Below are 115,343 nucleotides of genomic sequence, written 5' to 3' on the forward strand. Positions count from 1 at the left end.
TCGATCTCGGGCTCCGGTTGCGGTTTGCGGGCCGGTGCTTCGGGTGCCATGCGCGGCGATAGCTGCAGGAAGATCGACGCCGCCAGCATCGCCAGCACGCCGACGCACAGGAAGGTCAGCTGAAACGCGCCGAGCACGTCGCTGACTTCACCCGTCGCCACGTCGTCGCTGAATCCGCCCAGCAAGGCGGCCGCACAGGCGACGCCAAGACTCAGGGACAACTGCGCGACCACCGACAGCAAACTGTTGCCGCTGGCGGCACTGGCGTCATCGAGGTCGATCAGCGTCACCGCGTTCATCGCCGAGAACTGCAGCGAGTTGACCCCGCCCAAAAACGCCAGATGAATGAGCAGTAGCCAGTACGGCGTGTTGGCCGTGACCAGTGCCATGCTCGCCAGCAGAATACCCAACAGCAGCGTGTTACCGGTCAGCACGATGCGATAACCCAGCCGCTCAATGGCCTTGGTTGCCAGCGGTTTGGCGAACATCGCCGCGAGGGCCAGGGGAATCATGCTCATGCCGGCGTGTGACGGTGAATAACCCAGGGCGACTTGCAGCATGAGCGGCAGGAGGAAAGGCAGGGCGCCGCTGCCCAGTCGGGCAAACAGGTTGCCCATGATGCCCACCGCGAAACTGCGGGTCTTGAACAACTGAGCGGAGAACAGTGGCGCTTCCACATGACTGGCGCGCAACCAGTACGCGGCGAGACAGGCCATGCCGCCGAACAGCAGCATCACCACCCGCAAGTGCGGCAAGTGCAGTTCGCCCAAGCCTTCCAGCGCGATCGTGATCAGCACCATCGACGCGCCGAACAGGCCGAACCCCACCAGATCAAACCGCGTGCGTCCGCCGCCCTGAAGATCGGGGATGAATTTGCGCACGGCAAAACACCCCAGAATTCCCACCGGAAGGTTGATCAGGAAGATCCAGTGCCAGCTCAGGTATTCCACCAGCCAGCCGCCGACCGTCGGGCCCATCAGCGGGCCGAGCAGGGCGGGCATGGTGATGAAGCTCAGCGTGCGCACCAGCTCGGTTCGGGGGTAGGCGCGCAGCACAATGAGCCGTCCTACCGGCATCATCAACGCACCGCCGAGGCCCTGAATCACCCGCGCGCCCACCAGCATGCCGACGGAGTTGGATACCGCACACAGCAGCGAGCCGAAGCTGAACAGCAGGATGGCGCTGAAGAAGATGCGCTTGATGCCGAAGCGGTCGGAAATCCAGCCCGACGCGGGGATCAGCAGGGCGATGGTCAGCATGTAGGCGATGATCACCGACTGCATGCGCAATGGGTCTTCGGACAGCGAGCGCGCCATGGATGGCAGTGCGGTGTTGAGGATCGTGCCGTCCAGGCTTTGCATGAAAAAAGCGATGGCGATGACCCATGGCATCCAGCGCAGGGTGCGGGCGTCCAGCTGCGGTGTTGAGGTCGGCATGTGGATCGAGGGTCCTTATGGGTTGCGGGCAACGGGCTTGTTGCTGTTTGGATATAACTTCCAAAGAAAGCTGTGTGGATGCCCGACAGTTGGGTGCCGGGCAAGCCGATGCATTACAGCGTCAGCGTCAACCCACTCAGCAGCGCACCGGGCAGCAGATTCGAGGCGGTCTGGCGCTGACTGTAGGTGCTCGTCGACAGCAGGAGTTCCCTTTCTGTGGTCAGTTGCTCCAGTGCGGTGCCCAGCAGGCTGAAGATGCTGTCGTCGAAACGCATGGTGTTGACCGGCGCCTTGATCTGCCCGTCTTCGACCCAGAACGTGGCAAAGCGCGTCATCCCGGTGATGCGCCCGGCGGTGCGGTCCGAGAAATTCAAATACCACAGGTTGCTGATGTACAGGCCCGTGCCCAGCGCTTCCAACACCTCATCCAGCGCCAGCGAACCGCCTTCCATGCTCAGCGCACTCGGCGACTCGCCCCAGCCTGCGCCATTGGCGACAAGGCCGTATTCGGCAGCGCTGCGCGAGTCGATCATGCGATCCCGGGCCACGCCTTCGGCCACCAGCGACAGGTCCATGCGCGGATAACCCTCGCCGGAAAACGCAGGGGACAACGAGCCGCTGACCTGCTCGTTCAAACTCACCAGCGAACTCAGCGTGGATTGGCCGTCGTACAGCCGCTGCAAGGGACTGGTCTTGTCAGCCAGCGACTGCGCGGAGAATCCACCCCAGCACAGCATTCCGATGACTTCTTCCAGTGCGGCGGGCGCCAGATAGGCACGGTATTTCCCGGGCGCGAGGGCATGTGCCGGGTGGCCAAGAAACGCCAATTGCTCACGGGCCAGCGCAAAGCGCCGTGCAAAGCCTTCGTCCGTCCAAGTGTGGCCGGCGTAATTGGCTTTTACCGCCTGGCCGTTCTCGTGGAACAGGCTCCAGTCGAAATTGAAACTGTTGGCCTGATGCCAGCCCAGCGCACCGCTGGAACTGGCGAAGCCGCGATAAATCGGACCGGCCGCGTAGATGCCGACCAGATCCAGCCCCTCGCCCAATTGCGCGATCTGCTCGACCACATGGGCGCTGTCCGGCAACGGCGTTTCCTGCACGTTGCTGCTCTGCCAGGCCTCTTCGTTCAGTTGCAGATAAGGGTCTTCCGGCAAGAGCGTCAGCGTTTCACGCAACTGAAGCAGCGCCTCGCTCAGGCGCTGTCGATCGACCTCGGCATCGCCCGACAGCGTGAGGCTCAGGTTGGCGTGACGGCCTGCGGCGATCAGCTTAAAGGTCACGCTGGCCTGCTGCACGTGGCCGGCCTGACGCACTTTGGCGTGGTTGAAGCGAATGAAGTCCGACGCTTCGGCGTCGTAGCTCAAGGTGTAACGCTCGTCTGCCGTGACCGCGCCGTGCAGCCATTCAGCCAGGGCCTTGAATTGCGCTTGATGGGACATCATGCGTCACCTCCGAAAACATCAACGCTGGCGAACACGCAAGCGGGCGAGGCGTGCCCTACGCGGATCACTTGATTGGGCTCGCCTTTGCCGCAGTTGGGCGTGCCGAGGACCTTGAAGGTGCTGGCGTCGCCGACCGCGCTGAGGTTGCGCCAGAACTGGGCGGAGATCGCGCGGTAGTTCGGGTTTTTCACCACGCCCTTGATCTCGCCGTTCTCGATCAACTGCCCCCATTCGCAGCCGAACTGGAATTTGTTGCGCGCATCGTCGATCGACCACGAGCGGTTGGTGCTCATCAAAATGCCGTGCTCGATGCCGCCAATGAGCTGCGCCATCGACTGGTCGCCCGGCTCGATATTCAGGTTGGCCATGCGGTCGATGGGTGCGCGGTTCCAGCTCGACGCGCGGCTATTGGCGACGCCTTCCATGCCGCTGCGGTATTGCGACAGCGCGCCGCCCAGAGGCCTCACCAATACGCCGTCCTTGATCAGGAATTGCTTGCTCGCCGGTGTGCCGTCGTCATCAAAGCCGTAGCTCGCCAGTTGCTCGGGGATTTCAGGATCGAAGGTCACGTTGAGCAGCCTTGAGCCGTATTGCAGCGTGCCGAAGTCACTGGCTTTGACGAAGCTGGTGCCGGCGTAATTGCGCTCATCGCCGAGGATGCGGTCCAGCTCCAGCGGGTGACCGATGGATTCGTGGATTTGCAGGGTCATCTGGTCGGGCGTCAGCAACAGATCGCGCGGGCCGGAGGGCGTGTTTGGCGCCATGACCAGTTGCAGCGCCTGATCGGCGACGTTGACCGCCGCACCGATGATCCCGCACGAAGCGATGACTTCCGCGCCGCCTTGCTGGCCGAAGTTCTCGCGACCCAGGCTGCGGGTCTGGCTGTCCTGCCCGTCGTAGGCCGTGACGGTCAGCCCGGGGAAGACGAAGCGCTGGGCCTGACGGATCTCGGCGCCGGCGTTGTTCAGGTAGATCTGCTCGACGTTCTCAAGGCCCAGGCTTACCTGCCAGTTGACAAGACGCTCGTCCCTGGGCACCGACGCCGATTCAGCGTTGAGCAGGGCATAGCAATCGCTGAGCGATGGAAACGCGCTTTGCAGGTTGGGCGAGAGGTAATCGGCGCGGGCAGTGGCGACAGCATGGTCGCCCAGGTCGAGCAGCGAATGCGGGGCCAGTTGTCGCGCTTGAGTCTCTGCTTGTTCCAGCGCCGATTGAAGGCCGCGCTGGGAGATGTCGTTGGTGGCCGCATAGGCTTCGACGCCATTGATGCGCACGGTCAGCATCGCGCCTTCGTCGATGCTCAATTGCGGCGGCTCGGCGACGTTCTTGCGCACCGACAGATGCTGACTGGTCTGTTTGACGTAACGCAGGGAGAAAAACGGGGCGCTGCTCTGCAGGGCGGCGAACCGCTGTTTGAGCTGAGCGGAGAAGTCGAACATGCAGGAAGGCTCCTTGGCGATTCGGACAGGCAACGGCCCGAATCATAGCGCGGATGATCACTGCAGCGGGGAGGGATGGCGGTGGAGGCACGTCGGCGCCGGAGATGTATCTAGTGAGATAGGGACTGGTGGGAGCGAGCTTGCTCGCGAAGAGGCAAGAACATCCGCTAAATTTGCGGCGGTAATAATGCCTTCTTCGCGAGCAAGCTCGCTCACACATGGTCCGGGTGTGCTGCACGATTGCACAGCATCCCGAAGGATCTCCAAGAGCGCTGGCGGTGGTTACTGCGCCAACGGGCCCACTTCGCGCATCGGCTTGCCACGCACGGGCGCATTGCCTGCGACGTAGTAATCGGCGGTGCTACGCGGCAGTGGGGCACGGCCGCGGATCTTGTCGGCAATTTTCTCGGCCATCATGATCGTCGGCGCGTTGAGGTTGCCGGTGGTGATCAGCGGCATGATCGACGCATCTACCACACGCAGCCCTTCCATCCCGTGCACACGGCCCTGACCGTCAACGACCGCCATTTCATCGGTGCCCATCTTGCACGAGCAGGACGGGTGATACGCCGTCTCGGCGTGCTCACGGATAAACGTGTCCAGTTGCTCGTCGCTCTGCACGTCGATGCCCGGGCTGATTTCGCGGCCACGGTATTGGTCCAGCGCCGGCTGCTGCATGATCTCGCGGGTCAGGCGAATGCCGTCGCGGAATTCCTGCCAGTCCTGCTCGGACGCCATGTAGTTGAAAAGAATGCTCGGGTACTCGCGGGGATTCTTCGATTTCAACTGCACGCGGCCTCGGCTTGGCGAGCGCATCGAACCCACGTGCGCCTGGAAACCATGCTCTTTCACGCCCTTGCTGCCGTTGTAGTTAATCGCGACCGGCAGGAAGTGGTACTGAATGTTCGGCCACTCGAATTCCTCGCGCGAACGAATGAAACCGCCTGCTTCGAACTGGTTGCTGGCGCCGATCCCTTTACCGAGGAACATCCACTCGGCGCCGATGGCCGGCTGGTTCCACCACAGCAGCGACGGGTACAGCGAGACCGGCTCTTTGCAGGCGTACTGCAAATACATCTCGAGGTGGTCTTGCAGGTTCTCGCCAACGCCCGGCAGATCATGAACGACCGGAATGTCGAGCTTCTTCAGCAGCGCGGCGGGGCCGACGCCGGAACGCTGCAGGATCTGCGGCGAAGCGATGGCGCCGCCACACAGCAGGACTTCCTTGCGAGCACGCGCTTCGATGCGGGTGTCGCTGTCGCCAACCAGGTAGGCCACGCCGACGGCGCGCTTGTTGTCGAACAGAATCCGGTCTGTCAGCGCGTGAGTGACGATGGTCAGGGTCGAGCGCTTCTTCGCTTCGTCCAGATAGCCACGGGCGGTGCTGGCGCGACGGCCGAACGGCGTGACGGTACGGTCCATCGGGCCGAAACCTTCCTGCTGATAACCGTTGAGGTCGTCGGTGCGCGGATAACCGGCTTGCACGCCCGCTTCCACCATTGCGGCGAACAGCGGGTTATTGCCGGCTTTAGGCGTGGTCACGCTGACCGGGCCTTCGCCGCCGTGGTAGTCGTTCGGGCCGATATCGCGGGTTTCTGCCTTGCGGAAGTACGGCAGGCAATCAAGGTAGGACCAGTCTTCCAGGCCCGGGTTTTTCGCCCAGCCGTCGTAGTCCATGGCGTTGCCGCGGATGTAGCACATGCCGTTGATCAGCGACGAGCCACCCAGGCCCTTGCCGCGACCGCATTCCATGCGGCGGTTGTTCATGTGCGGCTCTGGCTCGGTCTCGTAGGCCCAGTTGTAGCGACGGCCTTGCAACGGAAACGCGAGGGCGGCTGGCATCTGCGTGCGGAAATCAGCGCGATAGTCCGGGCCGCCTGCTTCAAGCAACAGCACGGTGACGCCTGCGTCTTCGGTGAGACGGGCTGCCAGGGTGTTACCGGCCGAGCCGGCGCCGATGATGATGTAATCGAATTCCTGGGACATTTGAAATGCTCCCTCTTGAAAGTAGTCGGAGGTGCGCAAGTCCTGTAGGAGTGAGCTTGCTCGCGATGAGGTCATAGCCCCAATGTTGCTGGCGGCTGACACTCAGCAATCGCGAGCAAGCTCGCTCCTACAGTGAAATGCGTGTTGCCGGTGCGGCTTTACAGGATCAGAACACCGACGCGTAATCGCCCAGCTCGACCTGCACAGACTTGATGCGGGTGTACTGCGCCAGCGAGCTGATACCGTTCTCGCGGCCCACGCCCGACTGCTTATAGCCACCGACCGGCATCTTCGCGTCGGACTCGCCCCAGGCGTTGATCCAGCAGATACCGGCTTCCAGTTGATGGATCACGCGATGCGCGCGGTTCAGGTCCTTGGTCACGATGCCGGCGGCCAGACCCATTTCAGTGTCGTTGGCGCGGCGGATCACTTCTTCTTCGCTGTCGTAGCTGAGGATGCTCATGACCGGGCCGAAGATTTCCTCTTTGACGATGGTCATCTCATCGGTGCAATCGGTGAACACGGTCGGGGCAACGAACGCTCCATTGGCCAGCTCGCCCTCGGTCAGACGGTCGCCGCCGATCAGCAGGCGGGCGCCTTCTTCCTTGCCCTTGTTGATGTAGCCGAGCACGTTTTCCATGTGCGCGAAGCTCACCAGCGGGCCGAAGTTGGTGTTGTCGTCTTGCGGGTTGCCGACGCGGATGCGTTTGACGCGCTCAAGGATTTTCGCTTCGAACGCTGCCTTCAGTGCGCTCGGCACGAACACGCGAGTGCCGTTGGTGCAGACCTGACCGGAGCTGTAGAAGTTGGCCATCATCGCGATGTCGGCGGCGCGGTCCAGATCGGCGTCGTCGAAAATGATCAGCGGGGACTTGCCGCCCAGCTCCATGGTCACTTCCTTGAGCGACGAGCTCGACGCGCTGGCCATGACTTTCTTGCCAGTTTGTACGCCGCCGGTGAACGAGATCTTCTCGATGCGCGGGTGCTCGGTCAGCCAGCTGCCGACGTCGCTGCCAGCACCGGTAAGTACGTTGAACACGCCGTCCGGCACACCGGCTTCGGTGTAGATTTCGGCCAGCTTCAGCGTGGTCAGCGAGGTGACTTCGCTTGGCTTGAAGATCATTGCGTTGCCGGCGGCCAGTGCAGGGGCGGACTTCCACAGGGCGATCTGGATCGGGTAGTTCCACGCGCCGATGCCGACGGTGACGCCCAGCGGCTCGCGGCGGGTGTAGACAAACGAGGTGTCACGCAGCGGAATCTGCTCGCCTTCGATGGCGGGCACCAGGCCGGCGTAGTACTCCAGCACGTCGGCGCCGGTGACGATGTCGACGTATTTGGTTTCGGAGATCGCTTTGCCGGTGTCCAGGGTTTCCAGTTCGGCCAGCTCATCGTTGCGTTCACGCAGGATGTCGACGGCACGACGCAGGATGCGCGAGCGCTCCATGGCGGTCATGGCGGCCCAGATTTTCTGGCCTTTTTCAGCGCTGACGACCGCGCGCTCAACGTCTTCTTTGGTGGCGCGCTGGACCTGGGCCAGGACTTCGCCATTGGCCGGGTTGATGGCTTCGAAGGTCGCGTTGCTGCTGGCGTCCACGTAGCCGCCGTCAATGTAGAGTTTTTGCAATTCGAAACGGGCCATAAAATCCTCGCAGTAATCTGGGTGGGTGACGACCGAGTGCGCCATGCGCTGCCTTGGTCGTGGTGCCGGCTGCTTCAGCTCGGCGCTTTTGCCAGTTGAAAGTCCATGTACTCGTAGGCAATCCGTTGCGCTTGTTCGGTGTCGAAGGCGTCGCCCGAAAGCGCGCCGCGCAGCCATAGGCCGTCGATCAAGGCCGCCAGCCCCCGGGCTGCGCTGCGTGCTTCATCCAACGGCAATGCGCGACGGAACTGGCAGCAGAGGTTGGAATAAAGACGGTGGTCGTTGATTCGCTGCAGCCTGTGCAGCGAGGGCGAATGCATGCTGGTTGCCCAGAAGGCGAGCCAGGTTTTCATTGCCGGACCGTTGACCTGACTGGAATCGAAGTTGCCCTCGATGATCACTTTCAGGTGAGCCCGGGGGCTGTCGTCGTTCAATGCCCGGCGCCGCTCGGCGACGCTGGCGATCAGCGCATTCATCAAGTGGCGCATTGTCGCTGCGATCAGGCCGTTCTTGTCCTGAAAGTAGTGACTGATGATGCCGTTGGAGACCCCTGCCAGTTTGGCGATCAGCGCAATGCTGGCATCGCCCATCCCGACCTGATCGACCGCCGTCAGGGTGGCCTGGATCAACTGCTGACGCCGAATGGGTTGCATACCGACCTTGGGCATCTGTGGGGCTCCTTGATGTGCCGGGTGATCGTGGGTGGCTGGAAACGGCGTCCACTGTAAAGCTTTTTAATTGAACGTTCAATCAACAAAAAACGAGGGGCGCAGAAAAGCAGCTACAAGCGCCAAGCCTCAAGCCGCAAGAATCAAGGTTTGGCGGCCCTTCTCTTGCAGCTTGTAGCTCGCAGCTTAAAGCTGACCTTCAGCCGTGATTCTTGCCCAGCAACGCGTGGTACAGCTCGCTGTCGCCGAGGATGCCGACCAGCTGGTTGTTTTCCTGCAGCACCAGTTTGTTGCCGGTGTGATAGCGGATCTGCAGGGCGTCACGCATACCGATGTCGGAGTGGACGACGGTCGGTTTGCGGCCGAGTGCATCCACCGACTGACCCGGCTCCCAGCTTTGCAGATCAAGGCTCGCGCCATGCTGATGGGCGCCGGTGATGGCGTTGCCGTCGGACAGATCAATCCATGTGTCGTCGCTCGGGTCCAGGCAGACCTGAGAACCGTTGATGCGCGTGCACTGGGTGATCGGGCGCATCAGGCTGCGACCGCACAGCACGTTGAGCGGGTTGGTGTGGGCGACAAACGTACGCACGTATTCGTCGGCGGGGTTGAGCACAATCTCTTCCGGCACGCTGTACTGAATGATCCGGCCGTCCTTCATGATCGCGATGCGGGTGCCGAGCTTGAGCGCTTCGTCCAGGTCGTGGCTCACGAAGACGATGGTCTTGTTCAGCTTTTTCTGCAGCGCCAGCAGTTCATCCTGCAGGCCCTGACGGATCAGCGGATCGAGTGCCGAAAACGGCTCGTCCATCAGCAGAATATCGGCGTCCATCGCCAGTGCCCGGGCTAGGCCGACACGCTGTTGCATGCCGCCCGACAGCTCGTCCGGCTTCTTGTTGCGCCATTGGGTCAGGCCGACCAGCTCCAGTTTTTCGTCCACCAGCGCGCGCCGCTCTTTCTCGGGGCGGCCCTGCATTTCCAGACCGAAACTGATGTTCTCGCGCACCGTCAGCCACGGCATCAGGGCGAACTTCTGGAACACCATCGCGATGCGTTTGGTGCGCATCATCTTCAGCTCGGCAGGAGTGCAGGCGGCGATGTTGATCTGCTTGCCTTCGTGCTCGACGAACAGCGAGCCGCGGCTGACCGTGTTCAGGCCGTTGATGCAACGCAGCAAGCTGGATTTGCCCGAGCCGGAGAGGCCCATCAGCACGCAGATCTCACCTTTGTTGATCTCCAGCGTGGCCTTTTCAACGCCGACGATCTGACCGGTTTTCTTGAGGATTTCAGCCCGTGTAAGGCCCTGGTCCAATAGCTTGAGTGCCTCACGCGGGTCTTTGGAGAAGACGACGTCAACCTGATCGAATTTGATGATGCTCATGCGTCAGCCCTCACTTTGGCGTCCGGTTGTTTGCAGATCCGGTCGAGCATGATCGCCAGCAATACGATCGCCAGGCCCGCTTCGAAGCCCAGTGCGATATCAGCAGTGTTCAGTGCGTTGACCACAGGTTTGCCCAAGCCATCCGCGCCCACCAGCGCGGCGATTACCACCATCGACAGCGACAGCATGATGCACTGGGTGATGCCGGCCGCGATGCTCGGCATGGCGTGGGGCAGTTCGATACGGGAGAGCAGTTGACGGCGCGAGCAGCCGAAGGCTTTGCCGGCGTCGAGGAGTTCTTGCGGGACATCACAGATGCCCAGGTAGGTCAGACGGATCGGCGCGGCGATCGCAAACACCACCGTCGAAATAAGGCCCGGTACTACGCCGAGGCCGAACAGGGTCAGGGTCGGGATCAGGTAAACGAACGTAGGCACCGTCTGCATCAGGTCGAGGACGGGGCGCATGCAGGTGTAGAACATCGGCTTGTGCGCGGCAATGATGCCCAGCGGCACACCGATTACTACGCAGACCGCCGTGGCGAACAGCACCTGGGCCAGGGTCTCCATGGTTTCCTGCCAGTACCCCAGGTTGAGGATCAGCAGAAAGGAAATGATCACAAATACGGTCAGGCCCCATTTGCGCTGAATGAAGTGGGCGAGCAGGGCAACCAGGCCGATCAGCACGAAGGGGTTGAACCAGGTCAGCCCGCCGGTCAGGCCGTGAATCATGGTTTCCAGTGACGAAGCGATGGCGTCGAAGGTGCTGGCGCCGTGCTGCGTCAGCCATTCGACGAAGCCGGCGATGTACTCGCCCAGAGGGATTTTATGATCAGTCAGCATGATGTCGGTTGTCCGCGTGCGGGATGAAAAGAGGACAACAGGCGGGCGTACCCGCCTGCCTGTCGAGTTACTTCGTCAGCTCGGCTTTTGCGGCTTCCAGGCCAGGTTTTCCGTCCACGGTGGTGACACCCGCCAGCCAGGTGTCGAGTACTTGAGGGTTGGTTTTCAGCCACGCCTTGGCGGCCGTTTCAGGCTTCATCTTGTCGTCGAGGATGTTGCCCATCAGCGCGCTTTCCATCGGCAGCGTGAAAGACAGGTTCTTCAACAGTTGACCAACGTTGCTGCACTCGGTGGTGTAGCCCTTGCGCACGTTGGTGTAGACGGTGGCTTTGCCGAAGTCGGGGCCGAAGAAGTCATCGCCGCCGGTGAGGTATTTGATTTTGAAGCGGGTGTTCATCGGGTGCGGTTCCCAGCCGAGGAACACCACGTCGGTGTTGCGACGCGAAGCGCGGTCGACCTGGGACAGCATGCCCGCTTCGCTCGACTCGACGACCTTGAAGCCTGCGTCTTTCAGGCCGAAGGCGTTCTTGTCGATCATGCTCTGGATCAGGCGGTTGCCGTCGTTGCCCGGCTCGATGCCGTAGATTTTGCCGTCCAGTTCTTTCTTGAATTTGACGATGTCAGCGAAGTCGTGAAGACCCTTGTCGTACAGCGCTTGAGGAACGGCGAGGGTGTACTTGGCGTTCTCGAGGTTGGCGCGGACGGTTTCGACGGTGCCGGCGTCGCGGTAGGCCTTGATGTCGTTTTCCATGGTCGGCATCCAGTTGCCGAGGAAGATATCCATGTTCTTGCCATCGGCCAGCGACTTGTAGGTCACGGGCACGGAAATCATCGTGGTTTTGGTTTTGTAGCCCAACGACTGCAGCACGACGCTGGTGACGGCGGTGGTCGCCGTGATGTCGGTCCAGCCCACATCGGAAAAATTGACCATCTGGCAAGCGGCAGGCTCTGCGGCCTGGGCCAGGATCGGAAGACTCAGCGCAACGCCCAGCAACAGCCTTTGTGAACCTTTCATGTTGGACTCCTTTGGTGTTTTCTTCTCGGCATCAACCGCAGCTGATGCGTTTTCTGGTGTCGGCGAGTCAAGTTGGGAAAACCGCTCCATCACTGCGTCTGGCGATTGAGTCGACAACGATCATGTAACAGGGAAAAACAAACGCCTACAGGGGGCGTCGTATCCAGTACACAGGGCGTCGTATCCAGTATCAGTGACGTCGCTTACAGGTTTTTTCCCTGCTCGCCGAATGATTCCCGGGACAAAAGCAGAGTGACGATACGGCAAAAAGTGCCGGAATCGGCAGCCGATCGTGTTCATGTACCGGTTAAAGCAGACGCGACGTTGGTGGGCATGGGTGAGTCGGTGTGAGACGCCGCCCTGCAAAACAAAAGGCTGATGATGCCGCCATCTCGATGGATCGCTACGTGAGCGTAGCAGCTCCATCGCCGGCCGCGCGGCGCGCCGGGAGCCCTGTTTTCGGAGGTTTGCGGTCAATGGCAATCAGCGTGTTCGACCTGTTCAAGATCGGTATCGGCCCTTCCAGTTCCCACACCGTCGGCCCCATGCGCGCTGCCGCATTGTTCGTTCAGGGCCTGCGCGAACGCGATCAGCTGGAGCAGGTGAACCGCGTGGAGGCGCGGCTGTATGGCTCGCTGTCGGCGACCGGCGTCGGCCATGGCAGCGACAGCGCCGTGATCATGGGCCTGATGGGCGAATGGCCCGACGCGATCGATCCGTCGCTGATCGGCCAGCGCATCGCCGAACTGCGTGAAACCGACACTTTGAAGCTCAATGGCGATCACCCGATTACTTTCGTCTGGCAGCGCGACATGCTGCTCATCGACGAAAACCTGCCGTTCCATCCCAACGCCATGACGCTGGTTGCTTTCAATGAGCACGGTGAGTTTCATCGCGACACCTATTACTCAGTGGGCGGCGGTTTTGTCGTCGATGAGGCCCAGGCGGCGAGCGGCGTGCTGGATCGCGACGAAACCGTGCTGCCCTATGATTTCTCCAGTGCGGACGAACTGCTGATGCTCTGCGAAACCCACGGCTTGCGGGTGTCGCAACTGATGATGGAAAACGAGAAAGTCTGGCGCAGCGAAGATGAAATCCGCGCCGGGCTCATGCACCTGTGGCGGGCCATGCAGGCGTGTGTCGAGCTGGGGTTGAAGCACGAGGGTATTTTGCCGGGCGGCCTGAACGTGCGTCGCCGTGCGGCGCGTCTGCACCGCAGCCTTCTGGAGCTGAACAAGCCGAACGTGATTGGCTCGACGCTGAGCGCAATGGAGTGGGTCAACCTGTTCGCGCTGGCCGTCAATGAAGAAAACGCTGCCGGAGGGCGCATGGTCACGGCGCCCACCAACGGCGCGGCTGGGATCATTCCGGCGGTGCTGCATTACTTCGTCAAATTCAGCGACGAAGTGAGCGAAGCCAACGTGGTCGATTACCTCTTGGGCGCCGCGGCCATCGGCATTCTGTGCAAGAAGAATGCATCGATCTCCGGCGCCGAAGTCGGCTGTCAGGGCGAGGTCGGTTCCGCATGCGCCATGGCGGCGGCCGGGCTGGCGGACATCCTGGGTGCCACCCCGGCGCAGCTGTGCAACGCGGCGGAAATCGGCCTGGAACACAACCTCGGCCTGACCTGCGATCCGGTGGGCGGATTGGTTCAGGTGCCGTGTATCGAGCGCAACGCCATCGCTGCGGTGAAAGCCATCAACGCCGCGCAAATGGCCCTGCGCGGCGACGGCCAGCACTTTATCTCGCTGGACCGGGTCATCCGCACCATGCGCGATACCGGCGCCGACATGCACGACAAATACAAAGAGACGTCCCGCGGCGGGCTGGCGGTCAGCGCTGTCGAATGTTGAGTCGATAACGCCCGCTGCCAGGATAGAAGCAGGTGCATCCGTAGATGGCTGCTCGCTTTTCGCTCACGCCGCACTGAGCCCGCTACGTTTTGGCGCGCGCTTCCCCCTTGAGCTGGCGCGATGCCATCTGAATCCGTAACCCATGGCTACCCGCCGATCACCCCATGCGTCGGGTGACACTCCCGGACCGTCTGCCGATTCGATGGTTCACACAAGTGCTACGGAATTGCTCATCCCGCCCGCCGCGTCTGCGGCTCAGCGTCCCTCGGGGTCGCGATTTGAATCGTCATGTCGCTGCCGAATAGACGCTTCGCGACGTCGCAATCAGGGGTTGTTGAATGCCCATTCAACTTTAGGCATGGCATTTGCGTTGCAATGACAAAGCTCTCCACAGATGAGGGCGATACAACAAGAGCCTCCTGCCGGGGCCATCAACCGTTTTACGCGTGAGGAGAAATTGTGATGACTTCGTTCAACTCCGGGGCTCAACCCCAGAACCGTACGCCCCAATCCATCGGCTTCCTGCTGCTGGACAACTTCACATTGATCTCCCTCGCGTCAGCGGTCGAGCCACTGCGTATGGCGAATCAGTTATCAGGCCGCGAGCTGTATCGCTGGACCACACTGACGGCGGATGGCGGCCAGGTCTGGGCCAGCGATGGTCTGCAGATCACCCCCGATGCCGCCATGCACAAGGCGCCGGTGCTCGACACCGTGATCGTCTGCGGTGGCGTCGGCATTCAGCGCACCGTCACCCGCGAACACGTCAGCTGGCTGCAGAGCCAGGCGCGTCAGTCCCGTCGTCTGGGGGCGGTGTGCACCGGCAGTTGGGCATTGGCCTGCGCAGGCTTGCTGGACGGGTTTGATTGCAGCGTGCATTGGGAATGCCTGGCCGCGATGCAGGAAGCTTTCCCCCGCGTTGCCATGAGCACGCGCCTGTTCACCCTTGACCGCAACCGCTTCACCAGCTCGGGCGGCACCGCACCGCTGGACATGATGCTGCACCTGATCAGCCGCGATCATGGACGTGAACTGTCTGCTGCCATCTCGGAGATGTTCGTCTATGAACGCATCCGCAACGAACAGGATCACCAGCGTGTGCCGCTCAAGCACATGCTGGGCACCAATCAGCCGAAGCTGCAGGAAATCGTGGCGCTGATGGAAGCCAACCTGGAGGAGCCGATCGATCTGGATGAACTCGCGGTTTACGTCGCCGTGTCCCGGCGTCAGCTGGAAAGGCTGTTCCAGAAATACCTGCACTGCTCGCCGTCGCGCTACTACCTCAAGCTGCGCCTGATCCGCGCCCGCCAGCTGCTCAAGCAAACGCCGATGTCGATCATCGAAGTGGCGTCGGTCTGCGGCTTCGTGTCCACGCCGCACTTCTCCAAGTGCTACCGCGAATACTTCGGCATCCCGCCACGGGACGAACGCGTCGGCTCCAACACCGCGCAGCAGGTGGGTATGTTGCCGATCCCGCAGTCGATCGTTCTGGCGCCGTTGTCCGGGCCGCTGTCGGCGCTGAGTCAGGCGCGTAATGAATCGACGTTTGCGAGCGTGCGGTTGTAGGGCAACGTGCCTTTCCTTATCACCGCGTAAGGTTATCTCAAGCCTGCGCCTGGCCCTGTTTGTAAGTGGCCAGCGCCGGCAACAACTGCTGATCAATCGCCTGGCGCACGGCTGGCAAAATCGTTGCGCTGCCGCTCAGCAGTTTCTCGACCAATTGCCGCAATGCCCGAGCGCGATCGTCATTGAGGCCGCGCACCGCCTGTGCGCACGCCTGTTCCGCGCTGAGGCCGGAGGGTACTTCAAGACCGATCGCCCTGAGTTGGCTGATCAGGTCGTCCTGGTCGATGAGGTCTGCGTGCATCATGACGTGCGCTCCGTTCTTGAGGTTGGCCTGATTCTGGTGGTGCGCGCGTGAGCTCGGCAAGCGCTCGCGTCGCAGATGTCTGGCATACGCATCAGTGTGTCGTTTTCGGCTATGTAACCGTTTAGTTCATTTGGCATAATCGCCCCACTTACATTGCGCGAGCTACGGTTTGGTCACCCTCTGGCCCGCGCAGATGCCTCACCCCGGTTTTGTAACGGCTTAACCGGGGATTTTTTTGCCTGTCGTTTGGGCTCCTTCGAGCGGCAGGGCATGAGCGGTCTGCGCAACGTCGGATGGTTTGATAAACTCCGCAGCCTTCCAGGAGCCGCCATGAATTACCGTCACGCCTTCCACGCCGGCAACCACGCCGACGTTTTCAAACACATCGTTCTGACTCGCTTGATCGCGCTCATGTCGCGCAAAGAGCAGCCACTCGCTTACCTCGACACTCACGCGGGCATCGGCCTGTATGACTTGCAGGGCGATCAGGCCACGCGCACCGGCGAATGGATCGAAGGCATTGGCCGTCTGTGGGATGCCGAAGACGTGCCTGAAATGGCGGCCGGTTACATCGACGCGATCCGTCACATGAACCGCAAGACCGGCGAACTGCGTTACTACCCGGGCTCTCCCGAACTGGCCCGCCGCCTGACCCGCGAACAGGACCGCGTGCTGCTCAACGAAAAGCACCCTGAAGACGGCGCGCTGCTTAAAGACAACATGAAATACGATCGCCGCGTCGCCGTGCACCTGGGCGAAGGCTGGCACGTGCCCCGGGCCTTACTGCCGGTTCACGAGAAGCGCGCAGTGATGCTGATTGATCCGCCGTTCGAGCAACTGGACGAGATGAAGCGCTGCTCCGTCGCCCTCAAGGAAACCATTGCGCGGATGCGCCAGACCGTTGCGGCCATCTGGTACCCGATCAAGGACCAGCGTGCGCTCAAACGTTTCTATCAGGAACTGGCCGAAACCGGCGCACCGAAACTGCTGCGGGTCGAGTTGTTCGTGCATCCGCTGGACACACCCAACAGCCTCAACGGCTCCGGCCTGGCGATCGCCAATCCGCCATGGGGGCTGGAAGAAGAGTTGCGCGAGCTGATGCCATGGCTGGCGAAGACGCTCGGTCAGACCCAGGGCGACTGGAAGATGGATTGGCTGATTGCGGAGTAACCGCTCTTGGTTTCTGCGGCGCGACGGCTTACGTCTTCCCGGCTAAAGCCAGTCCCACTGACAGCACGCGTAGTGTCAGCGGGATCAGCTTTAGCCGGGAAGAGGCCAGGAAGTGATGCAGCGGACACCGTTCATGTGGGAGTGAGCTTGCTCACGAAGGCGGCATCTCAACCGCTGACTATTTAGCGGATGTAATGGCCCATTCGCGAGCAAGCTCGCTCCCACAATTCGTTCATCTGCCGGAGGATCGGCGATGTCTGCCTCCCCCGGCCAAGGCAGCCTTTGCCGATACCAGGGATGCCAGCGGGTCCAACGCGGCCGATCCCTCTATGGGGTAACTCAGTTCCCCGCCAGGCTCGGCGGCATGCAGACGCCGGTGCCGCCAATACCGCAGTAGCCCTGGGGGTTCTTCGCCAGGTATTGCTGGTGATACGCCTCGGCGAAGTACACGGTGGGCGCCTGATCGATTTCGGTGGTGATGTCCCCAAGACCAGCCTTGGCCAGTTCGGCCTGGTACACCTCGGCGCTGCTTTTGGCCGCCTGCAGTTGTTCCGGCGTTGTCGCGTAGATCACCGAGCGGTATTGGGTGCCGATGTCGTTGCCCTGCCGCATGCCCTGTGTCGGGTTATGCAATTCCCAGAACATTGCCAGCAGTGCTTCGTAGCTGACCTTCGCGGGTTCGTACACCACGAGGACCACCTCGGCATGGCCCGTCAGGCCCGAGCAGACTTCTTCGTACGTCGGGTTTGGCGTGAAGCCCCCCGCGTAACCCACAACAGTGCTGACCACACCTTCTTTCTGCCAGAAGCGACGTTCCGCACCCCAGAAGCAACCCAGGCCAAAGATGGCGAACTCGACGTCATTAAAGAACGGACCCAGCAGCGGCGTACCATTGACGAAATGGGTTTCTGGCAGGGCCATGGGTGTTTCGCGCCCTGGCAGTGCCTGCTGAGCGGTTGGGAGAGCGTTTTTATTCACAAGAATTTCCGAGCGCAAGACCATGAGGCACATCCTCTCTGGGGCAGGACAACCGACATGCGTTGTCAGTGAAAACCGTATATGGGGTCAGAATCGACTGATGCAAATGCAGGGCGGCAAGTGTGCCGCACTGATGTAATGCGGGGAAGGGGGCTTAGGCCAGTGGGCCGCGCGGGTAGCGACGCAGTTTCTCGATCAGCTCTTCGCCCGGAATCGGCTTGTCGAACAGATAGCCCTGACCGACATCACAGCGATGGCGACGCAGAAACGCCAGCTGTGCCGCCGTCTCGATGCCTTCGGCGACCACGGTCAACTTGAGGTTGTGGGCCATGGCGATGACTGCCGAGGTGATTTCCATGTCGTCCTGATCATCCGGGATGTCCCTGATGAAGCTGCGGTCGATCTTGATCACGTCGATGGGGAATTTCTTCAGGTAACTGAACGACGAATAACCCGTACCGAAGTCATCCATCGCCAGGGTCAGGCCTAGCGTCTTCAGCGACTCAAGCTGCAGGCGCGTGTCTTCGGTTGCCTCCAGCAGCAAGCCTTCAGTCAGTTCCAGTTCCAGCAGCGACGGGTCGAGCTGTTCGTCACGCAGAATACTAGCCAGCGAGGAGACCAGCTCCGGATCGGAAAACTGCTTCGGCGACACGTTGATTGCCACATGCAGTTTGCCGTAACCGGCAGCGGTCAGTTGCTTGCTCATGCGGCAGGACTGGCGCGCGACCCACTTGCCGATCGGGATGATCAGGCCGGTCTCTTCGGCGACGCTGATGAACTGGTCCGGGCGGATCATGCCTTTTTCCGGATGATTCCAGCGCAGCAACGCTTCCATGCCCAGCAGACGGCCACTGCGCAAGCACAGTTTGGGCTGGTAAAAGACCTCAAGTTCGTTCTGCGTCAGCGCGCGGCGCAGGTTGTTCTCGACGAACAGCTTGTAACTCGCCTCGGCGTTCAGCGCTTCGGTGAATACCTGCACCTGATGCTTGCCGTTGGCCTTGGCCTTGTGCAGCGCCAGGCCTGCGTTCTTCATCAGCGTCTGCGGGTCGCGGCCATGGATCGGCGCGCAGGCCAGCCCCACCGAACCGGTCACGCTGATCAGCTGATTGTCGACGAACATGGGCTTGTCCAGCGTGCTCAGCACCTGGCTGGCGACCCGTTGGCCCTCCTCGGGACTGGTGTCGTCGAGCAGTACAGCGAATTCGTTACTGGCGAAGCGCGCCAGAATGCCGGTCGGGCTCAGGCTATTGCGCAGGCGGCGAGCGAGGCTGATCAGCAGCTTGTCGCCAGTCTGGTGGCCGAGGCTGTCGTTGATACGCTTGAAGTTGTCGATGTCCACCAGCAAAAGACTGATCGGCGTGGCGACGTCGCGGGCAAAGTGCTCGTCCAGGGTGCGGATGAACGCCGGACGGTTGCCCAGACTGGTCAGATTGTCGGTGTACGCCAGGCGCTCGATCCGCTGCTGGGAGAGCTTGGCCTGGGTGATGTCTTCGTAGATGCCGATGTAATGGGTCAGCTCGCGGTTGTCGCCGTAGACCTTTGAAATCGACAGCTGGCCCCAGTACGGTTCCAGATTTTTGCGTCGGCTCTTGAACTCGCCCTGCCAGCTGTTTCCGTTGACCAGACTGGAGTTCGCGTCGAGGAGCAGCGCGCTGAGATTTTCCAGCGCCGGCAGCTCCGACAGGCGATGCCCGTGAACCTCATCGGCCGGGTACTGGGTGATCTCGGTGAAGCTCGGGTTGACGTACTCGACCACGCCGTCACGGTTGACCAGCAAAAACGCATTGGCGCTTTGCTCCACGGCACGCTGAAACAGGTGCAGGGCGCTGGTGGCGGTGCGGCGGTTGTGGTTGTTGATGGCGTGGGCAAACTGATCGGCCAGCTCACCGGCAAAAGCAATCTCATCAGATTGCCATTCCCGTGGCGTACCGGTCTGCTCGAGGCACAGCACACCCACCACCTGGCCATCGATGCGCACGGCGGCGTCGAGAATGGCAGTGATGTCCTGGGTCCGCAGTCGCTGAACCAGCTCGCGCGTACGCGGATCCTGCTCGACATCGTTGACGTCGATGGCGCGGCTGGTGTGCAGCACGTCCAGGTAGCTGGGGAATTCGCTGATGTCGATCGCGTCGGTTTTGGGGAACGTGCTGGTATCGCGGCGATACTCGGCAATCGGCTCAAGGGTCTTGCCGCTGAGGTTCCACAGGCTGGCGCAGGAGATGTTGTAGATCTCGCAGGCGCTTTTGGTGATCAGCTCTGCGGCTTCCTGCAGCGAATTGTTCGAACTGTAGCGATGGCGCGCCAGGCGCAGAATCAGGCTTTGCTGTGCGCGGACCCGTTCAAGATGCAGCAACTGTTCGTGCTGGGCGCGTTGATTGAGCTCCAGCGCGATCTGCAGACGGGAGTTCTGTACTTCCAGATCGGGGCTGATGATCAGTTCGCCGGGCTCGATCTGCGCCTCAACCACCATCAGGTAGCCGCGTAACAGATGCCGGTTGTGTTGCTTGTACCCTTCACCGATTTCCACCAGATTCAATGGGCCGCGCGTCGTGTGCAGGGTGTAGCGGATCAGGTAATGGGCGCTGCCGGCCAGTTGCATCTGCACGGCGTCGTGCAGTTGATAGCGCGCTTCGGGCTCCATGAGGCTGGCGTAAGGCGTACCCACCAGCGCGCAAAGTTCGACGGCGGGCATGCTGAATTGCTTTTCGCAGTTCGGATCCAGATAGAGCATGGCCCAGCTGGGTTCATTCAGCCGCTCGAAACGCAGCATGCCGAGCCGCGAGGGCACCGGTAATTGCGTCACGACCTCGGCCGCCGGTCTACCGGCAGCATCAGGTTGGCTTTTCATGAAGGAACTCGCTTTCAGGGTGCTGTCGCGCACGGGCAAGGAGCCCGTCTTTAAGTCGCGTGCCGCAAGGTTGCATCATGGCGAACGGGCTGACAAGTCAGCGCGATGGCTTAGTGCTATAAATCTGTCGGCAGACGGTTGATTTACTGGAGGTAATTGATCGGATTGTCAGGGTGAGGGTCGAGCGGCTGGTGTTTGTGCATGATCAGTTATCGGCAGCGCGATCGAATACTGTAGGGCCTTTGTAGCCGCTGATGAATCCATTTTAAAAGGGCAAAAAAAGCCCCGCCAGTGAGCGGGGTTGAGGTACGAGCGTGGCAGCTCGAGAAAACGAAGGCCCGTTTCGTGAGAAACGGGCCTTGTACGGCTTACAGCAGGATCGTGCGGATGTCCGCCAGCAATTCGCTCAGACGCTTGGTGAAGCGCGCTGCGGCGGCGCCGTTGATCACGCGGTGATCGTAGGACAGCGACAGCGGCAGCATCAGGCGGGGCTGGAATGCCTTGCCGTCCCAGACCGGTTGCATGGTGGCCTTGGACACGCCAAGGATCGCGACTTCCGGCGCGTTGACGATCGGCGTGAAGCCGGTGCCGCCAATGTGGCCCAGGCTGGAGATGGTGAAGCAGGCGCCTTGCATGTCGTTGGCCGACAGCTTTTTGGAGCGTGCCTTTTCCGCCAGCTCGGCCGCTTCGGCTGCCAGTTGCAGCAGGCTCTTCTGGTCGACGTTCTTGATCACCGGGACCAGCAGGCCTTCCGGCGTATCCACCGCGAAACCGATGTTGAAGTACTTCTTGCGAATGACCGCTTTGCCGCTTGGCGCCAGCGAACTGTTGAAGTCCGGCAGCTCCTTGAGCATGTGCGCGCTGGCCTTGAGCAGCAGCGGCAGAATGGTCAGCTTGACGCCGGCTTTTTCGGCCACGGCTTTCTGCGCGATACGGAAAGCTTCCAGGTCGGTGATGTCGGCCTGGTCGAATTGCGTCACGTGCGGAATGTTCAGCCAGCTGCGGTGCAGACCGGTTGCGCCCAGTTGCATCAGGCGGGTCATTGGCACTTCTTCGGTTTCGCCGAAACGGCTGAAATCGACTTCCGGAATCGGCGGGATGCCCATGCCGCCGGCAGCGCCGCCAGCAGCAGGCGCGTCCTTGGACTTGGTCATGATCGATTTGACGTACGCCTGGACGTCTTCTTTCAGCACGCGGCCATGTGGGCCGGTTGCCGAAACAGCGTTCAGCTCGACGCCAAACTCGCGAGCCAGCTGACGAACAGCCGGGCCAGCGTGAACCTTGGCGCCGTTGTTCGCAGGTGCAGCGGCTGGCGCAGCTGCTGGAGCAGGCGCGCTTTCAGCTTTCGCAGCCGGAGCCGCAGCGGGCGCCGGAGCAGCCGCTTCCGCCTTGGCCGGAGCCGGGGCAGCAGCTTGTGCAGGGGCGGCAGCCGCTGCAGCACCCGCCACTTTCAATTTCAGGATCAGGTCGCCGGTACCGACTTCGTCTTCGACCTTGACGCTGATGCTTTCGACAACGCCTGCGGCGGGAGACGGGATCTCCATCGAGGCTTTGTCGGATTCCAGGGTGATCAAGGATTGATCAGCTTCGATGCTGTCGCCCACTTTGACCATCAGCTCGATGATGCGAGCCTTGCCTGACGAACCGATGTCCGGAACGTGGATATCCTGAACGGTATCCGACGCAGCAGGTGCAGCCGCTGCGGCAGGCGCCGCTTCGGCTTCGGCCGGCTTCTCGGCAGGCTTTTCAGCAGCAGGGGCAGGCGCGGCAGCAGCAGGTGCAGCAGCCGGCTCGGCCGCCGCTTCGCCTTCCACTTCCAGCTCGAACAGTTCGTCGCCTTCTTTCAGGCGGTCGCCCAGCTTTACTTTCATCGCCTTTATGACACCGGCTTTAGGCGCAGGGATTTCCATGCTTGCCTTGTCCGACTCCAGCGTCAGCACGCTCTGGTCAGCTTCGATGCGATCACCGACCTTGACCATCAACTCAATGACTTCACCTTCACCGTTGCCGATGTCGGGTACTCGAATTAACTCACTCACAATGTCTCTCCTTAGGAGAACCTGTTCCTCGACTGCGCCGATTCATCTGCGACGAAACAGCCTGGATGCTCATTTACCGAAGTAAATTCCGCATCGGCGGCTGTTTCGCGCACCTTTCAGCGCTCTATTCGATCGTTACGCAGACCTTAGCAGTCCAGCGGGTTGCGCTTTTCAGGATCGATGCCGAACTTGGCAATGGCTTCCGCCACGACTTTAGGTTCGATATCGCCGCGATCGGCCAAGGCTTCCAGGGCGGCCAGCACCACGAAGTGACGGTCAACTTCGAAGAAGTTGCGCAGCTTCTTGCGGCTGTCGCTACGGCCGAAACCGTCGGTGCCCAGCACCTTGTATTCCTTGGTCGGAACCCACTGACGGATCTGGTCAGCGAACAGTTTCATGTAGTCGGTCGAAGCGATCACCGGACCTTTACGGCCATTGAGGCATTCTTCAACGTAGCTCAACTGTGGCTTCTGACCCGGCTTCAGGCGATTGCTGCGCTCTACGGCCAGGCCGTCGCGACGCAATTCGTTGAAGCTGGTGACGCTCCAGACGTCCGCACCAATGTTGAACTGCTCGCGCAGGATCTTCGCCGCCTCGCGTACTTCACGCAGGATGGTGCCCGAACCCAGCAGCTGCACGTGATGTGCGGCTTCCTTGGTGTCTTCTTCCAGCAGGTACATGCCCTTGATGATGCCTTCCTCGGAACCGGCCGGCATGGCAGGTTGCGTGTAGGACTCGTTCATCACGGTCAGGTAGTAGAAGACGTCCTGTTGTTCTTCGAACATCTTCTTCATGCCGTCCTGAATGATCACCGCCAGCTCGTAGCCGTAGGTGGGATCGAAGGTGCGGCAGTTCGGGATGGTCGAGGCCAGGATGTGGCTGTGACCGTCTTCGTGCTGCAGACCTTCACCGTTCAGGGTGGTACGACCGGCGGTGCCGCCGATCAGGAAGCCACGGGTGCGGCTGTCGCCTGCAGCCCAAGCCAGGTCGCCGATACGCTGGAAACCGAACATCGAATAGAAGATGTAGAACGGAATCATCGGCTGGTTGTGGCTGCTGTACGAAGTACCTGCCGCGATGAACGACGACATCGCGCCGGCTTCGTTGATGCCTTCCTCGAGGATCTGACCTTTCTTGTCCTCGCGGTAGAACATCACTTGTTCTTTGTCGACTGGCTCGTACAGCTGGCCTACGGACGAGTAGATGCCCAGCTGGCGGAACATGCCTTCCATACCGAAGGTACGGGCTTCGTCCGGGATGATCGGAACGATGCGCTGACCCACTTCCTTGTCCTTGACCAGTTGGGTCAGGATGCGGACGAAGGCCATGGTGGTGGAAATTTCGCGGTCGCCGGAGCCGTCGAGGATCGCCTTGAGGGTTTCCAGTGGCAGGGTCGGCAGGCTGAAGCTCTGCGAACGACGCTGTGGCACGAAGCCGCCCAGTGCAGCACGACGCTCGGCCAGGTAACGCGCTTCGGCGCTGCCTTCTTCCGGCTTGTAGAACGGCAGGGCTTCGAGCTGATCGTCCTTGACCGGGATGTCGAAGCGGTCACGGAAGTGACGCAGGCTGTCGACGTCGACCTTCTTGGTGTTGTGCGCGGTGTTTTTCGCTTCACCGGCGCCGGTGCCATAACCCTTGATGGTCTTGGCCAGAACCACGGTCGGCTGACCCTTGTGGTTCACCGCTTCGTGGTACGCCGCGTAGACCTTGTACGGGTCGTGGCCGCCACGGTTCAGCTTCCAGATTTCGTCGTCGGACATATCCGCAACCATCGCCTTGAGTTCTGGCGAGTTGAAGAAGTGTTCGCGCACGAAAGCGCCGTCTTTGGCTTTGTAGTTCTGGTATTCGCCGTCGATGACTTCGTCCATGCGGCGTTGAAGGATGCCGTCGACGTCTTTGGCCAGCAGTGGGTCCCAGAAACGGCCCCAGATGACTTTGGTCACGTTCCACTGAGCACCGCGGAACACGCCTTCCAGTTCCTGGATGATCTTGGCGTTGCCGCGAACCGGACCGTCCAGACGCTGCAGGTTGCAGTTCACGACGAAGATCAGGTTGTCGAGCTTCTCGCGACCGGCCAGGGCGATGGCGCCCAAGGATTCCGGCTCGTCGGTCTCGCCGTCGCCCAGGAAGCACCAGACTTTCTGCTTGCCTTCAGGGATATAACCGCGGTGCTCCAGGTACTTCATGAAGCGCGCCTGGTAGATCGCCTGAATCGGACCCAGACCCATGGAAACGGTCGGGAACTGCCAGAAGTCTTTCATCAGCCACGGGTGCGGATAGGACGACAGACCGTTGCCATCGACTTCCTGACGGAAGTTGTTCATCTGGTCTTCGGTGATGCGCCCTTCCATGAACGCACGGGCGTAGACGCCTGGCGATGCGTGACCCTGGAAGTAGATCAGGTCGCCGCCGTGTTCGTCGGTCGGGGCCTGGAAGAAGTAGTTGAAGCCGATGTCGTACAGGGTTGCACTGGAAGCGAAGCTGGAGATGTGGCCGCCCAGATCCGGGTCGCCGATGTTGGTCTTGACCACCATCGCCAAAGCGTTCCAACGTACCAGCGAGCGGATGCGGCGTTCCATGAACAGGTCGCCGGGCATGCGTGCTTCGTGGGTAACGGGGATGGTGTTGCGGTAAGGCGTGGTGATGGCGTAAGGCAGTTGCGAACCACTTCGTGTGGCCAGCTCACCCATACGGGTCATCAGGTAATGAGCACGGTCTTCGCCTTCTTTGTCGAGAACCGATTCCAGGGCGTCCAGCCATTCCTGGGTTTCGACGGGATCGAGGTCTTGCATGGCTTGCTCCAGGGCGGAAAGGCTTCCAGAATCGGTTGCCTGAGTTTGTTGCGACTGGCCTTGTGGGCAGACGATATAAAATTCTTGGATGACCGGATGGGTCCCCGGCGTTGTGTAGTTTTACTACAAATCTCGGGCTAATTCAGCTTTTTGACTTGTATATACAGTAGTAAAACTACAGCTGAGCGACGTTTTCACTCGTGGTGCAGTGTCCGTTAAAGCAGGGTTCTCAGTGTAAAAATCTGACGAATCGCCGGACCTGTCATGCTGAAAGCCAGAAAATGCCCGTCATCAGCAATTTTTAACCTTTGTTCGACAGTCCGTCCGTTGCGTGTATACAACCGCCGTGGCGTGCTGCCATTTGAATGCCGATCAAGGATAGACCATGAGCCTTCCCCTGCTGGCCGAGCTGCCGGCTGTCCTTCTGCCGTTCGTCACTCGTGCGCGCCAATCCTGGCGCACCGTGCTCGATGCCCTCACAGATGACGCCAGGCATCCATTTCAGGCCTGGCCCGAGGCGCGGTTGCTGGCGTTCGATCGTGTGTGTGCGGCCAGCGACTTCGTCGCCGATCAGGTTTCACGCGATCCGCTGATGCTGCTCGACCTCGCTGAATCCGGTGAGCTGGAGCGCAGTTTTGCGCCCGGCGAGCTGCTTGGGCACATCGCCAATGCAGTCATTCAGGCTGCCAGCGACGATGAGTTGGGGCGTAATCTACGTCGTCAACGCACGCGCCAGCAAGTGCGAATTATCTGGCGGGATCTGACCCGGCAGGCTGATCTGGTGGAAACCTGCCGCGATCTCTCGGACATGGCAGATGGCTGCATCGATCTGGCTTACAAGTGGCTGTACGAGCGGCATTGTCAGCAATTCGGCGTGCCGACCGGCCGTCGGACCGGCGAGGCACAGCAGATGGTCATCCTCGGCATGGGCAAGCTGGGCGCCGTCGAGCTGAATCTATCGTCCGACATCGATCTCATCTTTGCCTACCCCGAGGGCGGCGAAACCCAGGGCGTTAAACGCCCGCTCGATAATCAGGAATTTTTCATCCGCCTGGGTCAGCGATTGATCAAGGCGCTGGACCCGGTCACGGTCGACGGCTTTGTCTTCCGGGTCGACATGCGCCTGCGCCCGTATGGATCTTCCGGTGCACTGGTGCTCAGCTTCAACGCGCTGGAGCAGTACTACCAGGATCAGGGCCGTGACTGGGAACGCTACGCCATGATCAAGGCCCGTGTGGTGGGTGGCGATCAGGAGAAGGGCAGCGAGTTGCTCGACATGCTGCGGCCGTTTGTCTATCGCCGCTATCTGGACTTCTCCGCCATTGAAGCGCTGCGCACCATGAAGCAGCTGATCCAGCAGGAAGTCCGGCGCAAGGGCATGGCCGAGAACATCAAGCTCGGGTCCGGCGGCATCCGCGAAGTGGAATTCATCGCCCAGGCGTTTCAGCTGATTCACGGTGGTCGCGATTTGAGTCTGCAGCAACGGCCACTGCTCAAGGTGCTGAAAACCCTTGAGGGGCAGGGTTATCTGCCCGCTGCGGTGATTGATGAGCTGCGGGAGGGTTATCAGTTTCTGCGCTACACCGAGCACGCCATTCAGGCGATTGCCGATCGGCAGACGCAAATGCTCCCTGACGACCCGCAGGATCAGGCGCGCATCGCCTTCATGATGGGTTTTGCCGACTGGGCGAGTTTCCATGAACAACTGATGTACTGGCGTGAGCGCGTCGCGTGGCACTTTCGTCAGGTTATCGCTGACCCGGACGAGGAAGAGGGCCAGCAGGATCACGGCGACGAAATCGTCGGCGGAGAGTGGCTGCCGCTGTGGGAAGAGTCGCAGAACGAAGAAAGCGCCTGCCTCCAGCTCCAGGAGGGCGGATTTGCTGACGCGCAAAAGGCCCTGAAAAACCTGAGCAACCTGCGCAACAGTTCGCAGCTGCGCTCGATGCAGCGGCTAGGGCGTGAGCGGCTCGATGCCTTTATTCCGCGGCTGCTCGCCCAAGCGGTCGAGCACGACAATCCCGATCTGGTGCTCGAGCGCGTGCTGCCGCTGGTGGAAGCGGTGGCGCGTCGCTCGGCGTATCTGGTCTTGCTCACCGAAAACCCCGGCGCGTTGCGTCGATTGCTGACCCTGTGCGCGGCCAGCCCGTGGATTGCCGAGCAGATCGCCCGTTTTCCGCTGCTGCTGGATGAGTTGCTTAACGAAGGTCGCCTGTTCAGCCCGCCCCAGGCGCTTGAACTGGCCGCCGAGCTGCGCGAGCGTCTGACGCGTATTCCTGAAGACGACCTGGAACAGCAAATGGAAGCCCTGCGGCATTTCAAGCTGGCTCACCGTCTGCGCGTGGCTGCGTCGGAAATCACCGGCAGCCTGCCGCTGATGAAAGTCAGCGATTATCTGACCTGGCTGGCCGAAGCGATTCTGGAGCAAGTGCTGGCGCTCGCCTGGCGCCACACCGTCGCCCGTCACGGTGCACCGCGCCGACCGGACGGCACCTTGTGCGACCCCGGTTTTGTCATCGTCGGCTACGGCAAGGTCGGCGGTATCGAACTGGGTCACGGCTCGGATCTGGATCTGGTGTTCATCCACGATGGCGATCCCCAGGCCGAAACCGACGGCGCCAAGCCGATTGATGGCGCGCAGTTCTTTACCCGGCTCGGCCAGCGAATCATCCACCTGATCACCACCCAGACCAACTCGGGCCAGTTGTACGAAGTCGACATGCGCCTGCGGCCGTCCGGCGCGGCGGGTTTGCTGGTGAGTTCCCTCGGGGCGTTTTCCCGCTATCAGGAGAACGAGGCCTGGACCTGGGAGCATCAGGCGTTGGTACGCGCGCGGGTGCTGGTGGGCAGCACCGATGTCGGCCGGCAGTTCGAAACAGTGCGCGCCTCGGTGCTGGGGCGGGAGCGGGATCTGCCGAAGCTGCGTCAGGAGGTCAGCGAGATGCGCGCGAAGATGCGCGACAACCTCGGCACCCGCACAACGACGGCAGGCAAGGGGGCGAATGCGTTTGAACCGACGGCGCGGTTCGACCTCAAGCAGGACGCCGGAGGTATCGTCGATATTGAATTTATGGTGCAATACGCGGCCCTGGCGTGGTCCAGAGAGCATCCCGCGCTGCTTCGTTACACCGATAACATCCGTATTCTTGAAGGCCTTGAAGAGGCCGGTCTGATGGCCGCCGCCGATGCCGGCCTGCTGCGTGAGGCGTACAAGGCCTACCGCTCGGCCGCTCACCGACAGGCGCTGCAGAACGATCCGGGTGTTGTGGCCGGCGACCAGTTCGCCACCGAACGGCGCGAAGTGATGCGGATCTGGGGAGCGTTGGGGCTGAGTTGATTGCCATGACGTTGGATGGCAGCAGGACCGGCCCCTTCGTGAGCAAGGTGGAGCGCCACCCCGGTCGCTCCCACGTTAGGTGAGCGATCCTGTGGGAGCGAGCTTGCTCGCGAAGAGGTTGATGAGAACACTGCAGGGTTCGGATCTCACGGATCTATATAAAGCTATGACAGGGAGGCGTCAGGCGGCGTGTGCAAGCATCACGCAGTCTGATGGGCCTCCCTGCTCGTTTCTGGTCGTTTTTGGATGAGCATGAGAATTCTGATCGTAGGGCCCAGCTGGGTCGGTGACATGGTGATGGCGCAGACGCTGTTCCAGTGCCTCAAGCAGCGTCACCCGCAGTGCGAAATCGATGTGCTGGCGCCCGAGTGGAGCCGGCCGATTCTTGAGCGCATGCCCGAAGTGCGCACGGCCTTGAGCTTCCCGCTCGGCCATGGCGCGCTGGAGCTGGCCACGCGCCGGCGCATCGGCAAATCCCTCAAGGGCCAGTACGATCAGGCGATTCTGCTGCCCAACTCGCTGAAGTCGGCGCTGGTGCCATTCTTCGCCGGTATTCCCAAGCGCACCGGCTGGCGTGGCGAATTTCGCTATGGCCTGCTCAACGACGTGCGCACCCTCGACAAGCAGCGCTACCCGCTGATGATCGAACGCTTCATGGCGCAGGCCTACGACAAAGGCGCCGAGTTGCCGCACCCTTATCCCAAACCCAGCCTGCAAATCGAAACGGCGAGTCGCGACGCGGCGCTAACCAAGTTCGGTCTGAGCCTCGACCGGCCGGTGCTCGCGCTGTGCCCGGGCGCCGAGTTCGGTGAATCCAAGCGCTGGCCTTCCGAGCACTACGCCAAGGTTGCCGAAGCGAAGATCCGTGAAGGCTGGCAAGTCTGGCTATTCGGCTCGAAGAGCGACCACGCCGTGGGCGAAAGCATCCGCGAGCGGCTGATTCCGGGCCTGCGCGAAGAATCCATGAACCTCAGCGGCGGCACCTCACTGGCCGAAGCCATTGACCTGCTGTCCTGCGCGGACGCAGTCGTCTCCAACGATTCCGGGCTGATGCACGTGGCCGCCGCGCTGAATCGCCCGCTGGTGGCGGTCTACGGTTCAACCTCGCCGGGCTTTACGCCGCCGCTGGCCGATGAAGTCGAGATCGTCCGCCTCGGCATCGAGTGCAGCCCGTGCTTCGAGCGCACCTGCCGTTTCGGCCATTACAATTGCCTGCGCCTGCTGGAGCCGGACTCGGTGATCCAGGCCCTCGGCCGTATTGGCGCCGCCCCGGTCGAGGTCGCCTGACTTGCGGGTACTGCTGATCAAAACCTCGTCACTGGGTGACGTGATCCACACCTTGCCCGCGCTGACGGACGCCATGGGCGCGCTGCCGGGCATCCAGTTCGACTGGGTGGTGGAAGAGGGCTTCGCCGAGATTCCGACCTGGCATCCAGCGGTCGCCAACGTCATTCCGGTGGCCATCCGTCGCTGGCGCAAGAACCTCTGGCAGACCCTCAAAAACGGTGAATGGCGCCAGTTCAAACAGCGTCTGCGCGACACCCGTTACGATCTGGTGATCGACGCCCAGGGCCTGCTGAAAAGCGCCTGGCTTACCCGCTACGTCAGAGCGCCCATCGCCGGGCTGGACAAGACTTCTGCGCGGGAGCCCATGGCCGCTCGCTTCTACAATCGCCCCTACGCCGTTGCCCGCGGCCAGCATGCGGTCGAGCGTTTGCGTCAGCTGTTCGCCCAGGCGTTGGGCTATCAGGTGCCTGCGGGATTGGGCGATTACGGCCTTGACCGCAGCCGCCTGCTCACTGCCACAAACGACGCGCCCTTCGTACTGTTTCTGCACGGCACCACGTGGGACACCAAACATTGGCCCGAGCTTTACTGGCGGCAATTGGCCGAACGAATGATCGGTCAGGGACTTGAAGTGCGTCTTCCGTGGGGCAACCCGGCCGAGAAGGCACGAGCCGAACGCATTGCCGATGGCCTTGATAATGCCGTCGTGTTGCCCAAACTCAATCTGGCAGGGGTTGCTCGCGTACTGGCGAGCGCCCAGAGTTGCGTCGCGGTGGACACCGGTCTTGGTCATCTGGCTGCAGCGCTGGACGTACCGACCCTGTCGCTGTTCGGCCCGACCAATCCGGGCCTGACCGGCGCGTACGGCCGGTCGCAGGTTCATCTGGCGGCCGATTACCCCGCCTGCGCGCCGTGCCTGCAAAAGAAATGCACCTACCGACCGACGCCTGAAGATCAGCGTCAGGTCGATACCGAACGCGAGTGGCCCATGTGCTTCACTCGCCTGAATCCCGAGCGGGTAGCGAACCAGTTAGGCGCGCTATTGCTGGCAAAGGAACATCCCTGATGCAACTGGCATTCGTGCTTTATAAATACTTCCCCTTCGGTGGCCTGCAGCGCGACTTCATGCGCATCGCCCTGGAGTGCCAGCAGCGCGGCCATAAAATCCGCGTCTACACGTTGATCTGGGAAGGCGACGTGCCGCCCGGCTTCGAAGTGCTGGTGGCGCCGGTCAAGGCAATCTTCAACCACCGTCGCAACGAAAAGCTCACCGACTGGATGAACGCCGACCTGGCCAAGCGTCCCGTGGACCGGCTGATTGGTTTCAACAAGATGCCCGGCCTGGACGTGTATTACGCCGCCGACGGCTGTTACGAAGACAAGGCCCAGAACCTGCGCCACGGCCTGTACAAATACTGGGGCCGCTACCGTCACTTCGCCGACTACGAGCGCGCGGTGTTCGGCAAAGACGCGAAGACCGAAGTGCTGATGATTTCCGAAGTGCAGCAGCCGCTGTTCATCAAGCATTACGACACGCCGCTGGAACGCTTTCATCTGTTGCCGCCGGGGATCTCCCAGGACCGCCGGGCGCCGCCGAATGCCGCCGAAATCCGCGCTGAATTTCGTCGGGAATTCAAGCTGGCCGACGATGACCTGCTGCTCGTGCAGATCGGCTCCGGCTTCAAGACCAAGGGCGTCGATCGCAGCCTCAAGGCGCTGGCGGCGCTGCCCGCAGAATTGAAAAAACGCACGCGCCTGTTTGTCATCGGCCAGGACGACCCCAAGGTATTCCAGGTGCAGAGCACGACGCTGGGCCTGGGCGATCACGTCACCTTCATGAAAGGGCGCAGCGACATTCCGCGTTTTCTGTTGGGCGCCGACCTGTTGATTCATCCGGCGTACAACGAAAACACCGGCACCGTGCTGCTTGAAGCGCTGGTGGCAGGACTCCCGGTGCTGGTCAGTGCTGTGTGCGGCTATGCCCATTACATCGCCGAAGCCGACAGCGGTCTGGTGCTCGATGAGCCGTTCGAACAGAGCCAGCTCAATCAATACCTGGCCCGCATCCTCAAGGACGACACCGCGCGCAGCACCTGGAGCCGCAACGGGCTGGCATTCGCCGAGACGGCTGATCTTTACAGCATGCCGCAGCACGCTGCGGATGTGATTCTGGCGGAGCACCACGGATGAAACTGATCCTTGCTGAACCCTTCAAGACCCTCTGGGCCGGGCGCGATGCGTTCGAGGCCGTCGAGGCGCTGGAAGGCCAGGTCTACCGCGAACTCGAGAACCGGCGCACCTTGCGCACGGAGGTCGACGGGCGCGGTTATTTCGTCAAGATCCATCGCGGCATCGGCTGGGGTGAAGTGGCGAAAAACCTGCTGACTGCCAAATTGCCGGTGCTCGGCGCGGGTCAGGAGTGGGACGCGGTCAATCGCCTGCATGAAGTCGGCGTGCCGACCATGACTGCCGTGGCGTACGGTGAGCGCGGCAACAACCCGGCGATGCAGCATTCGTTCATCATCACCGAAGAGCTGGCCCCGACCGAGAGCCTGGAAGATGTCAGCCTCAACTGGCGCAACGAGCCGCCCGAGCCACGCATGAAGCGCGCGTACATCGCCGAAGTGGCGCGGCTGGTCGGGATGATGCACCGCGCCGGGGTCAATCACCGCGACTGCTACATCTGTCATTTTCTGCTGCACACCGACACGCCGGTCACGCCCGATAGCTTCCGACTCTCGGTGATCGACCTGCACCGCGCCCAGACGCGCCCGGCGATCACCCAGCGCTGGCGCAATAAAGACCTGGCCGCGCTGTATTTCTCGGCGATGGACATCGGCCTGACCCGGCGCGACAAACTGCGGTTTCTCAAGGGCTATTTCCAGCAGCCGCTGCGGCAGATCCTGGCCCAGGAATCGGCGCTGTTGAGCTGGCTTGAAGGCAAGGCCGAGAAGCTCTATCAGCGCAAACTGCGCTACGGGGACGCGCTCTGATGGCGGGCTGGAATCTGGAGCCTGGCTACGCCGCGCTGACGGACGACTTCGGCACCCTCGACGCGGTGTTCGCCCTCAAAGGCGAGCGCCTGACCCGGGATCCGCTTTCCGAAGTCATCCGCGTCGAACGCGGTGGCGTGAACTACTACGTCAAGCGCTACGTCGCGGCGGGCAAGGGTTTGCGCCGGTATCTGGGACGGCCCCGGGTCAAGTCCGAATGGCAAAACCTAAAGCGCTTCGCCAAGTGGGGCATCCCGACCGCAGAAGTCGTCGCCTGGGGCCTGGAGCGCAATGGCGCTGCGTATGATCGCGGCGCGCTGATCACTCGGGAGCTGCCGCGTACCGAAGACCTGTCCGAACTGGCGCGGGTCAACGACATGCGCCTCGACAGCCGCGCGTGGGTCAATGGCGTCAGCCAGCAGGTCGCGCGCTACACGCGGACCATGCACGATCATCACTTCACCCATAACGATCTGAAGTGGCGCAACCTGCTGGTGGACGATCAGGCGACGGTGTTCCTCATCGACTGCCCCAACGGCGCGTTCTGGGTCAGCTTCATGCTGCGTTACCGGATCACCAAAGACCTCGCGTGCCTGGACAAGGTCGCCAAATATCACCTGTCGGCCACCCAGCGCCTGCGGTTCTATCTGCAATATCGTGGTCGTGAACGCTTGAATGATTCTGACAAGAAGCGCATCCGCCACATCGTCAGTTTTTTTGAGGGTCGCGAATGACTGTTTTCATTGCTGACGCCGACCGGGGGCTGCTCGAACGGCATGGTCTGGCGGACTTCGATGCGTTGTGGAACGTAGAGCTCGATGCGGTGGATGAGCCCAACACCGGCCGTGGCGGCTGGAGCAGTGTGTTTCGCCTGGAGCTGGAAGGCTCCGGCTACTACCTCAAACGCCAGAGCAATTACCTGACGTACACCCTGCATCACCCGTTTGGCGAGCCGTCTTTCTCCCGTGAGTTTCGCAACATCAGCCTGTATCAGAAGCTGGGCATTCCGGCGCTGCATGCAGTGTTCTACGCGGACAGGAAAGTCGACGGTGAGCGCCGCGCAATCCTGATGACCCGCGCGCTGGATGGCTGGACCGATCTGGACACGCTGTTGCAGGACTGGCACGAGCGGCCGGCCACCGAGCGTCTGGCGATTCTGCAGGCGTGCGGGCAACTGGCGCGCACGCTGCACAGGGCCGGTCAGGTGCACGGCTGTTTCTACCCCAAGCATATTTTCATGCGGGCCCGGGGCGGTGAGTACATGGCGCAGCTGATCGACCTTGAGAAGACGCGCAAGTCGATCTTCGGCCAGCGCGACCGGGTCAAGGACATTGAGCCTCTTCTGCGCCGCGCACCGGTCTGGAACGAAACGGAAATCCGCGAGCTGCTCGCCGCTTATCTGAACGCCCCGGTCGATAGCGGTCTGGTTGACACCTGGTGGCAGCGTGTCGCCAAACGGGGCAGTCACAAGCGCCGTGAGCGGTAAACAGAATTCCGTTTGAAATGCATAATCTGGGCTTGATCAAAGAGGGCGCCGATGCGTTTGTCTGAACTGAAAAACGCCGGTCGCACCCCGGCGCTGCCGATGAACATCGCGCTGGAGGATGCCGCCGGTCCTGCCGAGCTGCAATTGCTCAGCCTGCTGCGCGTCCTGCCCGGTCAACGCTATGTAGGCGCCGGCATCTGGCGTGGGCGCACGGTGCTGGCGAAATTACTGGTCGGTCCCAAAGCCCCTCGGCATTTTCAGCGTGAACGCGATGGCGTACAGGCGCTGGCGAAACAGGGCTTGCCAACGCCGTTGCTGTTGGCCGACGGGCTGCAGGAAGGCGAGGGCGGCTGGCTGTTGTTCGAGTTTCTGGATCAAGCCCAGAGCTTGGGCGATACCTGGAAATCAGTGGAAAACCTGCCACCGCTGGCCGATGAGCAACAGTCAGTGCTCGGCGATGCCCTGGCCGCGGTGGGTCAGATGCACGCCAAAGGCCTGTGGCAGGAAGACCTGCACCTCGACAACCTGCTGCGTCAGGGCTCCACGCTGTATTTGATTGACGGCGCGGGCATTCGCGTCGAAGAAGCCGGCAAGCCGTTGTCGCGGCAAAAGGTGTTGGAAAACCTCGGCGTGTTCTTCGCCCAGTTGCCCAAGTCGCTGGAGCCGTTCACCGAAGAATTGCTGGTCTATTACCTGCTGAGCAACGGCGAGCACGGCTTGCCGGTCGAGGCGCTGCAAAAGCAGATCGACAAGGTACGCAGTTGGCGCTTGCGGGATTACCTGAACAAGATCGGCCGTGAATGCAGCCTGTTCAGCGTTGAAGACGGGCCGTTTGCCCTGCGTGCGATTCGTCGCGAAGAAGTCGCCGGAATGCTGCCGGTGCTGGAAAAGGCCGACGCGCTGGTTGACGGCGGTCATCTGTACAAGACCGGGGGCGCGGCCAGCGTCGCCAGGGTAGACGTCGCCGGCCGCGAGTTGGTGATCAAACGCTACAACATCAAGAACCTGGCCCACTGGCTCAAGCGTTTCTGGCGACCGTCCCGTGCCTGGCACTCGTGGCGTGAAGGCAATCGGTTGCGGTTTCTCGGCATCGCCACCCCCAAACCGCTGGCGCTGCTGGAAAAACGCTTTTTATGGCTACGCCGCGAGGCGTATCTGGTGACCGAGTTCCTGCCGGGGCCCGACATCATCGAGCGCTTTGCGCCCTACGTGGCTAACGGCGATGCGCCGGAAGCCGAGTTGCAGGCGCTGGATACGCTGTTTGCGCAGTTGATCCGTGAGCGCATCAGCCACGGCGATCTCAAGGGTCACAACGTGTTCTGGCAACAGGATCGCTGGTCGCTCATCGATCTGGACGCCATGTGTCAGCACGGCTCTCAAGCCTCGTTCGCGACGGCGTTCGCCAAAGATCGCGCGCGCTTCATGCGCAACTGGCCGGCGGACAGCGCGCTGCACCAAGTGCTGGAGCAGCGCATTCCGACGGTTTCAAAGACGCCGGACTGACCGTCAGTCCGCGTGCTTGAGGTTGATCTCCACCAGTGCGTCGATCAATGCCTGCACGTTATCGAACGGCTGGCGATGAACCTGCGGCCATGACTCGCGCTCGACGTAGGCTTTGCCAGCGGTATTGAACCGCACCGGCGTGTGCTTGAGGGTGCGGTCCCTTGAGCGATGCACGATCGTGGGCCGCAAGGGGGCGGACTCATCGAGCAGGAACATGCCCGGACTGTGCAGTCTGTCGCCGACGGGCGCAGCGAGTTGAGGACGTGGTGGCAGTTCGATCTCCACGCGGAAATCATTCTGCACCAGCACTGGCTCATGACCCAGCCCCGCCGGGACCTGTTCGCCCGGATCGATCATGATGCCATGGCCTTTCCCCTGCGCCACGTCCATCACCCGCACGCCAATCCCCTGTTCCAGCTCGGCGATGCCCGGGACGCTGTTTTTGAACGTGTTGGCATGGGTTTCACCCACCAGCGCCATCCACTTGTGCGGCCCCATCACCTCTTGATGCTTGCGTATCGTGCGGGACGCAAAGTAGCTGAGCACCTGCTGGCGCGTTGTGTTGGAGTGGGTCGGCATATGGCGGATGAAGTAACTGGCGGCGCAGTCGATCGCGCGGATTTCAATGCCGTACCGCCTGGCCTGGACCACCAGCCTTTCGAACGAGTAGAGGCCGGTCGGGTCGGTCCGGAACGTCTGGTCCATGCGCTTGAGGTCGTGCAGCAGACGTTTGCTCATCAGCCCCGTTTCAGCGAAGCGGTCCAGGTCGGCCTGATGGACGTCCGTCAGCAAATGCTCCATGTACAGCGTCTTCACGTCCTGTCGCGCCAGATGCTCCATGTTGTCGAGGATGAAGCGCTTGCTGGCGCGTGCCGAATGGGATTCGCCAATGACCACTCCGGATGTGTTTTCGTACAGCTCTTCGATGAACATGCTCAACGGCGTGTCGGCTTTTACCTCGGGCAGAGTCACCCGTTCAGGGAGGGCCAGGTTGAGCACTGAGCGCGCATCTTTCTGCAGCGTGTTCGCCAGTTCGAAGAACTTCTCCCGCACCTCCACCAAATGACTTTCGATGAAAAAGTAATCGGGGTTGAGACCTCTGTGACGGAAGTTGGCCAGGTCATGAAAGATGCTCCGCATGTCGGCAGGCATCTGGTAGCGGTTGTCGATCAGCGACTGCTGAATGGCGCCCAGGGGGTAGTCGTTGCTCCAGGTTGCGGCATCGGCGCGGGTCCAGTAGCCGGCCGGATTCCATTCGAAACCGTGATCACCGACGTAGGGGTTCACCTCGCTTCGGCGGTGGGAAACGATGGCGCGGCGATTCGGGTCCAAGCCCCACTCCAGGGGCGAACGTCGTTCGAAAAAGCCATACAGCGCGTCGTCCATCGACGTGCTGGATGGACTGACGGGCGAGGCTGCGCCGGCCCCGTTATCGATATTCGGATTGCCGATCTGTGCCTTGAAGTCCGCGCGCGACGCCGCGCTGCTGATGACGGCATCGCTGTCCACGGATATCTGGATCGGCGCGCCCAACGGCACATCTTCGACGCGCAGGCTGAGTACGCCTTGCAGTTCACTGATGCCTGGCTGTTGCTGCCAAGTGTTGGCGGTGCGGTGGTCGAGCAGCGCGATCCAGCGCCTGCCCGGGTGCTGCTGCACATCGCCGCTGATCACTTTGTGACCAAAGAAGACCGCCATCTTTTGGGGTGCGAGGGCATCACCTGCAGCGGATGCCATTTCGTTGCCCGCGTAGTCATAGCTGACCGATGAACTGAACGGACGAACATCGATGCCGTGGCGGTGGGCCGCTTTGATCAGATGGTAATAGTCGTATTTTTCGCTGCCGTTCTTGAGCGCGCCCTCGTTCACGGTCTCCAGGTAGTGCTTGATCATGTGGGAGCCGCTGCGTGTCTTGCTGCCGAGTGCCTTGTATTTCTGCAGCTTGTGCGTGTGCTGGTCGGTCTGCAGATGCTCGATGTATAGCACCTCGACCTTGCGCTCCGCCAGCAATGGCATGTTGTCGATCAGCAGTTGTTTGCTGGCGATGGACGTCGGAGCTTCGCCAATCACTAGGCCGTTGGATTTTTTCAGTGCGGCGTCGAAGAAGGCTTGAGTCGTCACGCCATCGGCCAGCACCGGCAACTCGGGTTTGCCGGGAAGGGGCGGGTGCTCGAAGAATGCTTTTGCATCGCGGTAGAGGTTCTGGCGCAACGTGCTGTAGGTCGAGCGACCGCCCTGGAAAATGTCGTCGAAAAACTCGTGCAGTCCGAACGGGCCTCCTTCAAATTGTTCAGCCTGCCTTGGGCTGACGATGCCGAAGACGTAGGGCTGCAGCGATTCCGGCATTTCGTAATCGCTCAAGTCGCCCACCGCCGTGGCGGGGCCTGCGGGGGGTTCGTCCAGTCGGCTGAACGAAGGCAGAACGCCGCCTCGCAAGCGCGCAGGCTCAAACAGCTGCCACTGGCCCTGGCGGTTGAGGCGCACCGTCTGGCGGCCAAAAAAGGCGAACGGGTTGCGCGGATCGACGATCTGCCAGACGGCCAGCCTGGCGTCGTACTGGACCTGGTACGTCTGGCCCTGCATGGCGATGTAAAAGTTGCCACGAACGATGCTGACACCTTGCCCGTGCGGGCGGCTTAGGGGGCGCGCGTCTGTCAGCGATACATCTACCGCGTGCAGCGGAGGTGAGACGGTATTTGCGACCCGCACCGGCGGGGTGTCCTGCTGCAATGCCCTCCATACGCCGGTCACATCGGTTTGCGCATAACGCCCTGTGGGCTGAAGGGTTTCGGGGATCAGCGCGTGGGTCCGGTAAAGCGGAACATGGCGGTTGGCAGACTGAGGCGCGGCCCAGAAGAGTTCGTTCTCCACCGCGACCGGCTGCAGTGTCTCTTCGGTGGCATGGGCAACCGAGCGGGCGTACCTGCCGGCGGTTTTTTGTCCTGTCAGATCCTTCAAAATGCCGCCGAGCCCTTTCATTCCCGAGTGCAGATCGCCCGCAGCGCCCGCCGTGTTGAGCCAGGCGCTGAGCACGTAGAAGCTGGCGGTGGCGTGATCCCGCTCGTCGAGGGCTCGCAGCGCGCGATAACCCTCAGCGCTCGCGATGATCATGCCGACGGCAAAGCTGGCAGGCGGGAAGGGCAAGGTCACGGCGGTCGCGATCAGCTCGAGGCTGCTCCAGACCTGGCGACAGAGCATGTCCGCGCGACCGGTCTGGGTGTCCTCCACATCGTGGATCTTGCGCTCGATCACCTGGTTGAAACACACGTCATACAGGTTGCTGAACGGCGCCCTCGGCAGCACCGGTTTGCGACCACCGCCTTTCTTCAGTTCAGCCAGGGCAAATGCCAGCGGCATGCCGGCCTTTACCCGGGCGCGGCTCAGGTAGTAATCGCCCATGCCTTCGCTCAGCAGCGTGTTGCTGAACGCGCTAAGCGGTCGGAAGGCGCGGCCGTCCGGTGCCTGCGGCGTATACAGCAGAACCTGCTCCAGCGTGCTCGCGTCAGGCGGCGTGAGCAGGAAGCAGCCGTGAATGACCTCTGCACGAGACGCGATAGCCATCACGTCCACGTTCAATTGCAGTGGATAGACCCGATAACGCAGGCGGTCTGCCGGGCTGCTCTGATGCATGTTGACGATGGAGAGGGTGAGCCAGTGCAGCTGGGTGGCGTCGATGTGGCTTTCGAGAAAGCTGCGCAAGGCGTCGGCGCGCATTTGGAATTGCGTCAGCAACAGGCTCTGTTGACGGCGCCAGTCGTAGCCCTCGCTGGCAGGCGCCAGCAGTTGCCCGCGAATCATCGCGATGTATTGATCGGCGACCCATTGCCCGCGAACCGAGCCGGCGACCTTCTCCGGGCTCAGTGGTGTGAGATCGACGCCCTCGGGGCCGCTGAAAGTGGCGGTGGTATCGGCCGCCGGGTTGAGCAGGCCAAGGGTGTCGTCGTAACCGTCACGTAGCATCTGGGTGTAGGACAGGGTTTCGCGGGGCGTGTGAATGATGATCCGGTCAGGGTCCACCGTTTCCGGCGGCAGACCCAGCTGCGCGTTGATCTTGCGACTGGCAGTCCGATGAACGTAGGCGTTGAAGTCGGTCACCCGAGTGTGTGGGGCGGCTTGGTAGATTTCACCCGCCGCCACGATCGTATCCTCCAGTGCCACCATTTGCTGACGCTGCTCGGCGGATGCCCGCAGGAACCAGTCCGGGGTGTGCAGCCGTTGTTCGGAGAGCATTACCTGCACGCGCGCCGACACCAGCGCACGCACACCGCTGTTGTAATCGGGGAGGGTGGCGTAGCTGATCCAGTCCTGGGCAGGCGTTGGCTTTTCACTCAAATCATGCAGTTGGTCTTTCAGGGCGGCTCTTCTGCCGGCGGTGATCTGCGCCAGCAGGAAGTGGTTCATGTCGGCGGACCGGCTCCAGCTCACCAGCTCGCCGAGCAACTGACGCTCGTTGTCGAAGCGTTGGAAATGCTCGGCGCGCGGGCTATCGGGGGTGAACATCAGCAGCCCGTCCGGCTGCCCCGAAGCGTCAAGCTTGCGCAACAGCAGCACGCTGCTCAATACGTCGTGACCGTTCAGCTTGATCTGCTGCACGGTAACGGCGGGATTTCGCGGCGCGGCGGTGTCCAGATTCAGCGACTCGATCAGGCTCAGGTCCGAGGGTTGAATGTGGCCTTGCAGCTCCGCGCCACGGGCCTGGGCGATGAGCTGATGATGCATCGCTTCGCCCATCAGGCGCTGGATGGTCGGCGAGCCGAGCGCCTGGCGTTGCGCGGGGCCGAAACGCGTTCGCAGGTCTTGCTCGTTGATGACGTCGGCGAGGTAGGCCGGCGTCAGGTCGCTGTACTCAGGCTCAAGCGGCAGGCCGTTGCAGGTGATTGAGCTGTGGGTCTGGAAGGCCGAATCTGGGGCTGTGTCGCCGGGATGCAGGCCGTAAAGTGCCAGATGCGTCAGCGTTCGGCGGACGGAGAAGGTTTCACTGGTGATGGGCTGCGTCCGTTCGGTGCTGATCAGGACCTCGTCCGGATCGAGATCAATACCCAGATCATTGGCCAGTCGCGCGCGCAGACGGCTTCGCGCGAATTGCTGCGGGGACGCGCCGCCGTCCATGACGCTCATCAACGCATTGCGCGATTGCTCGTAATTCATCAGGCCCGAGGCGTAGCGCTCACGTTGCTCGGTGCTGGCCATCTCCAGCCAGTCGGGGCGTGCGCGGCGCTCATCTCGCTGGGCGCGACGATCCTGCGCAGCGGCTATGGCGCCGCCCGGGCCCCAGGATTTCGGCTGGTGGAGCAGGTCTTCGAGTCGGGCCTGAAGGGTCTGAGGCGGCAGACTGTCGGCGGTCTCGAGCAGCGCGTCGATGTCCACACGCTGCCTGGCCAGCAGGCGATCAAAGGCATGGTCGTAGGGCGATCCCTTGATCGGCTGCAGTTGAAAGTCCGAAGGGTGGGTGGGCTCAAGAAATACATCACCGCCGGAGGCAATCTCGAGCCAGGCGTCGCGCGTGCTGTCCTGCATAAGACGCAAGAGTGGCAGGCGCAGGAGTGGGTGATTGATGCGGCGGGCGAGTGCTTGCTGCAATGCCTCGTTCGACACGAAGCCTTCGACGGCCTGGCCGGGCAACCAGAGCAAGGTCTGCCCCGGCTGGGCGGTTGCGACCAGCGCCCCGGCCAGCTGGATGCGACGTTCTGCATCAAGTTGCAGCTCGAGCGCGCTGAACACCACATGCTCCTGGGCGTCCATGCCCGGCAGGCAGCGCGCATAGTCGCGGTGCAGCTCGCCTTCTTCGATGTTCAGCAGCAGGTCGTCACGCAGGGTCAATTCGATGCAGGTCACGAAGAGCTCGCGGCGTGAAATATCACGCGCACTGGGTTCGGTCCAGAAACGAGTGATGGCCGAGTGCAGCAGCGTTTTCTGCTCCGGGCTCACTGGCAGCGGCGGGGTGTTGAGGCAGGCCTTGGCATCCGGAAGATGCTGAAGCTCGGCGTCAAGTACAGAAGCCAGCGTGGTCAGCCGATCAAGCGCAGGCGGGTTGGGTGAAAAGGTTTCCATGGCGTACAGCATTCCTGAGTGATCTCCGCGCAATGAGCTTGCGCAAGAGCCGGGCAAGCAGCCCGATGATTCGTCGAGCGATCAATCAATCAGAACGCCGGGGCGCGTGGTGCTAAATAGTTAACGCACGAGGTGAGGCGCAAACTTGTAGGACCGGCTTCAGCCGGGAAGGCGTCATTCGCAACGCCGCAGGATTGAGGGCGCTGACACTGGCCTCTTCCCGGCTGAAGCCGGTCCCACCGAGGCATCGCGGGGCAGTTCATTCCCTGCGACCACTTCCAGAGCCATTACGCTATAATCCCGCCCTTTAGCTGTCTGCCGCCGTGGCGCCAGACACACCTTATTTGTCAGGCGCGTGATGCCTGCATGCAGACTTAAGAGGCTAGACCCTAGTGGCATTGACGATCCTTGGCCTGTCCGGCGCCCTTAGCCATGATCCTTCCGCAGCCCTGTACATCGACGGCAAGCTGGTTGCTGCGGCCGAAGAAGAGCGTTTCGTTCGCGACAAGCATGCCAAGAACCGCATGCCCTACGAATCAGCGAAGTTCTGCCTCGAACAAGCGGGCATCAAGCCTTCCGACGTCGACGTCGTGGCCATTCCTTTCGCGCCCATCAGCCTGTTCGGCGAAGCGCGCTGGCACTACGCCAAACGTTACTGGTATGCCCCGGACCGCGCCCTCGACGCGATTCTGATGGGCAACCGCCGCTACAAGCGCTATCGCAACAAAATCGTCTGGTGCCTGGAACAACTGGGTTTTGATCCGAAAAAGATTAAGATCGAGCCCGTCGAGCACCACCTTGCCCACGCTTCCAGCGCCTACCACTGCTCCGGCTTCCAGGAGAAAACCGCGATCCTCGGGATCGACGGCAAGGGAGAGTACGCCACCACGTTCTTCGGCTACGGCGAAAACGGCAAGATCCACAAGATCAAAGAATTCTACGACCCGGATTCCCTCGGCGGCCTGTATGGCGCGATCACCGAATTCCTCGGTTTCGAGATGCTCGACGGCGAATTCAAAGTCATGGGCATGGCGCCATACGGCGACGCGACCAAATATGATTTCTCGCGCCTGGCCACGTTCGAAAACGGCGAACTGGTGATCAACACCGAATACGCCAACGTCATCGGTCTGCGTCGTTACAAAGAGAAGGGCAAAGGCTTCTACTTCTCGCCGAAACTGATCGAGTGGCTGGGGCCCAAGCGCGAAGGCGACATCGCCGACGAGCCGTACATCCACTACGCCGCCAGCATGCAGGCGCTGTTCGAGAAGCTGTCGCTGCAGATGATCGACCACTATCTGGGTGACATCCTCAAGGAAACGGGCAAGCTCGCTTTCGCCGGTGGCTGCGCGCTGAACGTCAAACTGAACCAGAAAATCATCGCGCGCCCTGACGTCAAAGAGCTGTTCGTTCAGCCAGCGTCGGGTGATGCCGGCACTGCCGTCGGCGCTGCCGCCTACGTTTCCCACGCCCGCGGCGTGCCGGTCGAGAAGATGGAACACGTCTACCTCGGCCCGTCCTACAGCAACGAAGACGTTATCGCCGCCTGTGCCCGCCACCCGAGCAAGCCGGCCTGGCGCCAGATCGACAACACCCCCGAGCGCATCGCCAAAATCATGGTCGCGGGCAACCCGGTCGCCTGGTTCCAGGGCCGTATGGAATTCGGTCCTCGTGCCCTCGGTGGTCGTTCGATCATCGGCTGCCCGAGCATTGCCGGCGTCGCCGATCGCATCAACCATCAGATCAAGTTCCGCGAGCGCTGGAGGCCTTTCTGCCCGTCGATGCTCGACACCGTCGCCCCGCAGATGATCAAGATCGATCACCCGGCGCCGTTCATGACTTTCACGTTCGAAGTGGCGGAAGAGTGGAAAACCCGTGTGCCGGAAGTCGTCCACGAAGACGGCACCTCCCGCGCCCAGGTGCTCAAGCGCGAATACAACCCGCGCTACTACGACATGATGAAGGCGCTGGAAAACCTGACCGGCAATGGGGTTTCCCTCAATACGTCGCTCAACCGTCGCGGCGAGCCGATGATCTGCTCGCCGACCGATGCGCTGAATATGTTCTTCGGCTCCGATCTGGAGTACCTGATCATGGAAGACATTCTGGTGGTCAAAGACGGCGTGGACACCCATGACACGCTCAGCTGAGCGCCATGTTCTCCAGTTCTGCCACGGCTATGACGGGCCGTTCCTCGACTGCGCCCGTCAATACGCCAGCCTGTTCGTGGGCAGGGGATACCGTGTCACCACGGTATTCCTGACCGGCGCCGCCGATGCCGAGGTTGCAGCCAGCTGCGCGTCGGACGAAGTGCTGTTCATGGAGTACAGCTCCAAGGCCATCGGCGGCATGAAGGTGGGAGCGATCCGCGATCTGCGCAAGATCGCGGCGTCCCGCAGTTTTGAGTTTTGCATCACCCACCGTTTCAAGCCGACCTACATCGCACTGGTCGCGACCCGCTTGCCGGTGATCGGCGTCCATCATGCGTTTGGTGATTACCGGCGCCGCAGCCGCAAGGTGCTGGCGAACCTGTTCCGCTCCCGCCTGAGCCTGCTGGGCGTGTCCGATGCCGTGCGCGATGACATTCGCGCCTGCCTGCCGAAATGGCCGGTCGAGCGTATCCAGACCCTCTATAACCGCATCGATGTCGATCAGCTGAGCGCCACTCTGTTGTCCCGTGAGGAGGCCCGCGACGCACTGGGCCTGGCCCAGGAGGCGTGGGTCGTGGGCAATGTCGGGCGGCTGCATCCCGACAAGGACCAGTCGACGCTGCTGCGCGGATTCGCCCAGGCGTTGCCGAACCTGCCCGCCGACAGCCAACTGGTGATTCTCGGTCAGGGTCGGCTGGAACAGGACCTCAGACACTTGGCGGCCGAACTGGGTATCGGCCACGAGGTCATGCTGGCGGGGCAGGTGACTCAAGCCAGCCGCTATTTCAAGGCCTTCGACGTGTTCGCACTGAGCTCCGATCACGAACCCTTCGGCATGGTGCTGCTGGAGGCCATGGTGGCCGGCGTGCCTCTGCTGGCAACCGCCTGTGGCGGCGCGAAGGAAGTGGTTGAAGGCGTGGGCATACTGTTTCCCCTGGGCGGAGCCGAGTCTCTGGCTCAGGGGCTGATCCACCTTTCGCGGATGGACGCCGAGCTGCGGCAGTCCTGCGCGGATGCGATGCTGCAACGGCTGCACGACCGTTTCAGCGATGAGGCGGTAAAAGCAGTTTTCTGGCAGTTGCCGCAAGTCGTCGCGCTCACCTCGGAAACCTGATTTCATTCGAACCGCTGGCAGCCATTGGCCTCTGATAGCAATGAACACCCGGCTGCATAGCACAGGATATGGATTGGAATGGTTGTAAAAAATTTGCCGGCACGTGCGGGGTACATCGCAGGTTTACTGCTTGCGGTGGTGATGCTGATCATATTTCTCGGGCCGTTCTGGTGGCCCGGTGAGTCAAGTTCCTGGGCTGCGTTCATTCGCGCGGCGCTGGTCGTTGCCTTGCTTTGCGCAGCGCCGGCGCTGAGTCGGCGATCCTTTTCAGTCAGCCCGCTGACCTACACCGTCCTGCTGCTGTTCGCCTATCTGCTGATCAACAGCCTGATGTCAGACGACGACATGAAATCCCTGCGTCGGCTTCTGCTCATCCTTGTGTTTTTCATCGGCGTTGGCGTGATTAGGGCGAGGGGCACATTCGACTGGGAAAAAATCCTCAAGCTGTCGGTCGTGGTGGTTGCGCTGTTCGCCACATTTTCCATGCTCAATCTCGCCATCCACGGTGCGTTCGTCCTCGGCTATCGGCAGATGTCACTGGCTGGCTCGGGAGTGACCGATGTGGCCGACTTCGGCAACACCATCGTTGCCGGCATGAACTACGGCTTGTTTCTGCTGGCCGGTATCTGGCTGACATTACGCTCAAGGCGCCGTGCCGAAATCGGCCTCTGGCTGCTGTGCTGCGCCCTTATTGCCACGTACATCTATTTCACTTTCGCGCGCAGCGCCTGGTTGGCCTCATCGGTCGGCGGGCTGGTGCTGCTTGGCACGATGACCAGTGGCAAGCTGCGTCGCAATATCCTGATTCCTGCGGCCATCGTCGTCGCGCTTGTGCTCATTTTCGGCTTCAGCGAGCTCGCTTACGAAGTGCAGACCCGTGGCGTGACCGGGCGCAACGAAGTCTGGCTTGCGGTGTTCGAGCGCCTGGCTGGCCACTGGTGGTTCGGGGTTGGCGCGGGTACGCCACTGGGCGAAGTTCACCTATCGACCGGGCAAATCGTGCGCAACACCCACGGCCTGTATTTCGAGGTGCTTTATCAGTTCGGCATCGTCGGTCTTGCGCTGTTGCTGGCGACGATGCTGCATGCTGGCGCGTGTCTGGCCCGAGCGCGCAAGACCTCGGAGATCGCTCGGCTCTGGCTGGCGATCCTCTGCGCCGGTGGCGTGGTCATGACCGTTGAACTGCACACCTTCGTCGGGTCACCCAATCTGGTGTGGGAATGGCTCTGGCTGCCCCTCGCTGGCGCGGTCGCCATCTCGCGGGAGGCGCGGCGTGCTGAGGGTTGAAGCGCGGGGCGAGCAGCGCTGGCTGGTAGGGCATGATCTGGAAGTGTGCCTGCAGGACTTCGCGCAGTCCCGCGGTTCTGTTACAGGTCCGGTATTGCTGCTGGCGTCCGGCCCCTCGGCGAACGAGTTTCCGCTTCCCCGTTACCGGAGCCTGCCGGTCGTCGCCATGAACGGCTCGATCGTGCGCTGCGTCGACGAGGGCATCCGGCCTTTCTACTACCTGTGCGACGATCCGAATTTCGTCATCGGCCGGCCAGCGCTGGCACTGATGGGGGTTCGCCACGGCGAGCATCTGGCGATGAGTCTGGATGTACTTCAGGCGATTCATTCGGCCGACGCCACTGCGCTGAACGGCAAGAAGATCTATCTGCTGGAGCGGGTCAATCGCCAGGAAGGCAAGGCCGTCATGTCGGATCGAGCCTACGCGTGGTCAATCCGCAACGACGACGAGCTGATCTCCAACTTCTCCCTGCTGCGTCGCAAGCCCAACCGCATTGGCTTCAGCCTGAACCTCAAACGCGGCTATTTCGGCAGTCGAACCATTCCCTTCGGCGCCTTGCAGCTGGTCTGCCATCTGGGGTTTCGTCAGGTGTTCGTGGTCGGGATGGACCTGCGTCAGGGCGGCGGGCGTTTTTACGAGAAGGGAGAAGCGGCTTTGCCCAGCAGCCTGGACGAGGATTTCGAGCAATACATCCTGCCAAGCTTCACGTTGATGACTCGCAAGATCCTGCCGCGAACCGGCATGCAGGTGTTCAATCTATCCAGTGTCAGTCGCATGCCGGAGCGGGTCATTCCCAAAATCACCCTGCAGCGCCTCGACGAGCTGCTGGGCGTTCAGCCCGACCCTTCTACGCAAACAGCGCCTTCAAACGCGCAGTGAAGTGGGCGCTCCGGCCTTGGGTGTAAGCTGAAATAAAGGCCGTGCCCCCATCGCTCTCCACCAGCCACGCGCGATCTTCCTTATACCTAAGCAGGTGCTGGAAATTGCGCAGCCGCTTCGAATCGCTCAGCGCGCGACGCTGGCACTTCATGTCAGAGATATCGATGAGCCCCAGTTTCGCCTCCGGGGTGAGGATCACATTGCCCATGTGCAGCGAGCGAAAGTAGACGCCGCGATCATGCAGGTGGGCGATAAACGTACCCAGTTCAACCCGCAGTGGCGCGCTTTCACCGTGCTCTTTCAACACCTGGCGGATGGTCAGGCCGGGCAACGGCGTGTAACGCACGGCATCGCGGCTGATGCTGGCAATTCGATAGGTGGCGATGACGTCGGGGCAGGGAATGCCGCGTTTTTTGAGGGCGTCGATGTTGTCGGCGAAACGTTGCGCGTAGGGAAACAGCAAGGCCGAGCTGATCAGGCGCTTGCGGCGGAACAGTTTGAGAATGGTGCCGTCCTCAAGCAACAGAACCTTGTCCCCGGATCCGTCCGCTTCGAGCACGGTGGCGTTTTCTCGCAAGGCCAGATAGGCGCTGTGTTCCATTGGATGCATCGGCATACTTACCTGAACAAATGCGGCATGTTACCCGAGTCGGCCCCGCTTGGGTCGCGGCAGGGGTCGACAAATATGGGTTGTGCTACCATGCCCGCCTAATTTTTTCGTGCGGATTCCCATGAGCAGTCCTGATCCTCAAGCTAAAACGACCCTGGCGATTTACTTTCGTCTATTGACCTATGTGCGGCCGTACATCGGCCTTTTCTGCTTGAGCATTGTTGGCTTTCTTATCTTTGCGTCCACCCAGCCGATGCTCGCCTACATCCTCAAATACTTCGTCGATGGCCTGGCCAATCCCGAAGCCAGCCTGTTCCCCGGCAACCCTTATATTGGTCACCTGCAATTGCTGCAGGCGGTGCCACTGATGATCGTGCTGATCGCGGCCTGGCAGGGCGCCGGCTCTTATTTAGGCAACTTCTTCCTGGCCCGCGTTTCCCTCGGGCTGGTGCATGACCTGCGCGTCGTGCTGTTCAACAAATTGCTCACGCTGCCCAACCGCTTCTTCGACAACAGCAACTCAGGGCATCTGATCTCGCGCATCACCTTCAACGTGACCATGGTCACCGGCGCTGCCACTGACGCAATCAAGGTGGTGATTCGCGAAGGCATGACGGTTATCTTTCTGTTCGGCGCGCTGCTGTGGATGAACTGGAAACTGACCCTGGTGATGCTGGCGATACTGCCGCTCATTGCGGTCATGGTGAACAGCACCAGCAAGAAGTTTCGCAAGCAGAGCAAGAAGATTCAGGTGGCCATGGGCGATGTGACCCACGTGGCGTCAGAAACCATTCACGGTTATCGCGTGGTCCGCAGCTTTGGCGGCGAAGACTACGAAAAGGCCCGCTTCGAAAAGGCCAGCCGCAGCAATACCAAAAAGCAGTTGGCGATGACCAAGACCGGCGCGGTTTACACGCCGATGCTGCAATTGGTGACCTACAGCGGCATGGCCATCGTGATGTTCCTTGTCCTTTATCTGCGCGGCGACTCGTCGGCGGGTGATCTGGTGGCCTACATCACCATGGCCGGCCTGCTGCCCAAGCCGATCCGTCAGTTGTCCGAAGTCAGTTCCACCATCCAGAAAGGCGTCGCCGGTGCGGAGAGCATCTTCGAGCAACTGGATGAGCAGACCGAGCAGGACTTGGGCACCGTAGAGCGCGACAAGGTTTCAGGCCGTCTGGAGGTCAAAAACCTCACGTTCACCTACCCAGGCACGGAAAAGCGCGTGCTCAATGACGTGAGTTTTGTCGCCGAAGCCGGCCAGATGGTCGCGCTGGTGGGCCGCTCCGGCAGCGGCAAATCCACGTTGGCGAGCCTGATTCCGCGCTTCTACGATCACGTGCAGGGCCAGATTCTTCTCGATGGCGTCGAGACTCAGGACTACACCCTGCGCAGCCTGCGTCGTCAGATCGCGCTGGTGAACCAGAACGTCACGCTGTTCAACGACACCATCGCCAACAACATCGCGTATGGCGATCTGGCGGGCGTGCCGCTGGAAGAGATCAAGAAAGCCTCGGCCGATGCCTACTCGGACGAGTTCATCGACAAGTTGCCTCAGCAGTACCAGACCCTCGTCGGCGAGAACGGCGTGCTGCTGTCCGGGGGCCAGCGCCAGCGTTTGGCGATTGCCCGTGCGCTGCTGAAAAACGCGCCGCTGCTGATTCTCGACGAAGCGACCTCGGCGCTGGATACCGAGTCCGAGCGCCATATCCAGAAAGCCCTGGAGAAGGTCATGCAGGGCCGCACCACGCTGGTGATCGCCCACCGCCTGACCACCATCGAAAAAGCCGACGTCATTCTGGTCATGGACGAAGGCCGCATTGTCGAGCGCGGCTCCCATGCCGAGCTGCTGGCGCAGAACGGCTACTACACGCGCCTGCATGCCAAACAGTTCGAAGAAGACGAGCCAGTCGAAATCGATCGGGCAGTCGATGCATGCTGAGTCACTTGCGCGCATGGCGTGAGCGAGGCTGGACCCCGATTGATGCGACCACCTACGCCACCGCGTGGCAGCAGTTCGGCGGCAGCGTTGCCACGCACCCGCATGTGATCGAGCGCCTGGCCGGGCTGGCTGACATTCCGGTTCGGTATCTGGGTTGGCTGCAAGACGGCAACATCGTTGGTGCGGTGGCCTGCTGGGGCCGGGAGCTGGCGCTGGCCAAGAAGGTACTCAAGCAGCGTAATCGGCGGGTGTTCGATCTGGGCAATGCAGAGATCATTCTGCCGATTGCGCCCGGCGTGACAGTGCCGGTACGCCAGCGCATGAGTTACGTGTCGGAGTTGAACGCCGGTCAGATCGACACCCTCAAGCCGCAAGCCGAGAGCCTGGCCATCGCCCGCGCGCCTGAGGACTATTCCAAGAAATTCCGCTACAACCAGCGCCGTGAACAGCGTTTGCTTGAGGAGGCGGGCGGGGTCGTGCAGCCGATGCTGGATTTCACGTCCGAGGAACAAGCCCGCATTTACTCCAGCCTGTTTCATGCGCGCTGGGGCTTCGACGTGCCGGGCAAGGATCATCTGGCCAAGGTGTTCGAGCTGATGCGCGAGTTCATGACCGGCTCGATGATCCTGCTGGAAGGCAAACCCATTGCCGCTCAGGTGCTGTACAGGGTCGAATCGCCACACTGGGTGTCGGTGGAATACATCAACGGCGGTGTCGATCCGGCCCATCAGGCGTTGAGCGCCGGCAGCGTGCTGAGCTTCGTTAACACCCAGAACGCCTGGGCTGATGCGAGGGCGGTGAACAAGCCTTTGCGCTACTCCTTCGGCCGCTCCGATCGCGAATACAAAGACCGCTGGTGCCAGACGGTGCCTGTCTACAAGGTTGGATGACATGTCCGGGCGCAAGCAGCAGCTTCTGAAACGACATCGGCGCAACAAGCGTCTGGCGCTGATCATCGGTCTGGTGCTGCTGATCGGCATTGGCATCTGGGTCGCGTGGTGGCTGGTGCCGTTGCTGATCGTCGCCGCCTGGATCGCCCACGAAGCCTGGTTCTCCGACCATCTGTTTTATTCGCCCAAGAGCGATTACCACTACCAGTTTCCTGACGCGGCCCAGGCGCAGCCTGTTTCTGTCGTCAATGGCATGCTGCAACTGAGCGAGCCTTTGGGCGAAGGCGAAACCCTGCTGCTGGAGCTCGACCTGCGCAGCACCTGGCTCGGTCGCTGGCTGGACCCCTACGTGTTGGCAGGCGACGACCGCCAGGATTTCGAACGAGGCTTTGCCGGGCGTCGCTACGTGAACCTCACCGGGCAGCGGGACGTCGTCGCGGACAGCACGCTGCGCCTCAAAGGCGGCTTCTGCCGCATCGCCAGCGCCGCCCGCTTATACGTATTGAGCAACCCGGATTACCGGCAGCAACGGTTGATGATCCTCGCGCCCCACGCCGACGACGCCGAACTGGCAGCCTTTGGCCTGTACAGCCAGGCGGCGGATTGCAGCATCGTTACGGTGACCCAGGGCGAAATCGAGGCCGAACGCTACGAACAACTGGGGCTGAACCGCGCCGATGCTGCCCGGCTCAAGGGGCGTCTGCGTACCTGGGACAGCCTGGCGATTCCGCTGTGGGGCGGTGTGCCCCAGAGCCAGTGCGTGCAACTGGGCTATTACTGCCTGCAACTGCCGGCCATGGCCCAGTCGCCGGATCAGCCGTTTGGTTCTCGCGACTCCTCAGAGACCGACATCCGCAGTGCGCGGCAGCACAATCCTTTGCCGTTGCCGGGTGATCAGGACGGCGCGCCGACCTGGAACAATCTCGTGGCCGATCTTGCGGCGCTGCTCGATGCTTACCGGCCGGACGTCATTGTCATGCCGCACCCGGAACTCGACCCCCACGCTGACCACATCGCCACGACTCAAGCGTTATACCAGGCGGTGGGCAGAAGCGCGCACACGCCGGAGGTGGCGCTGTTCTACGCCAACCACCTGCACGACAACGACCGCTGGCCCATGGGGCTGGCCGGTAAAGGCGTCGCGCTGCCGCCGTTTGTAGAGGCGCCTTCAGTGGATCAGCTCTGGAGTACGTCGCTCAGTTCGGACGTGCAACTGGATAAGGCCATGGCTCTGGCGATGCAGCATGACCTCCAGGGAGCGCCACCCCTGAAGAAGCGCCTGCGCCGACAGATTCAACGCTGGCTGGCCGGTCGTGAATGGCCGCTGACGGGAGACGACGAATTCTTCCGCAAGGCCGTGCGCCGTCACGAGGTGTTCTGGGTTCGCCGCTTTCCGCGCCCATAGCTGCAACAGTCGATGCGCCATTCGTTGCACCAGTTAAAGCGCCACCTGAAGCGCTGTTTGAAGCACTAAGGGATTCGAGGCCAACCGGCCAGCCAGCGCTGATCGCTGTGCTAAGATTCCGTCCTTGTCCATTTCTGCCACGGGTTGTTCGATGAAGTTGTCCATGCCGCGTTTTGATCAGGCTCAAGTGTTAGTTGTCGGCGATGTCATGCTCGACCGCTACTGGCACGGTGGCACTTCCAGAATCTCCCCTGAAGCACCGGTGCCGGTGGTCAAAGTCGACCAGATCGAAGACCGTCCGGGCGGTGCCGCCAACGTGGCGTTGAACATTGCTGCGCTGGGCGCCAAGGCGTCCCTGGTCGGCGTGACGGGCACCGACGAAGCCGCCGACAGCCTGAGCAACAGCCTCAAGGCCGCCGGCGTGATCGCCAGCTTCCAGCGCATCGCCCATCAGCCCACCATCGTCAAATTGCGCGTCATGAGCCGGCACCAGCAGCTCCTGCGCATCGACTTCGAAGAACCCTTTGCCACTGACCCCGAGGCCCTGAGCCGCGAGGTCGATGCCTTGCTCGACGGTATCAAGGTGCTGGTCCTGTCCGACTACGGCAAAGGCGCGCTGAAGAATCATCAAGTGCTGATCAAGGCAGCCCGGGACCGTGGCATTCCCGTGCTCGCCGACCCCAAGGGTAAAGACTTCGCGATCTACCGTGGCGCCAGCCTGATTACCCCCAATCTCAGTGAATTTGAAGCCATCGTCGGCCATTGCGTCGACGAGGCAGAGCTGGTCGCCAAAGGCGCGGCGCTGATGAAGGACCTCGATCTGGGGGCGTTGCTGGTCACCCGTGGCGAACACGGCATGACCCTGCTGCGTCCGGATCAGCCAACGCTGCACCTTCCGGCCCGCGCGCGGGAAGTCTTCGACGTGACGGGGGCTGGGGATACGGTCATTTCCACCCTGGCAGCGGCCATTGCGGCGGGTGAGGAGTTGCCGCACGCGGTCGCGCTGGCGAACCTTGCGGCGGGCATCGTCGTGGGCAAGCTCGGCACTGCCGCGATCAGCGCTCCCGAGTTGCGTCGCGCCATCCAGCGCGCCGAAGGTTCCGAGCGCGGAGTGCTGACCCTCGATCAGCTGCTGCTGGCCATCGACGACGCCCGTGCCCACAACGAAACCATCGTCTTCACCAACGGCTGCTTCGACATTCTCCACGCCGGCCATGTCACCTACCTGGAACAGGCTCGCGCCCAGGGCGATCGGCTGATCGTGGCGGTCAACGACGACGCGTCGGTGAGTCGCCTGAAAGGCCCGGGCCGCCCGATCAACAGCGTTGATCGACGCATGGCCGTGCTGGCCGGTCTGGGCGCCGTGGACTGGGTCATCAGCTTCCCCGAAGGCACCCCGGAAAACCTGCTGACCCATGTGCGTCCGGACGTGCTGGTGAAGGGCGGGGACTACTCGGTTGACCAAGTCGTCGGCGCCGACATCGTCGGCTCTTATGGCGGCACCGTGAAAGTGCTGGGACTGGTTGCCAACAGCTCGACGACAGCCATCGTCGACAAGATCCGCAGTCAGGACTGATCCGACGCCCGCAGCGCAGAGTGGCACCCCTTGCCGCTGCCATTTTTGTATTCGCAGTTCGGTATATGAACGTATGAAAGTCATGTTACTGGTGATGGATGAACAGCGCGTCATACTGGACGGTTTGTACGACACCGTGCGGCAGCATTGTGACGACTGCGTCATCTTTCGCCTGAGCAAGCAACAGCAGCTGAATCTCGGGCCGTTTCTGGCCTCGGTCGACTATCAGCGCTACGACCGGGTGGTGATTTTCTCCCGGGTCAAACGGCTTGCTCGCCAGCGCGCGGTGCTCAAGTGCATTCCGGGGCTGATCTTTCTTGAGCACGATGCGTATCAGAACTACATGAGCGCCAGCAAATACCACGGCATGTATTCACGCTTGTACCGGCAGCTGCCGTGGAGTCGCGCACTGGTTTCCGGTGCGGTGGTTGCGCGGCGCATGCGCGGCGAAGGCCTTGATGCGGTGTTCGTGTCCAAGGGCTACGACCAGGAAATGCTGCGCAATCTCGGTCAACCCCGAGACATTCCGGTGGGCTTCCTGGGCAGCCTGAAAAGCCGCGAGTATTCCCAGCGCAAGCAACTGGTGGAAAACCTCGCGCAGCGCGCTGGCATGCTGGTGACGCGCACGGCCTCTGGCGCCGAATACCTTGAAACGCTTAATCGCATCAGGATTTTCGTCAGTGCCGACATCGGCATGGGCGAGTTCATGATCAAGAATTTCGAAGCCATGGCCTGCGGCTGCGTGCTGCTCGCATGGAGCCAGGGTGAAGAGGACGAGCTGCTGGGGTTCGAAGAGGGGCGAAACGTCATGTTCTACCGCTCCGAAGACGAAGCCGTCGAGAAGATCCGCCTGCTGCAGAGTGATCCCGAGCTTGCCGCGCGCATCGCCAGCGAAGGCCAAAAATTCGCCGAAGAGCGCTATGCCTTTGCCCGCGTGGGCCGCGATCTGGCCGATGAAATTCAGAGGCCGATGCGCCCGTGGCAACGTCCGTCGGCGCTGACCCGTGCCTGGGTCAAGTGGCGCCATGGCATGCAGGTGCGGGCCTGATGACGTTGCCGTCGGACCACGACCGTACCGCGCCGAAGGAACCCCTTGTATTGCCGGGCGCCGATCAGGACGTGTTCGGCGCGCTTCCCGCTGCACTGCGCCAGTGCCTGGCGAACGCTGCACGGGTCATCCTGATCGCCAACAATCCAGCCATCACCCCAGCCGATTTCGATGCCTTGGGGGTGGGCGCCGACGATGTGGTGGTCAGCTTCAATCTGTGCATCAAGGCCGCCCTGCTAAAGCCTGAAAGCGTCAACCTGTTCGTGCACGGCTTCAACGCGCCAGACCGTTACTTCTTTGGCCTGCCTTCAACCGATGACGTACAGAAGTTCACTGCCCAACCGGGCTCGCGTTGCTTCACGCTGCTGGTGGGATGCGCCGTGCCGCTGTGCCCGCTGCCTGAGGTTGCGCTGTATTGGGACCGCATTCCGTTGCCGGCCCTGGCCGAGCGTTACCCGGTCGATCGTCCCAACGGCAAGCGCTTCGTCGGTCCTTCCACGGGTTTCAACGTGCTGGTGCTGCTCGACTGGCTGCGCGCTCATGCCGGTTACCGCTACAGGCTCATGACCCTCGGTTTTTCCAACGAAGCCGGCAAGCTCTGGGGCGGCCACGCCTGGGACTATGAGCGCAACTGGCTGCTCGACGCCGACGTCGAAGTGATCGCCCTCAAGCCCCGGAGTTGGTGGCGCACGCTGTTGTTTCGTAAATGAACGAGGCCGTCCGCCGCTTGAGCGCGCATGTCCAGGCGCATCGCCATCGATCCCGGAGAGTTTGTCAGTGCTGAACATTGCGGTCGCGTTTTTTGGTATCCCGCGCAACTCGGAAATCTGTTTTCCTTCCATTGAGGAAAACGTCCTTGGCCCGTTGCCCAAGGGCAGCAACGTCAAATGCTTCTACCACCTCTACAAGATCGACGAAGTGCATAACCAGCGCTCGGCGGAGAAGGGGGAGCTGAAGGCGCAGAACTACGACGTTTTCCAGTCGATGACGGGGGTTCTCGAGTCCACGGACGGCGTGCTGGATCGCTGGGATTTCGAGCGGGTCAAGGCGATGGGCGACACCTGGGGCGACGAGCATGTCTCCCTGCGCAACCTGATCTATCAGCTCAATTCCCTGCACACGGTCACGGGCATGATGGAGTCGTTCGATCCGGACTTCGTGGTGTTCGTGCGCCCGGACAACTTCTTCCATTCGCCGCTGCCGGGTTATGTCTTTCATTCGCCACAGGCACGGCGGCTGAACGCCTATATTCCGGACTGGCAGTGGTGGGGCGGGCTGAACGATCGTTTCGCCATTTGCGGCCGCGACGTCTACCGCGCCTATGGCAAACGGGTGGAGCGCATCTTCGAGTTCTGCGAAGTGACGGGCCGCAAGCTGCACTCGGAGCGTTTGCTCAAGTACGCCCTGCTTGAGGCCGACGCCCGCGTTTGCACGCTGCCAACCACCGCCTCGCGAGTGCGCATCACCGGCGCCTTCGCTGAAGAGTCGTTCTCGCCGAAGCGCGGGATGGGCAAGCGTGAGAACCGCTATTTCCACTTCTTCGCCCGGCTGCGCACCTGGCGTGACAAACGCCTCACTGAAAAGAGCTGAGTGGCGGCCTACTTGTGCAGGCCGCTGCGCACCAGCCTGACCAGCCGCCTCGCTTTGATCCGCAGCTTGGTCAGACCTGATTTGGGCTTTTTCTTCGGCGTCAGGCCCTGCTGCACCAGCCAGTCCTTCCAGCGAATCCGCTCCTCGCGTACCACCCAGCCTTCTTGTGGGGCAAAGCTCTCGGCCAGATAAAGGCCGCGCGTACCGGCGGGCGAAAGCTTGTCTTTCTTCAGGGTGTACAGCTCGGGCAGGGGCGAGCCGTTTTCCAGCGGCATCAGGTACAGATCCGGCTTGCTGCGATTGAGGCGCGCCACCAGCTCGTTGTTCTCCAGGCTTTCATCGACGTGGAACAGGCTCAGCGGGCGAGCCTCTTTCGGCACTTCAAGGCGCATGTCGTAGATCAGTTGCAACGACGCCGTCGGCAAATGCACGTAAGCGCGGGGCCGCTCAATCAGGGTCAGGCTGCCGCAACGTACAGGGCGTGCCGCGCCGGAAAGCGGCGTGAGGCGAAAGGGCATCGCTTCGCGGTAATGCAACGCTGCCGCGTAGGGCGCTGGCAGCCAAGTGTCGTTGAAACGTCCGCCGAGCCAGCCTTGGGGCGTCTCGATCAGGCATTCCTCGGCGACTTCCTGAACCGCCGTGTGCAACGGCAGGTTGAGTTCGTGGGCGGGAACGTAGCCGGAGATCAGCTTGAGCACCACATCGCCACGGTCCTGACGGCGCTGGCGAACCAGCACCCAGTAATCGCGGTTCTGCCAGCGCAGGGTCAGGCGCACCGAGACACCGAGATTGGCCAGTTCGGTGGAAAACCGTTCGCTGTCCTCCACGTCGATCTTGCGACGCCGTGCCAGGGTCTGGGTGAAATTCAGCGGCATCCCGATGCTCTGGTAGGTCAGGCTTTCCGGGGTGGCTTCGACAAATAACGGCAGGGTCTTGAAGTTGCTGGGGTTCTTTCGGATCAGGGTTCGCGGCATATCGGCTCCTTCTTGCGTTGGGGTCGGCCGTTTGTCTCAGGGCTGACGACGGATCACGGCAGCGGCGGTTGCCACGTTATGGGCCAGATGCAGCGGATTGATGGTGCCGACGATAGCACCGGTGACGCCGGGATGTTCAAACAGCAGCTCGAAACTGGCACGCACAGGATCGACACCGGGGCTCAGGCAAACGTGCCCGCTGGCCAGCGCTTTTTTGACCAGCACCCCTTTGCCGTGTGCAGCAGCGTAGTCGAGGACCGGCTTTTCGCCCTGTTCGTTGAGGTTGTACGTGACCATCGCGCAGTCGCCGTCCTCCAGCGCCAGCAGACCGCCTTCGACGGTCTTGCCGGAGAACCCGAACCCGCGAATCTTGCCTTCTCGCTTGAGCTCGGCCAGGGTCTGGTAGACGGCGCAGTCGTTGAGCACGTGCAGATCGTTGCCGTCGGAATGCACCAGCACCAGATCGATGAAGTCGGTTTCCAGGCGCTGCAGGCTGCGCTCCACGGACAGGCGCGTGTGGGCGGCGCTGAAATCGTGCCGTGACTGGCCCGCTTCGAATTCTTCGCCGACCTTGCTGACGATCACCCAGTCCTTGCGCTGCCCGCGTAACAGCGGGCCGAGGCGCTCTTCGCTGCGACCGTACGCCGGGGCGGTGTCGATCAGGTTGATGCCCAGATCCCGCGCCAGCTTCAGCAACATCTGCGCTTCGACGTCGTCGGGAATGGTGAAGCCGTTGGGGTACTTCACGCCCTGATCGCGGCCCAGCTTTACCGTGCCCAGGCCCAAGGGTGAGACGTTGATGCCGAGGCTGCCGAGCGGCCGATGCAGATCGTGCAGGGTCTTCATGGCAGCAGTTGATCCCAGACAGGAATGGCGAGGGGCGGCTTGGGGAAGTCGGTGTGCGGTGGTTGCGGTGTGGGGTGAATGTCATCCCGGGACAGCGAGGCCAGCACGCGATCGGCGAAGTCGGGGGCCAGCGCCAGTTTGGTGGGCCAGCCGACCAGCAAGCGCCCCTGCACGTCGACAAAGGCGTTGTCCGGGCGCACCAGACCGCTTTGCTGCGGCTCGGCGCGGTCCACGCGCAAGGTGGCGAACTGCGCCTGGCTGAGATCCACCCAGGGCAGCAGATTGGCGAGCTCTTTTTTCGCGGCAGCGATCTGCTCGGCGGGGTCGCGGGCAACGCCTTCGGCTTCGGCAATGTCGCCGCCCAGGTACCAGACCCACTGGCCGTCAGCCGCCGGGTGCGTCGTGACGGTGATGCGCGGTTTCGGCCCGCCGCCCAGGCAGTGGGCGTACAGCGGTTTGAGCGTCGGGCCTTTGACCAGCACCATGTGCAGCGGGCGGCGTTGCATGGCCGGCTGGCTGACGTTCAGCGCCTTGAGCAGATCAGCCATGCCTTCACCGGCGCTGAGCACCACTCGCTGCGCATGGATCTCGCGGCCGTCGACGCGCAGACCGACCAGTTCGCCGTCACTGCGCAGCGGCTGGATGTCCTGGCCGGCAAGCAGACTGTCGCCCGCCAGCTCCGCCAGTTTTTTCACCAGACTGGGAATGTCGATGACCAGCTCGGCCAGGCGGTACACCTTGCCCTTGAAGCGCGGATCCTGGAGCGCAGGCGGCAGGTCGCTGCCCTTGACCTGATCAACACGCCCGCGCACGGCCTTGCTGGCGAAGAAGCTGGTGAGGTTGCCGGCGAGGGTGCCGGGCGACCACAGGTAATGGGCTTCCGACAGCAGGCGTACGCCTGAGAGGTTCAGCTCGCCTTTGCCGGCGAGCGCTTCGCGCCAGCGACGTGGCATGTCGGCGATCGCTTCGGAGGCACCGGACAGCGCGCCGTGCAGGGCGTATTTAGCGCCGCCGTGGATGATCCCCTGGGATTTGAGTGTCTGGCCGCCACCCAGGCTGGCCTTTTCCACCACCACCGTCGAAAAGCCCTGATGCCGCAGCCGCGCATTGAGCCAGAGACCGGCAACGCCCGCGCCGACAATCAGGACGTCAGTGGAAATAGCAGATGACATGGGCACCTCAAATGGCGAAACGAATGCCGGCATTATAGGGGAAGGCACTTTTCAGTAACCCCCTTAATGACCGGCCGTCTTCGAGAACAGCTGGATGACCACGACGCCCGCGACGATCAGGCCCATGCCGGCGATGGCGGGCAAGTCCAGTTTCTGGCCGTAAATAAACAGCGCCGCGATGCTGACCATGACGATGCCCATGCCCGCCCACACGGCGTATGCCACGCCGACCGGGATGGTGCGCACCACCAGCGTGAGCATCCAGAACGCAATGGCGTAGCCGACGATTACCAACAGCAGTGGAATCGGCGTGCTCAGGCCTTTGACGGCTTTCATGGACACAGTGCCGATGACCTCGGCACAGATGGCGATGGCCAGCAGGTAGTACGCAGACATGATGTAGCTCCTTTTCAATGGCCGTCATTAAAGCGGCTTACCCGGTACTGAACAACCGGCGCCTTTCGGGCTGGCGGGCTGGCGGGAGGGCGGCTGGCGAAATGCGCCGGGCAAGATATGTGCGAAGCTCCATGGAAATCTGACAGCGTTTGGCTGATAAACTCCGCGCCCATGAATAGAACCCTCTACAGCATCCTGTTCCACCTCGGCCTCCCATTGATCGCCCTGCGCTTGTGGCTGCGTTCGCGCAAGGCGCCGGCCTACGCGAAACGGGTCGGCGAGCGCTTCGCCATGGGCTTGCCCGCCATGCAGCGCGGCGGAATCTGGGTGCATGCCGTGTCGGTGGGCGAGAGCATCGCCGCCGCGCCGATGATTCGCGCCTTGCTGGCCCGCTATCCGCAATTGCCGATCACCATCACCTGCATGACGCCGACCGGCTCCGAGCGCATTCAGTCGCTGTTCGCCAACGAGCCGCGCGTTCAGCATTGCTATTTGCCCTATGACTTTCCGTGGGCAGCCGGGCGTTTTCTCGATCACATCCAGCCGAAGATCGGCGTGATCATGGAAACCGAGCTGTGGCCCAATCACATTCATCAGTGTGCGAAGCGCGGCATTGCGACGGTGCTGGCCAACGCGCGGTTGTCAGAGCGTTCCGCTCGCGGCTACGGACGCTTCGCCGGGCTGACTCGGCCGATGCTGGCAGAGATGAGCCTGATTGCCGTGCAGACCGAAACCGAGGCCCAGCGCTTTCGTGACCTGGGCGCTCGGCCCGAGTGCGTCACCGTGACGGGCTCGATCAAGTTCGACCTGACCATTGATCCGCAATTGCTGGAGCGTGCCGCTCAGCAGCGTGAGCAATGGCAGACCTTGCAGCGTCCGGTGTGGATTGCCGCCAGTACCCACGCGGGCGAAGACGAGGTGGTGTTGGCGGCCCATCGCACGGTAATGGAAACCCATCCCGGCGCGCTGTTGATCCTCGTGCCCCGTCACCCCGAGCGGTTCAATGGCGTGTTTGAGCTGAGTCAGCAGCAAGGATTCGCCAGCGTTCGTCGTTCGACGGCCGAGCCGGTAACGCCGGAGACCTCGGTTCTGGTGGGCGACACCATGGGGGAGCTGCTGTTTCTGTATGCGCTGGCCGACATCGCCTTTGTCGGCGGCAGCCTGGTGCCCAACGGTGGCCATAACCTGCTGGAGCCTGCGGCGCTGGATAAGCCCGTTCTCAGCGGCCCGCACCTGTTCAACTTCCTCGAAATCGCCACGATGCTGCGTAATGCCGGCGCGTTGGAGGAGGTCAGTGACTCGGCCGCACTGGCCGCTGCAGTGCGAGGGTTGATCGACCATCCCGAGAAAGCAAAGGCGATGGCCGATGCCGGATTGGCCGTGATGAAGGCCAATCAGGGGGCGTTGCAGAGGTTGCTGGATGGGATTGGGCGGTTGTTGGGCTGATTGCGCCTGAAACGCCGCCTTCGTGAGCAAGGTGGAGCGCCACACCGGTCACTCCCACAAGTGCAGTAATAGCTACGCGACCGCGCGACATTCACCGCTCCGTCGGCCGCTCAAAATTCTTCGCCGCTTCTTTCGCCAGATCCGGCGGCAGGAAGTCTTTGTCGGGGTTGTAGTCGGCTTTCAGAAAGCGTGACAGATCCTGCAGATCGCCCGGGCTCAGCGTGCCGGCAGCCTGCTTCAGGCGCAGGTTGTCGAGGATGTAGTCGTAACGCGTGTTGTTGTAGTCGCGCACCGACGCATACAGCTGACGCTGTGCATCGAGCACGTCGACGATGTTGCGCGTCCCCACTTGATAACCGATTTCCGTGGCTTCCAGCGCGCTCTGGTTGGAGATGATTGACTGCTTGCGCGCCTGCACCTGCTCGACATCGGTGTTCACCGCGCGGTGCAGGTTGCGGGTGTTTTCCACCACCTGGCGGCGCAGTCCTTCACGCTGCTGCTCGCTCTGACCGAGACGAGCGTAAGCCTCGCGGACCTGGGAGCTGGTCAGCCCACCGCTGTAAATCGGGATGTTCACCTGCAGGCCGATGGTGCGTTGCTCGACGCTGCCGTGAAAGCTCTGACCGGTGTAATTGGGGTTGGTGAAACCCAGTGGGTCGTTGTCGCCTTTCTCGTACTGCGCCACCGCATCGACCGTGGGTGCGTGGCCCGCCTTGCGCTGACGCAAAGTCTCTTCAGCGGCGCTGACGGCGTAGTTGCTGGCCAGCAAATTCAGGTTTTGCTGGGTTGCCGTGTCGACCCAGGCTTTCGCATCGTTGGGCGTCGGTGCGAGCACTGGCAGGGTGTGCACGATGCCTTCAATGGAGTTGTAGTCGCGGTTGGTCAGGGTGATCAGCGCCTGAAAGGCATCGTCCACCTGGCGCTTGGCAACGATCCGCGCAGCGCGGGCGGTGTCGTAACTGGCTTGGGCCTGCAGCACGTCGGTCTTGTCCGACAGGCCGACGTCGAAGCGTTCATTGGCCTGATCGAGCTGGCGCTTGAACGCCGCTTCCTCTGCCTTGGTCGAGGCCAGATTGTCCTGTGCGCGGAGCACCGCAAAATAGTCTTCGGCGCTTTGCAGAATCAGGTTCTGCTCGGTGGCCGAGAGCTGCAGGATCGCCTGCTCGTTGACGTCCTTCGCAGCCTTGAGCTGGAACCAGCGGTCCGCGCGGAAGATCGGCTGACTCAAGGTCGCGCGATAGACCGTGCCACTGCGGCTGATGACGGCAGAGGGCTGGTCAATCGAGGTGCGGGTGTCATTGATGTCGGCGCCGCCGGAGATGTTCGGTAACAGACCGGCGCGTGCCTGAGGCACGATTTCCTTCTGCGCGTCGTAGCTGGCGCGGGCTGCCGCAAGGTCGGCGTTATTGTTGACCGCTTCCTGATACACACTGACCAAACCGGTCCTGGTCGGCAGCGGCATGTCTGCTGCCCCGGCCATCGCATTCGAAGCACACGACACGGCAATGGCCAGTGAAAGTTTGCGCAGCATAGACATTCCCTAGTAATTCAAGCGGCATGAAGACGGTGACGTTGCGTCTGATCCAGATGGCTTTGGCGACGCGTAGCGAGTGTAGTTCCAGCGGGTAGGGACAACAATCGGGCAAATCAGCCATTTAACGCGCGTTTGAATTCCGCGCTTGGCGTTTGGCCTGCGCCGCGACTAGACTGACGCTGTTCTTGTCGGGGTGCCTTGATATGAGGCTGAGATCGGATAATCCGGATCCCGTTGAACCTGATCAGGTTAGCGCCTGCGTAGGGAACAAGATTTCTCGTCTCCCGGCGAGTCCTCTTGAGTGTCGTCCGGGGTCGTCTTTGTTCATTTTCTGAACAGTCCGCGCCTTTCGATTCTCAGCATCCATGCCGTCTCAGGGTGCATCCGTTCGTGTTCATCAGGCTCAAACTCCGACAATTCATTCCGCTGCTGGATGATGTCCTGGAGAGCCCGTGATGAGTACAACACTAAAAAACGCCAATCTGAGTGAATCCGCCCAAGTCGATTCGGGGTCGGTTCAACCGTTTACCCGCTCGCAGAAAATCTACGTTCAGGGCTCGCGTCCGGACATCCGTGTGCCCATGCGTGAGATCAGCCTGGACGTCACGCCGACGGCCTTCTCTGAAACAAAGAGCTCTGGAACAAACAGCGGCGGCGAGATCAACGCACCGGTCTGCGTGTACGACACCTCCGGCCCGTACACCGACCCCAACGTCATCATCGACGTGCGCAAGGGCCTGGCGGATGTGCGTTCGCCGTGGATCGAGTCCCGCGCTGACACCGAACGCCTTCCAGGGCTGACCTCGAACTTCGGTCAGCAGCGCCTGGCCGATGCCGAACTGACCCGGCTGCGTTTCGCCCATGTGCGCAATCCGCGTCGGGCAAAGGCGGGCGCCAACGTCAGCCAGATGCACTACGCGCGTCAGGGCATCATCACCGCCGAGATGGAATACGTCGCCATCCGCGAGAACATGAAGCTGCGGGAAGCCCGCGCCGCTGGTCTGCTCACCCAGCAGCACCCCGGCCACAGCTTCGGTGCGAGCATTCCGAAAGAGATCACCCCTGAGTTCGTGCGCGAAGAAATCGCCCGCGGTCGCGCGATCATCCCTGCCAACATCAACCACGTTGAGCTCGAGCCGATGATTATCGGGCGCAACTTTCTGGTGAAGATCAACGGCAACATCGGCAACAGCGCGCTGGGTTCGTCCATCGAAGAAGAAGTGGCGAAACTGACCTGGGGCATTCGCTGGGGTTCGGACACGGTCATGGACCTGTCCACCGGCAAGCACATTCACGAAACCCGCGAGTGGATCATCCGCAATTCGCCGGTGCCCATCGGCACCGTGCCGATCTATCAGGCGCTGGAAAAGGTCGGTGGCGCGGCCGAAGACCTGACGTGGGAGCTGTTCCGCGACACGCTGATCGAGCAGGCGGAGCAGGGCGTCGACTATTTCACCATTCACGCCGGTGTACTGCTGCGTTACGTGCCGCTGACCGCCAAGCGCGTGACCGGGATCGTCAGCCGTGGCGGTTCGATCATGGCCAAATGGTGCCTGGCCCATCACAAGGAAAACTTCCTCTACACCCATTTCGACGACATCTGCGAAATCATGAAGGCTTATGACGTCAGCTTCTCCCTGGGCGACGGCCTGCGTCCGGGGTCGATTGCCGACGCCAACGACGAAGCGCAGTTCGGCGAGCTGGAGACCCTCGGCGAGCTGACCAAGATCGCCTGGAAACACGACGTGCAATGCATGATCGAAGGCCCGGGCCACGTGCCGATGCAGTTGATCAAAGAGAACATGGACAAGCAGCTCGAGTGCTGCGACGAGGCGCCGTTCTATACGCTCGGCCCGCTGACCACTGACATCGCACCGGGTTACGACCACATCACGTCGGGCATCGGCGCGGCCATGATCGGCTGGTTTGGCTGCGCGATGCTCTGCTACGTCACGCCCAAGGAACACTTGGGATTGCCGAACAAGGACGACGTCAAGACCGGGATCATTACCTACAAGATCGCCGCCCATGCTGCAGACCTCGCGAAAGGGCATCCCGGTGCGCAGATTCGTGACAACGCGCTGAGCAAGGCGCGGTTTGAATTCCGCTGGGAAGACCAGTTCAACCTCGGGCTGGACCCGGACACCGCGCGCGCTTACCACGACGAGACGCTGCCGAAAGACTCCGCCAAGGTCGCGCATTTCTGCTCCATGTGCGGGCCGAAGTTCTGCTCGATGAAGATCACTCAGGAAGTTCGCGAGTACGCCGCCAACCAGAAGATCGGCGCGGTGGACGTGTCGGTGGACGAAGGCATGCGCGAACAGGCCGAGCGGTTCAGGCAGGAAGGCAGTCAGCTTTATAAGAAAGTCTGAGCGGCAAGCGGCAAGTCACAAGTTGCAAGGAAAAGCAGGCCGCGATCGTTCCCACGCTCTGCGTGGTAATGCCGCCCCTGACGCTCTGCGTCACTCAGGACGCAGAGCATCCAGGTATGCGTGCCCACGCAGAGCATGGGTACGATCAACCATAAGTTTCAGCGAGACACAAAAGTGAACACACCCGGCACCTATTCACCCGACGCCCCCGTGCCCGCTGCCAAGCGGGTTTTTGGCGGGCGCGATCTGTTCTCTCTGTGGTTTTCCCTCGGCATCGGCCTCATGGTCCTGCAGACCGGCGCGTTGCTTGCGCCGGGATTGGGCATGTCCGGCTCGATGCTGGCGATCCTGCTCGGCACACTGGTGGGCGTTTTGCTGCTCGCCGCGGTTGGCGTGATTGGCAGTGACACCGGCCTGTCATCGATGGCGGCGCTCAAGCTCAGCCTCGGCAGCAAAGGCGCAGGCGTTCCGGCGATTCTCAATCTGCTGCAACTGGTGGGCTGGGGCTCGTTCGAAATCATCGTCATGCGCGACGCCGCCAGCCTGTTGGGCGCGGGCGCCTTTTCCGAAGGCAGCCTCTGGGCCAGCCCGATGCTCTGGACAATCGTCTTCGGTGCCCTCGCGACCTTGCTGGCGGTGAGTGGCCCTTTGGCCTTCGTTCGGCAAATCCTGCGCAAATGGGGCATCTGGCTGCTCTTGGCCGCGTGCGCCTGGCTGACGTTCAATCTGTTCAGCAAGGCTGATTTGACGGCCCTGTGGTCGCGGACGGGAGATGGCTCGATGCCGTTTGCCGTGGGTTTCGATATTGCTATCGCGATGCCGCTGTCGTGGCTGCCGCTGATTGCGGACTACTCGCGGTTCGGCAAGCGCGCCGCCGGCGTGTTCGGCGGCACAGCGCTGGGCTTCTTCATCGGCAATTTCTGGCTGATGTCCCTTGGCGTGGCGTACACCCTGGCCTTCGCGCCGAGTGGTGAAGCCAATGCGCTGTTGCTGGCGCTCGCGGGTGCGGGGATGGGCATTCCGTTGTTGCTGATCCTGCTGGACGAATCGGAAAACGCGTTCGCCGACATTCACTCCGCTGCCGTGTCGAGCGGCCTTCTGCTGAAGGCCAAAGTCGAACACCTGGCGCTGGCCATTGGCGTCATCTGCACGCTGATCGCCTGCTTGGCGCCGCTGGCGCAGTACCAGAACTTCCTGCTGATGATCGCTTCCGTGTTTGCACCGCTATTCGGCGTGGTGCTGGTGGATCACTTCGTCCTGCGTCGCCGTCGTCACGGCGTTGCGACAGCGGGCTTGCGCTGGATGACGCTACTGGCGTGGATCGGCGGGATCTGCACTTACCATCTGCTGGCGAACCTGTATCCGGACATCGGTGCAACGCTGCCAGCGCTCGTTGTGGCGGGTGTATTGCAGTGGGTATTGGCCCGCGGGCAGCCACCTGCATTCGAGGCCGATGTGCGGCATTAACTCAGCGATCTGGACCTGGAATAGAAAAACCAGGCTCAATGCCGGCGTGTGGCTCAAAGCGTATCGAGGTCCGGGAATCCCCAATCCGTCAGCGGCGCGAGTTGGGACAGGAAAGTGAGGTGCTCGATGGTTTTGACCTTCTGTAGATGCTTTAGATCGGCGGGGCCGCCGAGGGCGAGAGCTGGGACGAAGCCGTACATTTCATCGGGCTTTAGCGGGCCGAGTTTTTTTAAAGCTTGTTGGAAGAGGTCGTCAAGATCATTGGACTCCCGATCTCGACTTGCAAAAAATAGCGCGATTTCGTCGTCGAACTCATCGCTTCGCACCACCTCTTGGGTTTTATGAAAGCGTGCGTAAGGGGCCGTTACGTCCAGCCAATTCCCAGTCTTCTCATGCCAAAGATAAAGATCGCCGAAAGCACTTCTGGCGATGGTGTGATAAAAGCCGGCATCGGGTATTCCCGAATCATCCAGCCATGCACGAACCAGTTCCTGGTACTCCTCTGGATTAACGGTCCAGAACAGCCCCTCGGCATAGCCGCTCCAGCCATATTCGCGCCACTGTTTCAGTAGTTGTTCGGGGAGCTTATCTGCGTATTTGTTCAGCGAAGAGAGAGGTACCTCTCTTTGCCCCGAAGCTGGCCCCAGCTTCTCGAGGAAATACTCGTAATATTCTTCCATGTGATATCGCTCGTCTGGGTGCAGATGGCTCTAGGCTGACTCGCTGTCGTAATCCTGAGTCAAGGCTTAAGCCCATGTCTTGTGGGGTGATCAAAGGGTATCGAGATCCGGAAATCCCCAGTCCGTCAGCGGTGAAAGCTGGGACAAGAAGGTCAAATGCTCGATTGTTTTAATCCGCTGCAGATGCCTCAAATCGGCTGTGCCGCCGAGTGCGAGAGCAGGGACGAAGCCGTACATTTCGTCGGGTTGTAGTGGACCAAGTGTTTTCAGTGCCCCCTGGAAGAGCCCTTCAAAATCGTTGTTCTCTGGCTTTTTTGCCGCGAAGAAGGATTCCACGCTGATGTCTGGGTCGCGAGTTTGCGAATTAGCTTTGCTGTACAAATAACGTGCGTACGCTGCGCAAATCGTCAGTCGACTCCCTGTCTTCTCTTGCCACAAATACAAGTCACCAAAAGCGCTTCTCGCGATAACGTGAAATGTACAAGGCTCTTCAATTCCCGAATGCTCCAGCCAATCGGCGATCAGCGTAGCGTACTCGGAAGGGTTAACCGTCCAGAATATGCCGTTACCGTAACCGCTCCAACCGTACCTTGCCCAATGAGAAATCAACATTGATGGAAGTTTATCTTTGTATTTTTCAACGGTAGAGAGAGGCACTTCTCTTCGGTGGGTAGATGGTCCCATTCTTTTTAGAAAGTAAGCAAAGTAATCTTCCATATGACCTCCTATTTACAGCGAATTAGCGTCGCGTTTACTTTAATAGTGTGTCGATTCGCCGCGCTAACACTCATCACAGCTTGGTCTAATCTGTCTATGCGACCACGCCACTGAGCTCCGATACTTGAATTAACTCCCCTATCCCCGAAGTCCGATATGACGTCCTTTCCACCTGCGAACAAATCCGGGTTGTGAAGAGCTGCTAGCGTGCGCATTTTTTCATTGGCCAGTCTCTCTGCTTCGCTGCTTGCTTGTTCGAGGGGCATTCCTTGAGCTCTCAGCTCGTTCATCAGATCGTCTATAAGCCTGTCACTCAGTTGCATGCGCGCCTGTTTCCCCACCCTTGGATCCCTAACCTTATCCCCTGCCTTGAACGCCTCCCGCCCCCGCAAATACTCATCCACGGTCAGATCATTCAGCCCTCGTTCCTGCCCCACCAGTTGCCGGTCGAACTCGGGAATTTTGCTGTAGTGCAGGTTGCTCGCGTTAAAGCATGGCACCTTGTATTCCGGCATGCCCAGCGGTTTCTTCACGCCTGGCTCATCGGTTTCCCGATGCGTGCCGGGCGGCGCTTCCGGTGTCATCGGGTCCGCCGTTCGAGGCTGGGCGGGCTGTAGACCAGGGTGCTTTTTCAGCCCCTCTTCATGCTTGACCATCCACTGCGCCAGCCGCGCGCCTTTGCTGCTGGCGCGCATCTGACCGGCGAGTAGCGCCATGTTGCCGCGCCCTCGGGTCAGGTACTCAACCACCGCGCCGAGCAGCAGGATCACCACTTCCGTGTGCCCGCGGGCGATGTGGTGGGCCGCTTGGTCGACCACCCACGGGTCGTCCTGTGAAATCGGGTTTAGCCCATCGTTGCCTCGGGCCCCGTCCCAAGCGACCTGGATACCGCGCACGTAGTGGTCCAGCAGCGCAGGCAGGCCTTTTACGAAAAACTCGGCGACCGATGCCAGCCCAAGCACGCCGAGAATCCAGCTGCTGGCTTGCAACCCGATCGCCATTCCAGCGAATGCGCCGGGCCCCGCGCCTATGCCTCCCGCCAGAGCGCCGACCCCCGCACCCATCGCGCCTCCGGCCAGGACGCTCCCCACAATGATCATCGCCATGTCGCCGACGACGCCTATCAGATCAAACAGCACTTCGGATATGTCGAGGTCTGCGAATCGCTGTCGCAGTAATGCGATGGCTTCAAATTCGGCGCGGTAAAAAGCAGTTCTGATGTTGTCGACACGACGCAATACAAGTTCGATCGAAAGCGCCTGTTCATTCAGATGACTTCTGAAGTGACCTTGGCCTCTGCTGTTGATTTCATCTCTTAGCCGGTCTTCAATATCAAACCATGACGGCAGGATATTCCATAAGCGCATCCCGTCTCCCTGACAGTTTCAAAAAGTTCAGGGCGGAACTTAATTATTAAGTCAGGATTGCGTCAATAAACAAGAAGTTTAATATTCGAGAGGTCGGGAAGTGTATGTGTTTAAAGTATTAATTTGCGGGTGGGAAAGTGTATGTAGGAAGTGGCGAGGTATAAGAGTTATTTGAATGAGGCGTTTGCAAGAGAGGGCGTTACAAGATAAAGCCGGCGCCTTTTCGAGCGCCGGCCCAGGTTCTACCGATCAGCTCCGACCCGGAAACAGCTCAGGCTTGATGATGCCGTTCAGCTGCGGGTACGGAATCTTCAGCTCGATGTGGCCCATGGCGTAGGGGGCGATGGTTGTCACCGGGTACTTGAGAATCACCGCACCGTACGTCAGAGCAATGTTGGAAGTTTGCTTGAAAGGCCACATGTTCTGGAACTCGGTGTCCTTGTCCAGCTTGCTGCTGATCAGCCAGGCCTGATGCGCCAAGCGGGCCTTGTCCCAGAATGCAGCTTCCTGACCCGGGATCAGCATGTCGGCCAGCGTCAGCACGCGCTGCTGCTGGCGGGAATAGTTGATGAACGCCCGCCCCGGATTGCCCTGACCAGTGCCTGAATCAACGTAGCTGGACAGCTCGACGACCACGATTCCGTCATGCTGCTCACGTACTTTGGCCTGCAGGTAGCTGCTGTTGCGCGCTGGCGCGCGGCTCAGGTATTGCTCCTGATACGCCTTCAGCGTTGGCGGCACCGGACCATCGCTGTCGCTGCGGGTCAGTTGCAGCAGGGTGCGCTGGACGATCTCGTCAAGTTTCGGCTCATCGGGGAAATGCACGGTGTCGATGTTTACCAGCGGGCAATCATCGGTGGTGCAGCCGGGCTTGATCAGCTCGGAGGCGTCACGCTGAACGGTCAGCGGACTGCGCAGATTGGGTTGGAACAGGCTTTGGCAGGCGCCCAAAATCAGGGCCACGCAGGCCAGTGAAATGATCTTCAGAAAAGACATGTTGATCCTTGGCATCGGCATAAGGGGGCGTCACGTGGTAGGTAACGGCAAGGTCCTTCGACTGTGGGTGGCGCAATCAGTTCGCCATCGGGCGGATTAGAGTGCTTTCCCCGGCAGTCGTCTACCCCGGTGACCGGTTTTGCGAACTCAAAGGGCTGCATCCCGCACCACAGCGCGTTAGGATGGGCCCGGACACAGTGCTCAAGCAGTGAGAAATCTATGACGGATAGCAACAGATCGACGCCGACGAATTACGAAATTAAACACCGTGAGACCTGCTTCAAAGGGTTTTACCAGCTCGACCGTCTTCAGTTGCGCCACGAATTGTTCGCGGGCGGCATGGGCCCGGAAATCAAGCGCGAACTGTTCGTTCGCCACGATGCGGTCTGCGTGCTGCCCTACGACGCCAAACGCGATGAAGTCGTGCTCATCGAGCAGTTCCGCGTCGGCGTCATCGGCAAGCATGAAAACCCCTGGCTTATCGAAATGGTCGCCGGCCTGATCGATAAAAAAGAGGAGCCCGAGGAGGTTGCTCACCGCGAGGGACAAGAGGAAGCTGGGCTAACGTTCAACGCCCTTTGGCCGATCACCAAATACTTTCCATCGCCGGGCGGCAGCAACGAGTTCGTGCACTTGTACCTGGGCAAGTGCGACAGCGAGGGGGCAGGTGGGCTGCACGGGCTGGTCGAAGAAGCCGAGGATATCCGGGTTTCGGTCTGGTCATTCGACGACGCGATGCAAGCCGTCAAAGACGGGCGCATCGTCAACGCCGCAACTATCATTGCCATGCAATGGCTGGCGCTCAATCGCGCCGAAGTAAGGGGGCTATGGTCGTGAATCTTCTGCGCGAGCGCTACCGTGTCGACCTCGCCGGGCTGCAAGCTGCCTGCGAGGCGAACTACGTGCGCTTGATGCGTTTGCTGCCCGATATGCGCAATCAACAACGCTCACGCCGGGTCGCCGTGACCCAGGGCGACCAGATGCTGGGCGTGCTGGCGGTCGAGGTCATCCTCGATTGCCCCTACACCACCACGCTGCAAGTGCGCCAGGAACACAGCCTGCCGTGGCTGCCGGTGCCCGTGCTCGAAGTGCAGGTCTACCACGACGCCCGCATGGCCGAAGTCATCGGCGCCGAACATGCACGCCGCTTTCAGGGCATCTATCCCTATCCCAACGCCGACATGCACCAGCCCGATGAAAAGGCCCAGCTCAACGTGTTTCTAGGTGAATGGCTGAGCCATTGCCTGGCCTGCGGGCATGAGTTTGAGGCGGTTCGCTGAGACGGCGCGACGCTGCGGCCGGACGTTCTGTGCGCAGATGAGAACCAGGCCCTCTTTCCAGGTTTGCCGCCGCACCGATCTCACACCATAATCCGGCCACATCCGCTCAAGGAGATGGCCATTGTCGAGCGCATCCTCTCATTCCTCATCCGTGTTGGTCGTTCAACTGACCGACAGTCATCTGTTCGCCGAAGCGGACGGGGCGCTGCTGGGCATGCCCACGCGGGCCAGTCTGGATGCGGTGGTCGAGCTTGTGCTGAGCGAGCAGCCGGCGATCGATCTGGTGCTGGCTACCGGTGACTTGTCTCAGGACGGCACGGTCGAGTCGTATCAAGCGTTTCGCGACGCGAGTGATCGCCTGAATGCGCCCGCGCGCTGGATTCCGGGGAATCACGACGAGCTGAGGGAGATGGCGATTGCTGCGCAGAACAGCGACTTTCTCGAACCTGTCGTCGATATCGGTCACTGGCGGATCACTTTGCTTGATTCTGCTGTTTCAGGGTCTGTCCCCGGCTATCTGCAAGACGGTCAGCTTCAATTGCTCGCTCAGGCCTTGAGCGAAGCGCCGGAGCGGCATCATCTGGTGTGCCTGCATCATCATCCGGTACCCATCGGGGCGGCATGGATGGAGCCCATCGGTTTGCGCAATCCCGAGGCGCTTTTTTCGGTGCTGGATCGGTTTCCTCAGGTGCGTGCGGTGCTCTGGGGGCATGTGCATCAGGAGTTCGATCAGCTTCGCGACGGCGTGCGGCTAATGGCTTCGCCTTCAACCTGCATCCAGTTCGCGCCGAACAGCGTGGATTTCGGGCTCGACGACCTTGCGCCCGGCTATCGCTGGCTGCGTCTTCACAATGATGGCCGGATCGAAACCGGTGTTTCACGCATCGCCCCCGACCTGTTCGACGTCGACATCAACGGCGCGGGCTATTGAAAGACATTTCCTTGATGTGCAGCGATTCATCAACAGGCGAGTCTTTACGCAGTTGACCCTGTAAACTGCGTGGCTTTGCCCTGATGAGCGCCGACAGGCCAGCCCGTCCGGGATGTATCGATTGCCGTTTGGGAGGCAACTGCGTGGACCAGGATCAATCGACGCTTCTTTATATTCACGGCTTGAACAGCTCGGCCAAGTCGCAGAAAGCCACACAGCTGACGACGCTGATGGCACGTTTGGGTTTGAGCGAATACGTGCGCGTGCCCGAGCTGCATCATCATCCGCGGCAGGCGCTGGTTCAGTTGGAGGCCGCGATCGAGGAGCTCGGCCGGCCGCTGCTGGTCGGCAGCTCGCTCGGCGGCTACTATGCGACTCACCTGGCTGAGCGCTACGGCCTCAAGGCTGTGCTGATCAACCCGGCGGTCAATCCGCATCAGCTCTTCGATGGTTTTCTCGGCACCCAACAAAACCTTTATACCGGCGAGAGCTGGGAGCTGACGCACGACCACGTGACGGCGCTGGCCGAGCTGGAAGTGCCTGCTCCACAGGATCCGCAGCGTATTCAGGTGTGGCTGCAAACGGGCGACGAAACGCTGGATTACCGCCGCGCCCAGATCTTCTATCGGGCCTGTGCATTGCGCATCGAAGCAGGCGGCGATCATGGCTTTCAGGGCTTCGCTGCAAAAATACCAGCGCTGTTGAGCTTTGCCGGGTTCGCTCCCGCCTTGCTCCAGGGCGTTGATTTGAGCGGGCTCTGACCTGAGCCATTGCTGCAACAAATATGTAGAACAGTCTTGTAAAACCAGTGCTACTCCGAAATTTCATGAACGACTTGATGACGAGACCCCATGGCCAATCCCAGCGCTAGCTCTTATAACGCAGACGCCATCGAAGTCCTCTCGGGCCTCGACCCGGTCCGCAAACGGCCGGGCATGTACACCGACACCTCACGCCCCAATCACCTGGCGCAGGAAGTCATCGACAACAGTGTCGACGAAGCGCTGGCAGGCCACGCCCGATCCGTGCAGGTCATTCTGCACGCCGACAACTCGCTGGAAGTCTCCGACGATGGTCGCGGCATGCCCGTGGACATCCACCCGGAAGAGGGCGTGTCGGGCGTCGAGCTGATCCTCACCAAGCTCCACGCCGGCGGCAAGTTCTCCAACAAGAACTACCAGTTCTCAGGCGGTCTGCACGGCGTCGGGATTTCCGTGGTCAACGCGCTTTCTACCCAGGTTCGGGTGCGGGTCAAGCGCGATGGCAACGAATATGAAATGTCCTTCGCTGACGGTTACAAGGCCAGCGAACTGGCCGTGGTTGGCACCGTCGGCAAGCGCAACACCGGCACCAGCGTGTACTTCGCGCCGGACCCCAAATACTTCGACACCCCGAAATTCTCGGTCAGCCGCCTCAAGCACGTGCTCAAGGCCAAGGCCGTTCTGTGCCCGGGCCTGCTGGTCAGTTTCGAAGACAAAGGCACCGGCGAGAAAGTCGAGTGGCATTACGAGGACGGCCTGCGTTCGTACCTGCAGGATTCGGTGTCTGACTTTCTGCGCCTGCCCGATGAGCCGTTCTGCGGCGTGTTCGCGGGCAACAAGGAGGCCGTCGACTGGGCGCTGCTGTGGTTACCCGAGGGTGGCGACAGCGTTCAGGAAAGCTACGTCAACCTGATCCCCACCGCCCAGGGCGGCACCCACGTCAACGGGCTCCGTCAGGGCCTGCTGGACGCGATGCGTGACTTCTGTGAGTTCCGTAATCTGCTGCCGCGCGGCGTGAAGCTGGCACCCGAAGACGTCTGGGAGCGCATCGCTTTCGTGCTGTCGATGAAGATGCAGGAGCCACAATTCTCCGGCCAGACCAAAGAGCGGCTGTCGTCCCGCGAGGCGGCGGCGTTCGTCTCCGGTGTGGTCAAGGATGCTTTCAGCCTGTGGCTCAATGCGCACCCGGAAATGGGCATGCAACTGGCTGAACTGGCGATCAGCAACGCCGGTCGTCGTCTGAAGGCGAGCAAGAAGGTCGAGCGCAAACGCATCACGTCAGGCCCGGCACTGCCGGGCAAGCTGGCGGATTGCGCGGGTCAGGATCCGATGCGCTCCGAGCTGTTCCTGGTCGAAGGTGACTCCGCTGGCGGCTCCGCCAAACAGGCGCGGGACAAGGAATTTCAGGCCATCCTGCCGTTGCGCGGGAAGATCCTGAACACTTGGGAAGTCGACGGCGGCGAAGTGCTTGCCAGCCAGGAAGTGCACAACATCGCCGTGGCGATCGGGGTCGACCCGGGGGCTGCAGACATCAGCCAGCTGCGGTACGGCAAAATCTGCATTCTGGCCGACGCCGACTCCGACGGCCTGCACATCGCGACGCTGCTGTGTGCCTTGTTCGTTCAGCATTTCCGCCCGCTGGTGGATGCCGGTCACGTCTACGTTGCCATGCCGCCGCTGTACCGCATCGACCTGGGCAAAGACATTTATTACGCACTGGACGAAGCCGAACGCGACGGCATTCTCGACCGACTCGTGGCCGAGAAGAAGCGCGGCAAGCCGCAGGTCACCCGATTCAAAGGCCTGGGTGAGATGAACCCGCCGCAGTTGCGCGAAACCACCATGGACCCGAACACCCGTCGACTGGTGCAGTTGACCCTGGATGACTTCACAGCCACGTCGGAAATGATGGACATGCTGCTGGCCAAGAAACGCGCGGGCGACCGCAAGAGCTGGCTCGAATCCAAAGGCAATCTGGCCGAGGTGCTGGTCTGATGCGGGGCTGGTTTGCAGCGCTGTTATTGGTCGTCACGCCTGTTTTCGCTGCGCCATTGCCCGAGCTCAAGCTGCTGTCGGAGCATCCGGTGGATGACATGATCGGCGGCAACCTGTCCGGCCTTGCGTCCTGCAACGGCGTGCTGTGGACCGTTTCGGACCGCGACGACACCCTGCTTTATAGCCTCGACACCTCGGCAACGGTCTGGAAAGCCAAGGCACAGACACTGGAAGTCCCGCCGATCCCGGACAGCGGCTTGTCCGCTACCCTGCGCAGCATGGCCAAAGCCTCGGCGCTGATTCGTGGCGGTGATCTGGACTTTGAAGGTGTGAGTTGCGACGCAGCGGGCAACCGTTACCTCGTCAGCGAAGCCTATGCCGCCGTGCTGAAGGTGCCAGTCGAAGGCGCGCCGGTCTGGCTGGATCTGCCCAAAAAGGTCGTCGAGGAAGCGCAGTCGGCCGGGATGCTGCAGCATTTCAACGCCATCTTCGAAGGCATCGCGGTCAACCCGGCAGGCGATCAACTATGGCTCGCCGCCGAGCGTGACAAGCGTGGCCTGCTGACCGCCAGGCTTGGCAAGGACGGCTGGGCCTGTGATGCCAGTTGCATCCTGAGAGTCGACTCGGGCAATGACATTTTGCCGCCTGAGCTGGGTGGCAAGGCGGTCTCCAAGGATTATTCCGACATCTCGCTGTACAAGGGCAAGCTGTACACCCTGGAGCGCGCGGCTTACCGCATCTGCCGCCGGACGCTGGCGACAGGTCAGCTGGAAACCTGCTGGTCGTTCGCCAAAGAGGCGCTGCAGCCTAACCGGCTGTACGACCAGAAATACGGCCTGACCGAAGCGCTGATCGTTGACGAGAAAGGCGCGTGGGTCGGTACGGACAACAACTTCGGTGCCCGCGCCGATGGCGAAAAACGTCCCGTCGTCTGGCGCTTTGCCGCGCCCGAGGGTGGCTGGAGCGGCAAGCCTTGACCCAGGCACTCCCCGGCAAACGCGCCGGGCGGCTGATGATGATCATCGCCTGGGCGGCGGCGCTGTTTCTGGCGACGCGGTTTTTTGGCGAGTGGGAGCAGCGGCAGGAAAATCCGAATACCATCGTCGCCTCCGAACATGGGGACGGCTATGTCGAGGTGACACTGGCGAGCAATCGTGACGGGCATTTCGTCATGACCGGGCAGATCAATACCCGCCCCGTGCAGTTCATGCTCGACACCGGCGCGACCAATGTCGCCGTGCCGGAGAGCGTCGCGCAGACGCTGCGCCTTGAGCGCGGCGAGCGCGTTCAGGTGAGCACGGCCAACGGACGCACAGACGCGTTCCGGACCACTCTGCAACGGTTGCAGATTGGCGACATCGTCCTGAACAACGTGCGCGCCCTGGTGGTGCCCGGTCTGGACGGTGAACAGGTGCTGCTGGGCATGAGCGCCGTGAAACAACTCGAATTCACACAGCGCGGCGGCACATTGTTGCTGCGCCAGACGACAAAATGATGAGGCCCGCATGAGCGACTCCCTTGACCTCAGCCTGGATGGCGTAGAACGCCGATCGCTGGCTGACTTCACCGAACAGGCCTATCTCAACTATTCCATGTACGTGATCATGGACCGGGCGTTGCCGCATATCGGTGATGGCCTGAAGCCTGTGCAGCGACGCATCGTCTACGCGATGAGCGAGCTGGGCCTGGACGCCGACGCCAAGCACAAGAAGTCGGCACGTACCGTCGGTGACGTGCTCGGCAAGTTTCACCCCCACGGCGACTCGGCCTGCTACGAAGCCATGGTGCTGATGGCGCAGCCCTTCAGCTATCGCTACACGTTGGTCGACGGCCAGGGTAACTGGGGTGCGCCGGACGATCCCAAGTCATTCGCGGCCATGCGCTACACCGAAGCGCGTCTGTCGCGTTACTCCGAAGTGCTGCTTTCCGAACTGGGGCAGGGCACCGCGGACTGGGTGCCGAACTTCGACGGCACGCTGGACGAGCCCGCTGTTTTGCCCGCCCGCCTGCCGAACATTCTGCTCAATGGCACCACCGGCATCGCCGTGGGCATGGCCACCGACGTACCGCCGCACAACCTGCGTGAAGTCGCGACAGCCTGTGTGCGTTTGCTCGATGAGCCCAAGGCAACGGTCGAACAGCTCTGTGAGCACATCCAGGGCCCGGACTACCCGACCGAAGCGGAAATCATCACGCCCCGCGCCGACCTGCTGAAAATGTACGAAACCGGCAAGGGCTCGGTGCGTATGCGCGCCGTGTACCACATCGAAGACGGCGACATCATTGTCACCGCGCTGCCGCATCAGGTGTCCGGTGCCAAGGTGCTGGAGCAGATCGCGGCGATGATGCAGGCCAAGCCGTCCAAGGCTCCGCAGATCGCTGACCTGCGTGACGAATCCGACCACGAAAACCCATGCCGGATCGTGATCATCCCGGGCGCCCGCAAGCATTTCGACCACGATGCGCTGATGCAACACCTGTTCGCCAGCACCGACCTGGAGTCGAGCTACAGGGTCAACATCAACATCATTGGCCTGGACGGCAAGCCGCAGCTGAAAAACCTGCGCGCACTGCTGGTCGAATGGTTGGAGTTCCGGGTACAGACCGTGCGTCGCCGCCTGCAATTCCGCCTCGACAAGGTTGAGCGTCGCTTGCACCTGTTGGATGGTTTGTTGATCGCTTACCTCAACCTGGATGAAGTGATTCACATCATCCGCACCGAGGAGCACCCGAAAGCCGCGCTGATCGCGCGTTTCGCCCTGAGCGAAATCCAGGCTGATTACATTCTCGACACCCGTTTGCGTCAGTTGGCGCGACTGGAAGAAATGAAGTTGCGCGCCGAGCAGGATGAATTGCTCAAGGAACAAGCCAAGCTGCAAGCCCTGTTGGGCAGCGAGGCCAAGCTGAAGAAACTGGTACGCACCGAGCTGATCAAGGATGCCGAAACCTATGGCGACGACCGTCGTTCGCCTATCGTCGAGCGTACCGAAGCCAAAGCCCTGACCGAACACGATCTGCTGCCGAACGAGAAGGTTACGGTCGTGTTGTCGGAAAAAGGCTGGGTTCGCTCCGCCAAAGGTCATGAAATCGACGCCACTGGGCTCTCTTACAAGGCCGGGGATGGCTTCAAGGCCCTGGCGCCGGGTCGTTCCAACCAGTTTGCGGTGTTTATCGACTCCACCGGTCGCAGTTATTCGGTGCCGTCGCACACCTTGCCATCGGCCCGTGGCCAAGGCGAACCGCTGACCGGTCGTTTGACGCCGCCGCCCGGTGCGACTTTCGAATGTGTGCTGATGCCGGAAGACGATTCGCTGTATGTGGTGGCGTCCGACGCCGGCTACGGTTTCGTGGTCAAGGGCGAAGACCTGCAGGCCAAGAACAAGGCCGGCAAGGCGTTGCTGAGTTTGCCGGCCGGGGCGAAGGTGATCCTGCCGCGTCCAGTGCCCGATCGCGAGCAGAACTGGCTCGCCGCCGTGACCACCGAAGGCCGTTTGCTGGTGTTCAAAATCAGCGATCTGCCGCAGCTGGGCAAGGGCAAAGGCAACAAGATCATTGGCATTCCGGGCGAGCGCGTTGCCAGTCGGGAAGAGTACGTGACTGATCTGGCCGTAGTTCCCGACGGCGCCACGCTGGTGCTGCAGGCGGGCAAGCGCAATCTGTCGCTCAAGCCCGACGATCTGGAGCACTACAAAGGTGAACGTGGACGACGGGGCAACAAACTGCCGCGTGGTTTCCAGCGCGTCGATGCGCTGTTGGTGGAAACCGCGGGCTAAAACGGTTGGTTCGGCGGTCGCTCTTCGTTTCGTCACGAGAGCGACGCAGAATCGCTGGAGTCAACGCGCATATTCACGGATGATATGACGTCCTCTGGCGCCGCCATGGCGGAATGCCTTCATGTTTTCAAAGTATTTAACAGCGTGGACGCGTTACACGGCGTTCACTTGGAAGGGATGATGAATTTTCTACGTGTTCCCTGTGTGCTGTTGTTGACCGGCGTTCTGGGTTTGGCCGGTTGCAGCGTTCATCAGCCCACGTCGCTCTATCAGTTGGACAGCGGCGATCCTGGGCAACCGAAATATACCGGCGGGGTCGCCGTTTTACTGGGCCCTGTGGCGATTGCTGACTATCTGCAACGTGAAACATTATTACAGCGGCAACCGGACGGCAGCCTCAAGGCGTCCACCGACGGTCGCTGGGCGGGCAGTCTGTCTGCCGATATCGATCAACTGCTGCTGCGCCAGCTCGCCTGGAAGCTCGACAGTCAACGCGTGGTGATGGCGCCGGCCGCTGCCAACTTCACGCCGGATGTCCAGGTGGTGTTGTCCATCACCCGCCTGGATTCAGGCGAGAAGCAGCCGGCGGTACTGGATGCTCAGTGGCGCTTGCTCGACCGTCGCGGCAATGTGCGCGACAGCAAGCTGGTTCACCTGGAAGAGCCACATGCAGGCTCTTCAGCTGCGCAGGTCAAGGCTCAAGGGATTCTGCTGCAACGCCTGGCGGACAAGCTGAGCGTCGCGGTCAAGCCTATCGCCAGCCAGCCGTATGTGGCAGACGTGCCGAAGAAGGCCGCAACGCCGGCAAAAACCCGGACTGATCAGGACAAGCCAAAGATCCCGATGGCATCACCGATTCGCACCGATCTGGAAGTGTTCCGCTTCTAGACTCAGCGCCCACAAAAAAGCCCGCAGCGATGCGGGCTTTTTTTGTGGCTGACGCTTAGACCTTGCGCGCCTCGTGCATGCGCGCCAGTTGGCGCTCCAGCATTGACGGATACGGCTCCATCAGACGCTCCACGCAGCTGGCACCTTCGGGGCTCGCGATCGGGCGGATACGTGCACGCTGGCGAATGGTCGGGTCTTCGCTGATCTTGCGCTCCACCAGCAGCAGGTTGCGGCTGTGTTGCGACAGGGCCAGGGCATCCTGGGCGGTTTCGGTCAGCAGCAGATCGATCTGGTTCATGCCGTGCAAGCCTTCGCCCAGTGTCAGGCCCAGCTGCAGTTGCAAGGTGATGCCGCTGTCGGCGACTTCGATCTGCAACGCATGGCTCAACGCACGTAGCAACTCGCCACAGCAGATGGCGTTGGTCAGGTAGTCATCGCCGCTGTCCTGGGTGCTGAACACCATCAGCGAACTGCCGTCGTTCAGGGTGTGCAGCTCGCTGTCGTAGAGCGAAGCGGCTTGATCAATGCAGTCACGGTAGCGCTCAAGCAATTCGGTCAGACGCGTGCGCGGCAGGCGGCGAAGTTGCTCCTGCGAACCCAGCTGCACGGCCAGCACGGCGCTGTACTGCGGCTGCGATGGAACGACCGGAAGGATCGGACGCGGCGCAGGCTTTGGCGCGGCGGGGGAGTGATCGCGAAGGTCCGCGAACGGATCCTCCTCCTCGTCGTCTTCATCTTCCTCGGCGACGATACGTCGCGCCGGGATCACCGTCGCGCGTGGCTTTGGCGCGTCGTCGAAGTCAGGGTCGTTCAGGTCGCCGCTGTCAAACTCGGGGGAGGCGTCGTCTTCTTCATCGACCTGTGCAGGCTCGGGAATGGGAGCCGGTTCCGGTTCTGGCGGCGCGTAGGAAGTCTTCAGCTGGCGCGCCAGATCGCCGATCTCGTCCTGACGATCAGTGGCCGGCGTGTACGGATCGATGTAGCGCAGCCACATGCGCAGTTGCAGCATCGGCGTGGAGATATGGCGCCCCAGGTGCAAGCTCAAGGCCAGCGCCAGTGCCAGCAGGATCCCGGCCAGAATCGCCATGCTCTGGAGGCTGATGGTCAGCGGCTGTTGAAACTGAGCCATGTCCAGGCTGATGCGCAGCGTGCCGGCGACCACGTCCTGGAAGGTGATCTTGATCTCGTAGAGACCTTCTGCCTCGCCCAGCAAGCCGTTTTTCGGACGCTGACCGGCTTCGGCAAGAATGCGGTTGTCGGGGCTATAAATAGCCGCGTGGGCCACCAGCGGGTTTTTCACCAGATTGCCCAGCAGCACGTTGAGGCTGAGGATGTCGTTGGACACCAGCAGTTCAGTGGCGGACGTGGCAGTCTGCGTGGTCAGGGCTTGCCCCAATGCGTCGGCCTGTTCGTGCATAGCTTGCTTGAATTGCAAACCCATGACGCAGGCGTAGATCACCAGAGCCAGCGCGACGAGGATCACGTTATGGCTGGCGATGCGCAAAGCAATCGGTACACGTCGGTGACGCAATGCCCGGAAGATCAGCAAGAAGAAATTATCGGTTTTTACTGGCGTGGGCCGGTTCACTGAGCACGGCTCTCTTGGTGAAGTTGGGGCGCAGTATAGCGAGCGACCCTGTGGCGGCAAAGCGCTGGCTGTGCCCGGCGGTCACTGAAAGTGCGTAGAATGCGGTTTTTTTCCACTGCGGGGGTGCGCCTTGCGCGAAATCGTCCTGATAAACATCACCGGTGAAGACCGTCCGGGTCTCACTGCGGCCATCACCGGTGTGCTGGCCCAAGGCGGCGTGAACATTCTCGACATCGGTCAGGCGGTGATTCACGACGCTCTGTCGTTCGGCCTCCTGGTCGAAATCCCCGACACCGAGGCAGGCGCGGCAGTGCGCCAGAACGTGCAGGCGACAGTCGACGAACTGGGGCAGCAAGTCCGTTTTACCCACGTGTCCGAAGCTGATTATCAGCACTGGGTCGACGGTCAGGGCAAGGCGCGGCACATCGTGACGCTGCTGACCCGTAAGGTCACCGCCGAGCAACTGCAAACGGTCAGCGCGATCACTGCCAAATATGGCTTGAACATCGACCGCATCGACCGTCTTTCCGGGCGTATGCCGCTGGACATGCCTACCGAGAAGAGCAAGGGTTGCATCGAGTTTTCCGTGCGCGGCGAGCCAGTCGATCCCCAGCAGATGCAGGCCGAATTCCTTCACGTTGCCCAGGAGCTGAACGTTGATATCGCGTTCCAGCAGGATTCATTGTTCCGCCGCAACCGGCGTCTGGCAGTGTTCGACATGGATTCGACCCTGATCGAGGCCGAGGTCATCGACGAACTGGCCAAGGCCCACGGCGTCGGCGAGCGCGTGTCGGAGATCACCGAGCGCGCCATGCGTGGCGAGCTGGACTTCCGCGCCAGTTTCAAAGAGCGACTGGCGCTGCTCAAAGGCTTGGATGTGAAGGTGCTGGACGAGATCGGCGCCTCGTTGCGTTTGACCGAAGGCGCAGAAACGCTGTTCGCCGAACTCAAGCGGCTGGGTTACAAGACCGCGATCCTGTCGGGCGGTTTTACCTACTTCGCTCGCCAGTTGCAGGCCAAACTGGGCATCGACTACATCTTCGCCAACGAGCTGGAAGTGGTAGACGGCAAGTGCACGGGCAACGCGATCGAGCCGATCGTCGATGCCCAGCGCAAGGCCGATCTGCTGCGCGAACTCGCGGGCAAAGAAGGGTTGAGTCTGGAGCAGACCATCGCAGTGGGCGATGGCGCCAATGACCTGCCGATGCTCGCCATCGCCGGCCTGGGTGTGGCGTTCCGCGCCAAGCCGCTGGTCAAGCAGTCAGCGAAACAGGCTATCTCGACGCTAGGCCTGGACGGCGTGCTGTATTTGCTGGGGTTCCGCGACCGGGAAGGGCGCGGCGCTTAAACGCGTGAATGTTGAGGCATCTGCAACGGATGCCTCGATGGCTCAGAGCACCGTCCACAGCGAATCGAATTCCTGCTCCGGGCCGCCGGCGTCTGGCGTCGCAACCTTTTTCGGCCCTTCAAGAATCTGATACTCAAACTGGTTGTAGCTGCCCGTCGTCGCCCGACGATTGCTCAGGCTCGCGCGTCGCTGTTCGCCACTGGTATTGATCAGCACCTTGGAGCCGTCCTCGAACGGCAGGCGCGGAGCGATGACCGTCGCTGGCACGTCGATGGCGCGAACTTCCGGCAACAGCAACGCGCGCAAAAACTGACTGCTCTGCTCGGCACGGGTCAGTTGCATGCCACATGCCTGGGCGAAAGGGGCTATGAGTTCGACACCCATCTGCATGCCACCGCCACGGACCTGCCGCACCCAGCGGACCACCGCAATGCTCCAGCCGTGCCCATGGTCCTGAATGCCGATCATCTCACCGGCCTGCAACTGGTCCGGGACTTCCTTCGGCCAGGCCAGGCAGTAGCCGCCCGGACTGTGATTGACGATGTGCAGCGTGTACGTTGGAAAACTCTTTTGCCCGTCGGACGCCGCATTGCCTTCAGCGTCATCACGTTTGTATTCGATTTCCTCGAACGGCAACATGCTGTCGGACGTGCCATTGCGTTGCGCGTCCGCCGTCTGCGCCCACGGATCATGCTTGGCCGGCTTCAAAGGCTGCAGCGTGTATTCGGCGACTTTGGACAGGGTCGACATTTGCAGCAGGTCGCTGAAAGACTGCTGGCCGCCGACGTAATAATGCAGAGCGCTCATGCCCACGCAGACGGTGAGGGTGCCTTGCCCCGGGGTGCGTTGAAACGCACGTTCTGACACATCACCCCAAGCGGCGGCAAGGTGCTGGAGGACGTCGATGGACAACCCCGGCGGCACTTTCAGCGCGGATTTCGAGCGTTCTTCAACAGGCGTTTCGGTGTAGCGTTCCAGAGCAGCCGACAGAGGACGGGGGTCGATGCCGAGCAGGTTCGGCCGCTGATCGTCGTCGTACAGCGCGGCGTAGCGCGGTGCCGTGTCAGTACCCGGAGACACGGCGTACAGGCTCTTGCTGTCCAGCGGCTGCTGCAGCGTAACCATCGCGCTCCACGCATCCAGCGCCTCTGCCAGCTTGCCGATGTTGTGCTGGCGCATCTGATTACAGCGCGAGCAGCCCATCAGCAGCGCGACGACGTAAGTCTGTTCAACGCTCATCGCCTGGGTGTTGTGGGCGAGGCTGTCGGCGACGGGCACGTTGTGCAACTGATGCTGGCGGGCGATCTGATAGATCTGGTGCAGCTCAAGCCACAGGCCGTCCTGCACCGGGCAGTAAAGCTGATTGGCGCGGATCAGCGGGCCGTTCAGGCAGCTGAGCGCGCGCTGAAGGGCGGTGGTCAGCAGGCCGATGCGGTCTTTGCTGAGCTTGACGGCCACCCGCGCGATGATCTGTTTGTAGCCGATGGCGAGGTGGTTTTGCAGGGCCTGGCACAGATTGGCGACCTTGCGCGGACGCTCTTCGAGAACCACGGACTGGTTCAGGAAGTGACGCTCCAGATGCTTGCACACGAAAAAAACTTCCGGGCGAAGCAGTTCAAGGAGCTGTATGCGGTTGTCGCTGGGGGTGAGCAACTGGTTCAGCTCGCCGAGCCCTTGATAGAGCTGGCGGGCCATTTCACCGAGATTGGCCTTGGGCAGCGTAGCGATCCAGCGCTTCAAGTCTTTGGGCGTCGCGTCACAGAACGACAGGCTCGACTGCGTCGGCACAGGTGCGCGCAACAACAGTGGGAGACTTAAATTACTCATGTGACCGGCAAACTCCAACAACGACAGGACTGAACGGCGGCGTCCAACTCCGGGGGCAAGCACCCTCGCCGAGCGAAAAGAGCACGTTTACGTCCACTGAAAGCGAAGTTTCCTACAGCGCTGACAACTGGACTTTAGCAGCATCCTGCAACGGTCGCAGCCTGGGCACATTGTCCTGCGCCCAGCCCCGGCAATCCCTGGTTAAGCGTGATGTGGCGCGACGGCTTAAAGCAGTTCGCGCCAGAAAAACAGCATCACGCCTCTCGGGTAAGAGTTAAGGCAAGAATCAGGCCTGCAATGGCAGCGCGATGCCCTGACCCATCTGAACGGCAGAACCGGCCGCCAGCAGCTCGGACCACTTCACCTGATTGGGCCCGAACAGCACGATGGCCGTAGAACCCAGTTTAAAGCGACCCAGCTCGGCGCCTTTTTCCAGATGAATGGGTGCGCGCGCGGCTTCGTCGTAACGGAAAGTCTTGAGCTCGCGCTTCGGTGGCGTGACCAGACCGGCCCAGACGGTTTCGATCGAGGCAACGATCATGGCACCGACCAGCACGACGGCCATCGGTCCGCGTTCGGTGTCGAACAGGCACACGACGCGTTCGTTACGGGCGAACAGCTCCGGCACGTTTTCCGCTGTGGTCTGGTTTACCGAGAACAGCCGGCCGGGCACATAGACCATCTCGCGCAGTGTGCCGGCGAGCGGCATGTGAACACGGTGATAGTCCTTCGGCGACAGGTAAACGGTGGCGAATTCGCCACCCATGAACGGCGCGGACAGGCGCGCATCGCCGCCGAGCAGTTCCAGTACGCTGTAGCTATGGCCTTTGGCCTGGAAGATGCGGCCGTGTTCAATTGGGCCCAGTTGGCTGACCGCGCCATCGGCAGGAGAAAGGATCGCGCCCGGCGTTGGGTCCAGTGGACGCGCGCCCGGTTTGAGGGCGCGGGTGAAGAAGTCGTTGAAGTGCGGGTACCCGGTGATGTCCTCGACCTGAGCCTGGGACATGTCGACCTGGTATCGTCGCGCAAACCATTGGGTGAAGGCATTTTTGAACCAGCGCACGCGGCATTCGGCCACGCAGCCCGCCAGTTGCGACAGCAGATGATGGGGAAGCAGATACTGGAAAAGGATAAACAGACGCTGTTTCATCAAGATTCCTAAAACGTTTGAAAAAGGGAATACGGATCTATGCCACGTCGGGCGCCGATTATTTCTCGACCGGGGTGTCCGGATGGTTGCCCCACTCGCCCCATGAGCCTGCGTAGCCCTTGACCCTCGGGTAACCCAGTGCCTTGGCCACCAGATAGGTGAAGCCCGAACGATGATGGGTCTGGCAGTGGGTAATGATTTCTTTCTCCGGGGTAATGCCCAGGTCTTTGAGGATCTGCGGCATGTCCTTGCGGATGCGCAGGTGGCGTGCCTGGTCCATGCCGGCGGTCCATTCGAAGTTCACGGCGCCGGGAATATGACCTCCCTTGGCGGCGACGACTTTCTCGCCGGAATATTCAGTTGGCGCGCGAGCGTCCCAGATCGCCAGGTCATCGGCGCCGAGGCGGCTTTGCAGGTATTCGCGGGTGGCCGTGGGCTCGTCGTGCAAGGTGAGCGAGACCGGACCGCCGACTGCTTGTGGCACCTCTGACGACAGCGGCAGACCTTCGGCCTGCCAGGCGAGCAGGCCACCGTCGATATAGTGATACTTTTTGTGTCCGATGACGTCGAGCAGCCAGATGAAGCGGCCGGCCCAACCGCCGCCTTCGTCGTCGTAGACCACGTACACCGCATCGGGGTTGTGGCCCAGCTCGCCGAACAACGCTTCAAGATGGCTGTGCGAGGGCAGCAGTCCCGGCGCAGGTGGCAGGCCCAGTTGCGTGCGTTTCGGATCGACGAATCGCGCGCCGGGAATGTGGCCGGCCTCGTAGCGGGCCGGGCTGGTCAGGTCGACCAGAATCAGCTCTGGCGCGCTGAGGCGTGCTTGCAGGTCTGCGGGCTCGATGACCAGCGGCAAGCTTGAAAAGGCAGACATCTAGCGTCTCCGGATCGCGAAAAGGTTGCGAATTGTAGCTCAGCCGTCAGCCATTGCGATGGCTAAAGGTGGTCAGCGCTTTCTCGATGCACTGACCGGTTTTTCCGAACGCCTGGACGGACACTTCGGAAAACGGTCCGCCGCCCTGATCAGCCACCACCATCATCACCACACGGCCATTGCTGGCCAGTGAGCGAATCAGCAGGTTTTCGCCGCTGAACAGATTGCGCAGCTGCGGCGGCAGCAGCGCCGAAAACTGGGCGTTGTTGGCCGGTGTCAGGCGCAATTGCGTGGGTTGAGCGAGCAAGCGTTGCAGCACGGTGCTGTCTTTGTAGGGCACCAGCAACGCAGCGGCCGACTTGTCCACGCCTGCGATCTGATGCACGCGCAGGCTGTCGGTCTTGCGATCGGTCATCAGCAACACCACTCGCTGCATGCCCGCCGCCACCAATGCATCCCGGGCGCAGGTGGTCAGGTGTATCGCGTTGATGAAAATGCCGGGCTCTTTCAACAGATCGGCGCAGTGCTTGCGCCACAGCTGCAAGGCGTCGGGCGAGGGGGGCGGTGCAGGCAGCAAGCCTTTATGTACTCGTCGTGCACTCCACGGCCAAAGCAAAGCCTGCGCCGGGTGCCAGATATCCGGGCCGGAATGCTGGCGAGCGCTGGCCGCCGCATTCTGGTGAACCTGCTGCTGGAGATGATCCAGTGACTGTTGCAGATACAGGCTGGTCAGCAGTTGCCAGCGCAGGTTATGCGGCGTGTCCCAGGCCTGGTGCGCCGACAGCGCGAGGCCGTTGGCCAGCAGAATTGTATTGGCGGGCTGGTTAAGCCAGCGCCGCAGCGGCAGATCGGCGTCGAGTTGCTGTTGCTGCTTGAGTGGGTCGTTGTTGCTATGGGCGATGCGCAACACTTTCACCAGATTGCGTTGCTGGGAGGTCAGCAGTTCGTAGCCCTGGGTCACCCAGATCGGCAAGCGCCAGTGCTGCGCCAGCCCCTGACACAAACGCACCAGCCGCACGCCAAACAGTGCCTGCTCCACGGTCTTGGCAGATTCGCCCTTGTGGATAACCCGCAATTCCCATTCTTCCAGCAGTTTGGGGTGGGCCAGCGCCAACGGCCAGAGGGGCGAGAGAAACAGGAGGCTGCCCAGATGGATGTCCTGCCACAGCCGGGCCAGTTGATTGGCGAACAGGCCGTAAGCCTGTTGCATGGCGTGCTGACTGATCAGCTGTATCTGACGCAGCGCCATGGGGATATCCCGTGCATCGACACTCGGCAACCGCGCCAGCAGCGCCTCGGTACGCGCCAGACCCAGGCGGTTGATGGCGACTTCAAGACTCTCCGCAGGCTGAGCCGTGGCGGGGCTGTTCAGGTTGGCTTCGCGCAAAACGTTGAGCACCAGCGCCGGGCTGTCCTGCATGAGATCGGCAATATCGCGCAGCGAGCGGCGGCTGTCGGTCAATGCCGCCTGCACGCGCTGATACGCCACCGCGGGCACCGGCAAGGCGATGCTGTCGAGCTGCTTTATCCAGGTATCGAGGGTGCGCGGAACAGGGAGCGAAGTAGCTTTATCTGATTGCATTCACAACACCCGTACGGCTGGGAGGTTTTGATCAATGTCGGGTACTGGCATCATGCTGGCCCTCATGGACGCAACGTCCTGCGCCACGCATCGGTCAGCATTTTCCTGTGATCTGACTATAGTCTGGCGCATTCATGCCGATAAGCAGGACAAGAGTTTCAAGCGCTTCTCGCACAATGACCATGAACCCGACTCAGTAAGTATTCTCTACCTATGGCAAAAATTATCGGCATCATCGTCGTTTTCGCGAGCGTTCTCGGCGGATACGTACTGTCCCACGGTCAGATCGCTGCGTTGATCCAGCCTTTCGAGGTCATGATCATCGGCGGTGCGGCGCTGGGCGCATTCCTGCAAGCCAACCCGGGCTATATGACCATGCTGGTCATCAAGAAGTCCTTGAAGATGTTCAGCACCCGGTTCACCCACGGCTACTACCTCGAAGTGCTGGGCCTGGTCTACGAGATCCTCAACAAGAGTCGCCGCGAAGGCATGATGGCCATCGAAGGCGACATTGAAGAGCCCGAGAACAGCCCGATTTTCGCCAAATACCCTGGCGTGCTCAAAGACACCCGCATGATCGCTTTCATCTGCGATTACCTGCGCATCATGTCTTCCGGCAACATGGCGCCCCACGAGCTGGAAGGCTTGTTCGACATGGAACTGCTGAGCATGAAAGAAGAGCTCGAGCATCCTTCCCACGCAGTGACCGGTGTCGCCGACGCCATGCCGGGTTTCGGTATCGTTGCTGCGGTACTGGGTATCGTGGTGACCATGGCCTCCCTGGGTTCCGGCGACAAAGCCGCGATCGGCATGCACGTCGGCGCGGCACTGGTGGGTACCTTCTTCGGTATCCTTGCGGCGTACGGTTTCTTCGGTCCGTTGGCCACTTCCCTGGCCCACGATGCCAAGGAAGAGATGAACGTCTATGAATCGATCAAGGCTTCGCTCGTAGCATCGGCGTCCGGCGTGCCGCCTTCGCTGGCCGTGGAGTTCGGTCGCAAGGTTCTGTATCCGGCCCATCGCCCCAGCTTCAGCGAGCTGGAACAAGCTGTCCGCGGTCGTTGATCCATGGAAAATAATCAGCCGATTATCATAAAGCGCGTCAAGCGCTACGGCGGGGGGCATCACGGCGGCGCCTGGAAAATTGCCTTTGCCGACTTCGCGACGGCGATGATGGCGTTCTTCCTGGTGCTGTGGCTGATGTCGTCGGCCACGCCCGAGCAATTGCTCGCCATCGCCGGTTACTTCAAGGACCCGGTCGGTTTTTCCGACAGCGGCTCGCCCTATGTGATTGACCTGGGCGGTTCGCCGGAAATGTCCCCTAACCAGACGCTCAACCCGGAAGTGCAATCCACGCCTGCGCCGGATCGCGTGCCCGTTGATGCAGACCAACAGGATGCCGCCGCCGAGCAGGTCGAGCAGGACCGTCTGGAGATGTTGCTGCAAGAGTTGCAGACCAAGATCAACGAGAATCCGCAACTGGCGAAGTTCAAGGACCAGATTCTGTTCGAGATCACCCAGGACGGTTTGCGCATCCAGATCATGGACGCTGAAAACCGCCCGATGTTTGACATCGGCAGCGCGAAGCTCAAACCGTATTTCGAAGACATCTTGCTGGCCATGGCCGACACCATCAAAGCCGTGCCGAACAAAGTCAGCATCAGCGGACACACCGACGCCACGCCCTTTGTTGGTAACAATGGCTTCGGTAACTGGGAGCTGTCGTCCGGTCGAGCGAACGCCGCACGCCGGGCGCTCGTCGCGGGAGGGTATCCGGATCAACAGGTGGCGCGCGTAGTGGGTTATGCGTCTTCGGCACTGTATGACAAGGAGCACCCGCAAAACCCGATCAACCGTCGCATCGACATTGTGGTGATGACCAAGAAAGCGCAGCAGCGGATCGAAGGCGCGCAGAATTCAGGTGAAGCACCGCAAACCCCGGATGCACCAGGAGCTCCTGCGCCATCGCCTGTACCTGGCGCTACAGCGCCGGCCAATCAGCCGGGGGCGTCGACGTCCACGCCTACCGTTGATCCACAGGCTTATGCCCAGCCCCACGAGATTCGGCAGAAGCTGAACATCTTCGATCAGGGCCAGTTGAAGATCGACGACACCAAGAACTGATACTGGGGTGCAGACACAAAAACGCCGCGATGATCGCGGCGTTTTTGTTTGCGCGTTTCATTCAACGGGCCCGCAGTCAGTAGGACCGGCTTCAGCCGGGAAGGCCTGAATCGGATTGGCCACTACCGCTGAATCAATAACTGCTTTCCGGCAAGCTCGCGATGATCGAGCGATAGCTGTTCATGCGCTGCTGCTGCACGCGTCCGTCTGCAAGGCCCTGCAACAACGCACAGCCGGGTTCGCGGTCATGCTTGCAGTCACGGAAGCGGCAGCGACCGAGCAGGTCGTTGAACTCGATAAAGCCCGCTTCGACATCGGCACGGCTGACGTGGCCCAGGCCGAATTCACGAATACCCGGTGAGTCGATCAGGTCGCCGCCGCGCGGGAAGTGGAACAGGCGCGCGGTGGTCGTGGTATGCGTGCCTTGACCCGAATACTCCGACAACGGCCCGACGCGGGTGCCGACTTCCGGCAGCAGGCTGTTGACCAGCGAGGATTTGCCGACGCCGGACTGGCCGACGAACACACTGATGTGGCCATCCAGCTGGTCCTGCAATTGCTGCATGCCGTCGCCGTGGTGGGCCGACACTTCCAGCACCGGGTATCCCAGCGTGCGATAAACGGCCAGCAGCGCATTGAGCGCCGGGGCGTTCTGATCGTCGATCAAGTCAAACTTGTTCAACAGCAACAGCGGGCGAATCCCCGCGTGCTCGGCAGCCACCAAGTAACGATCGATCAGGTTGGCATGGGGTTCGGGCATCGGTGCGAAAACGATGACGATCAGGTCAACGTTGGCGGCCACCGGCTTGAGCTGGCCCCGGCTGTCCGGGCGGCTCAGTTCTGTATCGCGGGGCAGTTGCGCAACGATCACGCCGATGCCCTGATTGCCCGCGCGCCAGACGACTCGGTCGCCGGTCACCAGTGCTGGCAGGTTGGCGCGCAAGTGGCAGCGGAAAACCTGACCCTGCAGCTCGCCTTCCTGCGCTTCGACTTCTACCTGCACGCCGAAATGCGCGATGACCAGCCCCGTTTGTTCGGGACCGAGATCGCCGCCTTCCAGCGTTTCGAGAGCGGTTGATTCACGTTTTGCGGCACGCGCTGCGCGTTCGCCCTGAATCTTTTCGATGCGCCAGTTCTGGCGGCGATTGAGTTGGCGTTTGGCCATGGGTGTTCAGTGTTCCGTTTGAAGACGCATAAAGGTGCTTATTTGATAAAGCGCGAGCGAGTCTAGCACGCCCGGGTGGGCTAAACTGCGCGCCAACGCTGAGGAGCCGACATATGCAGAACAAACAGAATCTGATCTGGATCGACCTGGAAATGACCGGTCTGGACCCTGATAACGACGTCATCATCGAGATGGCAACGATCATCACCGACAGCGAACTCAACACCCTGGCCGAAGGCCCGGTCATCGCGGTTCACCAGAGCGATGAGCTGCTGAACGGCATGGACGAGTGGAACACCCGCCAGCACGGTGGCTCCGGCCTGACTCAGCGCGTGCGCGAAAGCAAAATCTCCAACGACGAAGCCGAGGCCATGACGCTTGAGTTCATCAAGCAGTGGGTCCCCGAGCGCAGTTCACCCATCTGCGGCAACAGCATCTGCCAGGATCGTCGCTTCCTGTACAAGCGCATGCCAACGCTGGAAAACTACTTTCACTACCGCAACCTCGACGTCTCCACCCTAAAAGAGCTGGCCGCACGTTGGTCGCCTGATCTCAAGTTCAAGAAGGGCAGCACTCACCTGGCGCTGGACGATATCCGTGAGTCGATCGCCGAGCTGCGTTTCTATCGCGAGCACTTCATCAAGTCCTGATGACAGGGCGCCGGCGGCCAAGTGCGGTCGCCTGGAGAGGGAGCAAAGCTAAACGCTCTCTTTTGGAGCCCCGGTCGAGTGGTTAGACTGCGCCCCTTTCTCGCAGGGACTGCTGCCATGTTGTTGATGCTCTACCTGATCGCTATTACGGCCGAGGCCATGACCGGCGCGCTGTCCGCAGGCCGTCGCGGCATGGACTGGTTCGGCGTTGTGCTGATCGCGTGCATCACGGCATTGGGTGGCGGTTCGGTTCGCGACGTGCTGCTGGGGCATTACCCGCTGACGTGGGTCAAGCACCCGGAATATCTGATCCTCACCAGCGTCGCGGCGCTGGTGACGATTTTCATCGCACCGCTGATGCGCCATCTGCGCTCGCTGTTTCTGGTGCTCGATGCGCTGGGGTTGGTGGCGTTCACACTGATCGGCAGCATGACCGCGCTGGACATGGGCTTGAGCATGACCGTCGCCGCCGTGAGCGGGGTGATTACGGGCGTGTTTGGCGGGATCCTGCGGGATATTTTCTGCAACGACATCCCTCTCATCTTCCGCCGCGAGCTGTATGCCAGCGTGTCGTTCGCCGCCGCGTGGTGCTTTTTGCTGTGTCAGTACGCCGGCTTGCCGGTGGAGCAGGGCACGCTGATTACTCTGTTTGGCGGGCTGTTACTGCGGCTGCTGGCGATCAGGTTTCGCTGGGAAATGCCGAAGTTTGTTTACAAGGATGGGCATTGAGTCAGCGCGTTATTACAGCAAGCGTCCTGGGGCCCTGGCTTCATGCTGCCGCAACGCCCATTCCACATGCTCGCGCACCATCTCCGACGGATGCTCCCGCCGCGCTTTCAGCGCTTCGATCACCGGGATGGTAGACGGCGCATTGCCCAGTCCCACGGCCAGATTTCTGAGCCACCGCTCATACCCGGCGCGTCGCAACGGTGAGCCTTCGGTGTTGCTCAGGAAGGTCGTTTCATCCCACAAAAAAAGCGTCGTCAATTCGGCGTTATCCAGGCCGTGGCGCGGCTTGAAGTCTGTCTGATCGGTGGGCCGGGCGAAGCGATTCCACGGGCAGACGATCTGGCAGTCATCGCAGCCAAACACCCGATTGCCGATCAGTGAGCGCAAGTCTTCGGGGATCGACGTCTTTAGCTCGATGGTCAGGTAGGAAATGCACTTGCGCGCATCCAGTACGTAGGGCCCGACGAACGCATTGGTCGGGCAGACGTCCAGGCACGCCGTGCAGCGCCCGCAATGCTCGGTGGCGTGTGGCGCGTCTACCGGTAGCGGCAGGTCGACGAACAGTTCGCTGAGGAAGAAATAACTGCCGGCCTTGCGATTGAGCACCAGGGTGTTTTTGCCGATCCAGCCCAGCCCGGCCTGTTCGGCGATGGCCTTCTCCAGTACCGGTGCGCTGTCGACGAACGCACGAAACCCGAACGGACCGATCGCCTGTTGGATCCGCTCCGCCAGTTGCTGCACGCGCTTGCGGATCAGCTTGTGGTAATCACGGCCCAGCGCGTAACGGGAAACGTAGGCTTTCTCGGGCTGCCCCAGCAGTTGGGCCATCTGCGTGTCGCCGGGAAGATAGTCCATGCGCAACGACACCACGCGCAGGGTTCCTGGCACCAGCTCGTCCGGATGCGAACGTTTGCTGCCATGCGCTGCCATATAGTCCATCTCGCCGTGGTACCCGGCGTCGAGCCATCGCTCCAAGTGCTGCTCGTGCTCAGCCAGGTCCAGCCCCGAGATCCCGACTTGCTGAAAGCCAAGCTCGCGCCCCCAACCCTTGATCGATTGGGCAAGGTCGGTCAGCCCGGCCGCCGAGAGGGGCGTTGAGGCTGTGGATGGATCTACAGTTATCGCGGACATGCAAGGAGGACACCGGGGCGCAGGTGCGTATAATTCTGCCAGACATCGGAGCCCAGAGACGCATGTTGCACAGCAAACCCCCATTTCCCGACGCACTGTACAGCGCCGCTCAGGTCCGCGACCTCGATGCGCGCCTGATTGCCGCCGGCACGCCCGGCTTCGAGCTGATGCAACGGGCCGCCCATGCCGCGTGGCGGGCAATACGCCGCCGTTGGCCTGAGGACAAACAGCTGACGGTGATGGCCGGTCGCGGCAATAACGCAGGTGACGGCTATCTCATTGCTGCGCTGGCCCGACGTGCCGGTTGGCAAGTTAACGTGCTGGCCGTGGGTGATTGCGACGCGCTGGCCGGCGATGCCCGTTCGGCCTATGAAGAGGCCGTCGCCGCCAATGTCGATATTCAGTCATGGCAACAGCAGGCGCTGGCCGGCATCGTGGTCGACGCGTTACTGGGGACTGGACTGACGGGCGACGCGCGCGCGCCTTACGCTGCGGCCATTGAAGCCATCAACGACAGTGAGTTGCCCGTCATGGCCGTCGATCTCCCTTCGGGACTGTGCGCGGACACGGGGCGAACCCTCGGTTGTGCAGTTCACGCCGATCTGACCGTCACCTTCATCGGCCTCAAGGTCGGGCTGTTCACCGGCGATGCGCCCGAGCTGGTGGGTGAGCTGGTGTTCGATGACTTGCAGGCGGACGCCGAGATCATTCGGCAGACGCCAGTGAGCGTCAGACGGCTGGATACCTTCAATCTGCCTACCCTGGCCCCTCGCTCACGCACTGCGCACAAGGGCATGTTCGGCCGCGTGCTGGTGGTGGGCGGCGATCGGGGCTTCGGCGGCGCGGCATTGCTCGCCACTGAAAGCACGCTGCGCACCGGCGCGGGCATGGTCACGCTGGCAACGCGGCCGGAACATGTCAGCGCCGCGCTGACGCGATTCCCCGAAGTCATGAGCGCCGGCATCAGCTCGGCCAACCAGTTGCGCGCCTTGATCGAGCCCGCGTCGGTGCTGGTGGTCGGTCCGGGCCTCGGTCAGCACAGTTGGGGGAAAAGCCTGTTGTCGGCGGCTGCCAACGCGCCGTTGCCGCAGGTCTGGGATGCTGACGCGCTGAACGAGCTGGCGACCGGCACGGTGCAACTGCCCGAGGGCAGCGTAATCACCCCGCATCCTGGCGAAGCCGCGCGGCTGCTGGGCACCGATACCAAACACATTCAAGCCGATCGTCCGGCTGCGGCGCGGGCGCTGGCTAAAAAATTTAACGCTGTATGCGTTTTAAAAGGCAGCGGCAGCCTGATCGCCAACCCTGCGGGTGACCTCTCACTGGCCAATCATGGCCATCCGGCGATGGCGACCGGCGGGCTGGGCGATGTGCTGTCCGGTGTCATCGGCGCGCTGATGGCGCAAAAGATGAGCGCCTACGACGCTGCCTGTCTGGGTGTCTGGCTGCACGCCCTCGCCGGTGAGCAATGTGGCGCCAGCGGGCGAGGGCTCGCTGCCGCTGATCTGATTCCTGTTATTCGCCAGCTTCTGGAGGAGCACCAACCGTGTCTGAGCTAACCCTGGAGCTCATGGGTGAAGAGGCCATGACCCACTTCGGCGCACGTATTGCCCAAGTGACTGAAAGCAATGGGATTATTTTTCTGGAGGGCGATCTGGGGGCGGGCAAGACCACGCTGTCCCGAGGGATCATTCGCGGCCTTGGCCATACTGGCGCGGTTAAAAGTCCGACGTTTACGCTGGTAGAACCTTACGAAATTGGGAGAAACCGCGCGTATCACTTTGATCTCTACCGACTTGTTGATCCAGAAGAGCTAGAATTCCTCGGCATCCGGGACTATTTCGAAGGCGATGCCCTTTGTCTCATCGAATGGCCCAATCTTGGTGCAGGCTTTTTGCCAAAGCCTGACCTGATCATTACCATAAGGCCGCTCGATCAAGGTCGAGCGCTGACGCTGAGCCCTAAAAGCTCCCGTGGTGAGCAGTGGTGTGCCGCTTTGGCGCCGTCGTTTAAATAGAAATTCATTAGATATGGGGTTTGGTATGCGCATGCGCGCGCTGGTTACTGTGATTGGACTGCTGCTGGCGACACTGGCTGTCGACGCGTTGGCCGCTTCACAGGTACGAAGTGTCCGCTTATGGCGTGCTCCGGATAACACTCGGCTGGTTTTCGACCTGTCTGGCCCCGTTCAGCACAGCGTCTTCACGCTGCAGTCCCCTGATCGTCTGGTCATTGATATCAATGGCGCCACCCTGGGTGGCGCGTTGAATGTGCCGACGGCCAATACGCCGATCACCAGCATGCGCTCGGCGCAGCGCACGCCTGACGACCTGCGCGTGGTCATCGACCTGAAAAAGGCGGTGACACCAAAGAGTTTCACCCTCGCGCCGAACCAGCAATACGGCAACCGTCTGGTCGTCGATCTGTACGACAACGCCGCCGATGCCAATCCGCCGCCGTCGGTTGCCGATACCCCGGCCACCGCTGCTCCGGCGACGCCTGCGGTGCCGGTCAGTCCGTCCAAACCTGAAATCAAACTCACCCCTGTGCCGAATGGCAAGCGTGACATTGTTGTCGTCATTGATGCCGGTCACGGCGGCGAAGACCCAGGCGCGTCCGGCGGCCGCGGTGAGAAAGAAAAGAACGTCGTGCTCGCGATTGCCAAGGAGCTGCAGCGCCAGATCAACGGCGAGAAGGGCTATCGCGCAGAGCTGACCCGCACCGGCGACTACTTCATCCCGCTGCGTAAGCGCACGGAAATCGCACGCGCCAAGGGCGCTGATCTGTTCGTCTCCATTCACGCCGACGCGGCGCCTTCCTCGGCGGCGTTCGGGGCTTCGGTGTTTGCTTTGTCCGAGCGCGGCGCGACTTCTGAGACCGCACGCTGGCTGGCGGACAGTGAAAACCGTTCCGACTTGATCGGGGGCGCCGGGGCTGTGAGCCTCGATGACAAAGACCGCATGCTCGCCGGCGTACTGCTTGATCTGTCGATGACCGCGTCGCTGACCTCAAGCCTGAACGTTGGCCAGAAGGTTCTGACCAACATCGGCCGCGTGACCTCGTTGCACAAATCCCGCGTCGAGCAGGCCGGCTTCATGGTGCTGAAGTCGCCGGACATTCCGTCGATTCTGGTCGAGACCGGCTTTATCTCCAACGCGGCGGAAGCGAACAAGCTGGAAGGTGCAAGCCACCAGCAAGCGTTGGCGCGTTCCATCACCGCCGGCGTGAAGCAATTCTTCCAGCAGAATCCGCCGCAAGGTACGTACATCGCCTGGCTGCGGGACAACGGCAAACTCGCCATGGGTGCGCGCGAGCACACGGTCCGTCCCGGCGAATCGCTGAGCATGATCGCGGCGCGCTACGACATGACCATGCCGATGCTTCGCACCGCCAATCATTTAAGTTCTGACGAATTAAAAGTCGGCCAGCAACTGAGAATCCCCAGCGCAGAACTGGCAGGTGAGCCGTGACTGACCTGTTGCTCGGTGATCAGGAACTGGATGTCAGCGTAAGCGCGGATTTGCCTGCGGCAGAAGCCGCGCGTATCCAGCTGCTCAGCCCACGGCTTGCCAACCAGATTGCTGCGGGCGAGGTCGTCGAGCGACCGGCATCAGTAATCAAGGAGCTGCTCGAAAATAGCCTCGATTCCGGCGCGCGTCGTATCGATGTCGACGTTGAGCAGGCCGGCATCAAGCTGCTGCGTGTTCGCGACGACGGTGGCGGCATTTCTTCGGATGACCTGCCCCTGGCGCTGGCCCGACATGCCACCAGCAAGATCCGCGAGCTGGAAGACCTTGAGCGCGTCATGAGCCTTGGTTTCCGGGGTGAGGCGCTGGCCTCGATCAGCTCCGTGGCCCGTCTGACCCTGACGTCGCGCACCCGCGATGCTGATCAGGCGTGGCAGGTCGAGACCGAAGGCCGCGACATGGCTTCTCGCGTTCAGCCTGCTGCGCACCCTGTCGGCACCTCCGTGGAAGTGCGCGACCTGTTCTTCAACACTCCTGCGCGGCGCAAGTTTCTCAAGGCCGAGAAAACCGAGTTCGATCATCTCCAGGAAGTCATCAAGCGCATGGCGCTGGCGCGTTTCGACGTGGCCTTTCACTTGCGCCATAACGGCAAGACCGTCCTGAGCCTGCACGAAGCGCGCGATGACGTATCGCGTGCGCGACGGGTGTCGGCTATTTGCGGCCCCGGGTTTCTGGAACAGGCGCTGCCGATCGAGGTCGAGCGCAACGGTTTGAGGTTATGGGGTTGGGTCGGACTGCCGACGTTCTCCCGCAGTCAGGCCGATCTGCAGTATTTCTTCGTCAATGGCCGTGCGGTCCGCGACAAACTGGTTGCCCACGCGGTGCGTCAGGCTTATCGCGACGTATTGTTCAACGGCCGGCATCCGACCTTCGTGCTGTTTTTCGAAGTCGATCCGGCAGTCGTCGACGTCAACGTCCACCCGACCAAGCACGAAGTGCGGTTCCGCGACGGGCGCATGGTTCACGATTTCCTCTACGGTACGCTGCATCGGGCGCTCGGCGATGTACGGCCTGAGGATCAGCTTGCAGGTACGACCTCGGTCACCGCGCTGGTGCGCCCAAGCGGGCCGGATGCCGGCGAGTTCGGGCCCCAGGGCGAAATGCGCCTGGCCAATAACGTGCTCGAGACGCCGCAGGGTCAGGCCTGGAACCCGCCCGCCGGATCCGCCCCCGGCTCTGGCAGCGGCGCGGGTTATCAGTATCAGTACACGCCGCGGCCGTCGTCGGTGCTTCCGGCTGAAGAGGCGCGTGCTGCTTACAGCGAATTCTTTGCCCCGCTGCCCGGCGCACAGGCTCCGGTGGGTGCAGGCAGCGTCGCGTTGCCCGACTCCCAAGGCGATGTGCCGCCGCTGGGTTATGCCCTCGCTCAGCTCAAGGGCATTTATATCCTCGCGGAAAACGCCCACGGCCTGGTGCTGGTGGACATGCACGCCGCCCATGAGCGGATCATGTACGAACGTTTGAAGATCGCCATGGCCAGCGAAGGCCTGAGCGGTCAGCCGCTGCTGGTGCCGGAGTCCATCGCGGTCAGCCAGCGTGAGGCCGACTGCGCCGAAGAGCATATGACGACCTTCCAGCAACTGGGCTTCGAATTACAGCGCCTGGGGCCAGAGACGCTCGCGATCCGGCAGATCCCCGCGCTGCTCAAGCAGGCTGAGGCGAATCGACTGGTGCACGACGTGCTGGGCGATCTGATGGAGTACGGCACCAGCGACCGCGTTCAGGCGCACATGAATGAGCTGCTCGGCACCATGGCGTGCCACGGCGCGATTCGCGCCAACCGGCGGCTGGCCATTCCGGAAATGAACGGCCTGCTGCGTGATATGGAAAACACCGAGCGCAGCGGTCAATGCAACCACGGACGGCCCACCTGGACCCAGCTGGGTCTGGATGATCTGGACAAACTATTCCTGCGCGGTCGCTGATGAGTGCTCTTCCTCCGGCCATCTTTCTGATGGGGCCGACCGCCGCCGGGAAAACCGATCTCGCCATCGAGCTGACCAAGGTGCTGCCGTGTGAGCTGATCAGTGTGGATTCAGCGCTGGTCTATCGCGGCATGGACATTGGCACCGCCAAGCCATCAAAAGCACTTCTGGAAAAGTATCCGCACCGGCTCATCGATATCCTCGACCCCAGCCAGAGCTACTCTGCGGCGGATTTTCGAACCGATGCCTTGCAGGCCATGGCGGAAATTACCGCCCGGGGAAAAATTCCTCTGCTGGTGGGCGGCACGATGTTGTATTTCAAGGCTCTACTGGAAGGCCTGGCCGATATGCCGGCGGCTGATGCCCAAATTCGTGCGCAGATTGAGGCGCAGGCGGCCAGTCAGGGTTGGCAGGCATTGCATGATGAGCTGGCGAGCGTCGATCCGGTGTCGGCAGCGAGAATTCACCCCAACGATCCTCAGCGGCTGGTTCGTGCGCTGGAAGTCTTTCGGGTTAGCGGAATGAGCATGACCGCGCACCGTGAACAACAAAGTGCGCAAAGTGCTCAAGCGAGCGCTTCGGGGCGTCATCAATTGCCCTATACTGTCGCAAATCTCGCGATCGCACCGACGGATCGCAAGGTGCTCCACGACCGAATTGCTGTGCGTTTCAGGCAAATGCTTGATGAAGGATTCGTTGAAGAAGTCGTAGCGCTACGTTCGAGGGGTGATCTGCACTCGAATTTACCGTCTATAAGAGCTGTAGGGTATCGCCAGGTCTGGGATCATCTGGACGGCAAGCTGACTCGGGATGAGATGCAGGAGCGCGGCATCATTGCCACGCGCCAGTTGGCCAAGAGGCAGTTCACCTGGTTGCGCAGCTGGCAGGATTTGCACTGGTTGGACAGCCTGGCTAGCGACAATCTGTCACGCGCCTTGAAATACCTGGGGTCGGTCTCCATATTGAGCTGAGTCCTTGCAATAGCCGTCTATCCTTGGGGGATAGCCTTCGGGAGGTAGCGGCCCAAGCCAACGTTTTCGAAATTTATTCTATTGATCCTTAAAGGAGTGCGGCACATGTCAAAAGGGCATTCGCTACAAGACCCTTACCTGAACACTTTGCGTAAAGAAAAGGTTGGGGTTTCGATCTATCTGGTAAACGGCATCAAGCTGCAAGGCACTATCGAATCTTTTGACCAGTTCGTTATTTTGCTGAAGAACACTGTCAGCCAAATGGTCTACAAACACGCCATCTCGACTGTCGTTCCTGTCCGCCCGATTCGTCTGCCTAGCGCTACCGAATCCGAGCAGGCTGACGCCGAGCCAGGTAACGCCTGATAGGAGTCTGCTTTGTTCTTTGAGCGCCACAGTGGTGGTGAGCGGGCGATCCTCGTTCACTTGGATGGTCAGGACCCTGAGGCGCGCGAAGATCCGCAGGAGTTCAGGGAACTGGCGCTGTCGGCCGGTGCCGATATTGTCTCGTTCGTCAACGTGCCAAGACATCGGCCTACGGCCAAATATCTGGTGGGCAGCGGCAAGGTCGAGGAATTACGCGACCTGGTCAAAACCGAAAAATCAGATATCGTCATCTTCAATCATGTCCTTACACCCAGTCAGGAACGTAACCTCGAACGTGTTTTCGAGTGTCGCGTGCTTGACCGTACGGGCCTGATTCTCGACATCTTCGCCCAACGGGCGCGCACCCACGAAGGCAAGCTGCAGGTCGAACTGGCCCAGCTTGAGCACATGAGTACGCGGCTGGTCCGTGGCTGGACTCACCTTGAGCGTCAGGGCGGTGGTATCGGTCTGCGCGGCCCGGGTGAAACCCAGCTTGAAACGGACCGACGTCTGTTGCGTGTGCGCTTGCGTCAGATCAAGGGCCGGCTTGAAAAAGTCCGCAGTCAGCGTGATCAGGCTCGTCGTGGCCGGTCCCGCGCCGATATCCCTACGGTGTCGATCGTCGGCTATACCAACGCCGGCAAGTCAACGCTGTTCAATGCGGTGACTGACTCCGACGTCTACGCGGCGGATCAACTGTTCGCGACCCTCGACCCGACCCTGCGCCGCCTTGAAGTCAAAGACCTCGGGCCGATTGTGCTGGCCGATACGGTGGGTTTTATCCGCCATTTGCCGCACAAGCTGGTCGAGGCCTTTCGGGCTACGCTCGAAGAATCGAGCAACTCCGATCTGCTGCTGCATGTGATCGACGCTCACGAGCCCGATCGCCTTGAGCAGATCGAGCAGGTCATGGTGGTGCTGGGCGAGATTGGCGCCCAGGACTTGCCGATGCTCGAGGTCTATAACAAACTCGATCTGCTCGAAGGGGTGGAGCCGCAGATTCAACGCGATGCTGATGGCAAGCCGCAGCGGGTCTGGGTTTCTGCCCGTGACGGACGCGGTCTGGATTTGCTCAGGCAAGCCATCGCCGAAGTATTGGGCAATGATCTCTTTGTGGGGACGTTGCGCCTGACGCAGGAGTTCGCCCGGTTGCGTGCCCAGTTTTTCAACTTGGGCGCGGTGCAGAGCGAAGAACACGACGAAGAAGGCCAGAGTCTTCTGGCTGTTCGGTTACCCCGAGTTGAATTCAATCGCCTGGTGAGTCGCGAAGGACTGCAGCCGCTCGAATTCATCGAGCAACACACTTTGCAATAAAAGCCTGACAAAGCGGTTGTACCGCTTTGACGGGCATTCTGTAGCATTGGTCGGCGCGCCGCGGGCGCGTCTTTGCTTTATCAGATGGAGAGCGCTATGGCTTGGAATGAGCCGGGTGGCAACTCGAATAATCAGGATCCTTGGGGTGGTAAGCGCAAGGGCGGCGACCGCAAGGGGCCACCGGATCTCGACGAGGCCTTCCGTAAGCTGCAGGAAAGCCTGAATGGGTTGTTCGGTGGTGGCAAGAAACGCAGTGGCGATGGCGGCGGCAGCGGCGGTGGATCGAGCAAGGGCGGTGGCCTTGGCCTGCTCGGCATCGGTCTGGTCGTGCTGCTCGCCATCTGGCTGTACAACGCAATCTATGTGGTCGACGAGCAGGAGCAGGCCGTTGTGCTGCGCTTCGGCAAGTACTACGAAACCGTCGGGCCGGGTCTGAACATCTATTTCCCGCCGTTCGATCGCAAGTACCTCGAAAACGTGACGCGCGAACGTGCGTACAGCAAGCAGGGCCAGATGCTTACCGAAGACGAGAACATCGTCGAAGTGCCACTGACCGTGCAGTACAAAATTACCAATCTGCAGGATTTCGTGCTGAACGTTGATCAGCCTGAAGTCAGCCTGCAGCATGCGACCGAAAGTGCCTTGCGTCATGTCGTCGGTTCGACCGCCATGGATCAGGTGCTGACTGAAGGTCGTGAGTTGATGGCCAGCGAAATCAAGGAGCGGCTGCAGCGCTTCCTCGATACCTATCGCACCGGCATCACCGTGACTCAGGTCAACGTGCAGAGCGCTGCGGCGCCACGCGAAGTCCAGGAAGCGTTCGATGACGTGATCCGCGCCCGTGAAGACGAGCAACGCTCACGCAACCAGGCTGAAACCTACGCAAACGGCGTGATCCCGGAAGCGCGTGGTCAGGCTCAGCGTATCGTCGAAGACGCCAACGGCTATCGCGATGAAGTGGTCTCTCGAGCCAAGGGTGAGGCGGATCGCTTTACCAAGCTGGTTGCCGAGTACCGCAAGGCACCGGAAGTCACGCGTGAGCGTCTGTATCTGGACACCATGCAGGAAGTCTTCAGCAACACCAGCAAGGTACTCGTGACCGGCGACAAAGGTCAGAACAACCTGCTTTACCTGCCGTTGGACAAAATGATCGATAGCAGCCGTAACGGTTCCAATTCGTCTACCGCCGGCGGCGCTGCTGCTGCACCGGCAGACCCGGGCTCACGAGCAGCGGACATGCAACAGCAGCGTGACACGCGCACTAGGGAGACTCGCTGATGAGCAATAAATCTCTGGTTGCCCTGATTGTCTGCGTCGTGTTGGCCGTGGTCGCATGGAACAGCTTCTACATCGTCGCTCAGACCGAGCGCGCGGTGCTCCTGCAGTTCGGTCGCGTGGTTCAGGCGGATGTTTCGCCAGGCCTGCACGTGAAGATTCCCTACGTGAATCAGGTGCGCAAGTTCGATGGTCGCTTGATGACCCTCGATGCGCCGACTCAGCGTTTCCTGACGCTGGAAAAGAAAGCCGTAATGGTTGATGCCTATGCCAAGTGGCGTGTGAAGGACGCTGAGCGTTTCTACACCGCGACATCCGGCCTGAAGCAGATCGCCGATGAGCGCCTTTCCCGTCGTCTCGAGTCCGGTCTGCGCGACCAGTTCGGTAAGCGCACCCTGCACGAGGTGGTCTCGGGTGAGCGTGACGCGCTGATGGCTGACATCACTGCGTCGCTCAACACCATGGCCGGCAAAGAGCTGGGCATCGAAGTGGTCGATGTCCGGGTCAAGGCTATCGATCTGCCGAAGGAAGTGAATCGCAGCGTGTTCGAGCGCATGAGCACCGAGCGTGAGCGTGAAGCCCGCGAGCATCGCGCCAAGGGTAACGAACTGGCTGAAGGCATTCGTGCCGACGCCGATCGTCAGCGCCGCGTTCTGTTGGCTGAAGCGTATCGCGAGTCTGAAGAGGCGCGCGGTGATGGTGATGCTCAAGCGTCCGCGATCTACTCCAAGGCCTACGGTCAGGATCAGGAGTTCTACGCGTTCTACCGTAGCCTTCGCGCCTACCGTGAAAGCTTCGCCAACAAAAGCGACGTGATGGTGCTTGACCCAGGCAGCGAGTTTTTCCGCTATCTGCAAAAGTCCAAGCCGTAATCGCATCAGCACTTGATCACTCCGCCGGGCGGCAAAACTGCCCGTCGGGGTGATCGCGCGACAAAACGTGTGTATGATGCGGCAGCCGGGAAATTCCCGGCTTTTTTGCGTCTGCACGATTGATTGGCCGTGGCGTGTTCCGTGCGCGGCAGTTTTTTCGAGGACAGTGTTCACGCTATTGCGGCGCATCAGGCAGGGGAGGTTTCCTTGCCATGCGTCCGCAGAATGCTGTCTGCTTCACTCAAGGCTTGCCCAAGGGCCGGCCGCCCGGATCATAGGGGAAAGGCGTAATGACAACGGTTGACCGCTGGCTGCTGCCGGATGGCATCGAAGAAGTACTGCCGCCGGAAGCTGCGCGTATTGAAGTCGCGCGTCGTCAGGTGCTGGATCTGTTTCAGAGCTGGGGCTACGAGTTTGTCGTCACCCCGCACATCGAATACCTCGAATCGCTGCTCACCGGTGCAGGCCAGGATCTGGATCTGCGCACCTTTAAAGTCGTCGACCCGCAATCGGGTCGGCAGATGGGGTTCCGCGCGGACATCACGCCGCAGGTCGCCCGCATCGACGCGCATACATTGCGCCGTGAAGGCCCGAGCCGTCTCTGCTACGCAGGCAGCGTGCTGCATGCCCAGCCGCGTGCGTTGTCGTCCTCGCGCAGTCCGATCCAGCTGGGTGCCGAGTTGTACGGCGATGCGAGCCCGAGCAGCGACGTCGAAGTCATCAGCCTCATGTTGGCGATGCTGCAACTGGCTGACGTGCCGGACGTCCATATGGACCTGGGCCACGTCGGGATTTACCGCGGCCTTGCCCGCGCTGCCGGGTTGTCCGGCGAAGTCGAGCAACAGCTGTTTGATGCACTTCAGCGCAAAGCCATCGACGAGGTCATTGCGTTGACCGAAGGTCTGTCGGCGGATCTGGCCAGCATGCTGCGCGCGCTGGTGGATCTGTGTGGCGACCGTAGCGTGTTGGCGCAGGCTCGCGACCGTCTGGTGAATGCGCCGGCGCCGGTCATCGAAGCGCTGGATGATCTGCAGGAAATCGCCGAACGTCTGTCGGCCCGGTTTCCTGAGCTACCGTTGTATTTTGACCTCGGCGAATTGCGCGGCTACCACTACCACACCGGTGTGGTGTTTGCGGTGTTCGTCCCGGGTGTTGGCCAGTCGATCGCTCAAGGCGGTCGGTACGATGACATTGGTGCCGACTTCGGTCGTGCGCGCCCGGCAACGGGTTTTTCCACCGATTTGAAAACCCTGGTCACACGCGGTCAGGCGCAGATCGAGCTACCGTCAGGCGGTATCTGGATGCCGGACAGCACTGATGCGGTGCTGTGGCAGAAGGTCTGTCAGCTGCGCGCAGAAGGTCAGCGTGTGGTTCAGGCCTTGCCAGGCCAACCGGTTTCAGCGGCGCAAGACGCCGACTGCGATCGGCAATTGATTCAGCAGGGCGAGCGTTGGCAGGTAATGCCGCTGGCCTCTTGAGTTTCCCCGCCGGCCGCTGCCGGCACCAAGTTTGCGCGAATGAGGACAAGTGTTATGGGTAAGAATGTCGTAGTCCTGGGCACCCAATGGGGTGATGAGGGCAAAGGCAAGATCGTTGATCTGCTGACCGAACATGCAACCGCGGTAGTGCGCTATCAAGGCGGCCACAACGCTGGCCACACGCTGGTGATCGACGGCGAAAAAACCGTCCTGCACCTGATTCCGTCCGGCGTCCTGCGCGAAGGCGTGCAGTGCCTGATCGGCAACGGTGTGGTTGTTGCGCCTGATGCACTCATGCGCGAAATCACCAAGCTGGAAGAGAAAGGCATTCCGGTGCGCGAGCGTCTGCGCATCAGCCCGTCCTGCCCGCTGATCCTGTCCTATCACGTGGCCCTTGATCAGGCCCGTGAAAAAGCCCGTGGCGAGCACAAGATCGGTACAACCGGTCGCGGCATCGGTCCGGCTTACGAAGACAAGGTTGCGCGTCGTGGCCTGCGCATCGGTGATCTGTTCCACCGCGAACGCTTCGCCGCCAAGCTGGGCGAGCTGCTGGATTACCACAACTTCGTTCTGGTGAATTACTACAAAGAGCCGGCCATCGACTTCCAGAAGACACTCGACGAGTGCATGGAATACGCCGAGCTGCTCAAGCCGATGATGCTCGACGTGACCGCCACGCTGCACGAAATGCGTCGCGCCGGCAAAGACATCATGTTCGAAGGTGCCCAGGGTTCGTTGCTGGACATCGACCACGGTACCTACCCGTACGTCACCAGCTCGAACACCACTGCCGGCGGCATCGCCACCGGTTCGGGCATGGGGCCGATGTACCTGGATTACATCCTGGGCATCACCAAGGCCTACACCACTCGCGTGGGTTCGGGTCCGTTCCCGACGGAGCTGTTCGACGACGTCGGCGCATTCCTGGCCAAGCGTGGCCACGAGTTCGGTGCAACCACCGGCCGTGCCCGCCGCTGTGGCTGGTTCGACGCTGTTATCCTGCGCCGCGCCATCGACGTCAACAGCATCTCGGGCATCTGCCTGACCAAGCTGGACGTGCTTGACGGTCTCGAGACCATCAACATCTGCGTGGGCTACAAGAACGAGAACGGTGCAGTGATCGACGCCCCGACCGACGCTGACAGCTACATCGGCCTGGAGCCAGTGTACGAAGAAGTGCCGGGCTGGTCCGAGTCGACCCTGGGTGCCAAGACCCTGGAAGAGCTGCCTGCCAACGCTCGCGCTTACATCAAGCGCCTTGAAGAACTGGTTGGCGCACCGATCGACATTATTTCGACGGGCCCTGATCGCAACGAGACGATCGTTCTGCGTCACCCGTTCGATTGATAAGTCGTTGAAACACAAACAAAGGGTCGCTTCGGCGGCCCTTTGTTTTGTCCGTTGGCTTGCACCTCCATTCAATCCCGCCACTGCGGCACGACCCTTGCTGTGATTCCACGTATTACGCGATGCCAACATTTTAATGGCGTGTGTTGTGGGGGATTTCCTGTGTCGGCTGTTACTTCTCTTCTACGCAGTCGCTTGCTGCGACCCGTATTCATTGCTCTTGGTATTGCCCTTGTGGTGCAGGTGCTGGTTGCCGTCGCCCTCACTCGGAGCACCGTTACTGCGCTCGAAGCTGAACTGGCGGCGCGGCTGAGTGTAGATTCGCAACACTTGGCCGACGAACTGGAACAGGCAAGCGGCGACGTAACGTCCAGTCTGGACAGTCTTTCGCAAAATACACGTCAGCGCCTGAGCGCGGGCCTGTCGACGCGTCTGAAAGACGAACAGAAGCAACTGCGTGCGACGCTGGAGAAAGACCTGCGGGATTCAGCGACGGACATGGCCGAGCTGCTGGCTGCTGTCGCGCCACGGGCGATGTGGGATGGCGATACGCCGACGCTGTCGGAGTTCGCGCGCCGTGCGCAACGCAATCCGAACGTGCTTTTTGTGGTCTACGACGATGCTCAAGGTGAGCACCTGACGCGTTATCTGAATCGCGAGAACGAATCGATCAAGGCCCTGCTGGCGAAAGGCGAGGGCGAGCGTGCCATGGACAAGGTCCTGAATGCGGCGCAGAAGGATCCTTCGGTTTATTACGTCGAGGCTTCGATCAGCCCCAACGGTGTGGAAATCGGCAAAGTACGCATGGGCGTATCGACCACGTCGGTGGAAGAGAATCTGGCGGCGCTGGACAAACGCTTCGTTGCGTTGATCGGCAGCGGTGATCAACTGGTTTCGGAAAGTCTGGGCGGCGCTGCGGCCGAGAGTTCTGCCGCATTGCGCTCGCGTCTGCAAACGGCGCAATCGTCGGCCACTGCGATGGCAGCCAATACCAGTTCCGCTGTACAGGAGGCTGCGTCCACGTTGCGCTGGAGAATCGGCGTCGGGCTGTCTCTGGTGGGGCTCGGTGTGCTGGTGGTGTTGGCCATCGTGCTGGGGCGCCGCGTCGTGTTGCGCTTGCAGCTGCTCAATCGTGCGCTGGATGATCTGGCAGCAGGCGAAGGCGATCTGACCAAGCGCGTCAAACTCAACAGCAACGATGAGATAGGCGATATGGCTGCGGCGGTGAACCGCTTCGTCGACAAATTGCAGCCGATCGTTCGAGAGGCGGGCGATGTGGCGCAACAGACGGGGGTTGAGATCGGCGCCATGAGCAAACGCAATGCGGGCGCCGGCGCTGCCGCCGAGTTGCAGCGTGATGAAGTGGCTGCCAGCCTTCAAGCGCTGGCGCAGATGGCTGACGAGGCGCAGGCCGAGAGCCAGGCGATGCAGGCAGCATTGCGGCAGGTGGTGGACATCCGTCAGGCGACCGATGAAAACACACGCACCTCCAATCAGGTGGGCAGCCTGATTGAGGCGCTGGCCGGGCAGGTGGAGACCGGCTCCCAGGTCATCGAGCGGCTGGCGCAGCAAAGCCAGCAGATTGAAGTGGTGCTGGAAGTGATCCATGGCATCGCCGAGCAAACCAACTTGCTTGCCCTCAACGCGGCCATTGAGGCAGCGCGTGCGGGCGAGACCGGTCGAGGTTTCGCCGTTGTCGCCGATGAAGTGCGCGCGTTGGCGAGCAAGACGCAAAGCTCAACGGGCGATATTCAGGAGCACATCGCCAAGCTGCAATCCGGGGCGCGCGAAGCGGTGGCAACGATTGGTCTGGCCGGGCGTCAGGCCAAAGAAGGCTTGGCGGTATTGAAGGACAGCGCGCGGCTACAGCAGTCGGTGCAGTTGTCTGTCGAGCAGGTTCATGCGGCGATTGGTTTAGCGACTCGTGCGGCAGAGCATCAAGCTCACGGCGCGCAAGCAGTACGGGGGCGCGTAGAAGTCATTCACGCTCAAGCCGAGAAGGCTGCGCAGGCCGTGGTGGAAACAACCGCCAGCGGCAAGACGCTGGACAGGCTTGCTGCTCAGCTCAAGGCGAGTCTTGGGCAGTTCCGGGCGTAGTCGCCTGTACGGACGGGGGTATTGCAGCCCCCCAGAAAGCACAAAACCGAGCACTTGGCTCGGTTTTGTTTGTTTGGTGCCCAGAAGAAGACTCGAACTTCCACGACCTTGCGGTCACCAGCACCTGAAGCTGGCGTGTCTACCAATTTCACCATCTGGGCATGGCGCTGATTTAATTAGATTTTTCGTGGGAGTGCAACTGAATTTTTGAATTTCTTCGGGAGGCGGTTGAGCGATTCATTTGCCGCGTGGGACAGGGCAGGGAGAAGTAATCTACGCTGAGGGCAGTTTTGCCAGGCTTGACTTTTCAAACCGCAAAATGCACAAAACCGAGCCTAAGCTCGGTTTCGTTGAATTGGTGCCCAGAAGAAGACTCGAACTTCCACGACCTTGCGGTCACCAGCACCTGAAGCTGGCGTGTCTACCAATTTCACCATCTGGGCAGTTCGTTGATTTCATTCGATATTTCGTTTGATTTCAACTACAACTTGGCAGTGCCGTCGTTGTGGGGCGCATCTTACGGAGGAGATTGAAGGCTGTAAAGCCCCCGTGCAAAAATAATTTGAAATAGCGAAAAGTCCCAGCAAATGCTGTCTTCGCGTTTCAATCTGGTATATGCCAAACTAATTACATCCAGATAAGGTGAACTCATTCTAATGGCCGATTGGCAGTCCCTCGATCCCGAGGCCGCTCGTGAAGCGGAAAAATACGAAAACCCCATCCCTAGCCGTGAGCTGATTTTGGCGCACCTTTCCGAGCGCGGTTCGCCCGCCGCCCGTGAGCAGTTGGTGGAAGAGTTTGGCCTCACGACTGAAGATCAGATCGAGGCCTTGCGGCGTCGGCTCCGCGCCATGGAGCGCGATGCGCAACTGATTTACACCCGCCGCGGCACGTACGCGCCGGTCGACAAGCTGGACCTCATTCTGGGCCGCATCAGCGGTCACCGTGACGGCTTCGGCTTCCTGGTGCCAGATGACGGCTCCGACGACCTGTTCATGAGCCCTGCGCAAATGCGTCTGGTGTTCGATGGCGACCGTGCACTGGCGCGCGTCTCGGGTCTGGACCGTCGCGGTCGCCGGGAAGGCGTGATCGTCGAAGTCATTTCCCGTGCACACGAAACCGTGGTGGGTCGCTACTTCGAAGAAAGCGGCATCGGTTTCGTCCAGCCGGACAACCCAAAAATCCAGCAAGAAGTGCTGATCACCCCAGGCCGTAACAACGGCGCCAAGATCGGTCAGTTCGTCGAGGTGAAAATCACCCACTGGCCGACGCCGCGCTTCCAGCCGCAAGGTGATGTGGTTGAGGTGGTGGGTAATTACATGGCGCCCGGCATGGAGATCGATGTCGCGCTGCGTACCTACGACATCCCTCACGTCTGGCCCGAGGCTGTGCTGAAAGAAGCCGCCAAGCTCAAGCCAGAAGTGGAAGAGAAGGACAAGGAAAACCGCGTCGATCTGCGTCACCTTCCGTTCGTGACCATCGACGGTGAAGATGCCCGCGACTTCGACGATGCCGTTTTCTGCGAAGCCAAGCCCGGCAAGCTGCGCCTGTTCTCCGGCGGCTGGAAGCTCTACGTGGCGATCGCCGACGTATCGAGCTATGTGAAGCTTGGCTCGGCGCTCGACGCTGAGTCTCAGGTGCGCGGCAACTCGGTGTATTTCCCCGAGCGCGTGATCCCGATGCTCCCTGAGCAGCTGTCCAACGGCCTGTGCTCGCTGAATCCGCTGGTTGATCGTCTGGCAATGGTTTGCGAGATGACCATCTCCAAAACCGGCGAGATGACTGACTACGTTTTCTACGAAGCCGTGATCCACTCCCATGCGCGTCTGACCTACAACAAGGTCAGCTCGATGCTGGAGCATCCAAAAGCCGCCGAAGCCAAGCAGCTACGCGAGCAATATGGCGATGTCGTGCCGCACCTGAAGCAGCTTTATGCACTGTACAAAGTGCTGTTGGGCGCCCGGCACGTTCGCGGTGCCATCGATTTTGAAACCCAGGAAACCCGGATCATTTTCGGGACCGAGCGCAAAATCGCCGAGATCCGCCCGACCACTCGCAACGATGCGCACAAGCTGATTGAAGAGTGCATGCTTGCGGCCAACGTAGCGACTGCAGCGTTTCTCAAGAAACACGAGATCCCTGCGCTGTATCGCGTCCACGACGGTCCGCCGCCCGAGCGTCTGGAAAAGCTGCGTGCCTTCCTCGGCGAGCTGGGTCTTTCCCTGCACAAGGGCAAAGACGGCCCGACGCCGAAGGATTATCAGGCGCTGCTCGAAACCATCAAGGACCGTCCGGATTACCACCTGATCCAGACTGTCATGCTGCGCTCGTTGAGTCAGGCGGTGTACAGCTCTGATAACCATGGCCACTTCGGCCTGAATTACGAAGCGTATACCCACTTCACCTCGCCGATTCGTCGCTACCCGGACTTGCTGACTCACCGGGCGATCCGCAGCGTGATCCGCTCCAAGCAGGAAACGCCGCACGTTCGTCGTGCCGGTGCTCCCGTCATTCCGAAAGCGCGCATCTACCCGTACGACGAAGCGATGCTTGAGCAGTTGGGCGAGCAGTGCTCGATGAGCGAACGCCGTGCTGATGAGGCCACCCGCGACGTCACGAACTGGCTGAAATGCGAGTTCATGAAAGACCGCGTTGGCGAGTCGTTCCCGGGCGTGATTACGGCTGTGACCGGCTTTGGTCTGTTCGTCGAGCTGACCGATATCTATGTCGAAGGCCTGGTTCACGTCACCGCATTGCCGGGTGACTACTACCACTTCGATCCGGTCCACCATCGTCTGGCCGGCGAGCGCACAGGCCGCAGCTTCCGCCTGGGCGACACCGTTGAAGTGCGTGTCATGCGTGTTGATCTTGACGAGCGCAAGATCGATTTCGAAATGTCCGAGAAAACCACCAGCGCGCCGATCGGCCGCAAACGTCGGACGTCCGAGCCTGCTGCAGCAGAGAAGGGCAAGGATTCCAAGGTGTCCTCGTCTGCTTCCAAGTCGGGTCGCCGGACCGCGAAAGAGCCTGTTGCCGAGGCCTATCGGCCAAGTGATGCGGCTGCCAAGAACGCAGAAGTGCGCAAAAGCCGTGAAATGAAGAAAGCGCTGCTGACTGAAGCCAAGGGTGGTAGCAAGGCATCGTCGGGAAAGTCGACGAGTGATTCCGCTGGCGCTTCCGGCAAGTCGAGCAAGCACCGCAAGGGTTCGTCGAAATCGGGCTCGGCTTCTTCTGCAAGCAGTGGCAGTGTTCGCAAGCCTAAGGCCAAGTCATGAGTCAGCTGGAAAAAATCTACGGTGTTCATGCCGTAGAGGCGCTTTTGCGTCATCACCCGAAGCGGGTCAAGCAGATCTGGCTGGCTGAAGGGCGCAGCGATCCACGGGTTCAGGTGCTCATCGAGCTCGCTGCGCAGAATCGCGTGTCGGTGGGGCAGGCCGAGCGCCGCGAGATGGATGCTTGGGTTGAGGGCGTTCACCAAGGCGTGGTGGCGGATGTCAGTCCGAGCCAGGTCTGGGGCGAGGCGATGCTCGACGAGCTGCTCGACCGCACCGAAGGTCCGCCGCTGATCCTAGTGCTGGATGGCGTCACCGATCCGCATAACCTGGGCGCCTGCCTGCGGACTGCCGATGCGGCCGGTGCGCTGGCGGTGATCGTGCCGAAAGACAAGTCCGCGACTTTGACGCCGACCGTGCGGAAAGTGGCGTGCGGCGCGGCCGAGGTCATTCCTCTCGTGGCCGTGACCAACCTGGCGCGCACGCTGGAAAAACTCCAGCAACGCGGCCTGTGGGTTGTCGGTACCGCAGGTGAGGCCGAGCAAGAGTTGTATCAGCAGGACCTGACTGGCCCGACCATCCTGATCATGGGGGCTGAAGGTAAAGGCATGCGCCGCCTGACCCGCGAGCATTGCGATTATCTGGTACGTCTGCCGATGGCGGGCAGCGTCAGCAGCCTCAACGTTTCGGTCGCGACAGGCGTCTGCCTGTTCGAAGCCCTGCGCCAGCGCGCGGCTGCCAAGAAGTAGTTGTCAGTAGCGAGCTGCAAGCTGCAAGCCTCAAGCTCGAGCCAGTCACGCTCCGGCTTGTAGCTTGTAGCTTGTAGCTCAAAGCCATTGTTCAAATATTCACCAATCTCCTTGCGCCCCTCCGACCCCTTCTCTACAATCGCGTCCCTTGCTGTCATGGCAGGTGCTCATGTGCCTGTTCCTGTGCAAGATAAACCAGTGTTATTCACTCCTTGTCTGACCGCTTTGGCGGCAGGCTACAACCCGTAAGGAGCATTCATGCGTCATTACGAAATCATCTTTCTGGTTCACCCGGACCAGAGCGAGCAAGTCGGCGGCATGGTAGAGCGTTACACCAAGCTGATCGAAGAAGACGGCGGCAAGATCCACCGTCTGGAAGATTGGGGCCGTCGTCAACTGGCCTACGCAATCAACAATGTTCACAAGGCTCACTACGTGATGCTGAACGTTGAGTGCACTGGCAAGGCTCTGGCCGAGCTGGAAGACAACTTCCGTTACAACGATGCCGTGATCCGTAACCTTGTCATCCGTCGCGACGAAGCTGTTACTGGCCAGTCCGAAATGCTCAAGGCTGAAGAAAACCGCAGTGAGCGCCGTGAGCGTCGCGACCGTCCTGAGCACTCCGACGCCGATGGCGCCGATGGTGATGACAGCGACAACAGCGATAACGCTGACGAGTAATCCACGGACCTTTTGAGGAGCCCATTACATGGCACGTTTCTTCCGTCGTCGTAAATTCTGCCGCTTCACAGCTGAAAATGTGAAGGAGATCGATTACAAAGATCTCAACACCCTGAAAGCCTACGTATCTGAAACCGGCAAGATCGTTCCTAGCCGCATTACTGGTACCAAAGCTCGTTATCAGCGTCAGCTGGCTACCGCTATCAAGCGCGCCCGCTTCCTGGCCCTGTTGGCCTACACCGACAGCCACGGCCGCTGAGACCAGGTAGTCGACAAACGCAGTAAGGGATAGATCGCATGCGCGCCATGGCTGAATTCATCATGCGCGGCCGCATGCAGGCCACTCTCGTAGTGGTTGGATGTGCGGCATTGCCGCTGTTGTTCTGGTTGAGTGCTGCCGCAGGTTGCCTTGTGCTCCTGCGACGCGGAATGAGTGACGCCTTAGGCGTACTCGCCTGGGCTCTGCTGCCGGCTTTGGTCTGGTGGTATTTCGGTGAACCCCGCACCCTGATGGTGTTGCTGGGTTCTTGGGGGTTGGCCGCCGTGTTGCGTGCCAGCGAGTCCTGGGTCCGCGTGCTGCTGGTCAGCGTAGCGGTTGGATTGTTGTATGCAGTGGTTCTGGGCGCGGTGTTTCGCGAGCCCATCGACGCCATGGCGGGAGAGCTGCAAAAGCTCTTGCCCCACGTCTTCGGTGATGTCTACCAGCAGATGTCGGTAGAAGAGCGAGCGCGTCTGGGGGCACTGATTACACCCGTCCTCAACGGCCTGATTGCAGCGTTGTTGCAGATCGTCAGCGTGGTATGCCTGATCCTTGGGCGGTACTGGCAGGCGTTATTGTATAACCCAGGCGGTTTCGGGCGCGAATTTCGCAGCCTGAAACTCCCGCGGGCACCGATGCTGGTGCTGCTGGTGTGCATGTTGGTGGGGCCGAACTTCGGTCCTCAACTGGCGATGCTGACACCGTTGTGCAGCGTACCGCTCATGTTCGCGGGCCTGGCCCTGATTCACGGTCTGGTGGCTGCAAAGCGCCTGACACGGTTCTGGCTGGTGGGGTTGTACGTCACGCTGTTGCTGTTCATGCAGCTGATCTATCCGTTGCTGGTGGTGATTGCCATTGTCGACAGCCTGATTGATTTTCGCGGCCGTCTGGCGTCGAAAG

87 protein-coding genes, 2 tRNA genes, 2 pseudogenes and 1 riboswitch (2 of these 92 running past the window's edge) are annotated in these 115,343 nt (G+C 61.2%); of the genes and pseudogenes, 56 read left to right on the top strand and 35 right to left on the bottom strand.

From position 1 onward, the window contains the following. From mdtD to IFT47_RS15195, 9 genes are all read right to left on the bottom strand, one after another. A protein-coding gene (gene mdtD / locus IFT47_RS15155; protein ID WP_192171158.1) for a multidrug transporter subunit MdtD crosses the window boundary here: on the bottom strand, positions 1 to 1,436 show its 5' portion. 7 nt of this gene lie to the left of the window's left edge; only the first 1,436 of its 1,443 coding nucleotides appear in the window; its start codon is at positions 1,434 to 1,436; the stop codon falls past the left edge of the window. A gap of 113 nt (positions 1,437 to 1,549) precedes the next feature. Beyond that, positions 1,550 to 2,875 carry a TldD/PmbA family protein gene (locus IFT47_RS15160; RefSeq protein WP_192171476.1) on the bottom strand — a complete coding sequence of 442 codons (1,326 nt, stop codon included), beginning with the start codon at positions 2,873 to 2,875 and terminating at the stop codon, positions 1,550 to 1,552. Next, a complete protein-coding gene (locus IFT47_RS15165; protein ID WP_192171157.1) occupies positions 2,875 to 4,317 on the bottom strand; it encodes a TldD/PmbA family protein in 1,443 nt (480 codons plus the stop codon). The genes IFT47_RS15160 and IFT47_RS15165 overlap by 1 nt, the downstream gene beginning before the upstream one ends. 282 nt (positions 4,318 to 4,599) lie before the next feature. Beyond that, positions 4,600 to 6,303, bottom strand: coding sequence for a choline dehydrogenase (gene betA, locus IFT47_RS15170; protein WP_192171156.1), 1,704 nt, complete (start codon positions 6,301 to 6,303; stop codon positions 4,600 to 4,602). A 166-nt stretch (positions 6,304 to 6,469) separates the two neighbouring features. After that, complete coding sequence (betB, locus tag IFT47_RS15175; RefSeq protein ID WP_192171155.1) at positions 6,470 to 7,942, bottom strand: betaine-aldehyde dehydrogenase; 1,473 nt, start codon at positions 7,940 to 7,942, stop codon at positions 6,470 to 6,472. A 74-nt stretch (positions 7,943 to 8,016) separates the two neighbouring features. Then, positions 8,017 to 8,610 (bottom strand): transcriptional regulator BetI, encoded by a 594-nt coding sequence (betI, locus tag IFT47_RS15180; RefSeq protein WP_122533875.1) that lies wholly within the window; start codon positions 8,608 to 8,610, stop codon positions 8,017 to 8,019. Between the two features lie 199 nt (positions 8,611 to 8,809). After that, a complete protein-coding gene (gene choV, locus IFT47_RS15185) occupies positions 8,810 to 9,991 on the bottom strand; it encodes a choline ABC transporter ATP-binding protein (RefSeq protein WP_192171154.1) in 1,182 nt (393 codons plus the stop codon). Continuing rightward, positions 9,988 to 10,836 carry a choline ABC transporter permease subunit gene (gene choW, locus IFT47_RS15190; protein ID WP_192171475.1) on the bottom strand — a complete coding sequence of 283 codons (849 nt, stop codon included), beginning with the start codon at positions 10,834 to 10,836 and terminating at the stop codon, positions 9,988 to 9,990. Before choW ends, choV begins: the two co-directional genes overlap by 4 nt. Positions 10,837 to 10,900: 64 nt before the next feature. Continuing rightward, a complete protein-coding gene (locus IFT47_RS15195) occupies positions 10,901 to 11,848 on the bottom strand; it encodes a choline ABC transporter substrate-binding protein (protein WP_192171153.1) in 948 nt (315 codons plus the stop codon). 476 nt (positions 11,849 to 12,324) lie between these two features. Here IFT47_RS15195 and IFT47_RS15200 point away from each other — a divergent pair, with 476 nt between their 5' ends. Both IFT47_RS15200 and gbdR read left to right on the top strand, forming a co-directional pair. Next, a complete protein-coding gene (locus tag IFT47_RS15200) occupies positions 12,325 to 13,701 on the top strand; it encodes an L-serine ammonia-lyase (protein WP_192171152.1) in 1,377 nt (458 codons plus the stop codon). Positions 13,702 to 14,163: 462 nt separating this feature from the next. Beyond that, positions 14,164 to 15,267: a choline metabolism transcriptional regulator GbdR gene (gene gbdR / locus IFT47_RS15205; protein ID WP_192171151.1), complete on the top strand. Its 1,104-nt coding sequence runs from the start codon at positions 14,164 to 14,166 to the stop codon at positions 15,265 to 15,267. 37 nt (positions 15,268 to 15,304) lie between these two features. Here the strand turns inward: gbdR and IFT47_RS15210 are convergent, their stop codons facing one another. Further along, the gene (locus IFT47_RS15210) at positions 15,305 to 15,571 is read right to left on the bottom strand and encodes a hypothetical protein (RefSeq protein WP_192171150.1); all 267 of its coding nucleotides are present in this window, start codon (positions 15,569 to 15,571) and stop codon (positions 15,305 to 15,307) included. A gap of 330 nt (positions 15,572 to 15,901) precedes the next feature. Here IFT47_RS15210 and IFT47_RS15215 point away from each other — a divergent pair, with 330 nt between their 5' ends. Then, on the top strand, positions 15,902 to 16,741 hold the full coding sequence (locus tag IFT47_RS15215; RefSeq protein WP_192171149.1) for a 23S rRNA (adenine(2030)-N(6))-methyltransferase RlmJ: 840 nt from the start codon (positions 15,902 to 15,904) through the stop codon (positions 16,739 to 16,741). A 339-nt stretch (positions 16,742 to 17,080) separates the two neighbouring features. Here IFT47_RS15215 and msrA read toward each other — a convergent pair whose 3' ends face one another. From msrA to aceE, 4 genes are all read right to left on the bottom strand, one after another. Then, the gene (gene msrA, locus IFT47_RS15220) at positions 17,081 to 17,743 is read right to left on the bottom strand and encodes a peptide-methionine (S)-S-oxide reductase MsrA (protein WP_192171148.1); all 663 of its coding nucleotides are present in this window, start codon (positions 17,741 to 17,743) and stop codon (positions 17,081 to 17,083) included. Positions 17,744 to 17,873: 130 nt separating this feature from the next. Then, complete coding sequence (locus tag IFT47_RS15225) at positions 17,874 to 20,567, bottom strand: putative bifunctional diguanylate cyclase/phosphodiesterase (RefSeq protein ID WP_192171147.1); 2,694 nt, start codon at positions 20,565 to 20,567, stop codon at positions 17,874 to 17,876. 368 nt (positions 20,568 to 20,935) lie between these two features. Further along, positions 20,936 to 22,606 carry a dihydrolipoyllysine-residue acetyltransferase gene (gene aceF / locus IFT47_RS15230; protein WP_192171146.1) on the bottom strand — a complete coding sequence of 557 codons (1,671 nt, stop codon included), beginning with the start codon at positions 22,604 to 22,606 and terminating at the stop codon, positions 20,936 to 20,938. 146 nt (positions 22,607 to 22,752) lie between these two features. Continuing rightward, a complete protein-coding gene (aceE, locus tag IFT47_RS15235) occupies positions 22,753 to 25,398 on the bottom strand; it encodes a pyruvate dehydrogenase (acetyl-transferring), homodimeric type (protein WP_192171145.1) in 2,646 nt (881 codons plus the stop codon). Between the two features lie 385 nt (positions 25,399 to 25,783). Here aceE and glnE point away from each other — a divergent pair, with 385 nt between their 5' ends. The 8 genes from glnE (at position 25,784) to IFT47_RS15275 (ending at position 36,004) form a co-directional block, all read left to right on the top strand. Continuing rightward, a complete protein-coding gene (gene glnE / locus IFT47_RS15240) occupies positions 25,784 to 28,735 on the top strand; it encodes a bifunctional [glutamate--ammonia ligase]-adenylyl-L-tyrosine phosphorylase/[glutamate--ammonia-ligase] adenylyltransferase (protein WP_192171144.1) in 2,952 nt (983 codons plus the stop codon). A gap of 252 nt (positions 28,736 to 28,987) precedes the next feature. Further along, the gene (gene waaF / locus IFT47_RS15245) at positions 28,988 to 30,022 is read left to right on the top strand and encodes a lipopolysaccharide heptosyltransferase II (RefSeq protein WP_192171143.1); all 1,035 of its coding nucleotides are present in this window, start codon (positions 28,988 to 28,990) and stop codon (positions 30,020 to 30,022) included. A 1-nt stretch (position 30,023) separates the two neighbouring features. Further along, complete coding sequence (gene waaC / locus IFT47_RS15250) at positions 30,024 to 31,088, top strand: lipopolysaccharide heptosyltransferase I (RefSeq protein ID WP_192171142.1); 1,065 nt, start codon at positions 30,024 to 30,026, stop codon at positions 31,086 to 31,088. Next, positions 31,088 to 32,212, top strand: coding sequence for a glycosyltransferase family 4 protein (locus IFT47_RS15255; RefSeq protein ID WP_192171141.1), 1,125 nt, complete (start codon positions 31,088 to 31,090; stop codon positions 32,210 to 32,212). Before waaC ends, IFT47_RS15255 begins: the two co-directional genes overlap by 1 nt. Beyond that, positions 32,209 to 33,015 (top strand): lipopolysaccharide core heptose(I) kinase RfaP, encoded by an 807-nt coding sequence (rfaP, locus tag IFT47_RS15260; RefSeq protein ID WP_192171140.1) that lies wholly within the window; start codon positions 32,209 to 32,211, stop codon positions 33,013 to 33,015. The genes IFT47_RS15255 and rfaP overlap by 4 nt, the downstream gene beginning before the upstream one ends. Beyond that, positions 33,015 to 33,749, top strand: coding sequence for a lipopolysaccharide kinase InaA family protein (locus IFT47_RS15265; RefSeq protein WP_192171139.1), 735 nt, complete (start codon positions 33,015 to 33,017; stop codon positions 33,747 to 33,749). The genes rfaP and IFT47_RS15265 overlap by 1 nt, the downstream gene beginning before the upstream one ends. Next, on the top strand, positions 33,746 to 34,501 hold the full coding sequence (locus tag IFT47_RS15270; RefSeq protein ID WP_192171138.1) for a lipopolysaccharide kinase InaA family protein: 756 nt from the start codon (positions 33,746 to 33,748) through the stop codon (positions 34,499 to 34,501). Before IFT47_RS15265 ends, IFT47_RS15270 begins: the two co-directional genes overlap by 4 nt. 51 nt (positions 34,502 to 34,552) lie before the next feature. Further along, entirely contained in the window at positions 34,553 to 36,004 is a 1,452-nt protein-coding gene (locus IFT47_RS15275; RefSeq protein WP_192171137.1) for a lipopolysaccharide kinase InaA family protein, read from the top strand. 3 nt (positions 36,005 to 36,007) lie between these two features. Here IFT47_RS15275 and IFT47_RS15280 read toward each other — a convergent pair whose 3' ends face one another. Further along, positions 36,008 to 42,055 (bottom strand): membrane-targeted effector domain-containing toxin, encoded by a 6,048-nt coding sequence (locus IFT47_RS15280; protein ID WP_192171136.1) that lies wholly within the window; start codon positions 42,053 to 42,055, stop codon positions 36,008 to 36,010. Between the two features lie 392 nt (positions 42,056 to 42,447). Between IFT47_RS15280 and IFT47_RS15285 the strand changes: the two genes are divergently transcribed. The 4 genes from IFT47_RS15285 (at position 42,448) to IFT47_RS15300 (ending at position 47,486) form a co-directional block, all read left to right on the top strand. After that, on the top strand, positions 42,448 to 44,205 hold the full coding sequence (locus tag IFT47_RS15285; protein ID WP_192171135.1) for a carbamoyltransferase family protein: 1,758 nt from the start codon (positions 42,448 to 42,450) through the stop codon (positions 44,203 to 44,205). Further along, entirely contained in the window at positions 44,189 to 45,319 is a 1,131-nt protein-coding gene (locus IFT47_RS15290) for a glycosyltransferase (protein ID WP_122625597.1), read from the top strand. Before IFT47_RS15285 ends, IFT47_RS15290 begins: the two co-directional genes overlap by 17 nt. A gap of 78 nt (positions 45,320 to 45,397) precedes the next feature. Further along, the gene (locus IFT47_RS15295) at positions 45,398 to 46,606 is read left to right on the top strand and encodes an O-antigen ligase family protein (protein WP_192171134.1); all 1,209 of its coding nucleotides are present in this window, start codon (positions 45,398 to 45,400) and stop codon (positions 46,604 to 46,606) included. Next, a complete protein-coding gene (locus IFT47_RS15300; RefSeq protein ID WP_192171133.1) occupies positions 46,593 to 47,486 on the top strand; it encodes a lipopolysaccharide core biosynthesis protein in 894 nt (297 codons plus the stop codon). Before IFT47_RS15295 ends, IFT47_RS15300 begins: the two co-directional genes overlap by 14 nt. Here IFT47_RS15300 and IFT47_RS15305 read toward each other — a convergent pair. Beyond that, the gene (locus tag IFT47_RS15305) at positions 47,455 to 48,096 is read right to left on the bottom strand and encodes a lipopolysaccharide kinase InaA family protein (RefSeq protein WP_192171132.1); all 642 of its coding nucleotides are present in this window, start codon (positions 48,094 to 48,096) and stop codon (positions 47,455 to 47,457) included. The two genes, IFT47_RS15300 and IFT47_RS15305, sit on opposite strands and share 32 nt — an antisense overlap. Positions 48,097 to 48,217: 121 nt before the next feature. Here IFT47_RS15305 and msbA point away from each other — a divergent pair, with 121 nt between their 5' ends. From msbA to IFT47_RS15340, 7 genes are all read left to right on the top strand, one after another. Continuing rightward, complete coding sequence (msbA, locus tag IFT47_RS15310) at positions 48,218 to 50,038, top strand: lipid A export permease/ATP-binding protein MsbA (protein WP_192171131.1); 1,821 nt, start codon at positions 48,218 to 48,220, stop codon at positions 50,036 to 50,038. Next, on the top strand, positions 50,032 to 50,928 hold the full coding sequence (locus tag IFT47_RS15315) for a GNAT family N-acetyltransferase (protein WP_192171130.1): 897 nt from the start codon (positions 50,032 to 50,034) through the stop codon (positions 50,926 to 50,928). The genes msbA and IFT47_RS15315 overlap by 7 nt, the downstream gene beginning before the upstream one ends. 1 nt (position 50,929) lies before the next feature. Then, on the top strand, positions 50,930 to 52,333 hold the full coding sequence (locus IFT47_RS15320; RefSeq protein WP_192171129.1) for a PIG-L deacetylase family protein: 1,404 nt from the start codon (positions 50,930 to 50,932) through the stop codon (positions 52,331 to 52,333). 151 nt (positions 52,334 to 52,484) lie between these two features. Next, positions 52,485 to 53,909, top strand: coding sequence for a bifunctional D-glycero-beta-D-manno-heptose-7-phosphate kinase/D-glycero-beta-D-manno-heptose 1-phosphate adenylyltransferase HldE (hldE, locus tag IFT47_RS15325; protein WP_192171128.1), 1,425 nt, complete (start codon positions 52,485 to 52,487; stop codon positions 53,907 to 53,909). Between the two features lie 73 nt (positions 53,910 to 53,982). Then, entirely contained in the window at positions 53,983 to 54,957 is a 975-nt protein-coding gene (locus tag IFT47_RS15330) for a glycosyltransferase family protein (RefSeq protein ID WP_192171127.1), read from the top strand. Then, positions 54,957 to 55,667: a hypothetical protein gene (locus IFT47_RS15335; protein ID WP_192171126.1), complete on the top strand. Its 711-nt coding sequence runs from the start codon at positions 54,957 to 54,959 to the stop codon at positions 55,665 to 55,667. The genes IFT47_RS15330 and IFT47_RS15335 overlap by 1 nt, the downstream gene beginning before the upstream one ends. Positions 55,668 to 55,734: 67 nt before the next feature. Then, positions 55,735 to 56,547 (top strand): hypothetical protein, encoded by an 813-nt coding sequence (locus tag IFT47_RS15340; protein ID WP_192171125.1) that lies wholly within the window; start codon positions 55,735 to 55,737, stop codon positions 56,545 to 56,547. 8 nt (positions 56,548 to 56,555) lie between these two features. On the opposite strand, the gene IFT47_RS15345 is transcribed toward IFT47_RS15340, so the two are convergent. The 4 genes from IFT47_RS15345 to IFT47_RS15360 all read right to left on the bottom strand — a co-directional run bounded on the left by IFT47_RS15345 (position 56,556) and on the right by IFT47_RS15360 (position 59,935). Then, on the bottom strand, positions 56,556 to 57,521 hold the full coding sequence (locus IFT47_RS15345; RefSeq protein ID WP_192171124.1) for a metal ABC transporter ATPase: 966 nt from the start codon (positions 57,519 to 57,521) through the stop codon (positions 56,556 to 56,558). 36 nt (positions 57,522 to 57,557) lie between these two features. Next, positions 57,558 to 58,367, bottom strand: a complete 810-nt coding sequence (locus IFT47_RS15350; RefSeq protein WP_192171123.1) for an aldo/keto reductase — start codon at positions 58,365 to 58,367, stop codon at positions 57,558 to 57,560. After that, a complete protein-coding gene (locus tag IFT47_RS15355; RefSeq protein ID WP_192171122.1) occupies positions 58,364 to 59,539 on the bottom strand; it encodes an NAD(P)/FAD-dependent oxidoreductase in 1,176 nt (391 codons plus the stop codon). Before IFT47_RS15355 ends, IFT47_RS15350 begins: the two co-directional genes overlap by 4 nt. A gap of 63 nt (positions 59,540 to 59,602) precedes the next feature. Continuing rightward, on the bottom strand, positions 59,603 to 59,935 hold the full coding sequence (locus IFT47_RS15360; RefSeq protein ID WP_133774590.1) for a DMT family transporter: 333 nt from the start codon (positions 59,933 to 59,935) through the stop codon (positions 59,603 to 59,605). A gap of 171 nt (positions 59,936 to 60,106) precedes the next feature. On the opposite strand from IFT47_RS15360, the gene waaA reads away from it, so the two are divergent. Continuing rightward, positions 60,107 to 61,381 carry a lipid IV(A) 3-deoxy-D-manno-octulosonic acid transferase gene (gene waaA, locus IFT47_RS15365; RefSeq protein WP_192171121.1) on the top strand — a complete coding sequence of 425 codons (1,275 nt, stop codon included), beginning with the start codon at positions 60,107 to 60,109 and terminating at the stop codon, positions 61,379 to 61,381. 91 nt (positions 61,382 to 61,472) lie between these two features. Here waaA and IFT47_RS15370 read toward each other — a convergent pair whose 3' ends face one another. Further along, positions 61,473 to 62,912, bottom strand: coding sequence for a TolC family outer membrane protein (locus IFT47_RS15370; RefSeq protein ID WP_192171120.1), 1,440 nt, complete (start codon positions 62,910 to 62,912; stop codon positions 61,473 to 61,475). A gap of 182 nt (positions 62,913 to 63,094) precedes the next feature. Next, a riboswitch (TPP riboswitch) is annotated at positions 63,095 to 63,199 on the top strand. 171 nt (positions 63,200 to 63,370) lie between these two features. Here IFT47_RS15370 and thiC point away from each other — a divergent pair. Then, complete coding sequence (gene thiC / locus IFT47_RS15375; protein WP_192171119.1) at positions 63,371 to 65,287, top strand: phosphomethylpyrimidine synthase ThiC; 1,917 nt, start codon at positions 63,371 to 63,373, stop codon at positions 65,285 to 65,287. A 135-nt stretch (positions 65,288 to 65,422) separates the two neighbouring features. Next, complete coding sequence (cytX, locus tag IFT47_RS15380; RefSeq protein WP_192171118.1) at positions 65,423 to 66,754, top strand: putative hydroxymethylpyrimidine transporter CytX; 1,332 nt, start codon at positions 65,423 to 65,425, stop codon at positions 66,752 to 66,754. Positions 66,755 to 66,807: 53 nt separating this feature from the next. Here the strand turns inward: cytX and IFT47_RS15385 are convergent, their stop codons facing one another. From IFT47_RS15385 to IFT47_RS15400, 4 genes are all read right to left on the bottom strand, one after another. Beyond that, on the bottom strand, positions 66,808 to 67,434 hold the full coding sequence (locus tag IFT47_RS15385; RefSeq protein ID WP_192171117.1) for a GAD-like domain-containing protein: 627 nt from the start codon (positions 67,432 to 67,434) through the stop codon (positions 66,808 to 66,810). A gap of 90 nt (positions 67,435 to 67,524) precedes the next feature. Further along, a complete protein-coding gene (locus IFT47_RS15390) occupies positions 67,525 to 68,151 on the bottom strand; it encodes a GAD-like domain-containing protein (RefSeq protein WP_192171116.1) in 627 nt (208 codons plus the stop codon). Positions 68,152 to 68,159: 8 nt separating this feature from the next. After that, positions 68,160 to 69,518 carry a DUF6861 domain-containing protein gene (locus IFT47_RS15395; RefSeq protein WP_192171115.1) on the bottom strand — a complete coding sequence of 453 codons (1,359 nt, stop codon included), beginning with the start codon at positions 69,516 to 69,518 and terminating at the stop codon, positions 68,160 to 68,162. A gap of 249 nt (positions 69,519 to 69,767) precedes the next feature. Continuing rightward, positions 69,768 to 70,514: an RsiV family protein gene (locus IFT47_RS15400; RefSeq protein ID WP_192171114.1), complete on the bottom strand. Its 747-nt coding sequence runs from the start codon at positions 70,512 to 70,514 to the stop codon at positions 69,768 to 69,770. A 219-nt stretch (positions 70,515 to 70,733) separates the two neighbouring features. On the opposite strand from IFT47_RS15400, the gene IFT47_RS15405 reads away from it, so the two are divergent. The 9 genes from IFT47_RS15405 to IFT47_RS15445 all read left to right on the top strand — a co-directional run bounded on the left by IFT47_RS15405 (position 70,734) and on the right by IFT47_RS15445 (position 80,142). After that, a complete protein-coding gene (locus IFT47_RS15405; protein ID WP_192171113.1) occupies positions 70,734 to 71,351 on the top strand; it encodes an NUDIX domain-containing protein in 618 nt (205 codons plus the stop codon). Beyond that, positions 71,342 to 71,794 (top strand): DUF1249 domain-containing protein, encoded by a 453-nt coding sequence (locus IFT47_RS15410; protein WP_192171112.1) that lies wholly within the window; start codon positions 71,342 to 71,344, stop codon positions 71,792 to 71,794. The genes IFT47_RS15405 and IFT47_RS15410 overlap by 10 nt, the downstream gene beginning before the upstream one ends. Positions 71,795 to 71,915: 121 nt before the next feature. Next, positions 71,916 to 72,725 carry a 3',5'-cyclic-AMP phosphodiesterase gene (gene cpdA, locus IFT47_RS15415; RefSeq protein ID WP_192171111.1) on the top strand — a complete coding sequence of 270 codons (810 nt, stop codon included), beginning with the start codon at positions 71,916 to 71,918 and terminating at the stop codon, positions 72,723 to 72,725. A gap of 83 nt (positions 72,726 to 72,808) precedes the next feature. Next, positions 72,809 to 73,486 carry a YqiA/YcfP family alpha/beta fold hydrolase gene (locus tag IFT47_RS15420; RefSeq protein ID WP_192171110.1) on the top strand — a complete coding sequence of 226 codons (678 nt, stop codon included), beginning with the start codon at positions 72,809 to 72,811 and terminating at the stop codon, positions 73,484 to 73,486. 90 nt (positions 73,487 to 73,576) lie between these two features. Then, entirely contained in the window at positions 73,577 to 75,481 is a 1,905-nt protein-coding gene (gene parE, locus IFT47_RS15425; RefSeq protein WP_192171109.1) for a DNA topoisomerase IV subunit B, read from the top strand. After that, the gene (locus IFT47_RS15430; protein ID WP_192171108.1) at positions 75,481 to 76,458 is read left to right on the top strand and encodes an esterase-like activity of phytase family protein; all 978 of its coding nucleotides are present in this window, start codon (positions 75,481 to 75,483) and stop codon (positions 76,456 to 76,458) included. Before parE ends, IFT47_RS15430 begins: the two co-directional genes overlap by 1 nt. Positions 76,459 to 76,493: 35 nt before the next feature. Continuing rightward, positions 76,494 to 76,976 carry a retropepsin-like aspartic protease family protein gene (locus IFT47_RS15435; RefSeq protein WP_192171474.1) on the top strand — a complete coding sequence of 161 codons (483 nt, stop codon included), beginning with the start codon at positions 76,494 to 76,496 and terminating at the stop codon, positions 76,974 to 76,976. Between the two features lie 10 nt (positions 76,977 to 76,986). After that, entirely contained in the window at positions 76,987 to 79,254 is a 2,268-nt protein-coding gene (gene parC / locus IFT47_RS15440) for a DNA topoisomerase IV subunit A (protein WP_192171107.1), read from the top strand. 180 nt (positions 79,255 to 79,434) lie between these two features. Continuing rightward, positions 79,435 to 80,142 (top strand): PqiC family protein, encoded by a 708-nt coding sequence (locus IFT47_RS15445; protein WP_192171106.1) that lies wholly within the window; start codon positions 79,435 to 79,437, stop codon positions 80,140 to 80,142. A gap of 55 nt (positions 80,143 to 80,197) precedes the next feature. On the opposite strand, the pseudogene IFT47_RS28170 reads toward IFT47_RS15445, so the two are convergent. After that, positions 80,198 to 80,905, bottom strand: a pseudogene (locus tag IFT47_RS28170) (histidine kinase); the annotation flags it as partial. A 74-nt stretch (positions 80,906 to 80,979) separates the two neighbouring features. Continuing rightward, a pseudogene (locus IFT47_RS28175) lies at positions 80,980 to 81,730 on the bottom strand (AhpA/YtjB family protein); the annotation flags it as partial. Positions 81,731 to 81,860: 130 nt separating this feature from the next. Here IFT47_RS28175 and serB point away from each other — a divergent pair. Beyond that, positions 81,861 to 83,078: a phosphoserine phosphatase SerB gene (serB, locus tag IFT47_RS15455; protein ID WP_192171104.1), complete on the top strand. Its 1,218-nt coding sequence runs from the start codon at positions 81,861 to 81,863 to the stop codon at positions 83,076 to 83,078. A 42-nt stretch (positions 83,079 to 83,120) separates the two neighbouring features. On the opposite strand, the gene IFT47_RS15460 is transcribed toward serB, so the two are convergent. From IFT47_RS15460 to IFT47_RS15475, 4 genes are all read right to left on the bottom strand, one after another. Further along, complete coding sequence (locus IFT47_RS15460; RefSeq protein WP_192171103.1) at positions 83,121 to 84,905, bottom strand: molecular chaperone; 1,785 nt, start codon at positions 84,903 to 84,905, stop codon at positions 83,121 to 83,123. Positions 84,906 to 85,191: 286 nt separating this feature from the next. After that, entirely contained in the window at positions 85,192 to 86,061 is an 870-nt protein-coding gene (gene asd, locus IFT47_RS15465) for an archaetidylserine decarboxylase (RefSeq protein WP_192171473.1), read from the bottom strand. A 52-nt stretch (positions 86,062 to 86,113) separates the two neighbouring features. Continuing rightward, positions 86,114 to 86,929 (bottom strand): rhodanese-like domain-containing protein, encoded by an 816-nt coding sequence (locus IFT47_RS15470; RefSeq protein WP_192171102.1) that lies wholly within the window; start codon positions 86,927 to 86,929, stop codon positions 86,114 to 86,116. 46 nt (positions 86,930 to 86,975) lie between these two features. Next, the gene (locus tag IFT47_RS15475; protein WP_192171101.1) at positions 86,976 to 88,511 is read right to left on the bottom strand and encodes an HDOD domain-containing protein; all 1,536 of its coding nucleotides are present in this window, start codon (positions 88,509 to 88,511) and stop codon (positions 86,976 to 86,978) included. Positions 88,512 to 88,724: 213 nt separating this feature from the next. Here IFT47_RS15475 and motA point away from each other — a divergent pair, with 213 nt between their 5' ends. Beyond that, positions 88,725 to 89,576 carry a flagellar motor stator protein MotA gene (gene motA / locus IFT47_RS15480; RefSeq protein WP_037015764.1) on the top strand — a complete coding sequence of 284 codons (852 nt, stop codon included), beginning with the start codon at positions 88,725 to 88,727 and terminating at the stop codon, positions 89,574 to 89,576. A 3-nt stretch (positions 89,577 to 89,579) separates the two neighbouring features. Next, on the top strand, positions 89,580 to 90,635 hold the full coding sequence (gene motB / locus IFT47_RS15485; protein ID WP_192171100.1) for a flagellar motor protein MotB: 1,056 nt from the start codon (positions 89,580 to 89,582) through the stop codon (positions 90,633 to 90,635). Between the two features lie 133 nt (positions 90,636 to 90,768). Here motB and rsgA read toward each other — a convergent pair whose 3' ends face one another. After that, positions 90,769 to 91,800: a small ribosomal subunit biogenesis GTPase RsgA gene (gene rsgA, locus IFT47_RS15490; RefSeq protein ID WP_192171099.1), complete on the bottom strand. Its 1,032-nt coding sequence runs from the start codon at positions 91,798 to 91,800 to the stop codon at positions 90,769 to 90,771. A gap of 113 nt (positions 91,801 to 91,913) precedes the next feature. Between rsgA and orn the strand changes: the two genes are divergently transcribed. Continuing rightward, positions 91,914 to 92,450: an oligoribonuclease gene (gene orn / locus IFT47_RS15495; protein ID WP_065987811.1), complete on the top strand. Its 537-nt coding sequence runs from the start codon at positions 91,914 to 91,916 to the stop codon at positions 92,448 to 92,450. Positions 92,451 to 92,567: 117 nt separating this feature from the next. Beyond that, positions 92,568 to 93,179, top strand: coding sequence for a trimeric intracellular cation channel family protein (locus IFT47_RS15500; protein WP_192171098.1), 612 nt, complete (start codon positions 92,568 to 92,570; stop codon positions 93,177 to 93,179). A 12-nt stretch (positions 93,180 to 93,191) separates the two neighbouring features. Here the strand turns inward: IFT47_RS15500 and queG are convergent, their stop codons facing one another. Beyond that, positions 93,192 to 94,310 (bottom strand): tRNA epoxyqueuosine(34) reductase QueG, encoded by a 1,119-nt coding sequence (gene queG, locus IFT47_RS15505; RefSeq protein WP_244655847.1) that lies wholly within the window; start codon positions 94,308 to 94,310, stop codon positions 93,192 to 93,194. A 62-nt stretch (positions 94,311 to 94,372) separates the two neighbouring features. Here queG and IFT47_RS15510 point away from each other — a divergent pair, with 62 nt between their 5' ends. The 12 genes from IFT47_RS15510 to IFT47_RS15565 all read left to right on the top strand — a co-directional run bounded on the left by IFT47_RS15510 (position 94,373) and on the right by IFT47_RS15565 (position 109,482). Continuing rightward, complete coding sequence (locus IFT47_RS15510; protein WP_192171097.1) at positions 94,373 to 95,869, top strand: NAD(P)H-hydrate dehydratase; 1,497 nt, start codon at positions 94,373 to 94,375, stop codon at positions 95,867 to 95,869. Further along, the gene (gene tsaE / locus IFT47_RS15515) at positions 95,857 to 96,327 is read left to right on the top strand and encodes a tRNA (adenosine(37)-N6)-threonylcarbamoyltransferase complex ATPase subunit type 1 TsaE (protein ID WP_192171096.1); all 471 of its coding nucleotides are present in this window, start codon (positions 95,857 to 95,859) and stop codon (positions 96,325 to 96,327) included. The genes IFT47_RS15510 and tsaE overlap by 13 nt, the downstream gene beginning before the upstream one ends. Positions 96,328 to 96,340: 13 nt before the next feature. After that, entirely contained in the window at positions 96,341 to 97,780 is a 1,440-nt protein-coding gene (locus IFT47_RS15520; RefSeq protein WP_197983590.1) for an N-acetylmuramoyl-L-alanine amidase, read from the top strand. A gap of 50 nt (positions 97,781 to 97,830) precedes the next feature. Beyond that, a complete protein-coding gene (gene mutL, locus IFT47_RS15525) occupies positions 97,831 to 99,762 on the top strand; it encodes a DNA mismatch repair endonuclease MutL (protein WP_192171471.1) in 1,932 nt (643 codons plus the stop codon). Further along, positions 99,762 to 100,733, top strand: a complete 972-nt coding sequence (gene miaA, locus IFT47_RS15530; protein WP_192171094.1) for a tRNA (adenosine(37)-N6)-dimethylallyltransferase MiaA — start codon at positions 99,762 to 99,764, stop codon at positions 100,731 to 100,733. The genes mutL and miaA overlap by 1 nt, the downstream gene beginning before the upstream one ends. A gap of 105 nt (positions 100,734 to 100,838) precedes the next feature. Continuing rightward, entirely contained in the window at positions 100,839 to 101,099 is a 261-nt protein-coding gene (hfq, locus tag IFT47_RS15535) for an RNA chaperone Hfq (protein ID WP_019691505.1), read from the top strand. A gap of 12 nt (positions 101,100 to 101,111) precedes the next feature. After that, positions 101,112 to 102,413, top strand: coding sequence for a ribosome rescue GTPase HflX (gene hflX / locus IFT47_RS15540; protein WP_192171093.1), 1,302 nt, complete (start codon positions 101,112 to 101,114; stop codon positions 102,411 to 102,413). A 96-nt stretch (positions 102,414 to 102,509) separates the two neighbouring features. After that, on the top strand, positions 102,510 to 103,691 hold the full coding sequence (hflK, locus tag IFT47_RS15545; RefSeq protein ID WP_192171092.1) for an FtsH protease activity modulator HflK: 1,182 nt from the start codon (positions 102,510 to 102,512) through the stop codon (positions 103,689 to 103,691). Beyond that, the gene (gene hflC, locus IFT47_RS15550) at positions 103,691 to 104,560 is read left to right on the top strand and encodes a protease modulator HflC (protein WP_122533818.1); all 870 of its coding nucleotides are present in this window, start codon (positions 103,691 to 103,693) and stop codon (positions 104,558 to 104,560) included. Before hflK ends, hflC begins: the two co-directional genes overlap by 1 nt. A gap of 290 nt (positions 104,561 to 104,850) precedes the next feature. Then, entirely contained in the window at positions 104,851 to 106,038 is a 1,188-nt protein-coding gene (locus tag IFT47_RS15555; RefSeq protein WP_192171091.1) for an ATP phosphoribosyltransferase regulatory subunit, read from the top strand. Between the two features lie 54 nt (positions 106,039 to 106,092). Next, positions 106,093 to 107,385, top strand: a complete 1,293-nt coding sequence (locus tag IFT47_RS15560; RefSeq protein WP_122533816.1) for an adenylosuccinate synthase — start codon at positions 106,093 to 106,095, stop codon at positions 107,383 to 107,385. Positions 107,386 to 107,547: 162 nt separating this feature from the next. After that, a complete protein-coding gene (locus IFT47_RS15565) occupies positions 107,548 to 109,482 on the top strand; it encodes a methyl-accepting chemotaxis protein (protein WP_192171090.1) in 1,935 nt (644 codons plus the stop codon). A gap of 74 nt (positions 109,483 to 109,556) precedes the next feature. Here the strand turns inward: IFT47_RS15565 and IFT47_RS15570 are convergent. After that, positions 109,557 to 109,643: transfer RNA gene (locus IFT47_RS15570), tRNA-Leu, on the bottom strand. A 195-nt stretch (positions 109,644 to 109,838) separates the two neighbouring features. Then, positions 109,839 to 109,925 (bottom strand) — tRNA-Leu (locus IFT47_RS15575). 213 nt (positions 109,926 to 110,138) lie between these two features. Between IFT47_RS15575 and rnr the strand changes: the two genes are divergently transcribed. The 5 genes from rnr to IFT47_RS15600 all read left to right on the top strand — a co-directional run. Then, positions 110,139 to 112,757 carry a ribonuclease R gene (gene rnr, locus IFT47_RS15580; protein ID WP_192171089.1) on the top strand — a complete coding sequence of 873 codons (2,619 nt, stop codon included), beginning with the start codon at positions 110,139 to 110,141 and terminating at the stop codon, positions 112,755 to 112,757. Beyond that, positions 112,754 to 113,503 (top strand): 23S rRNA (guanosine(2251)-2'-O)-methyltransferase RlmB, encoded by a 750-nt coding sequence (gene rlmB / locus IFT47_RS15585; protein WP_037015712.1) that lies wholly within the window; start codon positions 112,754 to 112,756, stop codon positions 113,501 to 113,503. Before rnr ends, rlmB begins: the two co-directional genes overlap by 4 nt. 258 nt (positions 113,504 to 113,761) lie before the next feature. Then, positions 113,762 to 114,184, top strand: coding sequence for a 30S ribosomal protein S6 (gene rpsF / locus IFT47_RS15590; protein WP_065987796.1), 423 nt, complete (start codon positions 113,762 to 113,764; stop codon positions 114,182 to 114,184). Positions 114,185 to 114,212: 28 nt separating this feature from the next. Further along, positions 114,213 to 114,443, top strand: coding sequence for a 30S ribosomal protein S18 (rpsR, locus tag IFT47_RS15595; RefSeq protein WP_037015707.1), 231 nt, complete (start codon positions 114,213 to 114,215; stop codon positions 114,441 to 114,443). Positions 114,444 to 114,481: 38 nt separating this feature from the next. Continuing rightward, positions 114,482 to 115,343: the 5' portion of a hypothetical protein gene (locus IFT47_RS15600; RefSeq protein WP_192171088.1), read on the top strand. 35 nt of this gene lie beyond the right edge of the window; only the first 862 of its 897 coding nucleotides appear in the window; its start codon is at positions 114,482 to 114,484; its stop codon lies beyond the right edge, outside the window.

Origin of the sequence: Pseudomonas sp. CFBP 13711 (assembly GCF_014842265.1) — a bacterium.
Lineage (GTDB): Bacteria > Pseudomonadota > Gammaproteobacteria > Pseudomonadales > Pseudomonadaceae > Aquipseudomonas.

Excerpts from the sequence above, each read along its gene's own strand:
- IFT47_RS15160 (WP_192171476.1), bottom strand. The coding sequence starts at position 2,875 with ATGTCCCATCAAGCGCAATTCAAGGCCCTGGCTGAATGGCTGCACGGC.
- IFT47_RS15165 (WP_192171157.1), bottom strand. The coding sequence starts at position 4,317 with ATGTTCGACTTCTCCGCTCAGCTCAAACAGCGGTTCGCCGCCCTGCAG.
- betA (WP_192171156.1), bottom strand. The coding sequence starts at position 6,303 with ATGTCCCAGGAATTCGATTACATCATCATCGGCGCCGGCTCGGCCGGT.
- betB (WP_192171155.1), bottom strand. The coding sequence starts at position 7,942 with ATGGCCCGTTTCGAATTGCAAAAACTCTACATTGACGGCGGCTACGTG.
- betI (WP_122533875.1), bottom strand. The coding sequence starts at position 8,610 with ATGCCCAAGGTCGGTATGCAACCCATTCGGCGTCAGCAGTTGATCCAG.
- choV (WP_192171154.1), bottom strand. The coding sequence starts at position 9,991 with ATGAGCATCATCAAATTCGATCAGGTTGACGTCGTCTTCTCCAAAGAC.
- IFT47_RS15195 (WP_192171153.1), bottom strand. The coding sequence starts at position 11,848 with ATGAAAGGTTCACAAAGGCTGTTGCTGGGCGTTGCGCTGAGTCTTCCG.
- IFT47_RS15200 (WP_192171152.1), top strand. The coding sequence starts at position 12,325 with ATGGCAATCAGCGTGTTCGACCTGTTCAAGATCGGTATCGGCCCTTCC.
- gbdR (WP_192171151.1), top strand. The coding sequence starts at position 14,164 with ATGACTTCGTTCAACTCCGGGGCTCAACCCCAGAACCGTACGCCCCAA.
- IFT47_RS15210 (WP_192171150.1), bottom strand. The coding sequence starts at position 15,571 with ATGATGCACGCAGACCTCATCGACCAGGACGACCTGATCAGCCAACTC.
- IFT47_RS15215 (WP_192171149.1), top strand. The coding sequence starts at position 15,902 with ATGAATTACCGTCACGCCTTCCACGCCGGCAACCACGCCGACGTTTTC.
- msrA (WP_192171148.1), bottom strand. The coding sequence starts at position 17,743 with ATGGTCTTGCGCTCGGAAATTCTTGTGAATAAAAACGCTCTCCCAACC.
- IFT47_RS15225 (WP_192171147.1), bottom strand. The coding sequence starts at position 20,567 with ATGAAAAGCCAACCTGATGCTGCCGGTAGACCGGCGGCCGAGGTCGTG.
- aceE (WP_192171145.1), bottom strand. The coding sequence starts at position 25,398 with ATGCAAGACCTCGATCCCGTCGAAACCCAGGAATGGCTGGACGCCCTG.
- glnE (WP_192171144.1), top strand. The coding sequence starts at position 25,784 with ATGAGCCTTCCCCTGCTGGCCGAGCTGCCGGCTGTCCTTCTGCCGTTC.
- waaF (WP_192171143.1), top strand. The coding sequence starts at position 28,988 with ATGAGAATTCTGATCGTAGGGCCCAGCTGGGTCGGTGACATGGTGATG.
- IFT47_RS15255 (WP_192171141.1), top strand. The coding sequence starts at position 31,088 with ATGCAACTGGCATTCGTGCTTTATAAATACTTCCCCTTCGGTGGCCTG.
- rfaP (WP_192171140.1), top strand. The coding sequence starts at position 32,209 with ATGAAACTGATCCTTGCTGAACCCTTCAAGACCCTCTGGGCCGGGCGC.
- IFT47_RS15265 (WP_192171139.1), top strand. The coding sequence starts at position 33,015 with ATGGCGGGCTGGAATCTGGAGCCTGGCTACGCCGCGCTGACGGACGAC.
- IFT47_RS15270 (WP_192171138.1), top strand. The coding sequence starts at position 33,746 with ATGACTGTTTTCATTGCTGACGCCGACCGGGGGCTGCTCGAACGGCAT.
- IFT47_RS15275 (WP_192171137.1), top strand. The coding sequence starts at position 34,553 with ATGCGTTTGTCTGAACTGAAAAACGCCGGTCGCACCCCGGCGCTGCCG.
- IFT47_RS15280 (WP_192171136.1), bottom strand. The coding sequence starts at position 42,055 with ATGGAAACCTTTTCACCCAACCCGCCTGCGCTTGATCGGCTGACCACG.
- IFT47_RS15290 (WP_122625597.1), top strand. The coding sequence starts at position 44,189 with ATGACACGCTCAGCTGAGCGCCATGTTCTCCAGTTCTGCCACGGCTAT.
- IFT47_RS15295 (WP_192171134.1), top strand. The coding sequence starts at position 45,398 with ATGGTTGTAAAAAATTTGCCGGCACGTGCGGGGTACATCGCAGGTTTA.
- IFT47_RS15305 (WP_192171132.1), bottom strand. The coding sequence starts at position 48,096 with ATGCATCCAATGGAACACAGCGCCTATCTGGCCTTGCGAGAAAACGCC.
- msbA (WP_192171131.1), top strand. The coding sequence starts at position 48,218 with ATGAGCAGTCCTGATCCTCAAGCTAAAACGACCCTGGCGATTTACTTT.
- IFT47_RS15315 (WP_192171130.1), top strand. The coding sequence starts at position 50,032 with ATGCTGAGTCACTTGCGCGCATGGCGTGAGCGAGGCTGGACCCCGATT.
- IFT47_RS15320 (WP_192171129.1), top strand. The coding sequence starts at position 50,930 with ATGTCCGGGCGCAAGCAGCAGCTTCTGAAACGACATCGGCGCAACAAG.
- hldE (WP_192171128.1), top strand. The coding sequence starts at position 52,485 with ATGAAGTTGTCCATGCCGCGTTTTGATCAGGCTCAAGTGTTAGTTGTC.
- IFT47_RS15330 (WP_192171127.1), top strand. The coding sequence starts at position 53,983 with ATGAAAGTCATGTTACTGGTGATGGATGAACAGCGCGTCATACTGGAC.
- IFT47_RS15335 (WP_192171126.1), top strand. The coding sequence starts at position 54,957 with ATGACGTTGCCGTCGGACCACGACCGTACCGCGCCGAAGGAACCCCTT.
- IFT47_RS15345 (WP_192171124.1), bottom strand. The coding sequence starts at position 57,521 with ATGCCGCGAACCCTGATCCGAAAGAACCCCAGCAACTTCAAGACCCTG.
- IFT47_RS15350 (WP_192171123.1), bottom strand. The coding sequence starts at position 58,367 with ATGAAGACCCTGCACGATCTGCATCGGCCGCTCGGCAGCCTCGGCATC.
- IFT47_RS15355 (WP_192171122.1), bottom strand. The coding sequence starts at position 59,539 with ATGTCATCTGCTATTTCCACTGACGTCCTGATTGTCGGCGCGGGCGTT.
- IFT47_RS15360 (WP_133774590.1), bottom strand. The coding sequence starts at position 59,935 with ATGTCTGCGTACTACCTGCTGGCCATCGCCATCTGTGCCGAGGTCATC.
- waaA (WP_192171121.1), top strand. The coding sequence starts at position 60,107 with ATGAATAGAACCCTCTACAGCATCCTGTTCCACCTCGGCCTCCCATTG.
- IFT47_RS15370 (WP_192171120.1), bottom strand. The coding sequence starts at position 62,912 with ATGCTGCGCAAACTTTCACTGGCCATTGCCGTGTCGTGTGCTTCGAAT.
- thiC (WP_192171119.1), top strand. The coding sequence starts at position 63,371 with ATGAGTACAACACTAAAAAACGCCAATCTGAGTGAATCCGCCCAAGTC.
- cytX (WP_192171118.1), top strand. The coding sequence starts at position 65,423 with ATGGGTACGATCAACCATAAGTTTCAGCGAGACACAAAAGTGAACACA.
- IFT47_RS15385 (WP_192171117.1), bottom strand. The coding sequence starts at position 67,434 with ATGGAAGAATATTACGAGTATTTCCTCGAGAAGCTGGGGCCAGCTTCG.
- IFT47_RS15390 (WP_192171116.1), bottom strand. The coding sequence starts at position 68,151 with ATGGAAGATTACTTTGCTTACTTTCTAAAAAGAATGGGACCATCTACC.
- IFT47_RS15395 (WP_192171115.1), bottom strand. The coding sequence starts at position 69,518 with ATGCGCTTATGGAATATCCTGCCGTCATGGTTTGATATTGAAGACCGG.
- IFT47_RS15400 (WP_192171114.1), bottom strand. The coding sequence starts at position 70,514 with ATGTCTTTTCTGAAGATCATTTCACTGGCCTGCGTGGCCCTGATTTTG.
- IFT47_RS15405 (WP_192171113.1), top strand. The coding sequence starts at position 70,734 with ATGACGGATAGCAACAGATCGACGCCGACGAATTACGAAATTAAACAC.
- IFT47_RS15410 (WP_192171112.1), top strand. The coding sequence starts at position 71,342 with ATGGTCGTGAATCTTCTGCGCGAGCGCTACCGTGTCGACCTCGCCGGG.
- IFT47_RS15420 (WP_192171110.1), top strand. The coding sequence starts at position 72,809 with ATGAGCGCCGACAGGCCAGCCCGTCCGGGATGTATCGATTGCCGTTTG.
- parE (WP_192171109.1), top strand. The coding sequence starts at position 73,577 with ATGGCCAATCCCAGCGCTAGCTCTTATAACGCAGACGCCATCGAAGTC.
- IFT47_RS15430 (WP_192171108.1), top strand. The coding sequence starts at position 75,481 with ATGCGGGGCTGGTTTGCAGCGCTGTTATTGGTCGTCACGCCTGTTTTC.
- IFT47_RS15435 (WP_192171474.1), top strand. The coding sequence starts at position 76,494 with ATGATGATCATCGCCTGGGCGGCGGCGCTGTTTCTGGCGACGCGGTTT.
- parC (WP_192171107.1), top strand. The coding sequence starts at position 76,987 with ATGAGCGACTCCCTTGACCTCAGCCTGGATGGCGTAGAACGCCGATCG.
- IFT47_RS15445 (WP_192171106.1), top strand. The coding sequence starts at position 79,435 with ATGAATTTTCTACGTGTTCCCTGTGTGCTGTTGTTGACCGGCGTTCTG.
- IFT47_RS15460 (WP_192171103.1), bottom strand. The coding sequence starts at position 84,905 with ATGAGTAATTTAAGTCTCCCACTGTTGTTGCGCGCACCTGTGCCGACG.
- IFT47_RS15470 (WP_192171102.1), bottom strand. The coding sequence starts at position 86,929 with ATGTCTGCCTTTTCAAGCTTGCCGCTGGTCATCGAGCCCGCAGACCTG.
- IFT47_RS15475 (WP_192171101.1), bottom strand. The coding sequence starts at position 88,511 with ATGCAATCAGATAAAGCTACTTCGCTCCCTGTTCCGCGCACCCTCGAT.
- motA (WP_037015764.1), top strand. The coding sequence starts at position 88,725 with ATGGCAAAAATTATCGGCATCATCGTCGTTTTCGCGAGCGTTCTCGGC.
- motB (WP_192171100.1), top strand. The coding sequence starts at position 89,580 with ATGGAAAATAATCAGCCGATTATCATAAAGCGCGTCAAGCGCTACGGC.
- rsgA (WP_192171099.1), bottom strand. The coding sequence starts at position 91,800 with ATGGCCAAACGCCAACTCAATCGCCGCCAGAACTGGCGCATCGAAAAG.
- orn (WP_065987811.1), top strand. The coding sequence starts at position 91,914 with ATGCAGAACAAACAGAATCTGATCTGGATCGACCTGGAAATGACCGGT.
- IFT47_RS15500 (WP_192171098.1), top strand. The coding sequence starts at position 92,568 with ATGTTGTTGATGCTCTACCTGATCGCTATTACGGCCGAGGCCATGACC.
- queG (WP_244655847.1), bottom strand. The coding sequence starts at position 94,310 with ATGTCCGCGATAACTGTAGATCCATCCACAGCCTCAACGCCCCTCTCG.
- IFT47_RS15510 (WP_192171097.1), top strand. The coding sequence starts at position 94,373 with ATGTTGCACAGCAAACCCCCATTTCCCGACGCACTGTACAGCGCCGCT.
- IFT47_RS15520 (WP_197983590.1), top strand. The coding sequence starts at position 96,341 with ATGGGGTTTGGTATGCGCATGCGCGCGCTGGTTACTGTGATTGGACTG.
- miaA (WP_192171094.1), top strand. The coding sequence starts at position 99,762 with ATGAGTGCTCTTCCTCCGGCCATCTTTCTGATGGGGCCGACCGCCGCC.
- hfq (WP_019691505.1), top strand. The coding sequence starts at position 100,839 with ATGTCAAAAGGGCATTCGCTACAAGACCCTTACCTGAACACTTTGCGT.
- hflK (WP_192171092.1), top strand. The coding sequence starts at position 102,510 with ATGGCTTGGAATGAGCCGGGTGGCAACTCGAATAATCAGGATCCTTGG.
- hflC (WP_122533818.1), top strand. The coding sequence starts at position 103,691 with ATGAGCAATAAATCTCTGGTTGCCCTGATTGTCTGCGTCGTGTTGGCC.
- IFT47_RS15555 (WP_192171091.1), top strand. The coding sequence starts at position 104,851 with ATGACAACGGTTGACCGCTGGCTGCTGCCGGATGGCATCGAAGAAGTA.
- IFT47_RS15560 (WP_122533816.1), top strand. The coding sequence starts at position 106,093 with ATGGGTAAGAATGTCGTAGTCCTGGGCACCCAATGGGGTGATGAGGGC.
- rnr (WP_192171089.1), top strand. The coding sequence starts at position 110,139 with ATGGCCGATTGGCAGTCCCTCGATCCCGAGGCCGCTCGTGAAGCGGAA.
- rlmB (WP_037015712.1), top strand. The coding sequence starts at position 112,754 with ATGAGTCAGCTGGAAAAAATCTACGGTGTTCATGCCGTAGAGGCGCTT.
- rpsF (WP_065987796.1), top strand. The coding sequence starts at position 113,762 with ATGCGTCATTACGAAATCATCTTTCTGGTTCACCCGGACCAGAGCGAG.
- rpsR (WP_037015707.1), top strand. The coding sequence starts at position 114,213 with ATGGCACGTTTCTTCCGTCGTCGTAAATTCTGCCGCTTCACAGCTGAA.